Here is an 81,381-nt window from a genome sequence, read left to right as displayed (position 1 = left end):
ACCAGATTACCACTGGCTTGTTGAAGTGCCTTTGCAAGCAAAACCACTTCAAAAGTGGCGGACTCAGCAGGATTCGAACCTGCGACCGCTCGGTTCGTAGCCGAGTACTCTATCCAGCTGAGCTATGAGTCCGTGTCTTGCTGTGCCATCCAGATCGCTAAAAGCGCTCTAGGCAAATAATGGCGGTGAAGGGGGGATTCGAACCCCCGATACCCTTATGAGGTATACTCCCTTAGCAGGGGAGCGCCTTCGGCCACTCGGCCACCTCACCGCAACACGAGGCGAATATTAAACACACCCTTCCTCGTTTGCAACCCTTTTTTTGAAAAAAACTTCAAAAAAATTAAAGGCTTGGCTCCTCGTCCTTCTCTTTCTTGATCCGCAGGTAGATTTCCTCGCGGTGAACGGCCACTTCTTTTGGCGCGCTCACGCCGATACGCACCTGGTTGCCTTTGACACCCAGGACCGTCACGGTGATCTCACCGTCACCAATGATCAGGCTCTCGGCGCACCGACGAGTCAGAATCAGCATAGTTTTCTCCTCACATGTAACTTCAGGGACAACAGTCTTTGATTAAGCAGGGCCCTGCCGGGGACGACGGCACTGACCCGAACAAACTGCCAGCAGCACCTGGACAAGGGTGCGACCGGCAGCCAGAAACACGAAGGGCGCGGCAAGCCGCGCCCTCTCAGGCAACGCCTTACTCGCCCTGTCGGGCAGGAGCATCGAGCTCGAACGCGGTGTGCAGCGCGCGAACGGCCAGCTCCAGGTACTTCTCTTCGATCACTACCGAGACCTTGATCTCGGAGGTGGAGATCATCTGGATGTTGATGCTCTCCTTGGCCAGGGCTTCGAACATGCGGCTGGCAACACCTGCGTGCGAACGCATGCCAACACCAACGATCGATACCTTGGCGATCTTGGTATCACCCACCACTTCACGCGCACCGATCTCACGGGCGGTGTTCTCCAGCACGCTCAACGCCTTTTCGTACTCGTTGCGGTGCACGGTGAAGGTGAAGTCGGTGGTGTTATCGTGCGAAACGTTCTGCACGATCATGTCGACTTCGATGTTCGCCGCGCTGATCGGGCCGAGGATCTTGAAGGCAACGCCAGGAGTATCCGGGACGCCACGAATGGTCAGCTTGGCCTCATCACGGTTGAAGGCGATACCGGAAATGATTGGCTGTTCCATGGATTCCTCTTCATCAATGGTAATGAGGGTACCCGGACCCTCCTTGAAGCTGTGCAGCACGCGCAGCGGAACGTTGTACTTGCCGGCGAACTCCACCGAACGGATCTGCAGCACCTTGGAGCCGAGGCTGGCCATTTCCAGCATCTCCTCGAAGGTGATCTTCTCCAGGCGCTGGGCCTGGGGCACGACACGCGGGTCGGTGGTGTAGACACCATCGACATCGGTGTAGATCTGGCATTCGTCGGCCTTCAGGGCCGCTGCGAGTGCCACACCGGTGGTGTCGGAGCCGCCACGGCCAAGCGTGGTGATGTTGCCGTGCTCATCGACACCCTGGAAACCTGCAACCACGACCACGCGGCCGGCCTTGAGGTCGGCGCGGATCTTCTGGTCGTCGATCTGCAGGATACGCGCCTTGTTGTGCGCGCTGTCGGTGAGGATGCGCACCTGGTTGCCGGTGTACGACACCGCAGGCACGCCACGCTTCATCAACGCCATGGTCAACAGGCCGATGGTGACCTGCTCACCGGTCGAAACAATCACGTCCAGCTCGCGAGGCTCTGGCTTGTCGGTAATCTGCTTGGCCAGGTCGATCAGGCGATTGGTTTCGCCGCTCATGGCCGACAGCACTACCACCAGGTCAGTGCCTTGCTCACGGAATTTCTTGACCTTGTCGGCTACCTGCTCGATCCGCTCGATGGAACCGACAGAGGTACCGCCAAATTTCTGTACGATCAACGCCATTTCAAAGGTGCCTCAGCCCCAAGGGGCCCCAAAAAACAATCCAACATGAAGCGACCGCCGACTAGACCGACGGTCGCCTCATCTCAAAGTCCCTGCTCGGCGAACGGCACGGCCAGGGCCAAGGCATTGTCCAGCGCGGCGACGTCGACGCCACCACCCTGGGCCATGTCCGGGCGACCACCACCCTTGCCACCCACCGCCGCAGCGGCTTGCTTCATCAGATCGCCAGCCTTGAGTTGGCCGGAGAGGTCCTTGGTCACGCCAGCCACCAGCACGACCTTGCCCTCATGCTCGCTACCCAGCAGGATCACTGCATGGCCGAGCTTGTTCTTCAGCTGATCGACGAGCGCCAGCAAGGCCTTGCCATCCTGCCCATCCAGGCGGGCGGCGAGCACCTTGGCGCCCTTGACCTCAACGGCCGCATTGGAGAGATCGTCCCCGGCGGCGCTGGCGGCCTTGGCCTGCAGCTGTTCAAGCTGCTTTTCCAGCTGACGGTTGCGCTCGAGCACAGCCGACAGCTTGTCGATCAGGTTGTCGCGATTACCCTTGACCAGTTGCGCGGCTTCCTTGACCTGCTCTTCGGCAGCGTTAAGGTAAGCCAGCGCGGCGGCACCGGTGACCGCTTCGATACGACGCACGCCAGAGGCCACGCCGCCTTCGCTGATGATCTTGAACAGGCTGATGTCGCCCGTGCGCTTGGCGTGGATGCCACCGCACAGTTCGACGGAGAAGTCACCGCCCATGCTCAGCACGCGCACGGTGTCGCCATACTTCTCACCGAACAACGCCATGGCGCCCTTGGCCTTGGCGGTCTCGATGTCGGTCAGCTCGGTCTGCACCTCGGTGTTACGACGCACTTCACGGTTGACGATTTCTTCCAGCGCCTTGATCTGCTCCGGCTTGACTGCCTCGAAGTGGCTGAAGTCGAAACGCAGGCGCTGGCTGTCGACCAGCGAGCCCTTCTGCTGTACGTGCTCGCCCAGTACCTGGCGCAGTGCTTCGTGCAGCAGGTGGGTGGCGGAGTGGTTCAGCGAGGTAGCGTGCTGGACATCGGCATCGACACGCGCGTCGACGGCTGCGCCAACGGTCAGCGCACCGCTGGCAACCACACCGTGGTGCAGGAAGGCGCCACCGGTCTTGGTGGTGTCGCGCACGTCGAAGCGCGCGGCGCCGGCCTGCAGGTAACCGCAGTCACCCACCTGGCCGCCGGACTCTGCGTAGAACGGGGTGCGATCCAGGATCACCACGCCCTCTTCGCCTTCGCCCAGCTGCTCGACCGCTTGGCCATCCTTGTACAGGGCAATGACCTTGCCCTGCCCTTCGGTGGCATCGTAGCCGAGGAAGTCAGTGGCGGTATCGACCTTGACCAGGCTGTTGTAGTCCATGCCGAAGGCGCTGGCGGAGCGGGCACGCTCACGCTGGGCTTCCATTTCACGCTCGAAGCCGGCCTCGTCGATGGTCAGCTCACGCTCGCGGGCGATGTCGGCGGTGAGGTCCATGGGGAAGCCGTAGGTGTCGTACAACTTGAACACCACGTCGCCCGGCACGACCTTGCCCTGCAACTGGGCCAGGTCCTGCTCGAGGATGCGCAGGCCCTGCTCCAGGGTCTTGGCGAACTGCTCTTCTTCGGTCTTGAGCACCCGCTCGATGTGCGCCTGCTGGCTTTTCAGCTCAGGGAAGGCTTCGCCCATCTCGGTGACCAGCGCGGCAACGATCTTGTGGAAGAAGCTGCCGGTGGCGCCCAGCTTGTTGCCGTGGCGGCAGGCGCGACGAATGATGCGGCGCAGCACGTAGCCACGACCTTCGTTCGACGGCAGCACACCGTCGGCGATCAGGAAGCCGCAGGAACGGATGTGGTCAGCGACCACTTTCAGCGAAGGTTGCTCGTCGTTGCTGCAACCGATGGCCTTGGCAGCCGCGGCCAACAGGCTCTGGAACAGGTCGATCTGGTAGTTCGAGTGCACATGCTGCATCACCGCACTGATGCGCTCCAGGCCCATGCCGGTGTCCACCGACGGCGCTGGCAGCGGGTGCAGGACGCCATCGGCGGTGCGGTTGAACTGCATGAAGACGTTGTTCCAGATCTCGATGTAACGGTCGCCGTCTTCTTCCGGCGAGCCAGGTGGGCCGCCCCAGATGTCGGCGCCGTGGTCGTAGAAAATCTCGGTGCACGGGCCGCACGGGCCGGTGTCGCCCATGGTCCAGAAGTTGTCGGAGGCGTACGGAGCGCCCTTGTTGTCACCGATGCGCACCATGCGCTCGGCGGGCACGCCGACTTCCTTGGTCCAGATGTCGTAGGCCTCGTCGTCGCTGGCGTAGACGGTGACCCACAGTTTTTCCTTCGGCAGGTTGAGCCACTTGTCCGAAGTCAGGAAGGTCCAGGCGAAGGTGATTGCATCGCGCTTGAAATAGTCGCCGAAGCTGAAGTTGCCCAGCATCTCGAAGAAAGTGTGGTGACGGGCGGTATAGCCGACGTTTTCCAGGTCGTTGTGCTTGCCGCCGGCGCGTACGCACTTCTGGCTGCTCACCGCGCGGGTGTAGGCGCGCTTTTCCTGGCCGAGGAAGCAGTCCTTGAACTGGTTCATGCCGGCGTTGGTGAACAGCAGGGTCGGGTCATTGCCCGGGATCAGGGAGCTGGAGGCAACGCGAGTATGTCCCTGCTCTTCGAAGAAGCGGAGGAAGGCTTCACGGATTTCTGCGCTTTTCATAGGTTCTTCCACGGAAACGGCGGCCACACGTCGAATCGACGAAACGACGGCAAAGGGCCGCATTATATCGGTCCTGCAGTCTGGGTGCAGTGTGTTTGTGCGATAGAAACCGTCGATAGGGCGGTTTATCAGACTAAAGCAGTTGGAAACGGCATGACCGCGATGCTAAAGCCAGGGTTTCGCTGATGGCAAGCCAATTGCTGCGCGAGCCTGGCAATTTCGCCGGGAAAGTTCATTGAATCGCGTTCATTCAAGAACGGATCCAAAAACCGCCATCGAACAGACGCGCGCCGGAGTCAAAGTCACTAAAGGTTTACCGCTTGCTCGCCCTGGCGGCCGACTAGCCTGTGGCCTCTTTCAAACACACGGAAGCAGGCCATGTCTGTGCAAAACGTCTGGATTACACACGCCTCATTACCACGCCAATCCTACCCCCTGCCCTACCACGATCCGCAACTGTCGATCGAAACGCGCCAGGAGTCACTGCTGATCGAAACGCTGCAAAGGGGCGCCGAACTGCACGTGCACGGCACCACAGCCGGGATCAGCGTGCAGATCGCCCACACGCTCTATGAGCTGGCGGTTCCAGCGCATCGGCCGCTGCATATACGAACCGGCGACGGCAATGACAAGGTGACGTTCACCGGCTTGCAGACTCAAGTGGTCATTGAAACGCAGGGCGGCGATGACGAAGTGCATCTGGACGGCTCGAGCGGGCCTGACCGCGCAGGCATCGCCGTTGTCGACGCAGGCCCCGGCAATGACCTCGTGGTCGCCGAAGGCCTGAAAGAGGTTGAGATCGAGGGCGGCACGGGCAACGATCACATCAGCAGCAACGCGACCCACAGCTCAATCTACGCCGGGGAGGGCGACGATACCGTATGGATTGAAGGAGGGCGGGCAATCATCGAGGCGATGAGCGGCACCAACGCCGTGAGCAACGGCCCCCTGGACGATCGCATGTATGGCCACCCCGGGAGCATCAATGCCATGGGCGGCCTGGATGCCCCCCTGATGTTCGAGGCATGGGACACCCCGCTGCCGGAAGACCACGCCCAGACATTTCAGGTCAGGGGCGATAACCGCTACATCGAGAAAGTCACCCGCCAGCTCAAGATGCTCCGGGCCACGCTGACAGGTTCGACGCTGATGGCGGATCTGGTGGCCAGGCACGCCAGGATCGTCATCACCCATCATCCAGCCTTGGACAACGCCATGGCCGAGTTCAGCCACGGCCAGGCCGCCCCCAGAATCGCGAACGGCATGCGTGGCACACCCGCGCTGAACATCAATGTCTTTTACAACCCGCTGGCCCACAAAGCCGGTGCCCCTTCGCTGATCATCCTCTATCACGAGCTGTGCCATGCCTGGAACTTCGCCACCGGCACCCTGATGGGCGACACCGAGCAACAGGCCGTCGGGCTGGACAGCGGCGAACCACCATTCGACTTCGATGACGACCCGCAGACACCTGCGACCGCCAGCAACCCTTATCCCTTCAACGAAAACGCCTTGCGCCAGGAGCTGGGCTTGGCGGCCCGCACGCATTACTGATGGCGATTTCAGGCCAGGCGCTGGCCATTGTCCGGAACGATCACTATCCCCGCCCGCAGGCCATTCTTGACCTTCGGGTTGGGGAAGATGATCCGCGCGCCCTCCTCCTCCACGACCCAGCGCGTTTCGGCCAGGTCCTCGGCCAGCAGGTAGCCCTTGCTCAACTCGGAGAAGTTCTCGATGTCCGCCGGCAGGTGCAGGTGGAAGCTGTCACTGTGCTTGATGATCTCGCGGGCGACGCTGAACAGCTTCAGGCCGTCGAGCGAGTCGCCGGTCTCAGGCTCGGTACCTTCGATGATCTGGATGAGGCGCTCTTCGAGCTTGTCGAGATTGACGCCTTCGTTCTGCCCAAATGGCCGCGCCTTGCCCAGTTCGAGGGTAAAGGCCTCAGCCTCCAGCTGCTCATAAGTGAAGGCACTGAAGGTAATCGAAGACTTGCTCTGCAGCAGCACTGCCTCCATCCCTGCCGCAGCCAGGCGCGCCAGTTCACGCCGGGAATGCGTGCGGCCCTCCTTGTAGGGATACAAGGCGAACTGCTCGATCTTGGAACCGCGGATCGCGGTATGCAGGTCGTAATGCAGGCGGGTACGTTCCGGCTTGCTGAAGAACACCCGGGCAAACTGCTCGAGCTCAGCGGCACGCAACGCCTCGAAGCCGCTGGAAAGCTCATGACGGCCGTTGAACAGGCGGTTGATGTCCTGCTCGATGAAACGCTCGCCCTTGCGGATCGCCGCCGGGTTGCCGAACAGGAACAGCACCCGCGCACGGGGCTTGATCTTGCCATTGGCCACACCATGCAGCAGCCGCTCGAGCAGTTCGATAGGCGCTGTCTCGTTGCCGTGAATCCCGGCCGAGAGCAGCAGATCCAGCCCGCTGTCATCGCCTTCGGGCGGACGCACTTCCAGTGCGCCCTCCCCCAGCCAGCGCAAACGCGCGCCCTTGGGTGTCACTTGGGTCTTCTCGGCCGGTTCGTGATCGGTCAGGGTCAGCTCAAGCAGTTTGCCGAGGGCGAGCATAGGCACTTCCTTAGTGGTGGTGGCCGCAGTCCGGGCCATGGACGTGATCGTCGTCATCACCGACCTCTGCCGGTTCCATTTCCAGTTGCAGACTGACCAGGTTGGTGGCCATCGGACGCAACAGCAGGTTGGCGTACTCGGTGTCGTTCTCGTCGACATCGACACCGATCAGCAGCTGGCCGCGGCCGTCCTGCTGGATCCACACTTCCTTGCCTTGCCAAACCACGGCAAAGCGCGTGCAGGAGGTTTCCAGCTGGGTGCCGTCTTCATCTTCCAGGATCAGGCGCAGGGCGTCGGACATTGCAATTTCTCTCTATCAAGGTTGGCGTTGGAACGGATACACCGAACCCAGCTTCATGATCTGGGTCAGCTCATCCAATGCCGTACGACATTCGATCAGCAGCTGCGGGTCGGCCAGGTCCGCTTCGCCAAGGCGATCGCGGTAGTGCTTGTCGACCCACTGCACCAAGGTGTCGTACAGCGAGGCCGTCATGATAACGCCTGGATTGACCGCCGCCAGTTCCGTTTCCTTCAAGGCCACGCGCAAACGCAGGCAAGCCGGGCCACCGCCGTTCTGCATGCTCTGCTTGAGGTCGAACACCTTGACCTCCTTCACCGGGCCGCCCTGGCTGGTCAGTTGCCCCAGATACGCCCAGACGCGCTCGTTGTTGCGGCACTCTTCCGGCACCACCAGCAGCATGGAACCGTCGGCGCGGCTGAGCAGCTGGCTGTTGAACAGGTAGGAACGCACTGCGTCCTCCACCGCCACCGCCGAGCGCGGCACGCAGATGGCCTGGAACTGGCCACCCTTGCCGGCCAGTTTAGCCTGCAGCTGGCCGAGCACGGCGTCGGTCTCGAGGAAGGCGTCCTCGTGGTAGAACAGCACCTCGCCATTGCCCACCGAGATCACATCGTTGTGGAACACGCCCTGGTCGATCACCGCCGGGTTCTGTTGAGCGTAGACCACGCCATCGTCGCGCAGGCCGTGCAGCCGGGCGACCGCCTGCGAGGCTTCCAGGGTCTGGCGCGCCGGGTACTTCTGCGGCGCCGGATAGCGGCTGTCGAACGCGCTGCGGCCATAGACGAAGAACTCGACGCCGGCATCGCCGTAATCTTTGCAGAACCGCGTGTGGTTGGCCGCGCCTTCGTCACCGAACTGCGCCACCGCCGGCAGCGCGGCATGGTGGGCGAAGTGCTTGTCGTCATTGAACATGGCCCCCAGCACACGGCTGGTGGTCGGGTGTTCGATACTGCGGTGGTATTTGCAGTTGAGGTTGGCGGCCGTGAAGTGCACGCGGCCGTCGGCGGTGTCGGCGCTGGGGCTGACCGTGGCGGCGTTGGCCACCCACATGCTCGAGGCCGAGCAACTGGCGACCAGCAACGGCATGGCTTCTTTCGCCGCGCGGCGAATCACCTCAGCGTCGCTGCCGGTGAAGCCCAGGCTGCGCAGGGCAGCCACATCCGGGCGCTCCTGCGGCGCCAGCACGCCCTGCTGGAAGCCCATTTCCATCAGCGCCTTCATCTTGGTCAGGCCCTGGCGCGCCGCTTCGCGCGGGTTGGAGCCCTGCTGGCTGTTGCTTTGTGACGCCACGTTGCCGTAGGACAGGCCACCGTAGTTGTGGGTCGGCCCCACCAGGCCATCAAAATTCACTTCGTAGGATTTCATCGGCAAGGCTCCGAGACCTGTTGTTATAGGGTGACGCCCGGCGTCAGGGTCGCCGGCAGTGCAAGGCTCGCGGTCTCCAGCGAAGCCACGGGGTAGGCGCAATAGTCGGCCGCGTAGTAAGCGCTGGCGCGGTGGTTGCCGCTGGCACCGACACCACCGAACGGCGCGCTGCTGGCGGCACCGGTCAGTTGCTTGTTCCAGTTGACGATACCGGCGCGGCTGCGCAGCCAGAAGTGCTGGTAACGGGCATTGGAGTCCGACAGCAACCCGGCAGCCAGGCCGTACTGGGTGTTGTTGGCCTCATTGATCGCCGCGTCGAAATCGCTGTAGCGGATCACTTGCAGCAGCGGGCCGAAGAACTCTTCGTCCGGGCGGCCGGTCACGGCGGTGACGTCGATGATGCCCGGAGTCAGCAGTGCCGCATTGGCCTGTGGCTGGGTCATCTCCAGCAGCGCCACGGCGCCCTTGTCGAGCAGATCCGCCTGGGCCGCGACCAGCGCGCGGGCGGCCTGCAGCGAAATCACCGAGCCCATGAAGGGTGCCGGCTGCTGGTCGAAAGCGCCGACACTGATACTACGGCTGACCTCGACCAGGCGCGCGAGCAGTTGGTCGCCCCAGGCGCCCTGGGGCACCAGCAGGCGCCGGGCACAGGTGCAGCGCTGGCCGGCGGAAATGAACGCCGACTGGATGATGGTGTAGACCGCGGCGTCCAGGTCCTTGACCTCGTCCACCACCAGCGGGTTGTTGCCGCCCATCTCCAGGGCCAGGATCTTGTCCGGGCGCCCGGCGAACTGCTGGTGCAACAGGTTGCCGGTGCGGCTGGAGCCAGTGAAGAACAGGCCATCGATACCCGGGTTGGCAGCCAGCGCCACGCCGGTTTCGCGGGCACCTTGCACCAGGTTGAGCACACCGGCAGGCAGCCCGGCTTCAATCCAGCACTGCACCGTCAGCTCGGCAACCTTGGGGGTCAGTTCACTCGGCTTGAAGACCACGCAGTTGCCCGCCAGCAAGGCCGGGACGATGTGGCCGTTGGGCAGGTGGCCGGGGAAGTTGTACGGGCCGAACACTGCCACCACACCATGGGGCTTGTGGCGCAGCACGGCCGTGGCGTCGGCCAGCGGGCCGCTCTTTTCACCGGTACGTTCGCGGTAGCTCTGCACCGAGATCGCCACCTTGTTGACCATGCTGGTGACTTCGGTGGCCGACTCCCACAAGGGCTTGCCGGTTTCTTCACCAATGCAACGTGCCAGCTCGTCGGCACGGGCCTTGAGTTTTTCGGCGAACGCCTCGAGCACAGCGATACGCGCTTCCAGGCTCAGCTGCGCCCAGTTCGGGAACGCTTGGCGCGCCGCCTCCACTGCCGCTGCAACTTGTGCGGCATCGGCGCCCTGCCCGGCCCAGACCACCGCCTGGGTGACGGGGTTGAGCGACTGCAAGGCTTCGCCCTGGCCAGCCAGCCATTTGCCTGCGATGTAATGCGTGGTCATTTACTGAGCCTCCCGGCCGGCGGACAGCGGCACCGCGCGCACATTGTCGCCGGCGCCCAGGCGCAGGCGCTTGGCGGTCAGCGGATCAACCACCAGCGTGCCTGCGGCAAGGCGCGCCGGCGCGGCAGTGATGCGGCAGTCTTCGCGCTTGCGGTTGTGAATGATGTAAGGGGTGGCGTCGTCACCCGGCGTGCCGACAGCCAGCACCAGGGTTTCGCTTTCACGCACCGCACGGATCTTCGAGGTTTCGCACTCGATAGCCGGGCCTGCGTCGAAGATGTCGACATACCCCTGGTAGTTGAAGCCTTCGCGCTTGAGCATGGCCAGCGCCGGCTCGGTGTCGGTGTGCACGCGGCCGATCACGTCGCGCGCAGCCTGCGACAGGAAGCAGGTGTACAGCGGGAACTTGGGCATCAGTTCGGCGATGAACGACTTGTTGCCCACCCCGGTGAGGTAGTCGGCCTGGCTGAACTCCATCTTGAAGAAGTGCCGGCCCAGGCTTTCCCAGAACGGCGAGCGCCCGGACTCATCGGACATGCCGCGCATCTCGGCGATGATCTTGTTGCCGAACAGCTGCGGGAACTCGGCGATGAACAGCATCCGCGCCTTGGACAGCAGCCGGCCGTTGAGGCCGCTGCGATGGTCGCTGCGCAGGAACAACGAGCACAGCTCGGAGTTGCCGGTCAGGTCGTTGGCCAGGAACAGCGTGGGGATCTCGCGGTAGATGCCCAGCTCCTGCGAGGCGCTGACGGTCAGCCCTACCCGGTAGTTGTACCAGGGCTCACGCAAACCGACGGCGCCGGCGATGGCACTGATGCCGACCACCAGGCCTTCGTCGTTCTCCAGCACGAACAGGTAGTCGGTATCGCCGCGCTCGGCTTCACCGCGGAAGCTCTTCTCGGCCCAGCCGACACGCTGGCCGAGGCGCTCTTCGTTGGCCGGGAGCGTGGTCAGCCCGGTGGTACCGGTGCTGCGGGCCAATTCGATCAGCGCGGGTAAATCGCTGCTGCGTACAGGACGAACGATCATGCTATCTCCTTGTGCGGCGGTCTGTGCCCGCCGCGAAACTCTCTGTTCCGGCTTATCAGACCGCTACCAGGCGCACGCTGGCACCCTCGCCGACGCCCAGGGCATCGGCGGCTTCGCTGTTCAGGCTGACCGGCTTGCCCGGCACCCAGTCCAGCTCCAGCAGCACCGCGCGGTAATCTTGCAACTGGCCGTTGCACACCAGGTACAGGCGGCCGCCCTTGACCGGCGCTTGGTCAAGCTTGACCGGCACCACACGGCTCTGGGCGATCGAGCGGATCCCCGAAGCACGGGCATGCAGGGTCGGGCCGCCGTCGAAGATGTCGATGTAGTGCTCGGTCTCGAAGCCCTCACGCATGAGGATGTCGAAGGTGATCTGCGCCCGCGGGTGCACCTGGCCCATCGCTTCCTGGGCCTCATCGTGGAGCAGCGGCACATAGATCGGGTAGTGCGGCATCAGCTCGGCCAGGAAGGTACGGCTCTTCAGGCCGCACAGGCGCTCGGCGTCGGCGTAGTTGAGGTCGAAGAAGTTGCGCCCGATGGCATCCCAGAACGGCGACTCGCCCTGCTCGTCGCTGTAGCCGACGATTTCGGTCACCACCGACTCGGCGAAGCGCTCCGGGTGTGCGGCCATGAACAGCAGGCGGCCACGGGAGTTGAGCTCGGCGAAGGCGCTGTTGACCAGCTCGGGCAGCACATAGAAGCTGGTCAGCAGGCTGTTGCCAGTGAGGTCGTGGCACAGCGACAGGACGTGGATCTTGTTGTGGATCTTCAGCTCGCGCGAGGCATGCACGAAGGTCTCGTTGCGAAAGCTGTAGAACGGCTCGGAGTAGCCGGCAGAGGCGACGATGGCCGAGCAGCCGACCAGCTTGCCGGTGGCGCTGTCTTCGAGCACGAAGAAGTAGCTCTCTTCGCCATTGAAGCTCACTTCAGCGGCGAAGGAAGTTTCCGAGGCGGCGATCTTGTCGCCCAGGCGACCGGCATCGTCCGGCAGCGAGGTGACACCAATGGGGCTGTCGGCAGCCATGCGCTGCACTTCGTTCAGATCAGCCATTTGCGCGGGGCGCATCACCAGCATGGTGTCACTCCTTTCGGGAAAGCGCGCCGATCAATCGGCACGGGAAAACAGCGGGCACGCGCCACTACCTGCAAGCAGGTGCCCGCATTGAAATTCAGGATTCGCCCGCCCCGATCGTGATCAGGGCGGGCGACAGGACTACCGGGCGATCAGCCCTGAGTCAGTTTGGCCACGGCACGCTCAAAGCGATCCAGGCCTTCGTCGATGTCGGCATCCTCGACCACCAGGCTCGGGGCGAAGCGCACCACGTCGGGGCCCGCCTGCAGCACCATCAGGCCTTCCTTCTCGGCGGCGTTGAGGATGTCCTTGGCCTTGCCTTTCCAGGCGTCGCTGAGCACGCAGCCGAGCAACAGGCCGACGCCACGCACCTGGGTGAACAGGCCGGATTGCTGGCCGATCTTTTCCAGGCGGGTCTTGAAGCGCTCGTGCTTGGCCTTGATGCCCGCCAGCGTTTGCGGGGTGTTGATCACGTCCAGCACTGCGCAGGCGACGGCGCAGCCCAGCGGGTTGCCACCGTAGGTGGTGCCGTGGGTGCCGACGGCCAGGTGCTTGGCAATCTCGCTGGTGGTCAGCATGGCGCCGATCGGGAAGCCGCCGCCCAGGCTCTTGGCGCTGGTGAGGATGTCCGGGGTGACGCCGTAATGCTGGTAGGCATACAGCGAGCCGGTACGGCCGACGCCGGTCTGCACTTCATCGAAGATCAGCAGGGCATTGTGTTCTTCACACAGCTTGCGGGCGCCTTCCAGGTACGCCTTGTCGGCCGGAACCACGCCGCTCTCGCCCTGGATCGGTTCGATCACCACGGCGCAGGTCTTGTCGGAAATCTGCGCCTTCAGCGCGTCCAGGTCGTTGTAGGCCACGTGGCTGATGCCGGTGATCTTCGGGCCGAAGCCGTCGGAGTACTTGGGCTGGCCACCGACGCTGACAGTGAACAGGGTACGGCCGTGGAAGCTGTTAACCGTGGCGATGATTTCGTGCTTGTCCGGGCCGAAACGGTCATGGGCGACGCGACGGGCCAACTTGAAGGCGGCCTCGTTGGCTTCGGCGCCGGAGTTGCAGAAGAACGCACGCTCGGCAAAGGTCGCGTCCACCAGCTTGTGCGCCAGGCGCAGGGCCGGCTCGTTGGTGAATACGTTGGAGACGTGCCAGAGGGTGTTGGCCTGTTCGGTCAGTGCCTTGACCAGCGCCGGATGGCAGTGGCCCAGGGCGTTGACGGCGATACCGCCGGCGAAGTCGATCAGCTCGCGACCCGACTGATCCCAGACACGGGAGCCCTCGCCTCGCACAGGAATGAAGGCCGCCGGAGAATAGTTGGGGACCATGACCTGGTCGAAATCGGCACGTTGCACCGGGGCTTGCTCAACGGACATCTGAGTCTCCTGAAGAGGAACGCTGGCCTGGAAGTGGCGAGCGATGGGGGGATTGTAAGGACTGATCGGCGCCTGTCCTTGCTGCCAGGCGACAACTTGTTACAGCGCAAAACCCTGTTTTCAGCAGGTTTTCGGCAATGCGACAAACACTGTCGCAATCGCGCAGTGTAATGGCAGACAGGGGCTGGGTGAACGGGTGTTCACATTTCAACTGTACTGGCCCTTTCGCGGGTAAACCCGCTCCCACAGGGACCGCACAGCCTTCGAATGCTGCACAGATCCTGTGGGAGCGGGTTTACCCGCGAAGGGGCCGGCACAGGCAATAGAGAAATCAGCCCTTCTCAGCCGGCGCCGAGCTGAGTTCGAACGGGCTGCTGCTGCGCCGCTGGTTGCGGTCTTCACGCGGCGTGGCGCCAAAGAAGTTGCGGTACGCACTGGAGAAATGCGGCCCGGAGGAGAACCCGCACGACAGGCCAATCTGGATGATCGACTTGCTGGTCTGCATCAGCATCTGCCGCGCCTTGTTCAGGCGCAGCTCCAGGTAATACTGGCTGGGCACCCGGTTGAGGTACTGCTTGAAGATCCGCTCCAGCTGGCGACGGGACACGCACACATGCTGGGCGATCTCGTCGGTGGTCAGCGGCTCTTCGATATTGGCCTCCATCAGCAGCACCGCCTGGGTGAGCTTCGGATGACTGGAACCCAAGCGGTTCTGCAGCGGGATACGCTGGCGCTCCCCCCCTTCACGAATGCGTTCGACCACCAACTCTTCGGAGACCGCACCGGCCAGTTCGGCGCCGTGGTCACGCGCCAGCACCGCCAGCAACAGGTCGGTCACCGCCATGCCGCCACAGGCGGTCAAGCGGTCCCGATCCCAGTCGAACAGGTGGCTGGTGGCGATCACCTTGGGGAACCGCTCGGCAAAATCATCCTGCCAGCGCCAGTGCACCGCAGCGCGGTAGCCATCGAGCAGCCCCATCGCCGCCAGCGGATAGACCCCGGCGGACAGGCCACCGACCATGCAGCCACTGCGCGCCAGCTGCTTGAGTGCGGCCGACAACGCCGAACTGATCGCCGCCGGCGGCTCGTCGGCCAGCAGGAACAACTTCTGGCAACCTTCCAGGCGGCCGTTCCAGGCCTCGCCCGGCAGGCGCCAGGCGCCCTCCTGCCCGGCCTCGGCCTGCAAGTAGACCAGCTCGTAGACCACCTCCGGATGCACCCGCTGAGCCACCTGCAACACCTCGTCGGCCAACGCCAGGGTCAGCGGCTTGGTGCTGGGCCAGATGAGAAATCCGATTCGCTGGGTGGTCATAGGGCGTGGTCCGAAACCTGGAGGGGAAGGTTCGCGCTCGTGGCGCCAAGGCATGCCGCGCGCGCTGCGCAGCATGCCCCATTATGGTGCAAAGTGCAGCCTTTACTTCAGGCTACCGGAGAGGAACTGCTTGAGTCGCTCGGACTGCGGATTGACCAGCACTTCACGCGGGCAGCCGCGCTCTTCCACCAGGCCTTTGTGCAGGAACACCAGCTGGTTGGAGACTTCCCGGGCAAAGCCCATCTCGTGGGTGACCACCACCATGGTGCGGCCTTCCTGGGCCAGCGACTGCATCACCTTGAGCACATCGCCCACCAGCTCAGGGTCCAATGCCGAGGTCGGCTCGTCGAACAGCATCACCTCGGGTTCCATGGCCAGGGCGCGGGCGATGGCCACGCGCTGCTGCTCGCCGCCGGACATATGCCCGGGGAACGCGTCCTTGCGATGGGCGACACCGACCTTGTTCAGGTAGTGCTCGGCCTTTTCCAGCGCTTCCTTCTTGTTCACGCCCAGCACGTGCACCGGGGCCTCGATGACGTTCTCCAGCGCAGTCATGTGCGACCACAGGTTGAAGTGCTGGAACACCATCGACAGCCGCGAACGCATGCGCTGCAACTGTTTTGGGTCGGAGGCCTTGAGCGCGCCGTCCTTGCCGGCCACCAGCTTGAGCTCTTCATTGTTGAGCAGGATCCGCCCGGCATGGGGCTGCTCGAGCATGTTGATGCAACGCAGGAATGTCGATTTGCCCGAGCCACTGGAGCCGATGATGCTGATCACGTCGCCTGCCTTGGCTTCGAGGGAGATGCCCTTGAGCACCTCGTGGCTGCCGTAGCGCTTGTGCAGGTCTTGGATTTGAAGTTTGTACATGCTGTCGGTTCTCACAGAGCGGTCAGTGCTTGCGCGGCGCCAGGTAGCCGAGCCAGCGGCGTTCGGCCATCTTGAACAGGCGCACCAGGATGAAGGTCAGGCACAGGTAGAACACGCCCGCCGTGATGTAGGCCTCGAAAGGCAGGTAATACTGGGCATTGACCGTGCGCGCAGCACCGGTGATGTCGATCAGGGTGACGATCGACGCCAGGCTGGTGGTCTGCAGCATCATGATCACCTCGTTGCTGTACTGCGGCAACGCCCGGCGCAGTGCCGACGGCAGCAGGATGCGACGGTACATCTTGAAGCGCGACATGCCGATCGCCTTGGCGGCCTCGATCTCGCCATGGGGTGTGGCCTTGAGGCTGCCGGCGATGATTTCGGCGGTGTAGGCGCTGGTGTTGATGGCGAACGCCAGGCAGGCGCAGAAGGTCGCGCTGGACAGCCACGGCCACAGGAAGCTTTCGCGCACCGCCTCGAACTGGGCCAGGCCGTAGTAGATCAGGAACAGTTGCACCAGCATCGGCGTGCCGCGAATGACGTAGGTGTACAGCCAGGCGGTCATGTTCACCACCGGTTGTTTCGAAACCCGCATCAAGCCCAGCGGGATGGCCGCCAGCAGGCCGAACAGCAGCGACAGCGCCAGCAGCTTCAGCGTGGTCAGCAGGCCGCCCAGGTACAGCGGCATGGCTTCCCAGATGACGTTGTAGTCAAAGATCATAGTTCAACCACCTTGACGCCAACCGAGTAGCGCTTCTCGAGGTACTTCAGCGCCAGCAGCGAGACACTGGTCAACACCAGGTACAGCGCCGCCACCGCCAGGAAGAAGGTGAAGGGTTCGCGGGTGGCATCGGCCGCCTGCTTGGCCTTGAACATCATGTCCTGCAGGCCGACCACCGAAATCAGCGCGGTCGCCTTGGTCAGCACCAGCCAGTTGTTGGTGAAACCCGGGATCGCCAGGCGGATCATCTGCGGCACCATGATGCGGAAGAACACCTGCAGGTTGCTCATGCCATACGCCGCACCGGCCTCGGCCTGCCCCTTGGGGATGCCCAGGAAGGCGCCGCGGAAGGTTTCCGACAGGTAGGCCCCGAAGATGAAGCCCAGGGTACCGATACCGGCCACCAGCGGATTCAGGTCGATGTAGTCGTCATAGCCCAGCAGCGGTGCCAGCCGATTGAGCAGGTCCTGGCCGCCGTAGAAGATCAGCAGGATCAACACCAGGTCAGGGATGCCACGGATCACCGTGGAATAAAGGTCACCCAGCCAGGCCAACCAGCGCACCGGCGACAAGCGCAGCGCCACACCGATCAGGCCGAGGACGATGGCCAGGGCCATCGACGACAGGGCGAGCTGCAGCGTCAGCCACGCCCCATCGAGGATGACTGCCCCATAGCCTTTCAACATGATTGCAATTCCTCAGGGCTTGGGAATGAAAAATGGTGCAAACCTCAGAGATTCTGCTGTTTGCACCATTGCACAGGTGAAACCCTACGTCTTACTGAGCGTCAGGGCCGTAGATGTCGAAGTTGAAGTACTTCTTCTCGATCTCTTTGTACTTGCCGTTGGCGCGGATCGCGTCGATGGCCTTGTTGATGCGCTCGCGATTGGCGTCATCACCCTTGCGCACGGCAATGCCGATGCCGTCACCGAAGTACTTCGCGTCGGTGAACGCCGGGCCAACGAAACCGAAGCCCTTGCCGGCGTCGGTTTTCAGGAAGCCGTCTTCGAGCAGGGTGGCGTCAGCCACGGTGCCGTCGAGGCGACCAGCCGCCACGTCCAGGTAGATTTCGTTCTGAGTGCCGTAAGGCACGACGGTGGCGCCTTTCGGGGCCAGGACTTCCTTGGCGAAGCGGTCGTGGATCGAGCCACGCTGCACACCGATCTTCTTGTCCTTGAGCTCAGTCAGGCTCTCGCTGATGGCGGTACCTTCCTTCATCACCAGGCGGGCTGGGGTGAGGTAGTAGCGCTTGGTGAAGTCAACCGACTTCTTGCGATCGTCAGTGATCGACATGGACGACAGGATGGCGTCGATCTTGCGCACTTTCAGCGCCGGGATCAGGCCATCGAATTCCTGCTCGACCCAGGTGCACTTGGCTTTCATCTCTTCGCACAGGGCGTTGCCGATGTCGTAGTCGAAGCCGGCGATGCTGCCGTCGGGTTGCTTGAAGGCGAAGGGTGGGTAGGCGGCCTCGATACCGATCTTCAACGGCTTCTCATCGGCCTGCGATACCAGGGAAAACACGGAAAGCGCCAGGGCGCCAAGCAGTGCAAGCTTCTTCATCAGGTAACTCCATCGGTACGGGGCAATACAAGGCAGGTGTAACGGCTGCCCGATATGCGAATGGGTACAACGCGAGCCGCGCAGGTTTCGACCAAGGTCGCAGACCACGAGCGAGTGAGTGGCATTTTAGCGACAGCCCGGTAGTCGATATTTCTTCAAAGCGACAACTAGTTACAGAAGCGCTTGAAACCGCGGCGGGCGATATTGACAGCTCTCGCTGATTATGCAAGAGCAAAAGAGAAATAACCTATATCCAAAGCAATAAGCGCGCCTATTATTGGCAAACCCTTGTATTCCGGCAAGTGCAGCGTGCCACGGTGCATGAAATGGCTGAAAGGTCGCACCGCGATAGGCCACAGATTGTTTCCTCAAGCCCCATTTCTGTGCGAAACCACCTACAGGCACGGTTACCGATGAATGTCGGGTAACAGTCCATTCAGTAAAGCAAAAACCCCGCCGGTTGCCCGGCGGGGTTTGCTTTGATGGGAGGCAATCGCGGGGCAAGCCCGCGATCAGGCAGATCAGGCCGAAGCCAGGCTCATTGCCTTGTGGGTATCGATCAGGTGCTGCACCACACCCGGGTCGGCCAGGGTGGAGATATCACCCAGCGCGTCGTACTCGGCCGTGGCAATCTTGCGCAGGATGCGGCGCATGATCTTGCCCGAGCGGGTTTTCGGCAGGCCCGGCGCCCACTGGATCACGTCCGGCGAAGCGATCGGGCCGATCTCCTTGCGCACCCAGTTCTTCAGCTCCAGGCGCAGCTGCTCGCTCGACTCCTCACCAGCATTGAGGGTGACATAGACATAGATGCCCTGCCCCTTGATGTCGTGCGGCACACCCACCACCGCGGCCTCGGCCACTTTCGGGTGGGCAACCATGGCGCTTTCGATCTCGGCAGTGCCCATGCGGTGGCCGGACACGTTCAGCACGTCATCCACACGGCCAGTGATCCAGTAGTAGCCGTCCTCGTCGCGACGGGCGCCGTCACCGGTGAAGTACATGCCACGGAAGGTCTTGAAGTAGGTGTCGACAAAGCGGTCGTGGTCGCCATACAGCGAACGCGACTGGCCCGGCCACGAATCGAGAATCACCAGGTTGCCTTCGGCCGCGCCATCGATCAGGTTGCCCAGGTTGTCCACCAGGGCTGGCACCACCCCGAAGAATGGGCGGGTTGCCGAACCCGGCTTGAGCGCGGTAGCGCCCGGCAACGGGCTGATCAGCACACCACCGGTCTCGGTCTGCCACCAGGTGTCGACGATCGGGCAGCGCTGCTTGCCGACGGTCTTGTAGTACCAGTTCCAGGCCTCCGGGTTGATCGGCTCGCCCACCGAGCCCAGCAGGCGCAGGCTGGAACCGTCGGCGCCGGCCACGGCGGCTTCGCCCTCGGCCATCATGGCGCGGATCGCGGTCGGCGCGGTGTAGAGGATGTTGACCTTGTGCTTATCGACGATCTTCGACACGCGAGTGATGTCCGGGTAGTTCGGCACACCTTCGAACAGCAGCGTGGTGGCGCCATTGGCCAGCGGGCCGTAGACGATATAGCTGTGGCCGGTGACCCAGCCCACGTCGGCGGTGCACCAGTACACCTCGCCCGGGCGGTAGTCGAACACCCGCTCATGGGTGAGCGCGGCATACACCAGGTAGCCACCGGTGGTATGCAGCACACCCTTAGGCTTGCCAGTGGAGCCGGAGGTATAAAGGATGAACAGCGCCTCTTCGGCCCCCATCTCTTTCGGCGCACAGTGGCTGGAGGCGACCTTCATCAGGTCCTCGTACCAGATGTCGCGGTGCTGGTGCCAGGCGATGTCGCCGCCGGTGCGCTTGCACACGATGATCTTCTGCACGCTGCTGGTTTCAGGGTTGGTTAGGGCCAGGTCGACGTTGCCCTTGAGCGGGGTACGACGACCGCCGCGCACACCTTCGTCGGCGGTGATCACCACTTTCGACTTGCAGTCGATGATGCGCCCGGCCAGGGCCTCCGGCGAGAAGCCTCCGAACACCACCGAGTGGATCGCGCCGATACGGGCACAGGCCAGCATGGCCACCACCGCCTCGGGGATCATCGGCATATAGATGGTGACCACGTCACCACGGTGCACGTCCTGGCCCCGCAGGGCGTTGGCGAACTTGCAGACCTGCTCGTGGAGCTCGCGGTAGGTAATGTTGCGGTGCTCGGAAGGGTCGTCGCCCTCCCAGATGATCGCCAACTGGTCGCCGCGCTCTTCGAGGTGGCGGTCCAGGCAGTTGGAGGAAACGTTCAGAGTGCCGTCGGCGAACCACTTGATATCGACATGGTGGTCGTCGAACGAGGTCTGCTTGACCTTGGTGAAGGGCTTGATCCAGTCCAGGCGCTGGGCCTGCTCGCGCCAGAAGCCGTCCGGGTTGATCACAGACTGCTGGTACATGGCCTTGTAGGTGGCCTCGTCGGTCAGGGTAGTGGCCGCAACCTCGGGACGAACGGGATACAGTGGAGCCGCACTCATCTGTGTTACCTCGGTGTAATAGTTGTTTTTGTATGGAACCGTTTGTAACTGTACCAGAGCGGCAAAAGCCATTCGACGTTGGTAGTAACGCGCTCCACCGAAGCCCGGCCCGTCAGGCTCGACCGCTCTAACTCATGGCACACAGCCATCCGCGAGAAAAACCGGAGCATGCTGCCAAGGGATTGTTACAGATTCTGTCAAAAGACTTTATCAAAACCCCCTCTGTTTCGGCCGCGGCCACCCTCCTAGAATTCAACTCGCCAGCAACGGCAACGCGATTAACTTCTGGTTACAGCCCCCACGAAGGCAAAGTTGATCCGCACCTCATCCTGATAGTTGAACAACCGTTGTACTCGCGGCGCCACAAGCGCCGCGTGCCCCCTCACGACCTTAGACAGGTAAATAGAAAATGAAAGCTTTACTGGTATTGGTACTTGGCAGTCTTTGCGGCGCGGCAATGGCCGGCGAGGCAAAAGATGCCGAGCAGATTCCGGTTGAACAGTACAGTTATTCGCAGCACCTGGACATCGCCCGCGTTATTTCCATGAGCGAAGTGCCCAATGTCTGCGAAGTGGTGCCGGCCCGTATGACTTACGAGGACTCCCAGGGCCAGAAGCACATTCTCGAATACCGCGTGATGGGTAACGGTTGTTCCAACGGTTGACCCCGTGAATCAGGGCCCCATCGGGGCCCTTTCGCGGCTAAAGCCGCTCCCACAGGGTCTCGCTATTCCTGTGGGAGCGGCTTTAGCCGCGAAATTACTGAATGCCACAACTTTCTGAAACTACTCAGCCGACTTGTTAAGTGAATAATCACGCAACTTGTTGGCAATCGTCGTGTGTGAAACACCCAGTCTTTTGCCCAATGCCCGGCTACTTGAATATTCACTCATCAAACTTTCAAGTACCGCCTTTTCAAAACGCCCGACAATCTGCGCAAGATCACCGTCCAGTGAAAACTCGCCCAACGGCTGGCGCGCACCATAATCCGGCAAACGGATATGTTCGCTCTTCACTACCCCGCCTTCGCACAACGATACGGCCTGGAATAACACGTTCTCCAGTTGCCGAACGTTGCCCGGCCAATGGTACTGGCTGAGCTTGTCCATCGCCGCAGGCGCCAGCCGCGGCATCGGGCAACCAATCTGCCGGCTGGCCTGGTCGAGAAAGTGCTGCACCAACCCCTCCAGCCCATCCATGCACTCGCGCAGCGGCGGGATGTGCAGCGACAGCACGTTGAGCCGGTGGTAGAGGTCCTGGCGGAACTCCCCACGGGCACACAGCTCGGACAGGTCGACCTGGGTGGCACAGATCACGCGTACGTCCAGGTAAACCTCCTCATCGCTACCCACCCGGCGGAAGCAACCGTCCTGCAGGAAGCGCAGCAGCTTCACCTGCAGCCGCGGGCTCATCTCCCCTACCCCGTCGAGGAACAAGGTGCCGCCTGCGGTCAGCTCCAAAAGCCCGAGCTTGCCTTCGGCACGCGCGCCCTCAAAGGCCCCCGGCCCGTAACCGAACAGCTCGGTTTCGGCCATCGACTCCGGCAGGCCGGCGCAGTTGAGCGCCATCAATGGCGCCTGGCCACGCGGGCTGGCCAGGTGGCAGGCGCGGGCCAGCAGCTCTTTGCCGGTGCCGGTCTCGCCCTCGATCAGCAGCGGCGCATCCAACGGCGCCATACGCCGGGCCTCACGCACCACCGCCGCCATCACTCGCGAGCTCTGGAAGATGCTGTCGAACCCGCGCAGCTCCTGCTTGCGCACGTTGTAGATGCGCTCGCCGATGCGATCGGCGCGATGCAGGGTCAATACCGCGCCGGCCAGCGCCTCGCTTTCGTCGTGCTCCGACTGCAGCGGCGCGATGTCGGCCAGGAACACGTCACCCTTGACCTTGATGCGCAGGCCGTTGATGCGCGACTTGTTGGCGCGCACCAGCTCCGGCAGGTCGAAGTCCTCGACATAGCGTGAAAGCGGCAGGCCCGGCACCTCATCGACCCGCACCCCGAGCAGCTGCGCCGCGCTGCGGTTGGCGGCGACGATGCTGCCGCCCATGTCGATGGACAGCACCGGGAAGTCCAGCGCCCCGAGCAAGGCATTGAGCTCCATGTGCCGGCGCTCGCTAGGCATCAGCCCGACCCGCTTGACCCCGAACACCCCGGCGATCGATTCGAACTTCGGCCGCAAGGCCTGGAACTGGATGTTGATCAGGTTCGGGCAGTGCAGGTAGATGGCGTTGCCATGATCCCCCCCCACCTCGCCGCGCAGCACGTTGATGCCGTACTCCACCAGCAGGTTGAGGATGTCGCGCAGGATCCCGATGCGGTTCTGGCAGTGCACTTTGATACGCATGAAAGCTCTCGAAGCGGCCGAAGTTTTTCTTCGGCACGCGGAAAAGTCGTAAAGATAAGCTGACAAAATCCACTTGAAGGCCAGCTCGATGTCGGTGATTTTCCGGGATGAGCGGGCTTTTGTAAAATTATCGTTACAAAATCCAGCACAGCACACGCCCAATCGCGGCCGCGACCCCGTGCAAAGTGGCGGATGTAGGGATATTCCTAATGCATGTCCTGCACATAACAAGAAAGCCCTCACCAGGAGCGCCACATGAAACAGACGCACTACGTGGCCCGCGAGCCCGATGCGCAAGGTTTTATCGACTACCCGCAGCAAGAGCACGCGGTGTGGAACACCCTGATTACCCGCCAGCTGAAAGTCATCGAAGGCCGGGCCTGCCAGGAATACCTGGACGGCATCGAGCAGCTCAAGCTGCCCCATGACCGCATCCCGCAGTTGGGCGAAGTCAACAAGGTGCTCGGCGCCACCACTGGCTGGCAGGTTGCCCGCGTACCGGCATTGATCCCCTTCCAGACCTTCTTCGAACTGCTGGCCAGCAAGCGCTTCCCGGTCGCCACCTTCATCCGCACCCCGGAAGAACTCGACTACCTGCAAGAGCCCGACATCTTCCACGAGATCTTCGGCCACTGCCCGCTGCTGACCAACCCGTTCTTCGCCGAGTTCACCCACACCTACGGCAAGCTGGGCCTGGCGGCCACCAAGGAACAACGCGTTTACCTGGCGCGCCTGTACTGGATGACCATCGAATTCGGCCTGATGGAGACCCCGCAAGGTCGCAAGATCTATGGCGGCGGCATCCTCTCCTCGCCGAAAGAGACCGTCTACAGCCTGTCCGGCGAACCCGAGCACCAGGCCTTCGACCCGATCGAAGCCATGCGCACGCCGTACCGCATCGATATCCTGCAGCCCCTGTACTTCGTCTTGCCGAACATGAAGCGCCTGTTCGACCTGGCCCACGAAGACATCATGGCCATGGTCCACCAGGCCATGCAGCTGGGCCTGCACGCACCGAAGTTTCCACCCAAGGTCGCCGCCTGAGCCACCTTCGTCGATAACAACTCAAAACGGAAAATACTCACCATGAATGCCTTGAACCAAGCCCACTGCGAAGCCTGCCGCGCCGATGCCCCGAAAGTCTCCGACGAAGAACTGGCGGAACTGATCCGCGAGATCCCGGACTGGAACATCGAAGTGCGCGATGGCCACATGGAGCTAGAGCGCGTATTCCTGTTCAAGAACTTCAAGCACGCCCTGGCCTTCACCAACGCCGTGGGTGAAATCGCCGAAGCCGAAGGCCACCACCCAGGCCTGATGACCGAATGGGGCAAAGTCACCGTGACCTGGTGGAGCCACTCGATCAAAGGCCTGCACCGCAACGACTTCATCATGTGCGCCCGCACCGACGAGGTCGCCAAGACCGCCGAAGGGCGCAAGTGATGCACTTCGCGGCGATCGGACGGGTCCCTGGCGACCCGATCCTCGGGCTGATGGAGGCCTACGCGCGCGATACCAATCCGGCCAAGTTCGACCTGGGTGTCGGCGTGTTCAAGGACGCCCAGGGCCTGACGCCGATCCCTTCGGCGGTCAAGCAGGCCGAACAGCGCCTGATCGCCCAGCAAGCCAGCAAAAGCTACATCGGCGGCCACGGCGATCCAGCCTTTGGCCGCTTGATCAGCGAACTGGTGCTGGGCAGCGCTTCGCCGCTGCTGGCCAGCCAGCGTGCCGGCGCCACCCAGACCCCGGGCGGCACCGGCGCACTGCGCCTGGCGGCGGAGTTCATCGCCCACTGCCTGCCGGGCCGCGGCATCTGGCTGAGCGACCCGACCTGGCCGATCCACGAGACCATCTTCGGCGGCGCCGGGCTCAAGGTGTCCCACTACCCCTACGTGGGCGCGGACAATCGCCTGGACGTCGCCGGCATGCTCGCCACGCTGGAGCAGGCCCCCGAAGGCGACGTGGTGCTGCTGCACGCCTGCTGCCACAACCCCACCGGCTTTGACCTGAGCCAGGATGACTGGCGAGCGGTGCTCGACATCGTCAAGCGGCGCAACCTGCTGCCGCTGATCGATTTCGCCTACCAGGGCTTCGGCGACGGGCTGGAGGAAGATGCCTGGGCGGTACGACTGTTCGCCGCCGAGCTGCCGGAGCTGCTGATCACCAGTTCCTGCTCGAAGAACTTCGGCCTGTACCGCGATCGCACCGGCGCCTTGCTGGTGTGCAGCCACGACGCCGAGAAACTGCTGGACGTACGCAGCCAGCTGGCGTTCATCGCCCGCAACCTGTGGTCGACGCCGCCGGACCATGGCGCGGCGGTGGTGGCCGAGATTCTCGGCCACCCGGCGCTCAAGGCGCTGTGGATCGAAGAAGTCGACGCAATGCGCCAGCGCATCGCAGAGCTGCGCCAAGGGCTGGTAAAGGCCCTGGAACCACACGGCCTGGCCGAGCGCTTCGCGCACATTGCCGCGCAACGCGGGATGTTCTCGTACACCGGGCTGAATCCGGAGCAGGTACGCCTGCTGCGGGAAAAGCACAGCGTGTACATGGTCGGCACCGGCCGGGCGAATATCGCCGGGGCCGATGCCAAGCGCCTGGAACAGCTGGCTGCCGCTATCGCCGACGTCTGTCGCTGATATCGCAGTACCTGTGGGAGCGGCTTTAGCCGCGAAGCAAGCGACGCGGAGCCTGGCACCGGCTACGCCGGTGTTCGCGGCTAACGCCGCTCCCACATGGACCGAGCCAGTCTCATAGCTGTGGGAGCTGGCTTGCCAGCGATGAAGCCCGCACAGGCAATACAAGACAGTTGTTCCCACAGTGTTTTCCGCTGCCCGAACACAGTCGGTGGTGCGCTGATCGCCCGCAAAAACCGACCCGCGGGGCGGAAAAATCTCAAACTGTCATCCTCACTGCTGTATCCTGCCCCTGCTTTTCGAAGCCACACACGCGCCACGCGCAGTCTTTTCACTCACACTTGCGAGGAACGACGAGATGCATGAAATCCCGAATCTTCCCTTCCCAAGCCTGAACCCCGAAGAGCAATCCGTTGCCGCCCACGCCGAACCGACGCCTGCCGTCGAACCGCACGGTGACGATCAATCCAGCGCTGACCAGGAATAACCGCGCAGACCCCGACAGTGTGAAAACGGCTGGCCTGTGGGAAAATCCCCGCCATCGCGTTTTCACACCGTCCAGAACCTCTACCCATCGAAGGCCCCATGCCCGATTCACCGCGCCCCCTTGCGGTCACCCTGCAAGTCGTCTCGATCGTCCTCTTCACCTTCATCGGCTACCTGAACATCGGCATCCCCCTTGCCGTGTTGCCGGGCTATGTGCACAACCAACTGGGTTTCAGCGCCGTCATCGCCGGCCTGGTGATCAGTGTGCAATACCTGGCCACCCTGCTCAGCCGCCCCACCGCCAGCCGCATCATCGACAACCTCGGCAGCAAGAAAGCCGTGATGTGGGGCCTGGCCGGCTGTGGCTTGAGCGGCGTGTTCATGCTCGCCTGCCACTTTCTCACGCCCTGGCCCTGGCTGAGCCTGAGCTGCCTGCTGATCGGCCGCCTGGTGCTGGGCAGCGCGGAAAGCCTGGTGGGCTCGGGTTCGATTGGCTGGGGCATCGGCCGGGTCGGCTCGCAGAACACCGCCAAGGTAATTTCCTGGAACGGCATCGCCAGTTATGGCGCATTGGCCATCGGCGCGCCGCTCGGGGTGCTGATGGTCAAGCACCTTGGGCTGGGGAGCATGGGCGCGAGCATCATCCTGCTGAGTGTGCTCGGCCTGCTACTGGCCTGGCCCAAACGCGCAGCGCCGGTGGTCAGCGGCGTGCGCCTGCCCTTCCTGCAAGTACTGGGCAAGGTGTTCCCCCATGGCTCGGGGCTGGCCCTGGGCTCGATCGGCTTTGGCACCATCGCCACCTTCATCACCCTGTACTACGCCAGCCGTGACTGGCCCAACGCGGCGCTGACCCTGAGCCTGTTCGGCGCCAGCTTCATCAGTGCGCGACTGCTGTTTGGCAACATGATCAACCGGCTGGGTGGTTTTCGCGTGGCAATCGTTTGCTTGTCGGTGGAGACCCTGGGGTTGCTGATGCTGTGGCTGGCACCGAGCGCCGAGATGGCCCTGGCCGGCGCGGCGCTCAGTGGTTTCGGCTTCTCGCTGGTGTTCCCGGCACTGGGCGTCGAGGCGGTGAACCAGGTGTCGGCGGCCAACCGCGGCGCAGCGGTGGGGGCTTATTCGCTGTTCATCGACCTGTCGCTGGGGATTACCGGGCCGCTGGTGGGCGCGGTGGCGGCGGGGTTCGGCTTTGCCTCGATGTTCCTGTTTGCGGCAGGGGCAGCGGCGTGCGGGCTGGTATTGAGCCTGTATCTGTACCGCCAGGCGCGGCGGATGCGCCAGAACAGCTGAAGGGTACAAATCTGCACCGGCCTCTTCGCGGGTAAACCCGCTCCCACAGGAATTCGCTTTTCTCAAGAAAGGCGCTGTCCCTGTGGGAGCGGGTTTACCCGCGAAGAGGCCGGTGCAGGATTGCCGCCGCTCAGCGCTGCGCGAACTGCAGCACTACCTCCAGCGGATGGCGCAACTGCTTCTCGGTCATGCGCTTGACCTGACTGCGGCACGAATAACCGGTTGCCAGCGCCTCGCCGTCCTTGTCCAGCTTGGTCGCCCAGGACTGCTCGAAGATGGTCTTCGAGGTTTGCTGGTTACGCGCCTCATGCCCATAGGTCCCCGACATGCCGCAACACCCCGTGGCCTCGGTGACCAGCTTCAGGCCCATCCGCGCGAACACCTGCTCCCACTGCCTGGTACTGGCCGGCACATTGGTCTTCTCGGTGCAGTGGGCCATCAGGCGGTAGCTGCCAGCCTTGGCCGGCGCCTGCTCGGGCAGCACGTCCATCAGCCATTCCTGGGGCAGCAGCACTTGCGGGCAGCCCTCCAGGCCGTCGACCTTCTGGTACTCCTGGCGATACACCAGGGTCATCGCCGGGTCCAGCCCCACCAGCGGCACACCGCAGTCGGCCAGGGCCTTGAGCTGAGTACCGTTGCGGATGGCCGCCTTGGCGAAGGCGCCGAGGAAGCCCTGCACGTGCAGCGGCTTGCCATTGGCACTGTAGGGCGCCAGGAACACCTTGTGCCCCAGGCGATGGGCCAGCTCGATGAACGAGGCCAGCAACGGCGTCTCGAAGTACCGGGTAAAGGCATCCTGCACCAGCACGATGCTGCGCTCGCGCTGGGCCGGGGTCAGCTCGCGCAGGGCCGGCACGCTGGCCACCTGCACGCGGCAGCGGGTCAGGGTGGACTGGAAGTTGAAGCGGCTGATCAGCGGGCTGTCGACCATGCCGACCTGGTCCGCCAGCAGCTTGCTCACCCACTTCGAACCCATCACCGCGTTGTACAGGCCAGGAGCGTGGGCCAGGTACGGAATGCTGAACTCCAGCGAGCCGATCAGGTAATCGCGCAGCGGGCGCTGATAGCGGCCGTGGTACAGCTCGAGGAAGCGCGAGCGGAAGTCCGGCACGTTGACCTTGATCGGGCACTGCCCCGCGCAGGACTTGCACGCCAGGCAGCCGGCCATGGCGTCGTACACCTCGTGGGAGAAGTCTTGCTGCCCCTGCTGTTGCGCACGGCGGTTACGCAGCCGCGCTGGCAGCCCCTTGAGCCAGGAGGCCTTGCGCTGGGCGGCGGCCAGCACGTCGATGTTGGCCTCGCCCTGCAGGCGCAGCCATTCGCGGATCAGCGAAGCGCGGCCCTTGGGCGAGTGCTGGCGCTCGCGAGTAGCCTTCCACGACGGGCACATGGCGTCATTGGGGTCGTAGTTGTAGCAGGCACCGTTGCCGTTGCAGTGCACGGCGCTGCCGAAGTCCTGCCAGACGCGCTCGTCGATGGTCCGGTCAAGGTCGCCGCGCAGGGTCACGCCATCCACCGGGGTCAGGCCCTCGGCGCTGTCCGGCGGGGTGCAGATCTTGCCCGGGTTGAGCTGGTTGTGCGGGTCGAACGCGCCCTTCAGGCGCTGCAGCGCTGGGTACAGTTCACCGAAATACTCCGGCACGTACTCCGAGCGCAGGCCCTTGCCGTGCTCGCCCCACAGCAGGCCGCCATAGCTTTTGGTCAGTGCCGCCACGGCATCGGAGATCGGCTTGACCAGCGCGGCCTGGGCCGGGTCTTTCATGTCCAGCGCCGGGCGCACGTGCAGCACACCGGCATCGACATGGCCGAACATGCCGTAGGCCAGGCCGTAGCCATCCAGCAGCGCGCGGAAGTCGGCAATGTAGTCGGCCAACTGCTCCGGTGGCACGGCCGTGTCCTCGACGAACGGCTGCGGGCGCACTTCGCCCTCGACGTTGCCCAAGAGCCCCACCGAGCGCTTGCGCATGACATAGACGCGGGTCACCGCCTCGGCGCCTTCGGCCAAGGTGTGGCCCAGGCGCTCGACACCCTTGTCGGCCTGCAGGTGCGCGACGAAGGCCTGCACTCGAGCATTGACCTCGTCCGGCTCGTCACCGCAGAACTCCACCAGGTTGATGCCCAGGGTCGGGCGCTCGGGGTCGGCCGGGAAGTATTCGGCGACGCTGTGCCAGACGATGTCCTTCATCGCCAGCATCAGCACCTTGGAATCGACGGTCTCGATCGACAGCGGCTTGTGCGCCATCAAGGCATTGGCGTCGCGCAGGGCGTCCATGAAGCTGGTGTAGCGCACGTTGACCAGCACGGCGTACTTGGGGATCGGCAGCACATTGAGCTTGGCTTCGACCACATAGCCCAGCGAGCCCTCGGCGCCGCACAGCACGCTGTTGAGGTTGAAGCGGCCCTGCTCGTCGCGCAGGTGCGCCAGGTCGTAGCCGGTCAGGCAGCGGTTGAGCTTGGGGAAGGTGCTTTCGATCAGCTCGCCCTGGGTTTCCTGGATCTCGCGGGCCATGCGGTACACCTCGCCCACCCGGCCGGGCGCCGCGCAGGCTTGCTCCAGCGCGGCATCGTCGATCGGCAGGCTGTGCAGGCGCTCGCCACCGAGCAGCACGCTGTGCAGTTCGAGCACGTGATCGCGGGTCTTGCCGTAGGTGCAGCTGCCCTGGCCGCTGGCATCGGTGTTGATCATGCCGCCCACGGTGGCGCGGTTGGAGGTGGACAGCTCGGGAGCGAAGAACAGCCCGTGGGGCTTGAGCGCAGCGTTGAGCTGGTCCTTGACCGTGCCGGCCTGCACCCGCACCCAGCGCTCCTCGACGTTGATTTCGAGGATCTTGTTCATGTGCCGCGAAAGGTCGACGACGATACCGTCGGTCAGCGACTGGCCGTTGGTGCCGGTACCGCCACCGCGCGGGGTGAGCTTGATGCCATGAAAGCGCGGTTCGACCATCAGCGTGGCGACCCGCGCCACATCGTCCGCGTCCAGCGGGAACACCGCCGCCTGGGGCAGGCGCTGGTAGATCGAGTTGTCGGTGGCCAGCACGGTACGGGTGCCGTAGTCGGCGCTGATCTGGCCACGGAAGCCGCTGTTTTTCAGGGCTTCGAGGAATTCGGGGTAATTGGCGGCAGGTGCACGGGGCAGCAGCTGGGCGATCATCGTTGGATGGCCTCTTGATATGGGCTTGTTCACGGTTTCAGGCGCGACGCAGTCGTAATCGTGGCAGCGGCGGTGCGCCGCTCCCACGAAGAAAAATGGGCGTTTCCTGTTCATCCGGCATGAATGGAACTCAAGCGGATGACGAATGCGCCAATGTTCCTGTAGTTTGGCGCCATGGGCAAACGGATATTCCTGCCGCTATCGATGAGCTTTATGAATGAATTACCGCCACCTCACCCCTTCGATGTCGCTGCTACTGGCATTCGAGGCCGCCGCCCGCCATGAAAGCTACACCCGCGCCGCCGCGGAGCTTTCGCTTACGCAAAGCGCGGTGAGCCGCCAGGTGCAGGCACTGGAGCAGCAGCTGGGGCTAACCCTGTTCCGCCGCGAGGGCCGCCAGGTACAGCTGACCGACGTTGGCCGCCTGTACCAGCGCGAGCTGAGCGAGGCGCTGGGGCGCATCCGCAGTGCCACCTTGCAGGCGCTGGCCTATCAGTCCGGGGTCGGCACCCTGCGCCTGGCCACCCTGCCGACCTTCGGCTCGAAATGGCTGCTGCCCCGCCTGCATGCCTTCTACAGCGCCCACCCAGGGATGCTGGTGCATATTCATTCACGTATCGAAGCGATCAATTTCGACGCCAGTGAGATCGACGCGGCCATTGGCGTGGCCAGCCACGACCTGCCGGGGCTGATCTGCCATCGCCTGCATGCCGAGGAACTGGTGGTGATCCTGCCGCCGGAGGCCGCCGGCGACCAGGCCGACTGGAGCCCGACGCGTATCAGCGGGCAAGTGCTGCTGAATGTCGCCAACAATCCACATGCCTGGGGCGAATGGTTCTCCCATCACGCCCTACCCCACCGCGCGATGCGCCTGGGGCCTAGCTTCGAGCTGACCTCGCACCTGATCCAGGCCGTGCGCGCCGGCATCGGCATCGGCCTGGTGCCACGCATTCTGGTGCAGGAAGAACTGGCCAACGGAGAACTGTTCAGCCCTGGAGAGCCATTTGCCAGCCAGCGCAGTTACTACCTGATCTATCCGCCGAGGAATGAGGCGCTGCCTTCACTCAGAGCGTTTCGCAGCTGGTTGCTCGAACAGATCTGAAGGCCTCATCGCTGGCAAGCCAGCTCCCACAGTTGACGGCGATCGCAGTCACTGTGGGAGCCGGCTTGCCGGCGATGAGGCCGGTACAGGCAAGAAAAAACCCGATGCCGGTCTCCCGGCATCGGGTTTCTTCAACCAACCTCAGCGCTTACTTGGCAACAGTGCCAGGCGCACCGTTGGCCTGCGAGCCACGCTTGCTCTTGAGCATATAGGCTACATACATCACCACCAGCCATACCGGCATCGCATACACCGACACCTGGATGCCCGGGATCAGCAGCATGATGCCGAGGATCAACACCACGAACGCCAGCACCACATAGTTGCCATAGGGGTACCACAGCGCCTTGAACAGCGGCTTCTGGCCGGTACGGTCGAGGTGCTGGCGGAACTTCAGGTGCGAGTAGCTGATCATCGCCCAGTTGATCACCAGGGTGGCCACTACCAGCGACATCAGCAGCTCCAGGGCATTCTGCGGCATCAGGTAGTTGAGCAGCACCGCGATCAGGGTCACGGCCGCCGATACCAGGATCGAACGCACCGGCACACCGCGCTTGTCCACCTTGGCCAAGGCCGCCGGGGCATCGCCCTGCTCGGCCATGCCCAGCAGCATACGGGCGTTGCAGTAGGTGCCGCTGTTGTAGACCGACAGTGCCGCGGTCAGGACCACGAAGTTCAGCAGATGCGCGGCCACGTCACTGCCCAGCAGCGAGAACACCTGGACGAACGGGCTGCTGCCATAGCTGCCACCGGAGGCGTCGATGCTGGCGACCAGGGTGTCCCACGGCGTCAGCGACAGCAGTACGACCAGCGCACCGACATAGAAGATCAGGATGCGGTAGATGACCTGGTTGATCGCCTTGGGGATCACGGTCTTCGGCTTGTCGGCTTCGGCAGCGGTGAAGCCGAGCATTTCCAAGCCACCGAAGGAGAACATGATGAACGCCAGGGCCATCACCAGGCCGCTGACCCCATTGGGGAAGAAGCCGCCATGGGCCCACAGGTTGGTGACCGTAGCCTCAGGGCCACCGCTACCACTGGTCAGCAGGTAGGCACCCAGGCCGATCATGCCGACGATGGCGGCCACCTTGATGATGGCGAACCAGAACTCGGCCTCGCCGAAGAACTTCACGTTCATCAGGTTGATGGCGTTGATCAGCAGGAAGAAGCCTGCCGCGGTGACCCAGGTCGGGATCTCCGGCCACCAGTAATGGACGTACTTGCCCACCGCCGACAGTTCCGACATGCCGACCAGGATGTACAGCACCCAGCAGTTCCAGCCCGACAGGAAGCCGGCGAAACCGCCCCAGTACTTGTGCGCGAAGTGGCTGAAGGAGCCGGCCACCGGCTCCTCGACGATCATCTCGCCCAGCTGGCGCATGATCATGAAGGCAATGAAGCCGCAGATGGCGTAGCCGAGGATCATCGACGGACCCGCGGATTTCATCACGCCGGCCGAGCCGAGGAACAATCCGGTGCCGATGGCGCCGCCCAGGGCGATCAGCTGGATATGGCGGTTCTTCAAGCCACGCTTGAGCTCGCCAGACTGTGAGTTATGTCCACTCATGAACGAAGTCACCTGCTTGTTTTTATCTGTGACGGAATCGGACCCACCGCGCTCGTGGCGCAGCGGAATGGGCAAGGTGGTTACCTTGGGTTCTTGGACGGGTCTGTCGCGGTGGGCACCGGGGCCCAGGGCAAATCAACCGGGTGTCAGCAAGAGTGCGCGGTACGCAAGGGGGTCACAGGTAAAACGCGGCGCATTGTATACCCCTGCAAACGCGCAGGCGTCAACGCGTTGCATCGTTTCCTGTGGAAAAAACGCAGCGGTCCTGGGGCGAAGGCCTGAAAAGGCGGAGTGATCGGCGTACATGGCGCCTCCATTTGTTGTTCTGTTACCGGGCTCTTTGGCCAGGCGTTGCACACGGCAATGGCGCTATATCAACGTGTGGGCAGGGTTTGGACAAGGGGGCGGATCGAGGCTGGAAGGCCCTGGGACGGTGGGCGCGGCAAGTTCTGTTTACAGAGACAGGAAAAATCGGGTTTGGCCGGGAATTTTGCCGTGATTTGTAAAAAAATCTTTACGATGCGGTCTAAAAACTTTCCACTTGCGAGGAAAATTTCTTTGAGATCAGCTATTTGCCGCTATCTTGCGGCCACGTGCCTGGCCTTGCCTCTGTAGGAGCGCGTCAATTCGGCGGGCACAAAAAAGCCAGCCCGAAGGCTGGCTCTTTCGCTACACGGGCCGATCAGCCACGCGGCTTGCCGCGACCACGGCCGGCCGGCTTGTCACCGTCCGGGCGGGCGGGGCGCTTGCGCATGTCGCTCGGACGCTCGGCCACCGCGCTGCCACGGTTGCCTTTGCGCGGCGCAGCCTCTTCACGCGGCGCGCGCGCCGGGCGCTCGGCCTGACCTTCGCCGGCCGGGCGCAAGGTGCGCACACGCTCGCCACGGCCCAATGGACGGGTCGACTTGCGCTGCATGCGCTCCATCTTGTCCTTGGCCTTGAGGTTCAGCGTTGGCAGTGCCACCGGCTGCAGGCCCACTTCGGCGGCCAGGATGTCGATCTCGCCCTGGCTCATCTCGCGCCAGCGGCCCATCGGCAGGTCGGAGTTGAGGAACACCGGGCCGAAACGCACGCGCTTCAGGCGGCTGACCACCACGCCTTGCGACTCCCACAGGCGACGCACTTCACGGTTGCGGCCTTCCATCACCACGCAGTGGTACCAGTGGTTGAAGCCTTCGCCACCCGGAGCCTTCTGGATGTCGGTGAACTTGGCCGGGCCGTCCTCGAGCATCACGCCAGCCTTGAGGCGCTCGACCATGTCGTCGTCAACCTCACCGCGCACGCGCACGGCGTACTCGCGGTCCATCTCGTAGGACGGGTGCATCAGGCGGTTGGCCAGTTCACCGTCGGTGGTGAACAGCAGCAGGCCAGTGGTGTTGATGTCCAGGCGGCCGATGTTGATCCAGCGGCCCTCTTTCGGGCGCGGCAGGCGGTCGAACACGGTCGGACGGCCTTCCGGGTCGTCACGGGTGCAGATTTCGCCGTCGGGCTTGTTGTACATGATCACGCGGCGGGTCGCCTCGGCGGCCTCGACGCGCTTGATCAGCTTGCCGTCAACGGTGATGGCGTCGTGCAGGTCGACGCGCAGGCCCAGGGTGGCCTCGACACCGTTGACCTTGATACGGCCCTGGCTGATCCAGGCCTCGACGTCACGACGCGAGCCCACGCCGATGCGCGCCAGCACTTTCTGCAGCTTTTCGCCGGACGGAGGGGTGGGTTGTTGGTCCTGCAGGTCTTGCTCACTCATCTGGGCACCTCCCGGTGTATTAGTGAAAGCGGTTCTTGGCAACGGATGCGCCAAAGGGGCGCGCATCATACGCGGTTCGGCGCGGGAACGCACTGGAGGGTAGGCTGTTTTTTGAGGCCGGGGTAGGCTTTCTGCCAGATGGCACTTCATTGCTCGCGCCGGCCTCTTCGCGGGTAAACCCGCTCCCACAGGTCGCGCGCGTCCCCCTGTGGGAGCGGGTTTACCCGCGAAGAGGCCGGCGCAGCAGACGCATGGACATCAGGGCTCCAGCTTGGCTTGCGCTTCAGGCTCTTCGCGCAAATCATCGAAATCAGTCTTGAGCCCCTCTTCCATCGCATCCAGCTCCACCAGCAACGAGCGGAAGCTGGTCTCATCCTTCGGCGCTGGCGCTTCACCCTCCTCGCCCAGGCTGGCATCGGCCAAGGCCTGCAAGTGCGCGGGCACCGGCGCTTCATCCGGGTCGTCGAGTGGCGCCTCTGGCTCCAGCTCACGCAACTCGGCCAACGCCGGGAGCTGATCGAGGCTCTTGAGGTTGAAGTGATCGAGGAAGGCCTTGGTGGTGGCGAACATGGCCGGCCGCCCGGGCACCTCGCGGTAACCGACGATACGGATCCACTCACGCTCCATCAGGGTCTTGATGATGTTGCTGTTCACCGCCACCCCCCGCACATCCTCGATCTCGCCGCGGGTAATGGGTTGGCGATAGGCAATCAGCGCAATGGTTTCAAGCAAGGCACGGGAATAGCGCTGCGGGCGCTCTTCCCACAGGCGGCCGACCCAAGGCGCATAGCTTTCGCGAATCTGCAGGCGGTAACCGGTGGCCACCTCCTTGAGCTCGAAGGCGCGGCCATTGCAAGACTTGCCGAGCACCTCCAGGGCTTTCTTGAAGATGGCCGGCGCCGGGCGCTCGGCTTCTTCGAACAGTTCGTACAGGCGCTCGAGGGATTGCGGCTTGCCCGAGGCGAGCAGGAAAGCCTCGATCAGCGACGCGAGTTCACGGGGTTCGTTCAGGTTCATGGGGTTGTCAGGTCACTCTGCCCGGGCGCGGACGTGGATCGGGGCGAAAGCCTCATTTTGCACCAGTTCGATCAGCGATTCCTTCACCAGCTCAAGAATCGCCATGAAGGTCACCACCACCCCGAGCTTGCCTTCCTCGGCGCTGAACAGCTCGACGAAGGGCACGAACTCGCCGCCCTTGAGGCGTTCGAGCACCTGGCTCATGCGCTCGCGGGTAGACAGGGCCTCGCGGGTGATCTGGTGGCTTTCGAACAGGTCATTGCGACGCATGACCTCGGCCATGGACAACAGGATCTCTTCCAGGGCGACATCGGGCAGCAGCTTGCGCACCTTGGCCTGGGGCGCATCCAGCTGCGGCACCAGCACTTCACGGCCAACCCGTGGCAAGGCGTCGATACCCTCGGCGGCGGCCTTGAAGCGCTCGTACTCCTGCAGGCGGCGGATCAGCTCGGCGCGCGGGTCGCCCTCGTCCTCCTCCACTTCGGCAGAACGCGGCAGCAGCATGCGCGACTTGATCTCGGCGAGCATCGCAGCCATCACCAGGTACTCGGCGGCCAACTCCAGGCGCACGTTCTTCATCAGCTCGACATAGCTCATGTACTGGCGGGTGATTTCTGCCACCGGGATATCGAGGATGTCGACGTTCTGCTTGCGAATCAGGTACAGCAGCAGGTCCAGCGGGCCTTCGAAGGCTTCGAGGAAGACCTCCAGGGCGTCCGGCGGGATGTACAGGTCGACCGGCATTTCGGTCAGGGCTTCGCCATAGACCAGGGCCAACTGCAGCTGGAAAGGCGTATCGGCCTCGCTGGCCGGCGCCTCGGGCGCTTCCACCTGGCTCACGCGCTGGCCAGGAACGGCGCAGGGTCACCGCAGCCTTCGCGGATCAGCTCGGGCTCATCGCCGGTCAGGTCGATCACCGTGGACGCCTTCAAATCGCCAAAGCCACCGTCGACGATCAGGTCGACGTGGTGCTCCAGGCGCTGGCGAATCTCGTACGGATCGGTCATGGGGTCTTCATCGCCCGGCAGGATCAGGCTCACGCTCATCAAAGGCTCGCCGAGCTCTTCAAGCAGCGCCAGGACGATCGGGTTGGACGGCACGCGCAGGCCGATGGTGCGGCGCTTTTCGTGCAGCAGCAGGCGTGGGACTTCGCGAGTGGCATTGAGAATGAAGGTGTAAGGGCCTGGGACATGGGCCTTGAGCAGGCGGAACGTCGCCGTGTCGATCTTGGCGAACGTGCCCATCTGCGACAGGTCGCAGCACAGCAGGGTGAAGTTATGGTTCTTGTCCAGCTGACGCAGGCGGCGGACACGCTCGATGGCGTTCTTGTCGCCGATCTGGCAGCCCAGTGCATAAGCCGAATCGGTGGGATAGACCACCACACCACCCTTGCGGATGATTTCGACGGCCTGCTTGATCAGCCGCGCCTGCGGGTTTTCCGCATGAATCTGGAAAAATTGGCTCACGAAGTCGTCCTGTTCATACCGCCATAGGCTGTTCATGTCGGAATCGGCGCCACAGGGGTGGCAGGTCCTCAGGCAATGGCCGGTAGGCACCGATCTCGCCCCAGGTGCCAGGGCCGTGGAAATCGCTGCCAGCACTTGCCAGCAGGCCGAACTCACGGGTGAGGATGGACATCGTCCCCACCTGCTCGGGCGGCATCATCCCATTGACCACTTCTAGTGCCTGCCCACCTGCCTGAATATAGTCGGCAATCAGCCGTCTGCGCTTGCTGCGGGTCAGTTCGTAGTGCATGGGATGAGCCAGGCTCACCCACGCATTGGACTGGCGCAGCGTGGCGACGGTTTCCTCGAGTGTCGGCCAGTGCAACTTGACGTCACCCAGCTTGCCGGCGCCCAGCCACTTGCGAAACGCTTCGCCGCGGTCCTTGACGAAGCCTGCGCGCACCATGAACTCGGCGAAATGCGGGCGTGCCGGGGCGTTGCCGCTGTCGCCCAGCTCCTGCTGCACCGCCCGCGCACCTTCGAGCGCACCGGGCATGCCTTTGGCGGCCAGCTTGCGATCGATCTCTTCAGCGCGCAGCCAGCGGCCACGGTGGAGGTTTTCGATGGCTTCGAGCAACGGCGGTGCATCGAGGGGGAAGTCGTAACCCAGCACATGGATGGTCGCGCCGCCCCAGGTGCACGACAGTTCAACGCCACTGACCCAGTGCATGCCGTTGTCGAGGCAGGCCTGACGGGCCTCGGGCAGGCCCTCGAGGGTGTCGTGGTCGGTGAGCGACAAGGTCCGCACCCCATGCTCATGGGCCCGGGCAACCAGTGCCGTGGGCGACAGGGCGCCGTCGGAGGCCGTGCTGTGACAGTGCAGATCAACATTCATGGTGGAGCGCTTTCGCCGGAATCGATGTTTGTTATTATGCCGTCACATCCCGCTTCTGGCTGCCACTGTGAAACAATTCATCGATTTCATCCCGCTGCTGCTGTTCTTCATCGTCTACAAACTGGACCCGCGCCCGGTCGAATTCGCAGGCCACAGCTTTGAATTCGGCGGTATCTACAGCGCCACGGCGATGCTTATCCTCAGCTCGCTGGTGGTTTACGGCGCGCTGTTCCTGCGCCACCGCAAGCTCGAGAAAGGCCAGTTGCTGACCCTGGTCGCCTGCCTGGTGTTCGGTGGCCTGACCCTGGCGTTCCACAGCGAAACCTTCCTCAAATGGAAGGCACCGGTGGTCAACTGGCTGTTTGCCCTGGCCTTCGCCGGCAGCCACTTCATCGGTGACCGGGTGCTGATCAAACGCATCATGGGCCACGCCCTGACACTTCCAGAAACAGTCTGGACCCGCCTGAACCTGGCATGGATCGTCTTCTTCCTGGTCTGCGGCGCCGCCAACCTGTTCGTTGCCTTCACCTTCCAGGCCTTCTGGGTCGACTTCAAGGTGTTCGGCAGTCTGGGCATGACCGTGATCTTCCTGGTGGCGCAGGGTGTATACCTCTCGCGCCACCTGCACGACACCGACCCCTCCACTTCCAAACCCAAGGACTGACATGCTCTACGCCATCATCGCCAGCGACGTCGCGAACTCCCTGGAAAAACGCCTGGCTGCCCGCCCCGCCCACATCGAGCGCCTGCAACAGCTCAAGGCCGAAGGCCGCGTGGTGCTGGCCGGCCCGCACCCGGCCATCGACAGCAACGACCCGGGCGCCGCCGGCTTCAGCGGCAGCCTGATCGTCGCCGAGTTCGAGTCGCTGGCCGCCGCCCAGGCCTGGGCCGACGCCGACCCGTACATCGCTGCAGGTGTCTACGACAAGGTCGTGGTCAAGCCGTTCAAGCAAGTCCTGCCGTAACAGGCTTTTGAGTAGTTGTTGTGGGAGCAGCCCGCTCCCACACAGCTGCTCCCAGCTACACCCCCGCGCTGCACTATTCATAAATTGCGACGACCGGCCGACAACCTCCTGAACCGACAAGAATCAGGAGTCCCAATGCGTCAAGGTCCGATGTCCGTGCTGCTTTGCCTGTTGCTGCTATCCCCTTTCGCCGTGGCCGAACAGCCGTTGTCGCTGGAAGCCGGGGCGCGAATCACCGAACTGCAGCAGCGCCTGGAAGAGAGCGAGAAACAACGCACCCTGCTGGCCCAGCAAATGCAGAGCCAGGACAGCGAACGCGAGAGCGCCCAGCTGAGCCGCCTGCGCCAGGACAACCAGCGCCTGAAGCTGGCCATCAAGGAGCTGCAGGCCGGGGCCAATCCGGTGCAACGCCTGCTCACCGACCAGCAACAATGGTTCCTGATCGGTTCGGCCGTTGCACTGTTGTCGGTAGTCTGCGGTATCTTAGCCAGCGGCGGTCACAGACGACGCCGGCAATGGTTGAATTGAGTGAGACATGAGCGAGCTGTTACTGATTGATGATGACCAGGAGCTGTGTGAGCTGCTTGGCAGCTGGCTGACCCAGGAAGGCTTCGAGGTGCGCGCCTGCCACGATGGCCTGAGTGCGCGCCAGGCCCTGGCCGCCCACGCGCCGGCAGCGGTGGTACTGGATGTGATGCTGCCCGACGGCAGCGGCCTGGAACTGCTCAAGCAGCTGCGCAGCGAACACGCCGACCTGCCGGTGCTGATGCTCTCGGCCCGTGGCGAGCCGCTGGACCGCATCCTTGGCCTGGAGCTCGGCGCCGACGACTACCTGGCCAAACCCTGCGACCCCCGCGAGCTCACCGCTCGCCTGCGCGCCGTGCTGCGCCGCAGCCACCCCAGCGCGCCCACCTCGCAGATTGAGGTCGGCGACATGGTCTTCAGCCCGGTACGCGGCGTGGTCAGCATCGACCAGCGCGAAATGACCCTTACGCTGTCCGAGAGCCGCATCCTCGAAGCCCTGCTGCGCCAGCCCGGTGAACCGCTGGACAAGCAGGAGCTGGCGCAGATCGGCCTGGGCCGCAAGCTCACCCTCTACGACCGCAGCCTGGACATGCATGTCAGCAACCTGCGCAAGAAGATCGGCCCGCACGCCGACGGCCGCCCACGCATCGTCGCGCTGCGTAGCCGAGGCTACTACTACAGCCTTTGAAGGCAGCTTCAAGCTTCAAGCTTCAAGAAACAGCAGATCGAGCATCGCTCCCGCTTTTACTTGAAGCTTGCAGCTTGAAGCTTGCAGCTCTTTACCCAGCCTTTACCCTCGCCTGACCGCCCTTGACCTTGATCTCCCTAGACTGGGCTCATCCGGTAACCACCGGCCCCTGAAAGGAGAGACACCATGCGCAAGACCCTTATCGCCCTGATGTTCGCCGCCGCCCTGCCGACCGTAGCCATGGCCATGCCTGAAGGCGGCCCGCGCCACGACGGCCCGCATCATCGCGGTGACGCGCCTTTCGCCCAGCTGGACCTGAGCCGCGACCAGCGCCAGCAGATCGGCAAGCTGATGGGCGAGCAGATGCAACAGCGCCGTGACATCACCGAGCGCTACATGAACAAGCTGCCGGCCGCCGAGCAGAAGGCCATGAAGGACGAAATCAAGGCCAGCCACGACAAGACCGAAGGCCAGATCCGCGCCCTGCTCAAGCCGGACCAGCAGAAGAAGTTCGACGAACTGCAAAAGGAACGCGCCGCGCGCAAGGCCGAGTGGCAGGAGTTCCAGGCCTGGAAGGCTGAAAAAGGCAGCAAGGCCCAGTAAGCTGTCCCCCCAATGCCCGGCCCGCTCAGCAGCGGGCCGGGCTTTTGCCATTTCACGGAGGTGCTCGTCTTGCGTTCACTGTTCTGGCGCATCCTGGCCAGCTTCTGGCTGGCCATCGCCCTGGTCGCAGGCCTGTCGATCCTGCTGGGCCACATGCTCAACCAGGACACCTGGATCCTCAGCCGCCACCCCGGCCTGAACACCCTGGCTAGCCGCTGGGTGCAGCATTACGAACAGGAAGGCCTGGAGTCGTCGCAACGCTTCCTTGAACGGCGCAAGCAACGCTACAAGATCGACGTGCAGGTGCTCGACGACAGCGGCGATGCCGTGGTTCCCGGCACCTTCCCGCGCCGCGCTGCCGCGTTCGAGGCACGCCAGCACAACGACGAACGCCGCCTGCCCTGGCGCCGCCTGACCGAGGAATACACCAGCCCCACCAGCGGCGAAACCTACCTGCTGATCTACCGTATCCCCCACCCGGAACTGGCCGCCTGGCACCGCGAAAGCCTGATCTGGCCGCTCAGCGCGCTGGGCATCGCGCTGGTGGTGCTGACCCTGTTCAGCCTGCTGGTGACCTTGTCGATCACCCGCCCGCTGAGCCGTCTGCGCGGCGCGGTGCATGACCTGGGGCAGGCCAGCTATCAGCAAAACAGCCTGGCGCGCCTGGCCGTGCGCCGCGACGAGTTCGGCGTGCTGGCCAACGACTTCAACAAGATGGGCGCACGCCTGCAGAGCCTGATCGGCAGCCAGCGCCAGTTGCTGCGCGATGTGTCCCACGAATTGCGCTCGCCCTTGGCGCGCCTGCGCGTCGCCCTGGCCCTGGCCGAACGCGCCGGGCCCGAACAGCGCCAGGCCCTATGGCCACGGCTGACCCGTGAGTGCGACCGCCTGGAAGACCTGATCAGTGAAATTCTGGTGCTGGCCCGGGTCGATGCCGAGCAGGCGCATGCCGAGCCGGTGGACCTCAATGCCGTGCTGGGTGGCGTGCGTAAAGACGCCCAGTTGGCGGCGCCGGATCAGGAAGTGCGCCTGCAGATGCAGCCGGGGCTGACCCTGCAAGGCTGGCCGACCCTGATCGAACGGGCGGTGGACAACCTGCTGCGCAATGCCCTGCGCTTCAACCCGCTGGGGCAGCCGATCGAAATTGATGCCCACCGTGAACAGGAGCGCATTGTGCTGAGCGTGCGTGACCATGGGCCGGGGGTGGCAGAGGAACATCTGGCGCAGTTGGGCGAGCCGTTCTACCGCGCACCGGGCCAGGAGGCACCGGGGCATGGGTTGGGGCTGGCGATCGCGCGCAAGGCGGCGGAGCGCCATGGCGGCAGCCTGACGCTGGCGAATCATCCGCAGGGTGGGTTTGTGGCGACGCTGGCGTTGCCCTGCGAAGTCAGTGCTGGCTGACATTCCCCTGAGCTGCCATGCAGCTCTTCGCGGGTAAACCCGCTCCCACAGGACTGCGCCATTCTCAAGGCGCGCGCGATCCTGTGGGAGCGGGTTTACCCGCGAAGGGCCGCAAAGCGGCCCCCGCCAAATCACTCGCCCCAGGCGCTGACGTACTCGGCGGTTTCCAGGATCGGCGCGGTGCGCGGCTCGGCCATAGGCGTGCCGACGTACAGGTAGCCGATCAGTTCTTCGTTCTCGGCCAGCCCAAGGCCCTTGTGCACATGGGCATCGAAGGCCATGTCGCCGGTGCGCCATACCGCGCCGATCCCCTGGGCATGCGCCGCGATCAGGATCCCGTGGGCCGCACAACCAGCGGCCAGGCGCTGCTCGATCTTCGGCACCTTGAAGTGATCCTGCAGTTTGGCGATCACCACGATCAGCAGCGGCGCGCGCAGTGGCATGGCCCGGGCCTTGTCCAGCGCAGCCTGGGTGGCATCACCCTTGGCCTGTACCGCTTCGGCGAACAGCTCGCCGAGCTTCTCGCGGCCCTGCCCTTCGATGGTCAGGAAGCGCCAAGGCCGCAGCTGGCCATGGTCCGGCGCACGCAGCGCCGCCTGGAACAGCGCCTCGCGCTGCGCGGCGTTGGGCGCGGGCTCCGTCAGGCGTGGCACGGAAACACGGTTGAGCAATGCGTCGAGAGCCTCCATCGGCTTCCCTCCTGGCAAGTTGAAAGTGCCGCCATTCTCAAGCTGCAAGCTTCAAGCTGCAAGCCGCAAGAAAAAGCAGCCGCGATACCGCCCCGTTCGCACTTGAAGCTTGCAGCTTGCAACTTGCGGCTTAAAATGGCGCCCTTTCCGTTGCGAGTCAGGGCAGATCACATGGCGTTGCCGACCTTAAGGATCATTGGTTTCATCATCGGCATCTTCCTGATCACCCTGGCGGTGAGCATGGTGGTGCCCATGGCGACCCTGGTGGTCTTCGAACGCACCGGCGACATGCCGTCGTTCCTCTGGTCGAGCCTGATCACCTTCGTCGCCGGCCTCGGCCTGGTGGTGCCCGGCCGCCCCGAACACGTGCACCTGCGCCCGCGCGACATGTACCTGCTGACCGTCAGCAGTTGGCTGGTGGTGTGCGTGTTTGCCGCCCTGCCGTTCCTGCTCACCCAGCACATCAGCTACACCGATGCCTTCTTCGAAAGCATGTCGGGCATTACCGCCACCGGCGCCACGGTGCTCAGCGGGCTGGACAGCATGTCACCCGGCATCCTGATGTGGCGCTCGATGCTGCACTGGCTGGGTGGTATCGGCTTCATCGGCATGGCGGTGGCGATCCTGCCGCTGCTGCGCATCGGTGGCATGCGCCTGTTCCAGACCGAGTCGTCCGACCGCTCGGAGAAGGTCATGCCGCGCTCGCACATGGTCGCCAAGTCGATCGTCGGGGTCTACGTCGGCATCACGGTGTTCGGCAGCCTGGCGTTCTGGTGGGCGGGCATGGGCCTGTTCGATGCGATCAACCACGCCATGTCGGCGATTTCCACTGGCGGTTTCTCCACCTCCGACCAGTCGCTGGCCAAATGGGACATCCCGGCGGTGCACTGGGTCGCGGTGGTGGTGATGATCCTCGGCAGCGTGCCGTTCACCCTCTACGTGGCCACCCTGCGCGGCCACCGCAAGGCGCTGATCAAGGACCAGCAGGTCCAGGGCCTGCTCGGCATGCTGGTGGCCACCTGGCTGGTGCTGGGCACTTGGTACTGGGCCACCACCGACCTGCACTGGCTCGATGCCCTGCGCCACGTGGCGCTGAACGTCACCTCGGTGGTCACCACTACCGGTTTCGCCCTGGGCGACTACAGCCTGTGGGGGAACTTCTCGCTGATGCTGTTCTTCTACCTGGGTTTCGTCGGGGGCTGCTCGGGCTCGACCGCAGGCGGCATCAAGATCTTCCGTTTCCAGGTGGCCTATATCCTGCTCAAGGCCAACCTCAACCAGCTGATCCACCCGCGCGCGGTGATCAAGCAGAAGTACAACGGCCACCGTCTCGACGAAGAGATCGTGCGTTCGATCCTGACCTTCTCGTTCTTCTTCGCCATCACCATCTGCATCATCGCCCTGCTGCTGTCGCTCTTGGGCGTCGACTGGATGACCGCGCTGACCGGCGCCGCAGGCACCGTCTCGGGAGTCGGCCCGGGCCTGGGCGAGGTGATCGGCCCGGCCGGCAACTACGCCACCTTGCCGGATGCCGCCAAGTGGATCCTGGCCGGCGGCATGCTGCTGGGCCGGCTGGAGATCATCACGGTGCTGGTGTTGTGCATGCCAGCGTTCTGGCGTCACTGAGGGTCAAGCGCGCGCGGTACTCGCTGGGGGTGGCATCGAACCAGCGGCGGAACGCCCGGTAGAAGTTGCTCGGGTCGGCAAACCCCAGCAGGTAGGCGGTTTCCAGCAAGGTGGTACCCGGCTGGGCGAGGTACTGCTCGGCCAGTTCCCGGCGGGTGTCATCGAGCAGGGTCTGGAAACTGGTGCCCTCGTCCTGCAGGCGCCGCTGCAGGGTGCGCTGCGACAGGTGCAGGGCCTGGGCCACGGTGTCGCGCTTGGGCTCGCCTTGCGGCAGGATGCGGCACAGCACCTGGCGCACCCGGTGGGTGACCCGGCTCTCCGAGAACCGCGCCAGGTACTCGCCGGCAAAACGATCATGCAGTATGGCCATGGCTTCGTTGGCGGTGGGCAATGGCGCCTCCATGTCGGCGCGCTCGAACAGCAGCGCATCATGGGCTGCGCCAAATACCAGTGGTGCGTGGAACGCCACCTTGTACGGTTCGATATTCTTCGGCTGCGGGCCCTGGATCAGCACCCGCCGCAGCTGGATCGGCCGCCCGCTGAGCCAGCTCGACAGCGCCAGGGCGCACGCCAGCGAGGCTTCCGCACTGTGCCGGGTGGGCGGCAGGTGGTCGCCATGCACCGTCAGGATCAGCGAATAGCCTTCCGGCCCGAGGCGAAAGCTCAGGTCCGAGCTTTCGGCAATGATCCGCTGGTAACGCACCAGGCGCTCGAAACCTTCGGCCAGGGTACGGCTGGACATCAGCGCATAACCGACCACATGAAACGAAGCCGGGCGTACCACCCGCGCCATGTTCAGGCCGATGGCTTCATTGCCGGACAGCTCGACCGCCAGTTGCCACAGCCGGGTCATGGCGTCCTGGGGGAAACGCGCATCGGGGTCTTCGAGGGAGGCAAAATCCAGTCCCAGTTGCCTGAACATGGCCGGGCAGTCGAGCCCCTCCAGCTCAAGCGCCTTGACGATCCCTGATGCCCAGCTGGCTGAAGTGGTTCTCTCACTCATGACAGGCTTCTTGTGCTGACCGCTCCTGCGGTGAATCGAAAGGATACTCAATTGGCGCCAATTGTCACTGGCCAGCGCATCAGCTGACTCTAGACTCGATTCAGGCTCCACGCCGTGTATCCTGTCTTCAAACAGCAGCTTCGGGAGCACAGCCATGACCAGCACAGCGCAGTTCCGCAGTTTTGCCGAGTTCTATCCCTATTACCTGGGCGAGCACAGCAACCCCACCTGCCGCCGCCTGCACTTCGTCGGTACCAGCCTGGTGATTGCCCTGCTCGCCTACACCCTCGCCAGCGGCAAGTGGCTGCTGCTGCTCGCCGTGCCCCTGGCCGGCTACGGTTTCGCCTGGGCCGGCCACTTCTTCTTCGAGAAGAATCGCCCGGCCACCTTCACCCACCCCTGGTACAGCCTGATCGGCGACTTCGCCATGTTTCGCGACATTCTGCTGGGCCGGCTCAGCCTCTGAATAACGGCCTGCAAGGCCAGGTTCACGTCCCCGCCGGCCACTGCCAGGCCCGCCGACATGCCCAACACTGCTGGCATGTCCCCGCCTCGAGTAGCCCAAAGGCAATGAACCAGCAAGCCAGTTTCAACCACATGCGCGATGGCACCGCCCAGGACTGGGCGATCATCGCCGATGACTTTCGCGCCTATGCCCGCCAACTGCCACGCCGCATCCTGGCGCACCTGCACCTGCTCGACGGCGATTTCGGCGGTTTCCCCATCGACCGCCTCAGCCATTCGCTGCAGACCGCCAGTCGAGCCTGGCGTGACGGGCGCGACGAGGAGTACGTGATCTGCGCGCTGCTGCACGACATTGGCGACACCCTGGGCAGCTACAACCACCCGGACATCGCCGTGGCGATCCTCAAGCCCTTCGTCAGCCCGGAGAACCTGTGGATGGTGGAACACCACGGGATCTTCCAGGGCTACTACTTCTTCCACCACCTGGGCATGGACCGGCACCTGCGCGAGCAATTCAGCGCACACCCGCAGTACCAGCAGACCATCGATTTCTGTGCGCGCTACGATGCCGCCGCGTTCGACCCCGACTATGAAAGCCTGCCGTTGTCGTTCTTCGAGCCGATGCTCGAGCGGGTGTTCGCCCAGCCGAGGCAATCCGTCTACAAAGCGGCCTTGCAGGAATCTGCCTGAGTCATAGGCCGCAAGTCCCTGCCTCATCGCCGGCAAGCCGGCTCCCACAGGAATGCGTATGGCTTGAGGCGCGCGCGATCGAAGTGGGAGCTGGCTTGCCAGCGATGAAGCCAGCACGGTTTACGCCGGTTCACCAAGCTCCGCCAACCGCTGCGCCACCTCGCGCGCCTGGGCATCGGCGAAGCGGTACAGCTCGATCTGCCCGTCCCAATGCTCGATCAGCGCCGTGCACGACTCCACCCAGTCACCGCAGTTGAGGTATTCCACCTCGCCAACCCGGCGTATTTCGGCATGGTGTATATGCCCGCAGACCACGCCCTGGAAGCCTCGCCGGGTGCATTCGTGGGCAATCGCATCCTCGAAATCGCTGATGAAGCTCACCGCGCCCTTGACCTTGTGCTTGAGGTAGGCAGACAGCGACCAGTAACCATAGCCATAACGGGCGCGCCAATGGTTGAGCCAGCGGTTGAGCACCAGGGTGAATTCGTAGGCGCGGTCGCCCAGGAACGCCAGCCAGCGGTGATAACGGGTGATCACGTCGAACTGGTCGCCATGGATCACCAGCAGGCGACGGCCATCGGCGGTGAGGTGTTCGGCTTCGTCCACCAGCTGGATATTGCCGAGGATCAGTTTGGAATAACGGCGCAGGAACTCGTCATGGTTGCCGGTGACGTAGATGACTTCGGTACCGCGCTTGCTCATGGTCAACAGGCGGCGAATGACGTTGGTGTGTGCCTGGGGCCAATAGATGCCGCCGCGCAGTTTCCAGCCATCGATGATGTCGCCGACCAGGTAGATGCGGTCGGCCTGATACCCCTTGAGAAAGTGCGACAGGTGTTCGGCCTGGCAATCCCGGGTGCCCAGGTGCACGTCGGAGATCCACAGGGTACGGACACGCTGCTTGCGTGACGGGCGGACGGTTTCGGCATGGGTCATGGGCAGGCTCCGGCACTGTTTGCTGGAGACTGGCAGGCACAGGTGACAGGTTGGTGGCAGGCCGATGACGACTGATCGCGCCTTGCCGGGTGTACACTCTTCCCCTGCCCTGCGAGGACCCACCATGACCACCGCCCCGCTGCTCTCACTGCGCCACTACCGTGACGAGTTGATCGCCCACAGCCACGAGCACCCGCAACTGGTGTTCGGCCTGCGCGGGCGGCTGGACTTCGAGGTGCAGGGCCAGGGTGCGCGGGTCGATCGCCAGGCCTTGATGGTGGTGCCTGCCGGTGCCCACCATACCTGCGGCAGCACCGCCGGCAGTCACTGCCTGGTGCTGGATGTGCCGGGCGAGCATTGGCTCGGCGAACAGCTGGGGGCGCATGCCGATGCCAGCCGCCGCCTGCTCGACCGCCCCGGCGCGCTGGGCCTGGACAACCGCCAGCAACAGTTGGTGGACTGGCTGGCGACCAGCCCGATGGACGACCCATTGATTGCCCGCCAGGGTGCGGTGCTGTTGCTGGCCAGCCTCAACCCGCAGGCGGCGGCACCGATAGTCGCCAGCAGCCGCCTGCCCTACGCAACCTTCGACGCCCATATCGATCAGCATGCCGCCTACCCACTGCAGGTCGCTGACCTGGCACGGCTGGCCGGGCTGTCCAGCGCTCGACTGCATGCGCGTTTCACTGCGGCGTGACGGGCGGACGGTTTCGGCATGGGTCATGGGCAGGCTCCGGCACTGTTTGCTGGAGACTGGCAGGCACAGGTGACAGGTTGGTGGCAGGCCGATGACGACTGATCGCGCCTTGCCGGGTGTACACTCTTCCCCTGCCCTGCGAGGACCCACCATGACCACCGCCCCGCTGCTCTCACTGCGCCACTACCGTGACGAGTTGATCGCCCACAGCCACGAGCACCCGCAACTGGTGTTCGGCCTGCGCGGGCGGCTGGACTTCGAGGTGCAGGGCCAGGGTGCGCGGGTCGATCGCCAGGCCTTGATGGTGGTGCCTGCCGGTGCCCACCATACCTGCGGCAGCACCGCCGGCAGTCACTGCCTGGTGCTGGATGTGCCGGGCGAGCATTGGCTCGGCGAACAGCTGGGGGCGCATGCCGATGCCAGCCGCCGCCTGCTCGACCGCCCCGGCGCGCTGGGCCTGGACAACCGCCAGCAACAGTTGGTGGACTGGCTGGCGACCAGCCCGATGGACGACCCATTGATTGCCCGCCAGGGTGCGGTGCTGTTGCTGGCCAGCCTCAACCCGCAGGCGGCGGCACCGATAGTCGCCAGCAGCCGCCTGCCCTACGCAACCTTCGACGCCCATATCGATCAGCATGCCGCCTACCCACTGCAGGTCGCTGACCTGGCACGGCTGGCCGGGCTGTCCAGCGCTCGACTGCATGCGCGTTTCACTGCGGAATGCGGCATGACACCGATGGACTACATTCGCCAGCGGCGTCTGCTCATGGCCCGGCAGTTGTTGTGCGAGTCCCTGCTGCCAGTCGGCGAGATCGCCGCGCGGGTGGGATACGAGTCGCAGAGTGCCTTCAGTGCGGCGGTGCTGCGGGCATTTGGCCGCACACCTTCGGCGTTGCGGCGAGAGCCCGGCGATAACTGACGCGAGGCTGGCGACAGACACCGGCGAACCGGCTTTTTACACTGAGCGCCGGTACCAGCCCTATCGCGCAAACAACCCAAGGACCACCATGAACCACCGCACCGCCCTCGGCGCCCTGCACATCGGCGCGCTGTTCTTCGGCCTGACCGGCGTGTTCGGCAAACTGGCCGCCAGTGCCAGCCCGTCGATCATCGTCTTCGGCCGCGCCGCCTTCGCCGTGCTCGCCCTGGGCCTGTTCGCCAGCCTGGCGCGTCAGGCCTGGCAGCCTTTGGGCGGGCGCGACCTGCGCCGCCTGCTGTTGGGCGGCGTATTGCTGGCGGGGCACTGGGTGAGCTTCTTCGTCGCGGTCAAGGTCGCGGGCGTGGCCATTGCCACCTTGGGCTTTGCCAGCTTCCCGGCCTTCACGGTCATCCTTGAAGGCCTGTTGTTCCGTGAACGTATCCGTCGCAACGAGGCCGTGCTGGTGGTGCTGGTGAGCATCGGCCTGGTGCTGGTCACCCCGGCTTTCGACCTGGCCAGCGAGGCCACCGGCGGGCTGCTCTGGGCGCTGCTTTCGGGGCTGCTGTTCTCGCTGCTGTCACTGACCAACCGCGCAGGTTCCGGGCGCCTGCCGGCGGTGCAGGCGGCGCTGTGGCAGAACCTGGTGGTCAGCCTGTGCCTGCTGCCCTTCGCCGCCCCGGGGCTGGCCAGCGTGGCGCCCATGGACTGGCTGTGGATCGCCCTGCTGGGGGTGTTCTGCACCGGCGTCGCCCACAGCCTGTTCGTCGCCAGCCTGGCCGTGATCAAGGCCCGCACCGCGGCGGTGGTGTTCGGCATGGAGCCGGTCTACGGCATCGCCGTGGCCTGGGTGGTGTTCGCCGAAACCCCCACCCTGCGCATGCTCGCCGGCGGCGCGCTGATCATCTTCGCCATCGTGCTGTCCAGCCGCATGGCCGCCGAGCAGCCGGTGAAACCGCGCGCCGTGGTGGAGAACGCCTGATCAGCGATCGTTGTGGCCCAGGTCGCGTTCGGGGTCGATCAGGTCGCGCAGCCGCTGCTTGAGCACCTTGGCTTCGGGGAAGCCGCCGTCAGCCTTGCGCTCCCACAGTTGCACGCCGTCGCACGTGATGCGGAACACGCCACCGGTACCTGGCGCCAACGCCACCTGGCCAAGCTCGTCGGCGAAGGTGCTGAGCAGCTCCTGGGCCAGCCAGGCGGCACGCAGCAGCCATTGGCACTGGGTGCAGTAGGTAATGACGATCTGCGGTTTGCTGTCGGCCATGTCGGGCATCTCCAGAGGAAGGGCCGCTTATACTAGCGGTCTTTACCGCTGCTTTTGAGACTCACGATGCGCCGCCTGCTGTTATGCCTTTTGCTGACGCTCACCTCCCTCACCCTGTTCGCCGCCGAGCCTGCCAGGCCGAAGGTCGGCCTGGTGCTGTCGGGCGGCGCCGCCCGCGGCCTGGCGCACATCGGTGTGCTCAAGGCCCTGGAGGAACAAGGCGTGCGCATCGACGCCATCGCCGGCACCAGCATGGGCGCGGTGGTCGGCGGGCTGTATGCCTCGGGCTACAGCGTCGAGGAGCTGGAAAAACTGGCGACCACCCTGGACTGGCAGCAGGCGCTGTCCGATGCCCCGCCGCGCGAGGACATCCCGTTCCGCCGCAAGCAGGATGACCGCGACTTCCTGGTCAAGCAGAAGCTGAGCTTTCGCGACGATGGCAGCCTGGGCCTGCCGCTGGGGGTGATCCAGGGCCAGAATCTCTCGCTGCTGCTGGAGAGCAAGCTGGCGCACACCGCCGACATACGCGACTTCGACAAGCTGCCGATTCCCTTTCGCGCCGTGGCCACCGACATCACCACGGGTGAAAAAGTGGTGTTCCGCCGCGGCCACCTGCCCCAGGTGGTGCGCGCCAGCATGTCGATCCCGGCGGTGTTCGCCCCGGTGGAACTGGACGGCCGGCTGCTGGTGGACGGCGGCATGACCGACAACATCCCGCTGGATGTGGTGCGCGAGATGGGCGTCGACATCGCCATCGTGGTCGACATCGGCACCCCGCTGCGCAACCGCAAGCAGCTGGCCACGGTGGTCGATGTGCTCAACCAGTCAATCACACTGATGACCCGGCGCAACTCCGAGGAACAATTGGCCAGCCTGGCCCGCGACGACATCCTGGTGCAGCCGCCGCTGGCCAGCTTCGGCGTCACCGACTTCGGCCGCGCCCGCGACATGATCGACGCCGGCTACCGCGCCACTCGCGCCCTTGACCCGCGGCTGGCGGCGCTGCGCCAGGCCGACGGTGATGCCGGCCTGGCGGTGGCCCGCTCACCCGGCCAGCGCACCCCGGTGATCACTGCGATCAGGGTGGAAAACGACTCCAAGGTCAGCGACGACGTGATTCGATACTACATCCGCCAGCCGATCGGCGAGCCGCTGCAACTCGATCGCCTGCAGACCGACATGGGCACCCTGTACGGCCTGGACTATTTCGACCAGGTGCAATACCGCGTGGTGCACAAAGGCGACGCCAACACCCTGGTGATCAAGGCCCGCGGCCGGCGCGGCGGCACCGACTACCTGCGCCTGGGACTGAACCTGTCCGATGACCTGCGCGGCGACAGCGCCTTCAACCTGGGCGCCAGCTACCGGGTCAACGGCATCAACCGCCTGGGCGCCGAATGGCTCACCCGCGCCCAGATCGGCGACCAGCAGGAGCTGTACAGCGAGTTCTACCAGCCGCTGGACGTTGGCTCGCGCTACTTCATCGCCCCTTATCTGGACCTCGGTTCACAGAACGTCGAGGCCACGCTGGACAACGACCCGGTGGCCGAATACCGCCTGGAGCGCTACGGCTTTGGCCTGAACGTCGGGCGACAGATCAGTACCTACGGCGAAGTGCGCCTGGGCGTGGGCAAGGCCTGGGGCCAGGCCGAGGTGCGCATCGGCGACCAGAGCCTGCCCAAGGTCAGCTTCAACGAGGGCTTCTACGAGCTCAAGTACTCGTACGATACCTTCGACAATGTCTACTTCCCCCATGGCGGCGAGCAGATCGGCCTGACCGCGCGCAAGTACGACCAGTCACTGGATTCGGACCAGAACTACCGGCAGTGGTTGTTCAACCTGGACAAGGCCTTCAGCAGCGGGCCGAATACCCTGGTGCTGGGTGGGCGCTACGGGCGCACGCTGGATGAGGCCGAAGTGGTGACATCGAGCTTCGTGTTCGGCGGCGCCCGGCAGCTGTCGGGCTTTCGCCAGGACTCGATCTCCGGGCAGAACATGAGCCTGCTGCGCATGGTCTATTACCGCCGCCTGACACCACGCGCCTACCTGCCGCTGGACTTCCCGCTGTACATGGGCGGGTCGCTGGAGCGAGGCCGGGCGTGGAACAACGACAATGAGTTCGACAGTGGCTACATCAATGCCGCGAGCATCTTCCTCGGGCTGGAGACGCCGCTGGGCCCGCTCAACCTGAGCTATGGGGCCAACGATGCGAATGAGCAGGCGGTGTACCTGAATCTGGGGCACACCTTCTAAGTTGCAAGCGGCAAGTGTAAAGCTGCAAGAAAAAAGCGGATCGCGTCAGTACGCAGATCCGCTTTCACTTGTGGCTTGCCGCTTGCCACTTGCCGCTGCTGTCAAGATTTCTCGAGGTTACCGAGAATCTTCGCATGCACCCGCATGCACACTTCCAGGTCGGCTTCGTCGACGCCGCTGAACAGCTCGACGCGCAAAGCATTGGCGATGGTCTCGATCTGTTCGATCAGCGGTTTGGCCGGTGGGCACAGCACAATCTTCTTCGCCCGACGATCCTCCACTACCGCCTGACGCCGCACCAGGCCCTGGGTTTCCAGGCTGTCGAGCAGGCGGGCCAGGGTCGGGCCTTCAACCCCGACGCTCTGGGCCAGCTCACGTTGGGTTGGCGCATCGTCAAAACGCGCCAGGTGCAACAGCACCAACCAGCGCGCCTGGGAAAGATTGAGCCCGGCGAGGCGGCGGTCCAGTTCGGCACGCCAGCCCCGGGACATCTGGGCCAGCTGCATGCCGAAGCGGTGTTGGTTGTCGGTCAGGGGCATAAGCAACTCAATGAATAGAACTAATTATTAGTCAGCTAACCATGCCCCAGCCCATGAGGCAAGGTTCAGCGCTTGGGAAACATCGGATAATCCTGTAATCGCCTGACAAAGGTCAGCAAATGGCACAAATGCCAGCGATCACAGTTCGAACTCCGATGCCAGCGCCGCCCGCACGCAATACAGCACGCCTTCGGGGACGCGTGCGCCGAACAGCGGCGCGACAGCCGAAACCGGCGGCAGCTCGCCCTCGCCATCGAGGAAGGCATCCTGCACCTCCATCATCAGCTCTTCGGGCAGGTCGAGCGCCTGCTCCAGGCTCAGCTCCTGGCGGCCAATGGCTTCTGCCAACAGGCTGTAGACGTTCTTCTCGCTGCAGTTGAGCTGGCCGGCGATCTGCGCCGGGGTCATGCCGGCGCGGGCCAGGCTGACCAGCTCGTGGCGCAGGTCGAGTACCACTTTCGGTGCTTCCTCGGTGCCGCCGGCGCCATTGAGCACTTCGAGGAAGGCCTGGCCGTAGCGCTCCAGCTTGCGTGCGCCGACGCCGCTGACCTGGGCCATGTCACTGAGGCTGGTGGGCATGCTGCGCAGCATTTCCAACAGCGTCGAGTCGGGGAAGATGACGTAGGGCGGCACGCTGTGCTCTTCGGCCAGTTTGCGCCGCAGGGTGCGCAGCGCCTCCCACAGCTCGCGCTCCTCGGCCCGCACCAGCTGGCTGGCCGGGCTGCCACCGCTGCTGCCGGACGACTTGGCCACGGTCTGCGGCTTGAGGTCGCGGCGCAGTTGCAGGTTGACCTCGCCACGCAGCAGCGGGCGGCAGCTGTCGGACAGCCGCAGGCCGCCATAGCCTTCGAGGTCGATGTCCACCAGGCCACGTGCCACCAGCTGGCGGAACAGCGAGCGCCATTCGGACTCGGCCAGCGCCTTGCCGACGCCGTATACCGAGAGCTTCTCGTGGCCGAAGTTGCGCACCTTGTCGTTGTCCTTGCCCAGCAGCACGTCGACCAGATGGCCGACGCCGTAACGCTGGCCGGTGCGGAACACCGCCGACAACGCCTGCCGGGCAGGCTCGGTGGCGTCCCAGGTCTGTATCTGGTCTACGCAGTTGTCGCAGTGGCCACAAGGCTGCTCAAGTACTTCGTCGAAGTAGGCCAGCAGCGACTGGCGACGGCAGCGGGTCTCTTCGCACAGCGCCAGCATGGCGTCGAGCTTGTGCTGCTCGATGCGCTTGTGGCGCTCGTCGCCTTCGGAGTTCTGCAGCATCTGCTTGAGCATCACCATGTCCTGCAGGCCGTAGGCCATCCAGGCGTCCGACGGCAGGCCATCACGGCCGGCGCGGCCGGTTTCCTGGTAGTAGGCCTCGAGCGACTTGGGCAGGTCGAGGTGGGCGACGAAACGCACGTTGGGCTTGTCGATGCCCATGCCGAAGGCGATGGTGGCGACCATGATCAACCCTTCCTCGTTGAGGAAGCGATGCTGGTTGGCGGCGCGGGTTTCGGCTGCCAGGCCTGCGTGATAGGGCAGCGCCGGGAAGCCTTGTTCGCAGAGGAAGGCTGCGGTTTCGTCGACTTTCTTGCGTGACAGGCAGTAGACGATGCCGGCGTTGCCACGGCGCTCGGCGAGGAAGGCCATCAGCTGCTTGCGCGGCGCTTCCTTGGGCACGATGCGGTAGAAGATGTTCGGCCGGTCGAAGCTCGACAGGAAGCGCTCGGCGCCCTGCAGGTGCAGGCGCTGGACGATTTCCTCGCGGGTGCGCATGTCGGCGGTGGCGGTGAGGGCGATGCGCGGCACATGGGGGAACAGCTCGGCGAGCTGGCCCAGTTGCAGGTATTCGGGGCGGAAGTCGTGGCCCCATTGCGATACGCAGTGGGCTTCATCGATGGCGAACAGCGAGATGTCGAGGTCGCGCAGAAAATCCAGCATGCGCGGCTGTACCAGGCGCTCGGGCGCCAGGTAGAGCATCTTCACCTCGCCGCGGCGCAGGCGCCCGGCCAGTTCACGCTGCTGCTCGGCACTGAGGGAGGAATTGAGCGCCGCGGCGGCCACCCCCAGTTCGTCAAGGGTAGCGACCTGGTCGGCCATCAACGCGATCAGTGGCGACACCACTACCGTCAGGCCCGGGCGCAGCAGCCCCGGCACCTGGAAGCACAGCGACTTGCCGCCGCCGGTGGGCATCAGCACCAGGGCATCGCCGCCGTTGGCCACGCATTCGATGATCGCGGCCTGGCGCCCACGGAAACTGTCGTAACCGAAGACATCCTTGAGGACGCGCTGAGCCTGTTCGAGCATTTGCCACTCCAAAATCGCCGTACCATCCTGGACACAGGCTGGACGATAAATCCGCCAGGCACCGTACAAATGCGTAAGCGTTTTTTGCCGGATCGCCGCACAGGCCACCCAACATGAAAAGTGGCGGAGTATACCCGACTGGCTCAGCCCACGGCAGGCTGCGGTGACAGACGTTCCCTTTGCCCCGTGAACGCCGCAAGGTGCTAGAATTCGTTATCGTTTATTCCCCAAGGTAGCCCTGTAATGTCCTTCGCCGAGCAACTGACCCGCCTGCAAGCCTTCCTCGATGCCGATGAGCTGCACGAAGAAGCGCTGGACTACGTCGCCGCACACGGCTACCTGACCGCACTGTCGATCTGCTCGGAAGAGGTTCCCGAGCGCGAATGGATCGACGCGCTGTTCGCTGAAGAGCCCCACTACACCAGCGATGCCCAACGCACCGAGATCGAAGCGACGCTGGTAGCCCTCAAGGGCCACATCGCTCGCCAGTTGGCCAGCGAAGAGGAATTCGACCTGCCATGCGAACTCGACCTGACCGACGAGCCGGACGACTCGGACCTGCGCGGCTGGTGCATCGGCTTCATGGAGGGCGTGTTCCTGCGTGAAGAGGCCTGGTTCGACAACTCCGAGGATGAAGTCAGCGAAATGCTCCTGCCGATCATGGTCGGTTCGGGCCTGTTCGACGAGCAACCGGAGTTCGCCGACATCGCCAGCGATGCCAACCTGCAGGACGACATGATCGTGCAGATTCCCGAAGCGCTGAGCGCGCTGTTCCTGCTGCAGCACGCACCGGACGAAAAACCTGCCGTACTCAAACCACGCCGCCACTGATCGGCGTGGTGCGCTACCTGCTGCTGGCCGTCGGCTGGCTCAGCGTCGCGCTGGGGGTGCTGGGGATCTTCCTGCCGGTGCTGCCCACCACCCCTTTCCTGCTGCTCGCGGCGGCCTGCTTTGCCCGTAGCTCGCCGCGCTTTCACACTTGGTTGGTGAACCACCCGAAACTCGGGCCGTGGATACGCGACTACCTCAGCGGCGAGGGCATCCCGCTCAAAGGCAAGGTGTATGCGATCGGCCTGATGTGGGCGAGCATCGGCTTGTCGTGCTACCTGGTGCCGCTGTTCTGGGCGCGGGCGTTCATGCTGACCAGCGCGGTGCTGGTCAGTGCCTGGATTCTCAAGCAGAAGACATTGCGCCGCCAAGGCTGACAGCCTCACGGGGCAAGTCGCTTCGACTTGCCCAGTGAGGGTGTCAAGGCCATCTACACCGTATCCACCTTCAACGAATGGTCATTGAGCATGCCGTTGATGATGGTCGCCGTATCATGCCCGGCCGCGATCAGCCCACCAGCACCTGCCGTGACCCCGTAATGCTGGGCCAGGTCGACCCCGGCCAGTTCGATGGTCTGGGTCGGCGCCGCCCCCGCAACGCTGCTCACCTCGATGGTCGACACCACGTTGCTGCCCGTGCCGCTGACCTTGAAGTGCAGGTAGTCATCCAGCGAGGCGCTGGTGGCGTTCTCGCCCTGCAGCAACTGCGACAGATCGAGGCGATCGGAGCCCGGGGTGAAATCGGTCACGGTGTCATGCCCGCTATCGCCCTTCTGCCAGACGAAGGTGTCGTTGCCACTGCCGCCGGTCAGGGTGTCATCGCCCGGGCCGCCAATGAGCGTGTCGTTGCCGCCACCGCCCTTGAGCACATCATTGCCAGCGCCACCATTGAGCACGTTGTCGCCGCCATTGCCGATCAAGGTGTCGTTGTAATCTGAGCCGATCAGGTTCTCGATGCTGGTCAGGGTATCCACGCCGGCGCCCCCGGTGTTCTGCGCACCGAGGTTGCCCAGATCGACCACCACCCCGGCAGCGGCCTTGGCAAAACTGACCGTGTCGATGCCCTGCCCGCCGTCGAGCAAGTCATTGCCAGGCCCTGCGATCAGCAAGTCATTGCCGTCGCCGCCATACAGGCTGTCATTGCCGGCCCCGGCCACCAGCACGTCATTGCCGGCCCCGCCGTTCAGCGTATTGTCGCCAGCCCCGGCGAGCAGCACATCGTCCCCTCCTGTGCCCTCGAGAACATGACCTGCCTGATAAGTGATATCGACGTTGCCGGTCGCCGTGCCGCCATGGTTGTCGCTGACGCTGTAGGTGTCATGGACCACGGGGTTACTGGCGTTGCTGTAGTCCACCAGCAGGCTCAGCTTGTAGTTCTCGGCGGCCTTGCTGCTACCCAGGGCGTTCTCGGTGTTGACCAGGTGAATGCTGTACACCCCGTCATGGCTGGCCGTGAAACTCTTGCCATCGGCAATCGGCTGGTAGCTGCCAGTGGCGTCCTTCCACTCCATCAACAAGTTGCCGGCCGGGCGGTCGTGATCGAGGGTAAGGGTTTCGCCCTTGCGCAGGGTGACGGTGAAGGTGTCCTCGTCGTTGGCGTTGCTGTTGCTGATCAGCCCGAGGTAGCCCGCCACCACCAGTGCCGCGGTCATGCTGCCCGACTGGCTGGTGAACTCGCTGCGTGCCAGGGTGCGGAACTGGTTTTCGGCACGGTCCTTGGTGCCGTCCATGTAGAGGGTCTGCGCCTGGACGCCCGGGGTAAAGCCTGCGCCTTTGTCGGCGAAGCCGGTGTTGAAGGTGATCGGCGCCGCACTCAGCCGATCGTGGTCCGCATCGCTGTCGTTGGCCAGCAGCGCTTCGGCCGGCACGCTGACGCTGGTACCGCTGATATTGGTGATGATGTGGTCCGCACCGGCGATCGGTGCATGGTTGCCGTTGATGTTCACCGTCAGGGTGGCAGTGCTGGTATCACCGTCGTTGTCGCTGGCCGTGAAGGTGAATTTCTCCACCTGGCCGCCGTTGTCCTTGGGTGGCGTGTAGGTGAATTCACCGTTGTCCATGTTCACCAGCAGGGTGCCGCCCAGGCTGGTCTTGATGGTGAGGCTGTTGCTGAGGGTATCGAACGACGCCTTGTCCACCCCGCCACTGACCGTGTAACCGCCCTGCCCGCCGTTGGCTTTCGGGTCGAAGCCATAGGTGGTGCCGTCCACCATCAGGGCTTTGATGAAGCCACCATCGGCACCGAAGTCGCCGCCACTCATCAGGCTGCCGGTGATCGGTGCGCCCTGCACCATGCCCGAGAGCACCGCGCCGAGCTGGTTGAGGTCGGTAACCACCACCGACTGGGTATCGACATGGCTGCTGCCATCGTAGGCCAACGGGTCGAGATTGCCCTCGTTGACGCCATTGCCCATACCGATGGCGTAGGATTTGACGCCATTCTGGTCGAGGAACGTCTCCCACGTGGATTCACGCGTGGCGGTCATGCCGTGGCCCGAGCTCGGCTCACCGTCGGAGAAGAAATAACTGACATTCTGTGCACCATCAATTTTGCCGCTGGTAGCGAACGCCTGCTGGGCCTTGGTGGCTGCCGAGTCGTAGTAGGTCGCGCCGTCGGCGTGGAGCCCGGCGATCAGGTTCTTGGCCTCGCCGATCGATACCCACGTCTGCGCTGGCTGGGTGGCGCCGCTGGAGAAGGTGACAATCTGCACCTTGATGTCGCCCATCGCGTCGTACTTGTCCAACAGCGTGTTGATCGCTTGCTTGGCCAGGTCCAGCCGGCTCAGGCCATTCACGCCGGAATCCCAGGCCATGCTGCCGGAGACATCGATCACCAGCAGGATATTGGAGTCCACCTGGCCGGGGGTGATGTTGCGCACTGCGCATTCGGCCTTGGGCACGTCGTCGACGATGTTGATGGCAATGGTGTTGGTGACACTGTTGCCATGTGCGTCGGTGGCCCTGTAAGTGAAGTGTTCCACCACCGTGTTGGCACCATCGTTGGCGCTGCCTGGGGTTTTCGGTGCGGAGGTCAGGGTGTAAGTGTAGGAACCGTCAGCCTTGAGCAGAAGCTGCCCGTACTGTCCTGCCGCATTGCCCTCCAGGCTGTAGGTCAAGGCGCCGGAGCCGCCGGTGACCGACCCGACCAGGCTGCCGGACGCCGTCTCGCCGGTCGCCCCTGGGTCGCTGCCCACGACGCTGCCGGCCGCGAGGTCACTGCCGTCCTTATGCAGGTCCAGAGCTTTTTCATACACAGTGACGTCGTTGTCCTCGGCCGCCATCAGTTTGCTGTCCAGCACCTTGACCGAGATGGTCGTGGTGCTCTCGTCGCCATCGGCATCACGGATGGTGTAGACGAAGGTGTCCGTCGCCCATGGCGGCAGGTCCTGGTTGGGGTTGGCATGGTAGGTGGCATTGCCCTGGGCATCCAGGGTCAGGTAGCCGTACAGCCCGTTGATAGGGTCGCCCACATGGCCGCTGGCCGAGGTGGAGGTGTCGTTGCCGGCGCGCACACCTACCACGTACTGGCCGTCGCCACGGACATCGGCGCCGATCACATCGTTGGCCAACACATTGCCGCTGATGCTGTCGCCTTCGCTGACATGGGCGAAATCGCAATGGGCCTTGGGCACGTCGTCGACGATGCTGATCACGATGGTGCTGGTGGTGGTGTTACCTACCGAGTCCTTCACCTGGTAGGTGAAGCTGTCGGTGATCACGTTCGGACCATCGTTGACATGGTTCGGCGAGTTCGGCGCTGAGGTCAGGGTGTAGGTGTAGCTGCCATCCGCGTTCAACAGGATCTGGCCATATTGGCCAGCGGCATTGCCGACCAAGGTGAAGGTCAATGCGCCCACGCCACCGGTGACCGCATCGGTCAGCGAACCCGACGCTGTTTCGGCGCTGGAATGCGGGTCGCTCCCCTCCACGTTGCCAGCGGCCAGGTCATTGCCGTCCTTGGTCAGGTCCAGAGCTTTCTCGTAGACCGTCACTTCGCTGTCGGTCCCGGCGATCAGCTTGCTGTCCAGCACCTTGACCGAAATGGTCGTAGTGCTCTCGTCACCGTCGGCATCACGGATGGTATAGACGAAGGTGTCCGTCGCCCATGGCGGCAGGTCCTGGTTGGGGTTGGCGTGGTAGGTGGCGTTGCCCTGGGCATCCAGGGTCAGGTAGCCGTACAGCCCGTTGATGGGGTCGCCGACATGACCACTGGCCGAGGTAGAGGTGTCGTTGCCGGCGCGCACACCCACCACGTACTGGCCGTCGCCACGCACATCGGCGCCGATCACATCGTTGGCCAACACATTGCCGCTGATGCTGTCGCCCTCGCTGACATGGGCGAAATCGCAATGGGCCTTGGGCACGTCATCGACGATGCTGATCACGATGGTGCTGGTGGTGGTGTTGCCCACCGAGTCCTTCACCTGATAGGTGAAGCTGTCGGTAATCACGTTCGGGCCATCGTTAACATTGTTCGGCGAGTTCGGCGCTGAGGTCAGGGTGTAGGTGTAGCTGCCATCGGCGTTCAGCAGGATCTGGCCGTATTGGCCTGCAGCATTGCCGACCAGGGTGAAGGTCAATGCCCCCACGCCACCGGTAACCGCATCAGTCAGCGAGCCCGACGCTGTTTCGGCGCTGGAATGCGGGTCGCTCCCCACTACGTTGCCACCGGCCAGGTCATTGCCGTCCTTGGTCAGGTCCAGGGCTTTCTCGTAGACCGTCACTTCGCTGTCGGTGCCGGCGACCAGTTTGCTGTCCAGCACCTTGACCGAGATGGTCGTGGTGCTCTCGTCGCCATCGGCATCACGGATGGTGTAGACGAAAGTGTCCGTCGCCCACGGCGGCAGATCTTGGTTGGGATTGGCGTGGTAAGTGGCATTGCCCTGGGCATCCAGGGTCAGGTAGCCGTACAGCCCGTTGATAGGGTCGCCCACATGGCCGCTGGCCGAGGTTGAGGTGTCGTTGCCGGCGCGCACACCCACCACGTACTGGCCGTCGCCGCGTACATCGGCGCCGAACACATCGTTGGCCAACACATTGCCGCTGATGCTGTCGCCTTCGCTGACATGGGCGAAATCGCAATGGGCCTTGGGCACGTCATCGACGATGCTGATCACGATGGTGCTGGTGGTGGTGTTGCCCACCGAGTCCTTCACCTGATAGGTGAAGCTGTCGGTAATCACGTTCGGGCCATCGTTAACATGGTTCGGCGAGTTCGGCGCTGAGGTCAGGGTGTAGGTGTAGCTGCCATCGGCGTTCAGCAGGATCTGGCCGTATTGGCCTGCAGCATTGCCGACCAGGGTGAAGGTCAATGCACCGACACCGCCGGTGACCGCATCGGTCAACGAGCCGGATGCTGTTTCGGCGCTGGAATGCGGGTCGCTCCCCACTACGTTGCCACCGGCCAGGTCATTGCCGTCCTTGGTCAGGTCCAGGGCTTTCTCGTACACCGTCACTTCACTGTCGGTGCCGGCGACCAGTTTGCTGTCCAGCACTTTGACCGAGATGGTCGTGGTGCTCTCGTCGCCGTCGGCATCACGGATGGTGTAGACGAAGGTGTCCGTCGCCCATGGCGGCAAGTCCTGGTTGGGGTTGGCGTGGTAAGTGGCGTTGCCCTGGGCATCCAGGGTCAGGTAGCCATATTGGCCATAGATCGGGTCACCTAAATGACCGTGCGCAGAACTCGACGTATCGTCGCCTGCTCGCACCCCGACCACATACTGGCCGTCACCGCGCACATCGGCGCCTTTGACGTCGTTGTCCAGCACGTTGCCGCTGATGCTGTCGCCCTCGGTGACATGGGCGAAGTCGGCCTGAGCCTTGGGCACATCATCGACGATGCTGATCACGATGGTACTGGTGGTGGTGTTACCCACCGAGTCCTTCACCTGATAGGTGAAGCTGTCGGTGATCACGTTCGGGCCATCGTTGACATGGTTCGGCGAGTTCGGCGCCGAGGTCAGGGTGTAGGTGTAGCTGCCATCGGTGTTCAGCAGGATCTGGCCGTATTGGCCTGCAGCATTGCCGACCAGGGTGAAGGTCAATGCACCGACACCGCCGGTGACCGCATCGGTCAACGAGCCGGATGCTGTTTCGGCGCTGGAATGCGGGTCACTCCCCTCTACGTTGCCACCGGCCAGGTCATTGCCGTCCTTGCTCAGGTCCAGGGCTTTCTCGTACACCGTCACTTCGCTGTCGGTGCCAGCGATCAGCTTGCTGTCCAGCACCTTCACCGAAATGGTCGTGGTGCTCTCGTCACCATCGGCATCACGGATGGTATAGACGAAGGTGTCCGTCGCCCATGGCGGCAGATCCTGGTTGGGGTTGGCCTGGTAAGTGGCGTTGCCCTGGGCATCCAGGGTCAGGTAGCCATATTGGCCATAGATCGGGTCGCCTAAATGCCCGTGCGCAGAGCTCGACGTATCGTCGCCTGCACGCACCCCGACCACATACTGGCCGTCGCCGCGCACATCGGCGCCTTTGACGTCGTTGTCCAGCACGTTGCCGCTGAAGCTGTCACCCTCGGTGATTTGGGCGAAGTCGGCATTGGCCTTGGGCACGTCGTCGACAATGTTCACATCAAGGCTGCCGCTGGCATGGCTGCCGTTGCTGTCGGTGACATTGACTGGGAAGTGTTCCATCAGGCTGTTGGTGCCATCGCCATTGGGATGACTTTCGTTACTCTGCAACGTGTAGCTGTAGCTGACCACGCCCGTGGCCGGGTTGTAGCCGGTGATGGTGAGGATATTGCCAAGGCCGGTGACGATGGACTGCCCCACACCGGTCACCACACCGGCGGTAACCACGTTGATGCCGCCGACACTGAGGTTGTATACCCCATCCGGCGCCACCACGTTGAAACTGCCGCTTTGCGTCAGTGCCGCCGGGTTGTCCGTGCTGCCCTGGGGCAAGTTGGCTTCATTCACGGTCAGCTCACCGGGCTCGACCTCCAGGCCATTGAGGGTGACCGGGTGATCCGGCGGATTGACTGGCGGTGGTGGCGCAAGCGGATTCAATGCCCCACTGTCGTTGCCGTCAGTGTCCCGCTCGCCCAGGTAACGGTTGGCCAGCTCGGGGATACCGTTGAAACCTGCCGTGGGGAAACCGATGGTAGGGGCGACGCGCCCTGCCACCTCGGACAACATGACGAAACTGTGCCCGCCACCCAACGCGCCGGCCACACCACCGGGGTTACCGCCCGCCGCAGTGGCCTCGGCTTCCTCAGTCGGGTCGGCGCCCGCAGCGATGGCCTTTTGCAAGCGCTCGACATCACTGAGTTGCGCCTCGCTCGGTTGCAGGTCGGGGGTATTCACATGGGGTGCGTGATTGGCCAGCAACTCCGGGGTTATCTGCAGGCTGCTGTCGCGGCCCAGTGTGAGTTCGGCACCGTTCTGCAGGCGCACTGCCACGGCACTGGCATCCCCCGTTTCGAGCTGCTCACCGGCAAACAGGCGGTCGCCCTCCACCAGCAACCGCCGGTGGCCGTCGTCCCCAACCGCGAAAACCTGGCCAACCACCTTGCTGACCACGCCGACTAATCTGGCCATGAATGCACGCCTCCCCTGCCGATGGGCTTTTCGCAGATCAAGGCATGCCGGGTAAATCGTGCAACGTTCCGTATGGGCTGTTTACCGGACCGTTACTGTCACATACGCGGGAATCACCCTCCATGTGACTACTGCTGCGATAGCGGTGATAGGCAGTGGCCATTAGTAAATGCCAATTTATTGTCGCCAAATTCCGCTTTCGCCGTCCTCCCCGTACTGCTTATCCGCAAAAAATCTAGAACTTTCTGCAAAGCCCGAAAACTGCCTATCCCAGCCAGTTCGCCGAGCCACCTGGATAAAACAATGTCGTGGTTTCTTTAGACCGCATAAGTTTTTTTTCGCATATACCTTATGAGAAATTCTTCTTAGTTCGCGCGTTAAATGTTCTTAGCTCTGTTGTTACAAACCTGAAACGGTTTGATTCTAATATTTCGTCATTTTATTGGCGATCGCAGGACTTTTTAGAGACCAGGGAGAAGTACCCCATGCGCACATTAACCCCCCTCACCAGTGCGATCGTATTGGCTATGGCGTGTGCCAATACTCAGGCGATGTCCATCACCGAGGCTGTGCAGAGTGCCGTGGACCAGCATCCCCAGATCAGCGCCAGCCGCAACAGCCGGCTGTCGGCCGACGAGGATGTGAAGTTCGCCCGCGGGGGTTACTACCCAACCGTCGACCTGGTGGGCGGCTATGGCCGCCAGCGCTCGGACAACACCAACACCCGCGGCTTCAACCCGGACGGTACGCGCAACCACAACAAGGAAACCCTCAGCTACACCCAGTCCGAACTGCGCCTGCGGCAGATGCTGTTCGACGGCTTCAACACCGCCAACGAGGTCGGCCGCACTGAAGCGGTGGCCAACTCCCGCGCCTACTACACCCAGGCCACCGCCGAGACCGTGGCGTTGCGCGCCATCGAGGTCTACCTCGAAGTGCTCAAGCGCCGCGAACTGGTGACCCTGGCCAAGAACAACCTGCAGGCACACCTGCGGGTCAATGACCAGATCGGCCTGCGCAGCGAGCGTGGCGTGGGCAGCAACGCCGACCTCGACCAGTCCAGCGCCCGTCGCGCCCTGGCCGAGAACAACCTGGACACCGCCGAAGTCGATCTGGCAGACGCCGAAACCAACTTCTACAGCGTGGTCGGGCGCGTGCCCGACGAGCTGGAAACGCCGGTCACGATCAAGGGCGAAGTGCCAGGCACCCTGCAGGATGCCCGCCAGGGCATGCTCGAGAACAACCCCTACCTCAAGTCGGCACAAGCGGACATCAAGTCCGCCGAGCAACAGTACGAAGTGGCCAAGTCGCCCTTCTATCCGCGTCTGGACGCGGTATTGGCCACCGGCGCCAACAACAACATCGCCGGCCAGAAGGGCCACGACAACAACGACTGGCAGGCTGGCGTCGAGCTTAGCTACAACCTCTTCCGCGGAGGCAGTGACAAGGCCCGCCTGCAGTCCGACGCCCACAAGATCAACCAGGCCATGGACATCCGCAACAACGCACTGCGCGAGCTCAACGAAAACCTCGGCCTGGCATGGAACGCCATGAACAACGCGCGCAAGCAGACCCCCACCGCACGTGAATACGCCGAAACCACCCAGCGCGTGCGCGCCGCCTACCAGGACCAGTTCGGCCTCGGCCAACGCACCCTGCTCGATCTGCTCGACAGCGAAAACGAGCTGTACAACGCCAACCGCCGCTACACCGAAGTGCGTTACACCGAGGAGTTCTCGATGTACCGGGTACTGGCGACCATGGGTGAGCTGCTGGGCAAACAACGCATCTCGCTGCCGCCGGAGGCCATCGCCAAGAGCGAAGTGCGTAACGAGGCCAGGCTGCCCGACATGCGCTAGGCCTCAAACAAACAGGGATCTTTTGCGTCCACCGCGGCAGGAGTAGGCCATCGTGACCAGCATGCAAAGCACCCAACCGCGCCTGGATGTGGATGATCCGTTGCTCGATGGCTTGCTGATCCTGTGCAAACTGCATGGCTGCCCCGCCAGCCGCGCCAGCCTGTGCAGCGGCCTGCCGCTGGCCGAGCAACGCCTGGGGTTGGCGCTGCTGCCGCGCGCTGCCGCCCGTGCCGGGTTACAGGCGCGGGTGCTGCAGCGCTCACTGGACGCCATCTCGCCGCTCAACCTGCCCGTGCTGTTGATCCTCAACGATGGCCGCAGCGCCGTGCTGCAACGTTGGGCGGACGACGGCCGGGCGTTGCTGCTGCCGTGCGAGGCCGAAGGCGGTGAACAATGGGTCGAGCGCGAGGCACTGGCCGAGGCCTACAGCGGCCAGGCCCTGTTCGCCCGCCCCCGCCACACCCTGGAGGACGTACGCGCGCCACTGATTCCGAGGGTCAACGCCTGGTTTCGCGACACCTTGCGCCACTCCCGCTGGCTGTACGGCGACGCACTGCTGGCGAGCCTGCTGATCAACCTGCTGGGGCTGATGGTGCCGCTGTTCGTCATGCAGACCTACGACCGCGTGGTCCCCAACCAGGCGCTGTCGACCTTGTGGGTACTGGTCGCCGGCCTGTTCATCGGCACCGCCTTCGAGCTGGTGCTGCGCATGGTCCGTGCCCACCTGCTGGACCAGGCCGGCAAGAAGACCGACCTGATCCTGTCCGCCACCTTGTTCGAACGCATCACCGGCATGAGCATGAAAGCCCGCCCGGCCACCATCGGTGGTTTCGCCCAGAGCATCCACGACTTCCAGGGCCTGCGCGAATTCCTCACCGCCGTGACGCTTACCAGCATCATCGACCTGCCCTTCGTCGCGCTGATGCTGGTAGTGATCGGCCTGCTTGGCGGCTGGCTGGTACTGATCCCGCTGATCGCCTTCCCGGTGGCCATGGCCCTGGCGCTGTTCATCCAGGCGCGCCTGCGCGACACCGTGCAAAAGAGCCTGAGCCTTGGCGCCGTGCGCCAGGCCCTGTTGATCGAAACCCTCGGCGGCTTGGAAACACTCAAGGCCTGCGGCGCCGAAAGCGAGCGCCAGTACCAGTGGGAGCACACCAACGGCGCCATCACTCGCCTCGACGCCCACGCCCGCAACCTGTCGTCCCTGGCCACCAACGGTACGCTGTTCATCCAGCAGTTCTGCGGCATGGCCACCATAGTCGCCGGTGTGTACAGCATCATCGCTGGCAACCTCAGCGTAGGCGCCCTGGTTGCCAGCTACATGCTGGGCAGTCGCGTGCTTGCTCCACTGGGCCAGATTGCCGGGTTGATCACCCGCTACCAGCAGGCGCAGTTGACCATGCAAAGCACCGATGCGCTGATGAGCCTGCCGCAGGAGCGCCAGGCGGACCGCCTGGCGCTCGAGCACACCACACTGCACGGCGGGGTGAGCATCAGCCACGTCACCTTCCGTTACCCAGGCCAGGCTGCCCCAGCCCTCAACGACGTGAGCTTCACCCTCAAAGCGGGCGAGCGCATCGGCATCATTGGTCGCAGCGGCTCGGGCAAGAGCACCCTGGCGCGGCTGCTGATGGGCTTCCATCACCCCGACGAGGGCCAGGTACTGCTGGACAACCTCGACCTGCGCCAACTGGACATCGCCGACCTGCGCAACCAGATCGGCTACGTTGCCCATGACCTGCCGCTGCTGGCCGGCAGCCTGCGCGACAACCTCACCCTCGGTGCGCGGCATGTCAGCGATGCACGCATGCTCGAAGTGGCCGAGCTGACCGGCGTCAGTGACCTCGCCCGGCAGCACCCGCAAGGTTTCGAGCGCCCGGTGGGCGAGCGCGGCCAACTGCTCTCCGGTGGCCAGCGCCAGGCCGTGCTGCTGGCCCGGGCACTGTTGCTGGAGCCACCGATCCTGATCCTCGACGAGCCCACCAGCCACATGGACAACAGCAGTGAGGAACAACTGCGCCAGCGCCTGGCGAACTGGGTACCGGGCAAGACACTGCTGTTGGTCACACACCGCACCTCGATGCTCAGCCTGGTGGACCGGCTGCTGGTGCTGGACAACGGCAAGATCGTCGCCGACGGGCCGAAAGATGCGGTGATTGATGCACTGCGCAAGGGCCGTATCGGATCGGCTTTGTAGGTCTGCAAATGCAACACCCTCTCTGTGGGAGCGGGTTCACCCGCGAAAGCGCCAGCAGGGCCACTGCCGCATTCGCGGGTAAACCCACTCCCACAGGCTCTCCACTCTCCATCGGGGGCAGCAGATGTCCATTTTCCACAGCGTACGCAGCTACCTCCAAGGCACCGAAAAGCACGCTGAACGCGATTACCTGCCAGAGCTCGCCGGCGCCACCCTGCAGGATTCACCCAGCCTGTCGCGGCTGACCGTGTGGCTGGCCGCAATCCTGCTGCTGGTGGCCCTGGTCTGGGCCAACTTCGCCGTGCTCGACGAGGTCACGGTCGGCGAAGGCAAGGCCATCCCGTCGAGCAAGGTGCAGGTGGTGCAGAACCTCGAAGGCGGCATCGTCACCGAGCTCTTCGTGCGCGAAGGCCAGATGGTCGACAAGGGCGCAACCCTGCTGCGCCTGGACGACACCCGGTTCAAGTCGAACAAGGGCGAAAGCGAAGCCGACCGCTACGCCCTCACTGCCCAGGTCGAGCGCTTGTCGGCCGAAGCTGAAGGCCGCCCTTTCGTGCTGTCGCAGGACGTCCGCGACAAAGCCCCGCAAGTAGCCGAGGACGAAGCGGCCTTGTACGACTCACGTCAGCGCCGCCTGGCCAGCGAGAAGCAGACCCTCAACGAACAACTGCGGCAGAAGACCCAGGAGCTCGCTGAGTTCCGCTCCAAGGTCGACCAATACCGCTCGGCGCTGGGCCTGCTGCAACAGGAACTGGACATGTCGGCGCCGCTGGTCAGCAAGGGCGCCATCTCGCCGGTGGAAATCCTGCGCCTCAAGCAGCGCACCGTCGAAGCCCGCGGCCAGCTCAATGCCACCAGCCTGGCGATCCCCCGCGCCGAAGCGGCCGTGGCCGAGATCCGCAGCAAGATTCAGGAGTCCGACGCCACCTTCCGCTCCGAGGCGGCCAAGGAGCTCAACGACAAACGCACTGAGCTTTCGAAGATCACCGCCACCAGCATCGCCATCGACGACCGGGTCAACCGCACCACCGTGGTGTCGCCGGTGCACGGCATCGTCAAGCTGCTCAAGGTCAACACCATCGGCGGCGTGGTACAGCCCGGCAGCGATCTGGTGGAGATCGTGCCGATCGAGGACAACCTGCTGATCGAGGCCAAGGTAAGGCCACAGGATGTGGCGTTCCTGCACCCAGGGCAGACGGCGATGGTCAAGTTCAGTGCCTATGACTACACCATCTACGGCGGGCTCAAGGCCAAGCTGGAGCTGATCGGTGCGGACACCGTCACCGATGACAAGGGCAACGCGTTCTACCTGATCCAGGTACGCACCGACAAGAACCACCTGGGTGGGGATAACAAGCCGTTGCTGATCATCCCGGGAATGGTGGCCACGGTGGATATCATCACCGGGCAGAAGAGCGTGTTGGACTACCTGTTGAAACCGGTACTCAAGGCACGCACCGAGGCGCTGCGCGAGCGCTGAACCAGCCGGCCCCGCGCCCTAGCAGACCTCCACGCGGTAGCCGGCATCACGTACCAGCAAGGCCACCAGCCGCTCCACAGCATGGGGCAAAGTGCCGTCGCACAAGCCGCGCTCAAGATCGAAATCCGTGGGCTGCAATGCCTCAAGCCTTGCCAGGGCCGACGGCCGGAACCAGTACATCGAGCCCGCCGGGAACTGCTCGCGAGCGAACTCGAGGTCCAACTGCCGGCAGGCTTCGGCAACCCCGTGATGGTTGTAGGTCATGTTCCGGTCACTGTGCTCGATCAAGTACTTGCCAGGCACAATCAGGCCTAGCTGTGGATCCTCGGCAAAGCGTCGGGCAAGCATGGCCACTTGCTCAGTGCTACCGGCCAGGTCGGCTACAAGCTCGTCCCTGATCGTCTCGCCGTCGGGCCGATAAGGGGTTTTCTTGCCATGCAACTTGCAGATTGCGTCATAGCCCAGTGCTTGCAGCCTGGCCAGCACCCTGATGAATGGCAGGATGTCGCGCCCACGGTTTTCCACCAAGTAGATCGAAGCATTCGGGTAGGCGCTGCGAATCGCCCTCACCGCCTGAGCATTGGTGGCCGTGAAGTACAGATCGCAACCCACAGCCTCAAGGTTATCCAGGGGCGGCTGCAAATCGTCCAGCACCTGCGGGTAATGTACATGCACGATAGCGGCGAGCCTGTGGGTCTGGCTGGGCTGGTCGGCTTCGATCGACAGGCTCGGCTCCGCGTGGTTGGCCAGCACATCATAGGTGGCCTGCAGATAGCCGTAGCCGAATTTACGGTCAGGTTCCAGGTGCGTGCCTTCGGCCCACTCGTTCCACGCATTGACGAATACCAGCTTTTCGCCAGCGGCATATTTGCGCTTGCTGCTGACGTTGCTGCACAGGAACGACAGCCACTGCTTGTAGCGCAGCAGGCTGAAGCCGTGGAAGGTGTGGCTGTTATTCGGCTTGCGGGCAGTGTTGTCCCACGACAGCATCGCGGTTCTGAACAACTTGTAGTCCGGCTCGGCGACACGCACGGCGTTCTCGACCACTTGCTCGTAGCTGAACACGTTGCCGGCATAGTTCGCATTGGTGATCTGCAGCTGCTCGTTGATCCGCTGGCTCAAGCTCGTGTGCGGCGGAAACTCCATTGCGGCATCGCAGCCGAATTCATCCGGTGCCTGAATACCGAAGGTCTGCGCGCACACCAGGTACAGACCCGGTAAACCATGGGCGCGTACTTCCTCGCGCCACAAGCGGGCCGTTGCCGCCATGTCCGGAATGATACTGGCGCGATAGATGATCAGCAGCGGCTTGCCATCGACCTTGATGTAGCGTGAGTCGTCGAAGTACTTCAGCAGATGGCGAATGAACGCCAGCGAATCCTCGGTGCTGTGGTCCTGTGCGATCAGCACATCCTGTTCCTGCCCGTCCCACCGCCGCGTCCAGTTTTCGTTGGCCCAGGTCATGCAGAACGGCATGTCGACCTTGGGGTCGTCGAGCATCATGCGCAGCGGCGTGTCCATCAGGATCTTGCCGGCGAACCAGTAGAAGTAGTAGTTGAAGCCATGCACACCGTAGGATTTGGCCAGCCTGGCCTGCTCCTGCATGACCTGCGCAACCCGCAGGTCGTAGTAGCCAAAGTGGATCGGCAAGTGTGGCTGGTAGTGCCCCTGGTAATTGGGGACGGCCTTGGCCACGTTGCTCCATTCGGTAAAACCCTTGCCCCACCACTGATCGTTTTCGGCGAACGGGTGAAACTGTGGCAGATAGAACGCGATGAGCTTCACCTGCGGGTTGATCGGCGCATTGCTGGCGTATTCGGTGAAACCTTCGCTGATCGATTCGAACGGGATCGACGGAATATCGGGCTCAGCGGCGCTTGCCTTGGCTGGGGCAACGGCGGCCGACCCGAGCAACGAGGACATGCGTCGCAGCATCGACACCGGCCCATCGCGCCGCAGCACTCGCACACTCCCTTGAAACACCTCCCTCAGCCCCCCGCGCGCCCTTATCCCGGCGACCACGCGATGCGTCTTGCGCCTGGCGGGCGCCGTCATCTTGCCGGCCCAGCGCAACGGGCGCGTGGCTTTCCAGCTGTTGGAGGCGAACAGCGCCAGCAGTGCCTGACGTTGCTGCTCCACGCTGAGCCGCGTTTCATCGAGCGCCTGCGCAAGGCCGCTGCGCTCCTGCTCACCCTGAGCGATCGCCGCCTCCAGCTCCGCAACTCTCTGGCGAGACTGCTCCAGGGCAGACTGCTGCTCGGCCAGCGCCGTTCCACGTGCGCTGATGACACTGAAATCTTCGCTGACAAAGCTGGGCTTCGGGTCGATCGTGCCAAGGTCGCAGGTTGCATTGGCGTAGTGCGGATAGCGACTCAGCATCCGCTGCGGGTAACCGGTGCGACAGCTCGCTTGCTTGACGAATACCCCGACAAAATCATTCCAGGCACTGGCTGGCTCGCGCTCAAGCGTCCCCGCCGACTTGTTGGCGATGAACGACTCAAGCAAGGCCGGGGTGTACCCATTGCGCGTGCCCCAGGCCACCAGCGCGCGACCCGCATCGGGATAGAAGCGCCAGCAATCCACCGGGTAACGGTGAATGTAGCCATTGCTCGGTACATTCAGATAAAGCAGGCCCTCAGGCTTGAGGATGCGCATGAGTTCGAGAAAAACCACCCAGTAGAACTGCGAGTGCTCGAACACCGAACTGCACACCACCACATCCACCGAGGCGTCGGCAAACGGCAGCTGATAAGGGTCCTGCAAAACCACATCGACACCCGCGCCGGCTTCGAAATCGACGCCGATGTAACTGGCCGCCACAGGGCATGCCTGGCGCAGCGAGCCATTGACGTCCCGCGACCCCAGGTCGACCACGGTCTTACCTGCGGCATCCGACAGATAACATTCAAAGAAAAGAGCACCGAGAGTCATTGCACTAGGATGCATACACCAACCTTAGTTCAGGCAACGCTGAGACTGATAGCGGACAGAGGGATCCCAATGATTCCGGTAGCCACCGGATCATGATGGGAGCGAATGACAAGCGCCTCATGCAGCCAGTGCAGCTGCCGATGCTCGTCTTGAGTCCCTTCGGCGACGGCCACTTGAACGACGTAGTCGCCCTTGGCCAGCCACGGCATGTAGAACTCGAAGCGTGCGGTCAGTTGAGCGCCCGCCGAGGCGCTCAGCGGCCGATGCTGATAACTGACGAAGGTGTTGTCGCCAAACAGTGTCTGACCAAGGCGGTCCTTGACGAAGAAGCCAACGATCGGCCCCTGCAGATCGTCCATGACCTCGATGAGGACACTCAATACGACCTTTTCGCCACCCACTACCCAGCTAAGCCTGGCACCGAGCGAATCGCACAACACCACATCGGCGATGCTGGCCTTACCGCCGACGTAGGCAGCGGTTTCATCCGGCGCGAAACGGAACACCTGCAAGTCATTGCGCGAGGCACTGGCATTGATCACCGTGGTGCGTTGGTCCTGCCAGACCAGTTCGGGCTGGCCGACCCGTGCGATGCTCTGGCGCTGCGCTTCGAGGCAGGAGCTGCCTGACACCTGAGCCGTAATATCGCCGAACAGCGCATTGAGATACTGCTCGCTCACTGCCTTGGCCGGACCGACCTGGCGCTGCCGGCCCTGCTCCAGCCAGATCACCCGGTCACAGAGGTTGATGATCGAGGACGTGTCGTGGCTGACGAAGATCAATGTCCGGGTTTCGCAGAACTGCCTGATGAAACGCATGCATTTTTGCGTGAAAAACGCATCACCGACCGATAGCGCTTCGTCGACGATCAGGATGTCGGCATCCACATGCGCAACCACGGCAAACGCAAGCCGCACGTACATGCCGCTGGAGTAGGTTTTCACCGGCTGATCGAGGAAAGCCCCAATGTCGGCGAATGCCGCAATGTCATCGAAGCGCGCTTCGATCTGCGAAGGCGAAAGACCATACAGTGCCGCGGCCAGAAACACGTTCTCGCGACCGCTGAATTCCGGATTGAAGCCCGCACCGAGCTCCAGCAACGCTGCGACCCGGCCATTGACCTGCAGCTCGCCGGCGGTTGGCGTCAGCGTGCCGCAGATCATCTGCAACAACGTCGACTTGCCAGCACCGTTACGCCCGATGATGCCCAGCGTTTCACCCCTGCCAACTTCAAGGTCGATGTCCCTGAGCGCCCAGAATTCGCGGAAGTAGCAACGCCACCGGCCTGCCAGCATCTGCAGAAGGCGCTGATGGGGCTTGTCGTAGATCTGGTAGCACTTACTCAGCCCGCGGGCGCGGATTGCCAGGTCAGAGCACATCGGCGAACCCCTTTCTGGTCTTCTGGAACCAGGCGAAACCCAGCCCAGCGCACATCAGCCCCAGCACCATCGAACTCGCCCATGGGCCGAATGCGGGCAGGGTGCCCCACAGCAGAACCTCACGCGCCTGCTCGATGACCTGGGTCATGGGGTTGAGCTCGATCAGGTAGCGATAACGCTCGGGTATGGCGGCAAGCGGATAGAAGATCGGCGACATGAACAGCAGCGCCGTGACCAGCACCCCGACCACCTGCCCGACATCGCGCATGAACACGCCCATCGAGGCCAGCAGCCAGGAGAACCCCAGCGTCAGCAACAGCAATGGCAACAGGATCAGCGGTAGCAGCAGGCTGGTCGCGTGCGGCAGCCCGAAGCAAACAACGTAGAACACCATCCACACCAGCAGGCTTACCAGCAGGTTGAACAGTGCGCTGGCCATCATCACGATAACCAGCACCTCCAGGGGGAAGACCACTTTCTTCACATAGCTGGTATTGGCCAATACCAAAGCTGGGGCTCGGGTGATGCATTCGGAAAACACACCGAAGACGATAAGGCCGGTAAACAGTATCAGCGCGAATTCCGCCTTCGAGTGGTCTTGTACGCCCCACTTGGCGTTGAACACCACACTGAACACGAAGGTATAAACCGCGAGCATGAAAGCAGGATTGAGCAATGACCAGCCGAGGCCAAGGTAAGAACCTCGGTAGCGGCCGGACACTTCACGTTTGCTGAGCACGTAGATGAGCCGCCTTTGACGCCAGGCTGCGGATAGCATCTCCAGCGGAGACGCAGAGAATCGTTGCACCGTTCAAATACCTCGTTGATTCACCAGCCAGCACGTCGGGCTTGCGCTGAAACGCTTCGTGCCCCGGTCATTCGGACAGTTCGTAAACATCAGCCTCGGCAAACCTGCAGCCGGCAGCATCCTTGTGCGACACCACCGGCTCGCCCAGCAACGGCCAGTCGATCGCCACCTGCGGGTCGCTCCAGAGCAGGCAACGTTCATGGGCCGGGGCGTAGTAGTCGGTGGTCTTGTACAAGAATTCCGCCGCTTCCGAGAGCACATAGAAACCGTGGGCAAAGCCCTCGGGCACCCACAGTTGGCGTCCGTTCTCGGCTGAAAGATGGGCCGCCACCCACTGGCCAAAAGTTGCCGAGCCGCGGCGCAGGTCGACCGCCACGTCGAATACCTCCCCGACGACCACCCGCACCAACTTCCCTTGGGCGTGTTCAATCTGGTAATGCAATCCACGCAACACCCCTCGGCCAGAGCACGAGTGGTTGTCCTGCACGAACCGGACTTCTCGTCCGACAGCCTCTTCGAAGATCCGCTGATTGAAACTTTCGAAGAACCGTCCACGGCTGTCGGTGAACGCCGATGGCTCGAACATGAGCACATCGGCAATTGCCAATGGCGATACGTTCATTGGCACACCCGCTCGTTGAGAATGCGCTGCAGGTATTGGCCATAACCGGTTTTCAGCAACGGCGTCAGCATGGCATCGAGCTGTTCGGCGCCAATCCAGCCTTGGCGATAGGCGATTTCCTCTGGGCAGGCGACTTTCAAGCCCTGGCGATGCTCGATGGTCGCGATGTACTGACCCGCCTCCAGCAACGATTCATGGGTACCCGTATCCAGCCATGCGTAGCCACGGCCCATCATCTCGACGGACAACGCGCCTTGCTGCAGGTAGATGCGATTGATATCGGTGATCTCCAGTTCGCCACGTGGCGAGGGCTGGATGCTCTTGGCGATATCGACCACTTGCGAGTCGTAGAAGTACAACCCGGTTACGGCATAGTTGGACTGCGGTTGCTGCGGCTTTTCCTCAAGGCTGATCGCCTTTCCCTGCGCGTCGAAAGCGACCACGCCGTAGCGTTGCGGGTCGCTCACGTGATAGGCGAACACGGACGCGCCATGCTCACGCTGACTGGCGTGGCGCAGCAACGCCTGGAAGTGGTAGCCATAGAAGATGTTGTCACCCAGTACCAGGGCGGACGGTTGATTGCCGAGAAAATCCTCGCCAATCAGAAAGGCTTGCGCCAACCCGTCCGGCGACGGCTGGATGGCGTAGGACACATTCAGTCCCCACTGCTCCCCATTGCCCAGGAGCTGCTGAAAGCGCGGTGTGTCCTGTGGCGTGGAGATGATCAGAATGTCGCGGATACCCGCCAACATCAGGGTCGTCAGCGGGTAGAAAATCATCGGTTTGTCGTAGACAGGCAACAACTGCTTGGAGATAGCCAGTGTCGCTGGATACAAACGGGTGCCCGAACCACCGGCCAGGATAATGCCCTTACGTTCATTCATGCTCTTTCTCCAATACTTCGGTGAGCACGCGCGTCACGCCGACTTGCCAGGCAGGCAACGTCACGGCGAATGCGCTTTGCAGCTTATGGGTCGACAAGCGTGAGTTACGCGGGCGTAACGCCGGCGTCGAATAGCGCTCGCTTTGTATGGCCAGCAAACTGCCGGCGTTCACCTTGAGTGGCAGGCCAGCCCTCTCGGCCTGTTCCAGCACGTACCTGGCATAGTCGAACCAAGTGGTTTCGCCGGCTGCCGCCACGTTGTAGAGGCCTGCGAGGTTGGGATCACGCTGCACCGCGACAATCGCCAGGGCGCTGATGTCTGCCAGCAGCTCGGCACTGGTCGGCGCGCCGAACTGATCGTCGACCACGCTCAAGGTTTCGCGCTGCCGGGCCAGACGCAGGATGGTGCGTACGAAGTTCTGGCCACGGGCGGCGTACACCCAACTTGTGCGCAGCACGAGATGCCTGCACCCTGAGCGGCGGATGGCATCCTCGCCCGCCAGCTTGCTGGTGCCATATACGTTCAACGGTGCGACCGGATCGCCTTCGGTCCATGGCTGGGTGCCACAGCCTGGGTAGACATAGTCCGTCGAGTAGTGGACAAGCAGCACGCCCTGCATGGCGGCATACCTGGCCAGTACCTGCACCGCTTCGGCATTGACCCGGTAGGCGCTGGCGACGTTCTCCTCGGCCTGGTCAACGGCCGTGTAGGCCGCCGCATTGACAATGACGTCGGGGGCATAACGCTGCAGGGTCTGGCCAAGCCCGCCGATGTCATGCAGATCGCCGCAATGCGTTGTGCTGCGGGCATCCAGCGCAAGCAATTGACCCAGGGGCGCAAGGCTGCGTTGCAACTCCCAACCCAACTGTCCATTTCGGCCCAGCAGAAGGATCTTCATAGGGACTGCCAGTTGCGGTACTCACCGGAGCGCACGTTTTGCAGCCAGGCCTGGTTCTCAAGGTACCAGGCCACGGTCTTGAGCATACCCGTTTCGAAGGTCTCGGCAGGGCGCCAACCCAGTTCCCGCTCGACCTTCTGCGCATTGATCGCGTAACGCCGATCATGGCCTGCGCGGTCGGCCACGTGGGTAATGAGCGCTCGGTAGCTGGCGCCATCGGCGCGCGGGCACAATTGATCGAGTAAGCCGCAGAGATGTCGAGCCACATCCAGGTTGCGCATTTCGTTACAACCTCCGATGTTGTACACCTCACCCACCGCACCTGCCTGCAAGACGCGCCGGATAGCGCTGCAGTGGTCCTTCACGTAAAGCCAGTCACGCACATGGGCGCCGTCGCCATACAGAGGAATCGTGCTTCCCGACAAGGCCTTGGCGATCATCAGCGGGATCAGCTTTTCCGGAAACTGGCACGGGCCATAGTTGTTCGAGCAATGAGTGGTCAGCACCGGCAAACCGTAGGTGTGGTAATAGGCGCGTACCAGATGGTCACTGGCAGCCTTGCTGGCCGAATAGGGGCTGTTGGGTTGGTAGCGATGCACCTCGGTGAAGGCCGCCTCGGCCTCGTCCAAAGTGCCATAGACCTCGTCGGTGGACACATGCAGCAAGCGCATTGCCTGGCGCTCAGCGTCGGGCAATCCGTTCCAGTAACTACGCACGGCTTCGAGCAGGCGGAAAGTGCCGACGATGTTGGTCTGCACGAAGTCTTCCGGGCCGTCGATCGAGCGATCCACATGTGATTCGGCGGCGAAGTTGATCACCGCGCGCGGCCTGTGCTGACGGAGCAACTGCATGAGCTGATCGCCGTGGGCGATGTCGCCCTTGACGAACACGTGCTGCGCAACGCCCTCAAGGGAGGCGAGATTATGCAAGTTGCCTGCGTAGGTCAGTTTGTCAACATTGACAACCAACTCGTCAGTAGTGGCAACCCAGTCAAGGATGAAATTGGCGCCAATAAAACCCGCGCCACCAGTCACTAGAATAGTCATATATTCAAATCTTCTTGAACAGAGTTGCAAAGACCAACCCTAAGTTACCAAACACCGTCTGGCGATAGACACCAGCCCTGAACAAGCTAAGCAAGCGAAACGGCAACTTCTGTTCACGCGCCCGCTTGAAGTGCAACAATGTTTTGGCGTTCGGCGCGAGAAGGTGGTGCGCCATTATTTCCAACGCCTCGATATTTCGAAAATCCCAACTGCGCCAACGCCCTTCCCATAACATGCCGATGCGCAGCAGCCGGCTACGCATGCCCATACTGCTGCCAATTACATTACCGCCATGCTGTCGATACAGGAGTCGGGGGACTGGGTCGTAACGAACGACACCGCCTGCAGCGCTGATGAGTTGGTAGCACCACCAATCATGGGACGGCACCTTTATCTGATAGCCGGCTTCGATAATCAGGGCCCGGGCAGCCGAATTGAACACCATTGTGTTACCACCTGCGATGCACTGAACCAACGCATTCCTGAAATGTGGCGTGAAGAAAAACCTGGGGGAAAGCGATCGGCTTGTGCAGTCTTCGCCGACAACCTGGGTACGACCGCAATACAATGCGGGGGTTGTGCGTGGAATGCTGCTTAGCCACGCCACGGCGACTTTCAATTTATCCTCGCACCAGATGTCATCCTGGTCGGACCACGCAAAGAAATCCGCTGCGGCATTCACGCGGCAGGTCAACGACAGAAAGTTATGCACGAAGCCTTGGCCCGCCCCTGCGAGAAGATTGACACGGCCAGCGCCCTGGGACTGTTGGAAGCTGGAAAGCAGCGAGTGCGTCCGGTCACTTGAACCATCGTCGGAAATGAACAGGGACCAATTGGTGTGAGATTGACGTGCGATCGAGTCCAACTGGGGCTGAAGGAATTTTTCGCCATTGTAGGTACACATCAGAATGGCAACATGCTCCCCAACCGCGGAATGTTCACCCTGCGGACAGTTATCGATCAGTTGACCACATGTAAACCTGGCACTCATTTCACACGACCACAATTTTTTACCATCGCCAAGACCACCCAATACTTATCGCGCACGCACAAAAGTTCGCACCAACCTCTCACAGGTCCTGCATATAAATTCACGCAACCCGATTAACAATACGCCCCAACAAGCAAAGAAAAGCCCTACTTGACGGCAAGACCCTCTCCGAGGTCAATCAAAACGACTGACACCGGACCAACAAATAATTACCTGCCACAGACAAGCCCTCAACGCAAACTGCGCCAGACCTGATAACAATGTAAAAACCCACCACCCCAAAATTCCAGGGGACCAATCATATACCCAAACAAAACAAAACCCTCACGCAATGGCGTAGGAAAGAACCTATCACAATGTAAGACGACTCCTATTTACTAGATCCAACCAAACAAAACACGTGAATTCATAGAGTTGCCTCTGCGGCCCTGCTTATTGCCCAGCATGGCCTGTAGCAACTTCAGAGCGTGTTACCTGGTTGGACACAGATAGCATTTACAATGCACAGGAAAGTGCCTTAATACCCAGGCACGCGGCAACGGAAGAGGTAGGTTCGGCGATCACCGACCCGAAATGAGTCATGCCGGCAGGCGGCCAATCGCGCAGTGCCGAGCACCTGCGAGATCAGCTGTTGGGAAGCCGACGATGTTGCGCATTTCCAGCCACGTGGCGTTGATGTTCTCCCACATTTCGGCGGTGATTCGCCCACGCTCCACATGGGCGTTGGCGCGGGCGGCGCGCAAGCAGCAATAGTTGCTGCCGGGGTTGCTGTCGTCCAAGGCAGAGAAATGCAGCATGTGCTCGACGTTGAGTTCGCCATAGCGACGGTGATAGTCGTCCAGCGTCCCGGCCGCCAGCAGCGACATCCTCAGCTCCAGACGGCCATTGGTGCGCCCGGCCTGGGACATCAGCGACAGCGAACAACTGACTTCGAACATGCGCGCAAGACTCTCCGCACGTTCCAGGTAACAGGACATCCAGTACAGGTCCGAAGCGGTCCTTGAATGCATCAGTCAGCCCTCCACCACCCAGGTGTCCTTGGTACCGCCGCCGTGCGACGCTTTGACCACCAGCGAGCCTACGCGCAGTTGTACGGGCGACAGCGGTCAGCGCTGCGCGCCAGATCGGGACTTGCAGAAAAGCGCGCGCGGGCAGGTGAACCCAAACGGAGTGGCGAAGACTTGCAGCATTTGTCCAGCCCCACGATCGCCTTTTAAACGATTCAGTTAGTGCGTTGAAGCAAGGTGCCAATGCTCACTGTTCGCCGTGGTTGCGCGCGAAGGTTTCCTCACCCATGGCGCTGATCTGCCCCTCGATAAGGGCTTCGAAGGGCCGTAGCAAGGCATCAAAGCCGGCGGGCGCCTCCAGCACGTTCAACGCCTGCACCACCGCTTCGAGGGTCGACAATGCCCCCGGTTCAGGCGCCTTGCGCAAGCGATAGCGCGACGGCGCGACCTGCGCCAGGGTGACCCGTGGCAGCGCCTCCAGCAGCGGATTCAGGTACAGCAGCTTGCGCGCCTTGCGCCAGGTGCCGTCGGGGACGATCAGCAACAGCGGGCGGTCGTCTGCCGCGTCATAGGCACTCAGCGCCTGGGCCTGCTCGCCGGGGAACAACAGCGCGGGGCGATAGCCTGGGGTTTGCAGCAGGGCGTGCAGATCGTCGAACGCTTCGCCCACCCGTAATTCAGCGTTGACCAGCCCCAGAGCCGCCAAGCGCGCGGTGTTAAGGGCATGGGTGGATTCGCTGGGGTGCTGCAGCACGACCACGCGGGTACGGCTGTCGAGGCTGGGAATCAGCGGGCAGAGGCAGTGGGCAATCGGGCGCTGGCAGCGTTCGCAGCGGGGTCTGGGCATGGCGAGCTCCTTGGGGGCGCGCAGTTTGCCACAGGTTGGCTGTGTGA

General features: G+C 63.3%; 65 protein-coding genes, 2 tRNA genes and 3 pseudogenes. 26 read left to right on the top strand and 44 right to left on the bottom strand.

From position 1 onward, the window contains the following. Positions 1-55 precede the first annotated feature (55 nt). From ACQ4N9_RS12095 to alaS, 5 genes are all read right to left on the bottom strand, one after another. Positions 56-132 (bottom strand) — tRNA-Arg (locus ACQ4N9_RS12095). A gap of 48 nt (positions 133-180) precedes the next feature. Beyond that, positions 181-271, bottom strand: a tRNA-Ser gene (locus tag ACQ4N9_RS12090). A 72-nt stretch (positions 272-343) separates the two neighbouring features. After that, positions 344-532, bottom strand: a complete 189-nt coding sequence (gene csrA / locus ACQ4N9_RS12085) for a carbon storage regulator CsrA (RefSeq protein WP_003254503.1) — start codon at positions 530-532, stop codon at positions 344-346. Positions 533-701: 169 nt separating this feature from the next. Then, on the bottom strand, positions 702-1,937 hold the full coding sequence (locus tag ACQ4N9_RS12080) for an aspartate kinase (protein ID WP_125465020.1): 1,236 nt from the start codon (positions 1,935-1,937) through the stop codon (positions 702-704). Between the two features lie 83 nt (positions 1,938-2,020). Beyond that, positions 2,021-4,645, bottom strand: coding sequence for an alanine--tRNA ligase (alaS, locus tag ACQ4N9_RS12075; protein ID WP_390967241.1), 2,625 nt, complete (start codon positions 4,643-4,645; stop codon positions 2,021-2,023). Between the two features lie 378 nt (positions 4,646-5,023). On the opposite strand from alaS, the gene ACQ4N9_RS12070 reads away from it, so the two are divergent. Beyond that, a complete protein-coding gene (locus tag ACQ4N9_RS12070) occupies positions 5,024-6,199 on the top strand; it encodes a M91 family zinc metallopeptidase (RefSeq protein WP_390967240.1) in 1,176 nt (391 codons plus the stop codon). An 8-nt stretch (positions 6,200-6,207) separates the two neighbouring features. Here ACQ4N9_RS12070 and astE read toward each other — a convergent pair whose 3' ends face one another. From astE to acs, 13 genes are all read right to left on the bottom strand, one after another. Further along, positions 6,208-7,215 (bottom strand): succinylglutamate desuccinylase, encoded by a 1,008-nt coding sequence (gene astE, locus ACQ4N9_RS12065; RefSeq protein WP_125465023.1) that lies wholly within the window; start codon positions 7,213-7,215, stop codon positions 6,208-6,210. Positions 7,216-7,225: 10 nt separating this feature from the next. Beyond that, entirely contained in the window at positions 7,226-7,516 is a 291-nt protein-coding gene (locus ACQ4N9_RS12060; protein ID WP_110991912.1) for a topoisomerase II, read from the bottom strand. A gap of 15 nt (positions 7,517-7,531) precedes the next feature. Further along, positions 7,532-8,881: an N-succinylarginine dihydrolase gene (astB, locus tag ACQ4N9_RS12055; RefSeq protein ID WP_390967239.1), complete on the bottom strand. Its 1,350-nt coding sequence runs from the start codon at positions 8,879-8,881 to the stop codon at positions 7,532-7,534. Between the two features lie 23 nt (positions 8,882-8,904). Then, a complete protein-coding gene (astD, locus tag ACQ4N9_RS12050) occupies positions 8,905-10,368 on the bottom strand; it encodes a succinylglutamate-semialdehyde dehydrogenase (RefSeq protein WP_390967238.1) in 1,464 nt (487 codons plus the stop codon). Further along, a complete protein-coding gene (astA, locus tag ACQ4N9_RS12045) occupies positions 10,369-11,397 on the bottom strand; it encodes an arginine N-succinyltransferase (RefSeq protein ID WP_390967237.1) in 1,029 nt (342 codons plus the stop codon). It abuts the gene before it with no gap. A gap of 55 nt (positions 11,398-11,452) precedes the next feature. Then, positions 11,453-12,472 (bottom strand): arginine/ornithine succinyltransferase subunit alpha, encoded by a 1,020-nt coding sequence (gene aruF, locus ACQ4N9_RS12040; protein ID WP_390967236.1) that lies wholly within the window; start codon positions 12,470-12,472, stop codon positions 11,453-11,455. 149 nt (positions 12,473-12,621) lie between these two features. Beyond that, the gene (locus ACQ4N9_RS12035; RefSeq protein WP_390967235.1) at positions 12,622-13,842 is read right to left on the bottom strand and encodes an aspartate aminotransferase family protein; all 1,221 of its coding nucleotides are present in this window, start codon (positions 13,840-13,842) and stop codon (positions 12,622-12,624) included. Positions 13,843-14,173: 331 nt separating this feature from the next. After that, the gene (gene argR / locus ACQ4N9_RS12030) at positions 14,174-15,154 is read right to left on the bottom strand and encodes a transcriptional regulator ArgR (protein ID WP_125465030.1); all 981 of its coding nucleotides are present in this window, start codon (positions 15,152-15,154) and stop codon (positions 14,174-14,176) included. 102 nt (positions 15,155-15,256) lie between these two features. After that, positions 15,257-16,021, bottom strand: coding sequence for an ABC transporter ATP-binding protein (locus tag ACQ4N9_RS12025; RefSeq protein WP_390967234.1), 765 nt, complete (start codon positions 16,019-16,021; stop codon positions 15,257-15,259). Positions 16,022-16,043: 22 nt separating this feature from the next. Then, positions 16,044-16,742 carry an ABC transporter permease gene (locus ACQ4N9_RS12020; protein ID WP_110991920.1) on the bottom strand — a complete coding sequence of 233 codons (699 nt, stop codon included), beginning with the start codon at positions 16,740-16,742 and terminating at the stop codon, positions 16,044-16,046. Continuing rightward, complete coding sequence (locus tag ACQ4N9_RS12015; RefSeq protein ID WP_110991921.1) at positions 16,739-17,428, bottom strand: ABC transporter permease; 690 nt, start codon at positions 17,426-17,428, stop codon at positions 16,739-16,741. The genes ACQ4N9_RS12020 and ACQ4N9_RS12015 overlap by 4 nt, the downstream gene beginning before the upstream one ends. A 91-nt stretch (positions 17,429-17,519) precedes the next feature. Next, positions 17,520-18,305 (bottom strand): ABC transporter substrate-binding protein, encoded by a 786-nt coding sequence (locus tag ACQ4N9_RS12010; protein ID WP_390967233.1) that lies wholly within the window; start codon positions 18,303-18,305, stop codon positions 17,520-17,522. 521 nt (positions 18,306-18,826) lie between these two features. Continuing rightward, positions 18,827-20,788 (bottom strand): acetate--CoA ligase, encoded by a 1,962-nt coding sequence (gene acs / locus ACQ4N9_RS12005; protein WP_110991923.1) that lies wholly within the window; start codon positions 20,786-20,788, stop codon positions 18,827-18,829. A 409-nt stretch (positions 20,789-21,197) separates the two neighbouring features. Between acs and ACQ4N9_RS12000 the strand changes: the two genes are divergently transcribed. Continuing rightward, positions 21,198-21,452, top strand: a complete 255-nt coding sequence (locus ACQ4N9_RS12000) for a DUF2790 domain-containing protein (protein WP_003254526.1) — start codon at positions 21,198-21,200, stop codon at positions 21,450-21,452. A gap of 120 nt (positions 21,453-21,572) precedes the next feature. On the opposite strand, the gene ACQ4N9_RS11995 is transcribed toward ACQ4N9_RS12000, so the two are convergent. Beyond that, the gene (locus tag ACQ4N9_RS11995) at positions 21,573-23,132 is read right to left on the bottom strand and encodes a sigma-54-dependent transcriptional regulator (protein ID WP_390967232.1); all 1,560 of its coding nucleotides are present in this window, start codon (positions 23,130-23,132) and stop codon (positions 21,573-21,575) included. Positions 23,133-23,387: 255 nt separating this feature from the next. Between ACQ4N9_RS11995 and phhA the strand changes: the two genes are divergently transcribed. The 5 genes from phhA (at position 23,388) to ACQ4N9_RS11970 (ending at position 27,541) form a co-directional block, all read left to right on the top strand. After that, positions 23,388-24,176 carry a phenylalanine 4-monooxygenase gene (phhA, locus tag ACQ4N9_RS11990; RefSeq protein WP_110991925.1) on the top strand — a complete coding sequence of 263 codons (789 nt, stop codon included), beginning with the start codon at positions 23,388-23,390 and terminating at the stop codon, positions 24,174-24,176. A gap of 42 nt (positions 24,177-24,218) precedes the next feature. After that, the gene (locus ACQ4N9_RS11985) at positions 24,219-24,575 is read left to right on the top strand and encodes a 4a-hydroxytetrahydrobiopterin dehydratase (protein ID WP_390967231.1); all 357 of its coding nucleotides are present in this window, start codon (positions 24,219-24,221) and stop codon (positions 24,573-24,575) included. Beyond that, on the top strand, positions 24,572-25,768 hold the full coding sequence (locus tag ACQ4N9_RS11980) for an amino acid aminotransferase (RefSeq protein ID WP_390967230.1): 1,197 nt from the start codon (positions 24,572-24,574) through the stop codon (positions 25,766-25,768). Before ACQ4N9_RS11985 ends, ACQ4N9_RS11980 begins: the two co-directional genes overlap by 4 nt. Positions 25,769-26,123: 355 nt before the next feature. Beyond that, complete coding sequence (locus ACQ4N9_RS11975; protein WP_256671375.1) at positions 26,124-26,252, top strand: hypothetical protein; 129 nt, start codon at positions 26,124-26,126, stop codon at positions 26,250-26,252. A gap of 98 nt (positions 26,253-26,350) precedes the next feature. Continuing rightward, positions 26,351-27,541, top strand: a complete 1,191-nt coding sequence (locus ACQ4N9_RS11970) for an MFS transporter (protein WP_390967229.1) — start codon at positions 26,351-26,353, stop codon at positions 27,539-27,541. A 130-nt stretch (positions 27,542-27,671) separates the two neighbouring features. Here ACQ4N9_RS11970 and ydiJ read toward each other — a convergent pair whose 3' ends face one another. Then, entirely contained in the window at positions 27,672-30,692 is a 3,021-nt protein-coding gene (gene ydiJ / locus ACQ4N9_RS11965) for a D-2-hydroxyglutarate dehydrogenase YdiJ (RefSeq protein ID WP_390967228.1), read from the bottom strand. 217 nt (positions 30,693-30,909) lie between these two features. On the opposite strand from ydiJ, the gene ACQ4N9_RS11960 reads away from it, so the two are divergent. Continuing rightward, a complete protein-coding gene (locus tag ACQ4N9_RS11960; protein ID WP_390967227.1) occupies positions 30,910-31,794 on the top strand; it encodes a LysR substrate-binding domain-containing protein in 885 nt (294 codons plus the stop codon). Positions 31,795-31,942: 148 nt separating this feature from the next. Here ACQ4N9_RS11960 and ACQ4N9_RS11955 read toward each other — a convergent pair whose 3' ends face one another. The 6 genes from ACQ4N9_RS11955 to ACQ4N9_RS11930 form a co-directional block, all read right to left on the bottom strand. Beyond that, on the bottom strand, positions 31,943-33,361 hold the full coding sequence (locus ACQ4N9_RS11955) for an amino acid permease (RefSeq protein ID WP_390967226.1): 1,419 nt from the start codon (positions 33,359-33,361) through the stop codon (positions 31,943-31,945). A gap of 682 nt (positions 33,362-34,043) precedes the next feature. Next, the gene (gene rluB / locus ACQ4N9_RS11950) at positions 34,044-35,108 is read right to left on the bottom strand and encodes a 23S rRNA pseudouridine(2605) synthase RluB (protein WP_390967225.1); all 1,065 of its coding nucleotides are present in this window, start codon (positions 35,106-35,108) and stop codon (positions 34,044-34,046) included. 258 nt (positions 35,109-35,366) lie between these two features. After that, positions 35,367-36,125: an SMC-Scp complex subunit ScpB gene (gene scpB / locus ACQ4N9_RS11945; protein ID WP_125465042.1), complete on the bottom strand. Its 759-nt coding sequence runs from the start codon at positions 36,123-36,125 to the stop codon at positions 35,367-35,369. A 12-nt stretch (positions 36,126-36,137) separates the two neighbouring features. After that, positions 36,138-36,836 carry a segregation and condensation protein A gene (locus ACQ4N9_RS11940; protein WP_189654575.1) on the bottom strand — a complete coding sequence of 233 codons (699 nt, stop codon included), beginning with the start codon at positions 36,834-36,836 and terminating at the stop codon, positions 36,138-36,140. A 125-nt stretch (positions 36,837-36,961) separates the two neighbouring features. Beyond that, entirely contained in the window at positions 36,962-37,591 is a 630-nt protein-coding gene (locus tag ACQ4N9_RS11935) for an L-threonylcarbamoyladenylate synthase (protein WP_110991965.1), read from the bottom strand. Positions 37,592-37,604: 13 nt separating this feature from the next. After that, positions 37,605-38,465, bottom strand: coding sequence for a PHP domain-containing protein (locus tag ACQ4N9_RS11930; protein ID WP_125465045.1), 861 nt, complete (start codon positions 38,463-38,465; stop codon positions 37,605-37,607). 67 nt (positions 38,466-38,532) lie between these two features. Here ACQ4N9_RS11930 and ACQ4N9_RS11925 point away from each other — a divergent pair, with 67 nt between their 5' ends. The 6 genes from ACQ4N9_RS11925 (at position 38,533) to ACQ4N9_RS11900 (ending at position 42,647) form a co-directional block, all read left to right on the top strand. Beyond that, entirely contained in the window at positions 38,533-39,129 is a 597-nt protein-coding gene (locus ACQ4N9_RS11925; protein ID WP_110991936.1) for a septation protein A, read from the top strand. A 1-nt stretch (position 39,130) separates the two neighbouring features. Next, positions 39,131-39,430 carry a YciI family protein gene (locus ACQ4N9_RS11920; protein ID WP_110991937.1) on the top strand — a complete coding sequence of 100 codons (300 nt, stop codon included), beginning with the start codon at positions 39,131-39,133 and terminating at the stop codon, positions 39,428-39,430. A gap of 135 nt (positions 39,431-39,565) precedes the next feature. Beyond that, positions 39,566-39,958 carry a translation initiation factor 2 gene (locus ACQ4N9_RS11915; RefSeq protein WP_125859566.1) on the top strand — a complete coding sequence of 131 codons (393 nt, stop codon included), beginning with the start codon at positions 39,566-39,568 and terminating at the stop codon, positions 39,956-39,958. Between the two features lie 7 nt (positions 39,959-39,965). Further along, positions 39,966-40,643, top strand: coding sequence for a response regulator transcription factor (locus ACQ4N9_RS11910; protein WP_125465048.1), 678 nt, complete (start codon positions 39,966-39,968; stop codon positions 40,641-40,643). A 186-nt stretch (positions 40,644-40,829) separates the two neighbouring features. Further along, the gene (locus ACQ4N9_RS11905) at positions 40,830-41,246 is read left to right on the top strand and encodes a Spy/CpxP family protein refolding chaperone (RefSeq protein ID WP_125465049.1); all 417 of its coding nucleotides are present in this window, start codon (positions 40,830-40,832) and stop codon (positions 41,244-41,246) included. Between the two features lie 12 nt (positions 41,247-41,258). Further along, a complete protein-coding gene (locus ACQ4N9_RS11900) occupies positions 41,259-42,647 on the top strand; it encodes a sensor histidine kinase (protein ID WP_125859568.1) in 1,389 nt (462 codons plus the stop codon). A gap of 131 nt (positions 42,648-42,778) precedes the next feature. On the opposite strand, the gene ACQ4N9_RS11895 is transcribed toward ACQ4N9_RS11900, so the two are convergent. Continuing rightward, positions 42,779-43,336 (bottom strand): NAD(P)H nitroreductase, encoded by a 558-nt coding sequence (locus ACQ4N9_RS11895; RefSeq protein WP_125465051.1) that lies wholly within the window; start codon positions 43,334-43,336, stop codon positions 42,779-42,781. 171 nt (positions 43,337-43,507) lie between these two features. On the opposite strand from ACQ4N9_RS11895, the gene ACQ4N9_RS11890 reads away from it, so the two are divergent. Beyond that, on the top strand, positions 43,508-44,962 hold the full coding sequence (locus ACQ4N9_RS11890) for a TrkH family potassium uptake protein (protein ID WP_110991943.1): 1,455 nt from the start codon (positions 43,508-43,510) through the stop codon (positions 44,960-44,962). Here ACQ4N9_RS11890 and ACQ4N9_RS11885 read toward each other — a convergent pair. Beyond that, the gene (locus ACQ4N9_RS11885; protein ID WP_390967224.1) at positions 44,919-45,965 is read right to left on the bottom strand and encodes an AraC family transcriptional regulator; all 1,047 of its coding nucleotides are present in this window, start codon (positions 45,963-45,965) and stop codon (positions 44,919-44,921) included. The genes ACQ4N9_RS11890 and ACQ4N9_RS11885 overlap by 44 nt on opposite strands. A gap of 154 nt (positions 45,966-46,119) precedes the next feature. On the opposite strand from ACQ4N9_RS11885, the gene ACQ4N9_RS11880 reads away from it, so the two are divergent. Together ACQ4N9_RS11880 and ACQ4N9_RS11875 are read left to right on the top strand one after the other, a co-directional pair. After that, entirely contained in the window at positions 46,120-46,431 is a 312-nt protein-coding gene (locus tag ACQ4N9_RS11880; protein ID WP_125465053.1) for a DUF962 domain-containing protein, read from the top strand. A gap of 104 nt (positions 46,432-46,535) precedes the next feature. Further along, on the top strand, positions 46,536-47,120 hold the full coding sequence (locus ACQ4N9_RS11875; RefSeq protein WP_390967223.1) for an HD domain-containing protein: 585 nt from the start codon (positions 46,536-46,538) through the stop codon (positions 47,118-47,120). Positions 47,121-47,240: 120 nt separating this feature from the next. Here the strand turns inward: ACQ4N9_RS11875 and ACQ4N9_RS11870 are convergent, their stop codons facing one another. Continuing rightward, entirely contained in the window at positions 47,241-48,056 is an 816-nt protein-coding gene (locus ACQ4N9_RS11870) for a UDP-2,3-diacylglucosamine diphosphatase (RefSeq protein WP_258642742.1), read from the bottom strand. A gap of 124 nt (positions 48,057-48,180) precedes the next feature. On the opposite strand from ACQ4N9_RS11870, the pseudogene ACQ4N9_RS11865 reads away from it, so the two are divergent. The 3 genes and pseudogenes from ACQ4N9_RS11865 to ACQ4N9_RS11855 form a co-directional block, all read left to right on the top strand. Continuing rightward, positions 48,181-48,747: pseudogene (locus ACQ4N9_RS11865) on the top strand (AraC family transcriptional regulator); the annotation flags it as partial. 157 nt (positions 48,748-48,904) lie between these two features. Then, on the top strand, positions 48,905-49,672 hold the full coding sequence (locus ACQ4N9_RS11860) for a helix-turn-helix transcriptional regulator (RefSeq protein ID WP_390967222.1): 768 nt from the start codon (positions 48,905-48,907) through the stop codon (positions 49,670-49,672). An 88-nt stretch (positions 49,673-49,760) separates the two neighbouring features. Next, on the top strand, positions 49,761-50,651 hold the full coding sequence (locus ACQ4N9_RS11855; RefSeq protein ID WP_390967221.1) for a DMT family transporter: 891 nt from the start codon (positions 49,761-49,763) through the stop codon (positions 50,649-50,651). Here ACQ4N9_RS11855 and ACQ4N9_RS11850 read toward each other — a convergent pair whose 3' ends face one another. After that, positions 50,652-50,933 (bottom strand): SelT/SelW/SelH family protein, encoded by a 282-nt coding sequence (locus ACQ4N9_RS11850; RefSeq protein ID WP_110991950.1) that lies wholly within the window; start codon positions 50,931-50,933, stop codon positions 50,652-50,654. It abuts the gene before it with no gap. A gap of 66 nt (positions 50,934-50,999) precedes the next feature. Between ACQ4N9_RS11850 and ACQ4N9_RS11845 the strand changes: the two genes are divergently transcribed. Continuing rightward, on the top strand, positions 51,000-53,186 hold the full coding sequence (locus ACQ4N9_RS11845) for a patatin-like phospholipase family protein (RefSeq protein ID WP_390967220.1): 2,187 nt from the start codon (positions 51,000-51,002) through the stop codon (positions 53,184-53,186). Positions 53,187-53,287: 101 nt separating this feature from the next. Here ACQ4N9_RS11845 and ACQ4N9_RS11840 read toward each other — a convergent pair whose 3' ends face one another. Then, entirely contained in the window at positions 53,288-53,725 is a 438-nt protein-coding gene (locus ACQ4N9_RS11840) for a MarR family transcriptional regulator (protein ID WP_125465059.1), read from the bottom strand. Between the two features lie 138 nt (positions 53,726-53,863). Next, positions 53,864-56,011, bottom strand: a complete 2,148-nt coding sequence (recQ, locus tag ACQ4N9_RS11835; protein ID WP_390967219.1) for a DNA helicase RecQ — start codon at positions 56,009-56,011, stop codon at positions 53,864-53,866. 243 nt (positions 56,012-56,254) lie between these two features. On the opposite strand from recQ, the gene ACQ4N9_RS11830 reads away from it, so the two are divergent. Both ACQ4N9_RS11830 and ACQ4N9_RS11825 read left to right on the top strand, forming a co-directional pair. Continuing rightward, positions 56,255-56,842 carry a YecA family protein gene (locus ACQ4N9_RS11830; protein ID WP_347148289.1) on the top strand — a complete coding sequence of 196 codons (588 nt, stop codon included), beginning with the start codon at positions 56,255-56,257 and terminating at the stop codon, positions 56,840-56,842. Positions 56,843-56,850: 8 nt separating this feature from the next. Further along, complete coding sequence (locus tag ACQ4N9_RS11825) at positions 56,851-57,216, top strand: YbaN family protein (RefSeq protein WP_125859578.1); 366 nt, start codon at positions 56,851-56,853, stop codon at positions 57,214-57,216. Between the two features lie 53 nt (positions 57,217-57,269). Here the strand turns inward: ACQ4N9_RS11825 and ACQ4N9_RS11820 are convergent, their stop codons facing one another. Further along, positions 57,270-64,385, bottom strand: a complete 7,116-nt coding sequence (locus ACQ4N9_RS11820) for a retention module-containing protein (protein ID WP_390967218.1) — start codon at positions 64,383-64,385, stop codon at positions 57,270-57,272. 485 nt (positions 64,386-64,870) lie between these two features. Between ACQ4N9_RS11820 and ACQ4N9_RS11815 the strand changes: the two genes are divergently transcribed. The 3 genes from ACQ4N9_RS11815 to ACQ4N9_RS11805 all read left to right on the top strand — a co-directional run bounded on the left by ACQ4N9_RS11815 (position 64,871) and on the right by ACQ4N9_RS11805 (position 69,921). Beyond that, the gene (locus tag ACQ4N9_RS11815) at positions 64,871-66,244 is read left to right on the top strand and encodes a TolC family outer membrane protein (RefSeq protein WP_390967217.1); all 1,374 of its coding nucleotides are present in this window, start codon (positions 64,871-64,873) and stop codon (positions 66,242-66,244) included. A gap of 61 nt (positions 66,245-66,305) precedes the next feature. Beyond that, positions 66,306-68,441, top strand: a complete 2,136-nt coding sequence (locus ACQ4N9_RS11810) for a type I secretion system permease/ATPase (RefSeq protein WP_390967333.1) — start codon at positions 66,306-66,308, stop codon at positions 68,439-68,441. Positions 68,442-68,565: 124 nt separating this feature from the next. Then, positions 68,566-69,921: an HlyD family type I secretion periplasmic adaptor subunit gene (locus ACQ4N9_RS11805; RefSeq protein WP_125859581.1), complete on the top strand. Its 1,356-nt coding sequence runs from the start codon at positions 68,566-68,568 to the stop codon at positions 69,919-69,921. A gap of 18 nt (positions 69,922-69,939) precedes the next feature. Here ACQ4N9_RS11805 and ACQ4N9_RS11800 read toward each other — a convergent pair whose 3' ends face one another. The 11 genes and pseudogenes from ACQ4N9_RS11800 to ACQ4N9_RS11750 form a co-directional block, all read right to left on the bottom strand. Then, positions 69,940-72,795 carry a glycoside hydrolase family 99-like domain-containing protein gene (locus ACQ4N9_RS11800; protein ID WP_430932902.1) on the bottom strand — a complete coding sequence of 952 codons (2,856 nt, stop codon included), beginning with the start codon at positions 72,793-72,795 and terminating at the stop codon, positions 69,940-69,942. Between the two features lie 86 nt (positions 72,796-72,881). After that, positions 72,882-74,231, bottom strand: a complete 1,350-nt coding sequence (locus tag ACQ4N9_RS11795) for an ABC transporter ATP-binding protein (RefSeq protein ID WP_390967215.1) — start codon at positions 74,229-74,231, stop codon at positions 72,882-72,884. Beyond that, positions 74,221-75,039 carry an ABC transporter permease gene (locus ACQ4N9_RS11790; protein ID WP_390967214.1) on the bottom strand — a complete coding sequence of 273 codons (819 nt, stop codon included), beginning with the start codon at positions 75,037-75,039 and terminating at the stop codon, positions 74,221-74,223. Before ACQ4N9_RS11790 ends, ACQ4N9_RS11795 begins: the two co-directional genes overlap by 11 nt. Positions 75,040-75,106: 67 nt before the next feature. After that, complete coding sequence (gene rfbC, locus ACQ4N9_RS11785; RefSeq protein WP_390967213.1) at positions 75,107-75,661, bottom strand: dTDP-4-dehydrorhamnose 3,5-epimerase; 555 nt, start codon at positions 75,659-75,661, stop codon at positions 75,107-75,109. After that, positions 75,658-76,545: a glucose-1-phosphate thymidylyltransferase RfbA gene (gene rfbA / locus ACQ4N9_RS11780; RefSeq protein ID WP_390967212.1), complete on the bottom strand. Its 888-nt coding sequence runs from the start codon at positions 76,543-76,545 to the stop codon at positions 75,658-75,660. Before rfbA ends, rfbC begins: the two co-directional genes overlap by 4 nt. Next, positions 76,538-77,443 carry a dTDP-4-dehydrorhamnose reductase gene (gene rfbD, locus ACQ4N9_RS11775; protein WP_390967211.1) on the bottom strand — a complete coding sequence of 302 codons (906 nt, stop codon included), beginning with the start codon at positions 77,441-77,443 and terminating at the stop codon, positions 76,538-76,540. Before rfbD ends, rfbA begins: the two co-directional genes overlap by 8 nt. Continuing rightward, positions 77,440-78,489, bottom strand: coding sequence for a dTDP-glucose 4,6-dehydratase (gene rfbB, locus ACQ4N9_RS11770; protein ID WP_390967210.1), 1,050 nt, complete (start codon positions 78,487-78,489; stop codon positions 77,440-77,442). Before rfbB ends, rfbD begins: the two co-directional genes overlap by 4 nt. Before the next feature lie 4 nt (positions 78,490-78,493). Then, positions 78,494-79,480 (bottom strand): glycosyltransferase family 2 protein, encoded by a 987-nt coding sequence (locus tag ACQ4N9_RS11765; protein WP_390967209.1) that lies wholly within the window; start codon positions 79,478-79,480, stop codon positions 78,494-78,496. Between the two features lie 644 nt (positions 79,481-80,124). After that, positions 80,125-80,490: pseudogene (locus ACQ4N9_RS11760) on the bottom strand (alpha-E domain-containing protein); the annotation flags it as partial. Between the two features lie 3 nt (positions 80,491-80,493). Beyond that, a pseudogene (locus tag ACQ4N9_RS11755) lies at positions 80,494-80,583 on the bottom strand (hypothetical protein); the annotation flags it as partial. Between the two features lie 151 nt (positions 80,584-80,734). Next, positions 80,735-81,334 (bottom strand): tRNA-uridine aminocarboxypropyltransferase, encoded by a 600-nt coding sequence (locus ACQ4N9_RS11750; RefSeq protein ID WP_390967208.1) that lies wholly within the window; start codon positions 81,332-81,334, stop codon positions 80,735-80,737. Between the last annotated feature and the right edge of the window lie 47 nt (positions 81,335-81,381).

The sequence above is a fragment of the Pseudomonas sp. ES1 genome (assembly GCF_050586605.1).
In the GTDB taxonomy this organism is placed as follows: domain Bacteria; phylum Pseudomonadota; class Gammaproteobacteria; order Pseudomonadales; family Pseudomonadaceae; genus Aquipseudomonas; species Aquipseudomonas sichuanensis.
Note: the sequence above shows the minus strand (reverse complement) of the source record. Positions and strands in the feature narration are given on the sequence as shown.

What these genes read in the sequence shown, in the direction of transcription:
- ACQ4N9_RS11900 (WP_125859568.1), top strand. Translation starts at nt 41,259, where the DNA reads ATGCCCGGCCCGCTCAGCAGCGGGCCGGGCTTTTGCCATTTCACGGAG.
- ACQ4N9_RS12020 (WP_110991920.1), bottom strand. Translation starts at nt 16,742, where the DNA reads ATGATCTTTGACTACAACGTCATCTGGGAAGCCATGCCGCTGTACCTG.
- aruF (WP_390967236.1), bottom strand. Translation starts at nt 12,472, where the DNA reads ATGCTGGTGATGCGCCCCGCGCAAATGGCTGATCTGAACGAAGTGCAG.
- rfbD (WP_390967211.1), bottom strand. Translation starts at nt 77,443, where the DNA reads ATGAAGATCCTTCTGCTGGGCCGAAATGGACAGTTGGGTTGGGAGTTG.
- ACQ4N9_RS11920 (WP_110991937.1), top strand. Translation starts at nt 39,131, where the DNA reads ATGCTCTACGCCATCATCGCCAGCGACGTCGCGAACTCCCTGGAAAAA.
- argR (WP_125465030.1), bottom strand. Translation starts at nt 15,154, where the DNA reads ATGACCACCCAGCGAATCGGATTTCTCATCTGGCCCAGCACCAAGCCG.
- ACQ4N9_RS11970 (WP_390967229.1), top strand. Translation starts at nt 26,351, where the DNA reads ATGCCCGATTCACCGCGCCCCCTTGCGGTCACCCTGCAAGTCGTCTCG.
- ACQ4N9_RS11850 (WP_110991950.1), bottom strand. Translation starts at nt 50,933, where the DNA reads ATGGCCGACAGCAAACCGCAGATCGTCATTACCTACTGCACCCAGTGC.
- ACQ4N9_RS11810 (WP_390967333.1), top strand. Translation starts at nt 66,306, where the DNA reads ATGCAAAGCACCCAACCGCGCCTGGATGTGGATGATCCGTTGCTCGAT.
- ACQ4N9_RS12025 (WP_390967234.1), bottom strand. Translation starts at nt 16,021, where the DNA reads ATGTACAAACTTCAAATCCAAGACCTGCACAAGCGCTACGGCAGCCAC.
- rfbA (WP_390967212.1), bottom strand. Translation starts at nt 76,545, where the DNA reads ATGAATGAACGTAAGGGCATTATCCTGGCCGGTGGTTCGGGCACCCGT.
- ACQ4N9_RS12035 (WP_390967235.1), bottom strand. Translation starts at nt 13,842, where the DNA reads ATGTCCGTTGAGCAAGCCCCGGTGCAACGTGCCGATTTCGACCAGGTC.
- rfbC (WP_390967213.1), bottom strand. Translation starts at nt 75,661, where the DNA reads ATGAACGTATCGCCATTGGCAATTGCCGATGTGCTCATGTTCGAGCCA.
- ACQ4N9_RS12070 (WP_390967240.1), top strand. Translation starts at nt 5,024, where the DNA reads ATGTCTGTGCAAAACGTCTGGATTACACACGCCTCATTACCACGCCAA.
- ACQ4N9_RS11875 (WP_390967223.1), top strand. Translation starts at nt 46,536, where the DNA reads ATGAACCAGCAAGCCAGTTTCAACCACATGCGCGATGGCACCGCCCAG.
- ydiJ (WP_390967228.1), bottom strand. Translation starts at nt 30,692, where the DNA reads ATGATCGCCCAGCTGCTGCCCCGTGCACCTGCCGCCAATTACCCCGAA.
- ACQ4N9_RS12010 (WP_390967233.1), bottom strand. Translation starts at nt 18,305, where the DNA reads ATGAAGAAGCTTGCACTGCTTGGCGCCCTGGCGCTTTCCGTGTTTTCC.
- ACQ4N9_RS11860 (WP_390967222.1), top strand. Translation starts at nt 48,905, where the DNA reads ATGACCACCGCCCCGCTGCTCTCACTGCGCCACTACCGTGACGAGTTG.
- ACQ4N9_RS11905 (WP_125465049.1), top strand. Translation starts at nt 40,830, where the DNA reads ATGCGCAAGACCCTTATCGCCCTGATGTTCGCCGCCGCCCTGCCGACC.
- ACQ4N9_RS11895 (WP_125465051.1), bottom strand. Translation starts at nt 43,336, where the DNA reads ATGGAGGCTCTCGACGCATTGCTCAACCGTGTTTCCGTGCCACGCCTG.
- ACQ4N9_RS11805 (WP_125859581.1), top strand. Translation starts at nt 68,566, where the DNA reads ATGTCCATTTTCCACAGCGTACGCAGCTACCTCCAAGGCACCGAAAAG.
- ACQ4N9_RS12060 (WP_110991912.1), bottom strand. Translation starts at nt 7,516, where the DNA reads ATGTCCGACGCCCTGCGCCTGATCCTGGAAGATGAAGACGGCACCCAG.
- ACQ4N9_RS11845 (WP_390967220.1), top strand. Translation starts at nt 51,000, where the DNA reads ATGCGCCGCCTGCTGTTATGCCTTTTGCTGACGCTCACCTCCCTCACC.
- ACQ4N9_RS11960 (WP_390967227.1), top strand. Translation starts at nt 30,910, where the DNA reads ATGAATTACCGCCACCTCACCCCTTCGATGTCGCTGCTACTGGCATTC.
- ACQ4N9_RS11930 (WP_125465045.1), bottom strand. Translation starts at nt 38,465, where the DNA reads ATGAATGTTGATCTGCACTGTCACAGCACGGCCTCCGACGGCGCCCTG.
- ACQ4N9_RS12000 (WP_003254526.1), top strand. Translation starts at nt 21,198, where the DNA reads ATGAAAGCTTTACTGGTATTGGTACTTGGCAGTCTTTGCGGCGCGGCA.
- ACQ4N9_RS12080 (WP_125465020.1), bottom strand. Translation starts at nt 1,937, where the DNA reads ATGGCGTTGATCGTACAGAAATTTGGCGGTACCTCTGTCGGTTCCATC.
- ACQ4N9_RS11820 (WP_390967218.1), bottom strand. Translation starts at nt 64,385, where the DNA reads ATGGCCAGATTAGTCGGCGTGGTCAGCAAGGTGGTTGGCCAGGTTTTC.
- phhA (WP_110991925.1), top strand. Translation starts at nt 23,388, where the DNA reads ATGAAACAGACGCACTACGTGGCCCGCGAGCCCGATGCGCAAGGTTTT.
- ACQ4N9_RS11985 (WP_390967231.1), top strand. Translation starts at nt 24,219, where the DNA reads ATGAATGCCTTGAACCAAGCCCACTGCGAAGCCTGCCGCGCCGATGCC.
- rfbB (WP_390967210.1), bottom strand. Translation starts at nt 78,489, where the DNA reads ATGACTATTCTAGTGACTGGTGGCGCGGGTTTTATTGGCGCCAATTTC.
- astB (WP_390967239.1), bottom strand. Translation starts at nt 8,881, where the DNA reads ATGAAATCCTACGAAGTGAATTTTGATGGCCTGGTGGGGCCGACCCAC.
- alaS (WP_390967241.1), bottom strand. Translation starts at nt 4,645, where the DNA reads ATGAAAAGCGCAGAAATCCGTGAAGCCTTCCTCCGCTTCTTCGAAGAG.
- ACQ4N9_RS11795 (WP_390967215.1), bottom strand. Translation starts at nt 74,231, where the DNA reads ATGTGCTCTGACCTGGCAATCCGCGCCCGCGGGCTGAGTAAGTGCTAC.
- ACQ4N9_RS11855 (WP_390967221.1), top strand. Translation starts at nt 49,761, where the DNA reads ATGAACCACCGCACCGCCCTCGGCGCCCTGCACATCGGCGCGCTGTTC.
- ACQ4N9_RS11975 (WP_256671375.1), top strand. Translation starts at nt 26,124, where the DNA reads ATGCATGAAATCCCGAATCTTCCCTTCCCAAGCCTGAACCCCGAAGAG.
- ACQ4N9_RS11765 (WP_390967209.1), bottom strand. Translation starts at nt 79,480, where the DNA reads ATGAGTGCCAGGTTTACATGTGGTCAACTGATCGATAACTGTCCGCAG.
- ACQ4N9_RS11880 (WP_125465053.1), top strand. Translation starts at nt 46,120, where the DNA reads ATGACCAGCACAGCGCAGTTCCGCAGTTTTGCCGAGTTCTATCCCTAT.
- rluB (WP_390967225.1), bottom strand. Translation starts at nt 35,108, where the DNA reads ATGAGTGAGCAAGACCTGCAGGACCAACAACCCACCCCTCCGTCCGGC.
- ACQ4N9_RS12015 (WP_110991921.1), bottom strand. Translation starts at nt 17,428, where the DNA reads ATGTTGAAAGGCTATGGGGCAGTCATCCTCGATGGGGCGTGGCTGACG.
- scpB (WP_125465042.1), bottom strand. Translation starts at nt 36,125, where the DNA reads ATGAACCTGAACGAACCCCGTGAACTCGCGTCGCTGATCGAGGCTTTC.
- ACQ4N9_RS11885 (WP_390967224.1), bottom strand. Translation starts at nt 45,965, where the DNA reads ATGAGTGAGAGAACCACTTCAGCCAGCTGGGCATCAGGGATCGTCAAG.
- ACQ4N9_RS11830 (WP_347148289.1), top strand. Translation starts at nt 56,255, where the DNA reads ATGTCCTTCGCCGAGCAACTGACCCGCCTGCAAGCCTTCCTCGATGCC.
- ACQ4N9_RS11870 (WP_258642742.1), bottom strand. Translation starts at nt 48,056, where the DNA reads ATGACCCATGCCGAAACCGTCCGCCCGTCACGCAAGCAGCGTGTCCGT.
- acs (WP_110991923.1), bottom strand. Translation starts at nt 20,788, where the DNA reads ATGAGTGCGGCTCCACTGTATCCCGTTCGTCCCGAGGTTGCGGCCACT.
- ACQ4N9_RS11750 (WP_390967208.1), bottom strand. Translation starts at nt 81,334, where the DNA reads ATGCCCAGACCCCGCTGCGAACGCTGCCAGCGCCCGATTGCCCACTGC.
- ACQ4N9_RS11995 (WP_390967232.1), bottom strand. Translation starts at nt 23,132, where the DNA reads ATGCGTATCAAAGTGCACTGCCAGAACCGCATCGGGATCCTGCGCGAC.
- ACQ4N9_RS11890 (WP_110991943.1), top strand. Translation starts at nt 43,508, where the DNA reads ATGGCGTTGCCGACCTTAAGGATCATTGGTTTCATCATCGGCATCTTC.
- astA (WP_390967237.1), bottom strand. Translation starts at nt 11,397, where the DNA reads ATGATCGTTCGTCCTGTACGCAGCAGCGATTTACCCGCGCTGATCGAA.
- astD (WP_390967238.1), bottom strand. Translation starts at nt 10,368, where the DNA reads ATGACCACGCATTACATCGCAGGCAAATGGCTGGCTGGCCAGGGCGAA.
- recQ (WP_390967219.1), bottom strand. Translation starts at nt 56,011, where the DNA reads ATGCTCGAACAGGCTCAGCGCGTCCTCAAGGATGTCTTCGGTTACGAC.
- ACQ4N9_RS11915 (WP_125859566.1), top strand. Translation starts at nt 39,566, where the DNA reads ATGCGTCAAGGTCCGATGTCCGTGCTGCTTTGCCTGTTGCTGCTATCC.
- csrA (WP_003254503.1), bottom strand. Translation starts at nt 532, where the DNA reads ATGCTGATTCTGACTCGTCGGTGCGCCGAGAGCCTGATCATTGGTGAC.
- ACQ4N9_RS11815 (WP_390967217.1), top strand. Translation starts at nt 64,871, where the DNA reads ATGCGCACATTAACCCCCCTCACCAGTGCGATCGTATTGGCTATGGCG.
- ACQ4N9_RS11910 (WP_125465048.1), top strand. Translation starts at nt 39,966, where the DNA reads ATGAGCGAGCTGTTACTGATTGATGATGACCAGGAGCTGTGTGAGCTG.
- ACQ4N9_RS11955 (WP_390967226.1), bottom strand. Translation starts at nt 33,361, where the DNA reads ATGAGTGGACATAACTCACAGTCTGGCGAGCTCAAGCGTGGCTTGAAG.
- astE (WP_125465023.1), bottom strand. Translation starts at nt 7,215, where the DNA reads ATGCTCGCCCTCGGCAAACTGCTTGAGCTGACCCTGACCGATCACGAA.
- ACQ4N9_RS11840 (WP_125465059.1), bottom strand. Translation starts at nt 53,725, where the DNA reads ATGCCCCTGACCGACAACCAACACCGCTTCGGCATGCAGCTGGCCCAG.